Below are 115,343 nucleotides of genomic sequence, written 5' to 3'. Positions count from 1 at the left end.
CCGAAAGGTTCGCAGCTCGGTAAGTGTGAGGGTGTTCGTACAAAGGAAGAGTTTTCCTGTTCCGGATCTGCAGCATTGCCGGCTGGATTCACGGGCCCGCTGGTTATTGGCGTAGGAGGGGTGTTAGCAGAGACTATCGTTCAACCCAAGCAAACGCAGCCTGTAGCTGAAGACATGGAGGTGCTGAATGATGAAGATAAAACTCTCGTAATTCCACTCGTATTGAAGGGCGTTGGGGTAACAGCGGATTCATTTGAGCTTGAAAATTTGCCTGATTCGGATGTAGGGCAAATCCTTCTTAAGGGCACCACAGTAACGTTCATACCCCTACCAGGTTGGAGCGGTATCACAGGATTTTCATACCGAGGCAAGGATCAGCACGGGGTGTACTCCAATGTGGCGAATGTGCGCATCGTCACCAGCCTCATGAATGATCCGCCGATTGTAATACCTCATCCTGCAATCGGTTCGGAAGACATCCCTTTTACCTTCACGCCGGTGGTGAAGGATATTGATGGCGTCGACATCTATCAGCTTGTTGTCGAAGCTCAAGGGTCGCACGTCGTAGCTTCGGTGTCGGATGACCGCCATTCCCTGAAAATCACGCCTGAACTCAACTGGAATGGTGAGGACGTAATCAAGATCACTGCAATGGATGCCGCAGGTGAAAAAAGTCCCGTCACGGACATTCCTGTTGTCATTCAGCCGGTCAACGACGCTCCGGTTGTAGATGCAATTTCTATCAACACTGACGAGGACGTCGCCGGCAGGGCGCCGATTATTTTTACCGACCAGGATGGTCAAGCGCCGTATCGGTTCACAGTAGGTGGCCAGCCCTCAAAATCAATTGGTGGTTGCGGTATTGATGGTAATTACGTCGTTTTCACGCCCGCGAAAGACTGGAACGGCCAAACCACATGCTTGGTTACGGCAATTGACGCAAATAACGCGTCATCAAAGCCTGCGGTAGTGACAATCAACGTCAACCCGGTTCCAGACAAGCCTGTCGTACAAAGCACGACGGTGACAATGAATCAGGGCGCATCGACGTCGGTAATACTTGCAGTGACAGATCCCGACAAGGTCGACACCTTTTCTTTATCCAGCACAACACCCCATGACGCGACCTTTGGTTCGTTTTCTTTCAACGGCTCAAAGCTTTCAGTGACCCTGTCCCCATCATTCGTGGGGAGTCGTGTGATTGCGTACACGGCCAAAGATTCTTTCGGCCTTAGCTCTGATACGGGGTTCATCACAGTCAAAGTTCAACCTGTGAATGCAGCCCCTGTTGTAGACGCCATTGATGCTTTGACATCGATCGAGACGCCTGTTTCTGTGGAGCTGACTGCGACAGATGCGAACCATGACTCGCCACTAACATTTGCTATCGCGCAATCGGTAGCCCCCGCTGCTGGTTCACTGACGCTTGTAAAAAATGTGCTTACCTTTTCCCCTGCTACTGGGTTTGTAGGAACGGCGACATCCAAGGTGAACGCAACAGATACCGCCGGCGCAGTATCTGCGAGCCAGACCATTACGTTTAACGTTCAGGCGGATCAGATTGTTGCTTACGATCCCGACGTGCCTGATAGCCACGCTATTGTCATCGTGCAACAACCGCCGGCAAATGTCGGGGTAATCACAGCGGTCGGAATGAATGTATCCTTTGTCCCCGTTGAAGGTTACTTCGGACCTGGATCATTCAAATACAAGGTTCGGGATACAGCCGGCTTGGAATCAGCGGTTAAAGACGGCGTAGTCATTGTCGATAAAACCAACTATGCCCCAACATCAGCGACTGCTGATCTCACCGCATACGAAGGTGAAGCATCAGCTGCTGTAACGCCGACAGTCACGGACAAAAACTTGTATGACGCTGGTCAGCACACTTTCACTGTGCCTATCCAAGCAATGACAGGTGTCGCAGAGGTCGTTAGCAATAAGATCATTTACAACGCACCGTTCGGTTTCCAAGGTAAAACGTCGTTCAAATTTATTGCTCGTGATTTAGCTGGCGCTGAGGTGATCGGTACGGCAAACGTCACGGTTATCGCTAAAAACCTTCCGCCGACAATGGTCGCGCTTGATATGCAGACCACGGAGATGACGCCTGTGTCCGGCGCTCCAACGGTGGTTGATTCAAATCCCACGGATACATTTACCTTTAAGGTCCTCGGCACACCTGTCGGAGGCGCTGCTGTAGCTGCGGGAGGCAAAGTCAGCTACAGCCCTCGTGAAGGTTGGACAGGGACTGATAGTTTCCTCATCAGAGCTACAGACGCAGCTGGATCAACAGTAATAGGGTTGGCTACTGTGACCGTGGTGCCGAACAACCTGGCGCCAGAGGGTCTGGTTGGAACAATCACAAGCCTCGAAAATACACCAGCAGCACCGTATTACCCGGTTATTACAGACAAGAATCTGTACGACCAAGGCCAGCACCTTTTGAAAGTGGTTACCCAACCTGCAAGCGGATCAGTGGCTGTGACCGGCAATATGCTTATTTTTACGCCAGCCAAAGATTTTATTGGAGATGATTCATTCATCGTTGAGGCAACTGATCTAGGCGGCTTGAAGGTCTCCGGTGCGGTTGCCGTTCACGTACTCAAAAACAACCTGCAACCAGTGAGTGCAGCGCTGAGTATCACCACCTTTGAAAACACCAAATCGGCAGCTTTTAAGCCCGATGTTGTTGATCCGAACGTCTGGGACTCCTTCAGCTACGAAGTTGTAAGCCAACCTTCGCACGGTAGCGTACTCGCCAGCCAAAATGGCTACATCTACACGCCGAACCCTAGCTACGTGGGCAATGATTCGTTTGCGTTCCGAGTGGTCGACGCAGGTGGCGAATATATTGAGTCTCTAGCTCGGGTGGCAGTGCTAAGGAAGAACACGCCTCCTACAGGGCTTAAGCCAACGACCGTATATTTCTACGAAGGGGTAGGAGGTAAGGAGCGGCTGAGTGCTGTTGACGCCAACGATTGGGGTTCCCATACCTTCGAGGTCGTTTCGCAGCCTGAGCATGGATATGTATGGTTCAACGGTAATGACGAAATGAACTTCAAGACTGACGGTCGTACTCAGACCTCAGTCGTCATCAAGGTCACGGATCAGGATGGGGAGTCGGTGAACGTTACTGTGGCGCTCATGCCCAAAAGCATCGCTGATGTAGTGGATCAGATGCCAATCGAACAGATTGATAAGGATAGCTTGTCCACTCCTGCCATCACTAAGGAGTTCAACAGAACAGACGGTCGCCCAGGGTTGATGGTGACAGAGCCTGTGGCTATACAGGCTCTTGGGACAGACGTTATTGCGTTTGTAGAGAAAACATCAGGCCTTGGTCTGAAGGTAGGTCGCAAACCACTAGATCCAGGTCAAGCAGTTCGGTTACCTATTGATCGAGTGACCGTTGATAGCTTGGGTGCCGCTGTCGCAGCCCTGACTGCAGGTGAGGCTGGCAAAGGGAGGCTGCTGCTGTTTAGGGGCGACCTGACTGGTTCAGCCTTTGCAATTCCATATGAGGTATGGTCTCTGCAGGGCGCGATAAAGACTTCAGCGGATAGCGTGCCTTTGGGTCTGCAGTCCGTACGAGCGCAATTCGAGCCGGGAAATAATGTCTGTCTGAACACGGTCCGAACGCTATCGGCCCAGAACTCCAACCCCTACGACAATCCTGTTTGTCTACTTGAGTTCACAAAGCCATTGCCGGAGTACAAGGACCTGTCCAGCGATTCAACGTTGGCTTTGCAGGGCACCGCCGCGGATGTCGGCTCATACCCAATCGAGGCCTCCTCCTACATTGTTGGACCTGATGGCCAGAAGTATCTCCTTGGTACCTACTCAAAGACGGTGACCTTTGTCTCTCCAGTAGCCACAGTGAAAATAGGGCCAAAATACCCGTTCGATAAAGCGTATTTTAAAGTCGAAGATCTGGATATTGAGTTCGTTCAGCAGTCAGGAACTGCTTGTGATTTGACGATAATCGAGCGCCGCGCAATGACTGCTGCTTCGTCTTATTCGACTAAGCCTCTGTGCTTAGTCGAGTGGGAGGAGATTTCTCCAGGCCTTACCATTCGACCCAACTGGGAACGGCCATACCTGGTTGGCAACGCACAGATGCTCGGCGAAAACAAAATTCAGTGGAAGCTTTCTGTTTTCACTCCGTCGGGCAAAAAAATTGATCTTGGAACGGACAAATTCACTTTTGACGTTATTGAGCCGTCGTTCCCGAAAGTAACCTATACGTCAAAGACGAAGGTAAACGATACGTTATTGGTATCACCGCTGGCCGGTGGTTACATCGGCGATGCCGTGGTGACTTCCGTGAGTGCACGTCTGCAACTCAAAAATAACGTCAATCAAGGTAAGGTTCAAAGTGAGGTAATTGCGCCTTCTTTTGGGGACATCATGACGGTGTACCGCCGCATTTATACAGCGCCTTACACCGCTCTATGGCAAAAGCGATCGCTCTTCGTCGATGTGAACTACACACTGCTACCAGATTTGATCACTCACTCTGTGGTCGACGTTTTGGCGGTCCCTGACGAGAGCATTGTTCCTATTATCGATAACGAAAATGGGAAGATTCTTTCCACTGAGGCCTTGGAGGTCAACGTTGCGATTGGGGATGCATACGACTCAACCAAGACCTACAACGAGTCAACGATGGGGGCGTGGGAGATTCGTCTGATTCAGAAGCCGACTTGGAATACGGTGACGGAAGTAGCTCCATGGGTAAGAGCTGATGGTGCCGGTCATGCGTCATTCGCTTTGGACGTCGCTGCACTTGCTGGTAAAAATCTTCGCGTCTTCGCAGAGGCGCGGATCATCTCTCCCGTTCCCGAGTACACCGTTACCAGAACATCGCCACAGCCGCTGTCACTAGCAATTTTGAACGGCGCAGCGCTAGATGGATCGATCCGAGCGCTGCGGTTGACAGGCGAAGCGCCACTCAGGGTAACGCTGTTCGCTGATGTCACCAATCGGGCTTGGACCAAAGACCTCGGTAATGTCCGTTGGGAGCAATCCACTGAAGGTGGTGCATGGACTGAAATTCCAAATAAAAGTCGCACACCACAACGTATTGCTCTGACTCTTGCCAAAGGTAAATACAAGATTCGCGCGGAGCTCACGAACAAACACTCTGGCGCAAAATCGATGACTGACGAAATCGAGATTGCTGCCTACAACATTCCCAAGGGCATACTCAAAGGCGCAGGTAACACGTTTCTTGATGCAAACGCTCGCTTCAGAGTGCTGCAGGTGAATGCACAACCAATTGATCTTTCTAATATCGATGTCGAGTGGAGTTATGACCGTGGTGTCACGTGGACGCCGGGGAGCGATAGCGTTGTGTTTACTCGTAGTACCGAGGAACGTGTCTACGTCTACATGAGAATGAGGTACAAGGACTCGCCGACTGATGATCCTCGGGTATGGAAGACGATTCGTTCAGGCGTTGCATTCAGAAAGGTGCGCCCACCCAGAGTGCAGCTGATCGGGCCACGTCGTCCAGAGGTAGGGAAAGAGTCAACTTGGGTAGCAAACCTGCTTATGCCGTACCCGAACATGGATTTAACCATGGATGGTGAATTCATCATGCCGGACGGTAAGACAATCGTCCCTGGCCAAGAGGCTAAGTACACGCCCGTGGATTCAGATGTCACTGATCAACGTACATATTTGAGCTATCGCGCATGGATCAACGGGTACCGTGATCGTGGAGGGGAGGGCATAACACAGCAGCGAATCACCTTCTGGATTTACGATTGGCCGGCCTGGGCGATTTCACCGACGTTCTCAGCAGAGTACGCGCCGGCCGACCTGAGTTTACGAGTAAGGAACATCGGTGAGTTCAAAGCTGTTGAGGGGGTCTATTACGACTGGGAAATGCCTGCTATGCCCGGTTATTCAGTTGTGAAAGACGACAACATGGCACTGCGGATACTGACCATTGATGAGCCAGGCGAGTTTCCATTCAAAGTGCATGTTTACGATGCACGTGGTAATTACACCCTTGTTGAAAAAAACATGACCTTCAAGGAGCCACCACCATGGTCGATTACGCTTAAGTGGACAGGAGATAACAACGCAGCACGTGCTCCACTAGGCATCATGGTCCGGCCGGAGATCACTGGAGGACATCCAAAAGACCGGATTACGAGCATGGCGTACACCCTCAACGGAACAGAAATCGATACCGGCGGTTCTCGATATGCGCGCGCAACCCTTCCTGCAGAAGGTCAGTATCAGATTGCCATGGCTGTTCAGTCGCAGATGAACAAGGGAGGAACTGGCGAGGTGTCTATCGATGTGAAGCAGAACCAAAAACCTACCTGCGATTTGCAGGTCAAGGAGAGTGGTTCAGCGTGGACTGCCACCGCGAAATGCGTCGATCCTGACGGCCGAATCGCCCGTCACAACTGGTACGTAAATGACAAGCTGCAGGGGTTGGGAGGGTCGATGATCACAATTTCAAAAAGAACGTACCCTGAAGCTCCGAAGATCCTGCTCTACGCGACGGATGACTCCGCTGAGGACTCGGCGCCAGTCGTTTGGTAACACCACAGGGCGCCGAAAGGCGCCCTTTCTTTTGACCCCAATGAAGGGTCAGATTCGACACCCTCCCAAAGTATGCAGCTATAGCCTGATGACATCGTAAAAGAGGTGTCCTCATGCTCCGAAGAATCTTCTGCGCAATTTTGCTCATCGCGTCAGCAAGCAGCTATTGCACTGCAAATGCCCAAGAAAACAACGTAACTACGCCGTTGCCAATAAACGGAATGATTGCGGCCGTCAAAAATGGAAAGCTCGCGTTTGTAAGTGATAACGGAAGATTTGTTTTTCGTGGGAGCTTGTATGACACCTGGAGCCAAAAAGAAATTTCCTCGATCGATGACGCCGATCAAGCTTTCCGCTATATCGACGTGGCGAAGCTTAAGTTCAACGTTGACGATCTGAGCCCCTTTACATATGGGAGCGGAAAGAAACAGGTCATAATTTTTACCGACCCTCAATGCCCAGCATGCAGCTTACTTCTAACTGATCTCAAAAAAGTAGAAGGCTACACATTTAAAATTGTCGAGCTATCAGCACTCGGTGAAGAAAGTTCCAAGATTGTTCGATCGATGCACTGTGCAACTGATCAGAAACAAGCCTATGAGATTGCTGTTGGACTGCAAAAGCCGCGAGTTATAGATAGCCGTGGAGCAGATTGCGATACCTCAGCAATCGGCAAACGAATTATTACAGCCCAAATGTTTGGGCTTAAAGGCGTCCCGTTTATTATTCGTGACGATGGTTTAACACGCCAAGGGTATGCAAAAGGTTCGCTCGAGTCTTGGCTGATTGGAGCCGCAAAATGAGCACTTTTCCAAAAGCTAAATTCCCACTTGCAGACCTACTTAGCGTAGTTGCCTATGACGAAGATAAGAAGTACTTCGTTATGGATGACAACATGGCTGGGTTCGCGTTTTTGTGTCGCCCGCTGCCTGGAAGTGATGGCAAAGAGGGCGACCAACTTAAAAGCGTCATGAAACAAGCATGGCCGGCCGGAACGATGATTAATTTTTCATCATTTCCATCGCAAAACATTAACGATCAAGTGAATTCGATGCTGAGAATGCGGATGCATTCTCCTGATGACATTGCGCATCAAGCAATCAAAAGCCGTGCTTCGTACCTGTTCAAAGGCACACTTGAGCCGATTGATGATTATTCAGGTATCAAGGTACGTGAAATTCACACAATCATTACTGTTAAGTTTCCAATTGCCGAACCTTTGCCAAGTGAAAAAGAAATTCAGATCATAAGCGAGCTCAGGGCTCAATTTGACTCGACATTTAAAAGCATTGGGTTTTGCCCTATAGGTTTAACACAAAACCTATATTTGGAAATTATGTCGTCGATTTTGAACCAAGGACCAAATGCGTCTTGGCGAGATCGAATGGCGCAGGAGGCGGACGATGATAAGCCGCTTAAAACACAGGTCTTGGATTATGATCGCACTCTAGAAGTTTTTAGTGATCATCTAAAGATCGGTAACACTTTGGTAAAAACCCTTAGTGTTAAAAAGTTTCCTCGTCGCGTAGTTCAGGGCTCTGCAGCTTGGTATTTGGGTGATTTGCTAACCGGAAACAACGGGATTCGAGAAAATTGCATAATTAGCTTCACTGTATATTTTCCTGATCAACAGGCAGCAAAAGACAAAATGAACACCAAGCGTCAGTGGGCCAACAACCAGGCCTACGGACCTCTTCTAAAATTTGTACCAAAACTTGGTGCAAAAAAACAGGGTATGGATGACCTGTTTAAGGAGATTGAGGAAGGCGAGGCTATTGTCCGATGCAACATGACGGTTATCGTTTTCGCTAACGATCGTGATCGCCTAGTGCGTGCATCATCAGAAGCCCGAAATTATCTGGGAATACGTCAGTTTTCGTTCCTGGAAGACAAATATTTTGTACTGCCTTTATTCTTAAACGCGCTTCCGTTTGGCGCAGATGCAAATGCTATTAATGAGAGCTATCGATATAAAACTATGTCGGTGACTCAGGCCCTACCACTGCTACCTATCTATGGGGATTGGAAGGGGACTGGCTCCCCGATGATGCAGTTTGTGTCTCGCAACGGGCAGTTGATGTCCTACTGTCTTTTCGACTCGGAAACTAATTACAACGCCACGGTAGCTGCGCAGTCGGGTAGCGGGAAGTCATTTTTAACTAACTACTTGATCACAGCCTATCGATCAGCTGGAGCTCAGGTGTGGGTGATTGACGTTGGTCGATCGTACGAGAAGCTGGCCAAAGCATTTAATGGTGACTTCCTTGAATTTAAGCCAGACGTCACGATATGCCTGAATCCCTTTGAGTTGGTTCAACAGTACTCTGAGGAGGAGGACGTCCTCATTGGACTTCTGTGCGCTATGGCTGCACCTACGAAGGCCCTTGAAGACCTTCAAGTTGCAGGTCTGCGAAAGCACACTCATGACGTTTGGGAAGTCAAAGGCCGTGACATGAGCGTCGATGACGTCGAGCAATCATTGCTTGGCGATGAAGACAGCCGTATCCAGGATGTCGGTAAGCAACTCTACCCATTCACGTCCAAGGGGATGTACGGCAAGTACTTCAATGGCAAGAATAACGTTGACTTCAAAAACCCGTTCACTGTACTTGAACTCGAGGAACTAAAGGGGCGGAAGCATCTTCAGCAGGTAGTTCTGCTCCAGCTCATTTATCAAATTCAACAGGCAATGTTCCTGGGGGATCGAGACCGGCAGAAAATTGTAGTAATCGATGAGGCTTGGTCGTTACTTACAGAAGGTGATGTCGCGAAGTTTATCGAGCACGGTTATCGCCGTTTCCGTAAATACAATGGCGCTGCAATTACTATTACACAATCTGTAAACGATTTGTACGCTAGTCCGACTGGTCGCGCTATCGCGGAAAACTCAGCGAACACCTTCTTGCTGGGCCAGAAAGATGATGCAATCAATATCATTAAAAAAGAAGGCCGACTTGCGTTAAGCGATGGCGGATTCAGCATCCTCAAGTCAGTACATACGATCCGTGGTCAGTACTCTGAGATATTCTTTATGACGGAGTCAGGGTCTGGTGTAGGACGCTTGACAGTTGATAACTTTTCTAAGCTTCTTTACTCAACTACTCCTAAAGATGTGCATGATATCAATGTCTATGTTAACAAAGGCATGAATACAGCCGAAGGGATCAATGTCGTATTGCGCGATCGTGGGGTATCAGTATGAAGTCAGTAATTCTTAACGTAGCACTTTCTGTTGCTTGCTCGCTGGGAACCATTGCAGCATACAGTTTTATTAAGGGCGATTCTTCAATTACTCAATTCGCGGTGCTGAATTATGACGTTGTTAATTTGCACGGTAGCGGAGGTTCGAATTCGGAGGTTGAGGAAAGTTATAATAACCTTCGCGAGTCCGCGAATAAATTGACTGCTGCTGGTTATGTTGTGATGGACTCACGAGCGTTAGTGTCATACCCACCTGAGCTAGAGATTCCATTAATTGAACATGGTGATGAAACTGAGGTATCTGAGGGGGCGGTAAGTGAATAAGCATTTAACATTCATTTTAAAAGCCTTGCCCCTGTCAGTTGCTATGGCTGGTGCCGCTTTTTACCTGTCGTCTCGATATGAAATTGGAATTGATCCACAAAAGAACACGTGCTTGGATTGGCGGGTCTTTGTTGTTGATCGTTATGATACGAAAATTGATCGCGATAAGGTATACGCGTTTCGGTCGACTCAGATGGAACCATTTTTTGCGAATGGTACGAAGATCATCAAATACGTCCGCGGTATACCTGGCGATCGCGTCACAGTAGGCCTGGAAAATATCGCTGTGAATGGTACTACCAGAGGTAAAGGTCTGCTGCTTGCAGATCGCCTAGGTAAACCAGAGAGCCGATATATAAGGGATGAGATAGTTCCAGATAATATGCTTTGGTTCATGGGCACATCTCAAGATAGTTTCGATTCGAGATATTGGGGCTACGTTTCAAGTTCCGACGTGGTCGGGAGAGCCTACCCAATATGGTAAGACTACGATCAGCACTCATTTATGCGGCTGTCATTTGTTCTGTCGCTCAGGCTTATGGGAGCACAGACTTTGCAGCTCAAGAGAGCGCAGCAATTGAGAATTTCAAAGACGTTCTGGACGGAATAAAGACTAATACGGACAAGCAAGTAGATTTTGTATTGAAAACTGAAGACCTCAGTTTTGCCAAAACACCACTGATGTTAGACAGTAATTCAGTCGACCCCGTGCCTGTTGATCACGACAGGACCTATCAGGTATTCGTTTCGTGGAGTCTTGGTGAGGCGGAGATCAAGAATCTCATAAAGGAATACCACGATAACAGAGAAGTCGAGCTTGTTTTTAGAGGTATTCCTGACGGTCTAACATTGCAAGACGCGCTCGCAAAGGTGCAACGGTTAAGTTTGGAAACGAAGTCCAATACACCTGTACTTATAAACCCCGTGCTTTTCGAAGAGTCGCAAATTGAAACCGTTCCGCAAGTGCGTAAAGTTGTAGGGAAACAAACTGTATATGTAGTTTCAGGAACAACATCCGTTCAAGCCGCGGATGAGCAGTACCAAAAAGATAAAGTACCAAAGCCAAAAGCAATTGGGCCCGGCCTGCGAATAGCCGAGCGTGATCTAATTGAAGTATTGAAGGAGCGACTCGCCAAGGTCAATTTTTCAGAGCTGAAAGATAAGGCTTTAAGGAGGTTTTGGTCTAATCAAGTATTTGCAGAATTATCGCCTGCAACAACGAGTAGAGTCAGAAAGCTAGATCCTTCAGTCGTGGTGCCACAAGACATCACAGGCGTCGACGGATCTTTAATACATAAAGCTGGTGATCGTATAAACCCATTAGACATTCGTCCTTTTACTCAGCGTCTTGTGATTATCGATCCTAGTTATGAAAAACAGATCAACTTTGCGAAGGCGCAGATTGAAACTTACGGTGACAAGCAGAATGTTGTCATTATTTTGTCAGAAATGGATCGCCAGAAAGGTTGGGATGGATTTACTGAAGTGCAAAATAAAGTAGGCCGTGCCGTATACATCCTAAAGGATGATGTGCGCACGAGGTTCTCTATCGATTTCACGCCTTCAGTAGTTACCGCGGCCGATAGAAGCTTTTATATTGAAGAAGTTGCAGGAGAGTCATTGCCGTGACAGTGCTAGCGCTCCAATCAATTCACTTTTCCAACGGTAAGGTTCTAGGGTACGAGGTGTTGGCTCGTCGCATAGTCTCGGGTCGAATGCTTTCACCAGGACAGTTCATGGCGAACTCGCAACCAGGTGAGTGGATTCTATTGGATCGCGAGATAGTAACGCTAGTCACCGAAAATGTTTCAGAATTAATCGGTATGGGCCCTTTATTTATTAATATCAGTTCAGAAACATTATCGTCACCTTCTGATGCGTATGCATTGATAAAGTCTCTAGCTGGCGTCTATTCGCTAGGGTTGGAAATCGTACTCGAAATATCTGAGAAATACTCTGACGGGTCTGAGAGCCTTGATTCATTGTTATCCTTTGCTAGGTCCTTGGGGTTAAGAGTTGCAATTGATGACTTTGGATCGGAAAACTCAAATATGGCACGTTTGGTTGGACATAAGTGGGATTACTGCAAGGTTGACCTCCCTGCGTTGTTGGTGCCGGCAAATCTGACGCTCCTGACTGAAATTCGAGATTACTGCTTGGCCAACCATGTAGGTTTAATCTTAGAGAAGGTAGAAGATGTTTCAATTCTAAGTGGTTGGCTTAAGCCGCTAAATGGTGCATCGCTACAAGGCTTTGCGCTCTCTAAACCAGGCGTGCTTAATCAAATGCCTTCGCTGTTACAGAGTTCAAGGTAGTATTAATTATGTTCATTCGTAGTTTAGGCCTGTTGGTCTCTCTGTTGCTGTGTCTTTATTCGCAAGTATCGGTATCTGATCAGTCTGTAACTGATTCTTTGTCCTGCCCAAATGCTGAGCTGTTTAGCGGTAAGTTATTTACTGATGTTTGTTGGGCTTGTCTATTCCCTATACGTATTGCTGGTGTAAGCATCACACCTGGTGATGCTCCGTCAGGCGCTTCAAAGAAGAGTATTTGCATGTGTGAGGACAATCTTGGCTTATGGAAGCCTGGTATTGTCAACTCATTGTGGGAGCCTGCTCGGCTAATCGAAGTTGTTAGGAAGCCTGGGTGTTCGCTCGCATTGGGTGGTGTTACCTTGCCAATTGGCGACAAGCGCCTGTGGGGGACATTATCCGATTCAGTTGGTGGCAACACGATTACGAAGGAGAAACTCTCTTTCTATAACGTCCATTACTATGCGTTCCCGCTGCTATCGATTCTGGAAATGTACATGCCCAAGCGCTGCTCTCCAGATGGTTATGCTGACTTCGATATCATTCAGTTAACGGAGATTGACCCGGTCTGGACAAATGACGAGTTAGCATTCTTTGTTAACCCTGAGGCTGCTGCTGTCGCAAACCCACTGGCACAAGCTGCATGCACAGCTGACGCGGCCTTAGGTGTTGCTGGTCAAGAGCCTCTAACGTCCCTCTGGTGGTGTGCAGGGACGTGGGGAGAAATCTACCCAATGGCTGGGACTGCCTTACCCAACGACTTTGGGCGAACCACTTCGTTACTTGCTGCGCGCACGATTGCTACCCAACACCGCCGCGGCCTTGCACATTTAACTATTGGGGATGAAACCATCTGCAGGGGCTCAATCTTCCCCACAGTTCCAAAATCCCAATACAAAATGGCCATGTTCTTTCCTCGAGCAGAATCGAAGGAAGCGCATTACATCGGTTCTCACCCGATGACTTGGCAAGGGGGTGAGGGCAGAGTTATTCCCCAAGTCGGGGAAGACGCGCTTTACATGTTATTCCGGTGGAATGACTGCTGTAACACACTATGAGATTTTGACATGCGTTCTCTATCCAGGATCACCGCGGCCGTAACACTATTCTTCTACGGGTACGCCATCTGTGTGCCTGCTTGGGCCGATAGCATTTCGTCATCGGCAGCGGACGGGAATAAAGCTGCTCAAGATGCGATGAATTCATGGTCGGCGCCGACTGCGTCGTCATCCGAGATCACTTTTGGCAGTGGGGGGCAGAAGCAAACCATTAATCTGTCTGAATTATTCCCAGGCGTATCTGATACGTCTGATTCCGGTGACTTGAAAAGTCTGTATGGAAATGATGAAGGGACCCTAAGTGCAGGGTCCAATGCTAATACGTCTTTATTAAGTGAGAACTCGATGAGCGGTGATGCCTACCGCCTGTTGAAAGACACTTCTGGCACTAAACGGCCCGATCTTAAAAATGATCCACTTTGGACGAACACTGATAAGACAATCGACAATCAGGACATATTTAATAAAGACTTTGCTGATTGCAAACAGACAACTGAAACCACAAAGACCACTACGTCTAAACATGTGTCTGACATGAAGACGTGCGAACGTGTTGCGGATAAGTCTGGAGTATTCACGCTTAAGCACGACTATACAGCTGGCGTTGTTAAGTATGTCGATGGTCCCACAAACTTTCAATCTTGCGGGCCGGGATGCATTGATATCTGGTTAGGTCAGGTCGGTGATAATTATTGGTCGGGTTACTGCACCATTTTCGAAAATAAAATGACTTTTGAAGTCGTAAACCCAGATGCAATTCAATCTGCGAGTCTAACCTACGCAAAATGGGATGACTACATGCAGGTATGGGTTGCCAACACGAAAATCTGGTCTGGCCCAAACGAGAACTTTCCACCTGAAACGGCTGGTGCATGTGAGCTAGGGACGTCTTGGGAGACGGCTCCTAATGTCAACATGACTTCTTTATTAAAAGAGAAGGGAAAAAAAGAATTCAAAATTCGAGCGTCAGTCGCTGGTTCTGGTGAGGCTTACGCTAAGTTGCGAGTTATCTACGATCCGTTGAAGGCAGTAAGCGAAGAAAAGTGGTATTCACAAGAAGCTGTTGACGTAGCCTCATCTATTAATGATGGTTACTGTCAGGGTTCATTCGTGTGTACGAAAATATCTGCCATTTCTGAAACAGGATGTGCAGAAATTGACGGTGTTACTGTTTGTGAAAGTTCATTTGGCAAAGGTCCGCCCTTGCCTGGGATTTCGCCTCTCTGCCAAGAAGTTTCAATCAACTCACAATGTAATTTTTATAAAGGTGATATGGAGTGCTACACCGATGCACAAGGGCAGCAACAATGTCCTGTAAACACTGATAGGACTTGCTCCGTAAATCATAATATGAAAGTTATGGAAATCCCATTCGCTGCAAAGGTTGCGGTTGAGGATGCTCCTGGTTCGGGCGAAACGAATCGCGTAGTGGTTGACTTTTCAAGTGGTTCATCTCAGAACACAACAAGCAGTCTGCGGGCGGATGCCAGTATCGATCAGGCTAACTATGATTATCTATGTAAGGCAAAAGGGGAGGATGGTAGATCTCTGCCTCAAAAAATCGCTGTCTCTTCTGTTGGGTTATGGACTGGTCATAAATACGCACCTAAAACATTGGGTGTTGACTCAACTAATATTATTCAGATGCCGTCTTGTGAAAACGGTCTAAAAATGATCGTCGACATCAAGGATACTGGCAGCGGAACGCCAGGATGGTTCTACGCTCATGAGTTCCGGTTTAAGGCTGTACGTATCGCCGCGGAGTCTTATGGCCCTAAATTCTGTATTGACGCGGCCAATAAGATCCAATCTGGTCAGTGCACTGAAGGCGGAGCAGTTCAGGTCACTAAAGGCGTAGCATCAGGTTGCCTGCCTTTAAATGGAATCTCTGTTTGTCCTGGCGATAGTATGTATGCTGCTATGTTGCCTTCCCCTGTCCAAGGTGTTGATAAATTATTCCAATCGGCGAAAGTCACAGGTTGTGTAAATGGAGGAATGAACCTAAATACCTGTGCAAAATTCGAGGCTGATAAGACATGTGGCTTTATCTCTCAAAAATGTGTTGATGGTGCAAAGGGTGACTCAGGGCAATGCTATGTGACTGAAGAGGTTTGGGATTGTGGCTACGATGTTCAAGTTCCATCAACCGATACCAAGACATCGTATCAATGTGCAGGTCCAGTTCGCTGCCTAGGGAAAGAGTGTTTCAATCCGACCGATGAAAAGTCTACTGAGTTTGGTTATGCGGCCGCAGCCCTTCAAATTGCACAGTTTGCTGAACATGATCTCGATTGCGGTGAAAATCCTGAGGACACAACATCAGATCATGTTTGCAAAGTGTTCAAGGGCGAAATGATGGAGTGCAAAAAGGCTGTAGGTGGCTGGGTGGACTGCTGCGAGGCCCCAGACGGCGTATCACTCATGGACTACATTGCTCTCACGTACAACACCATCCAGCTTACTGAAAAAGTCGGAATCATTGATAACGCGCCTACGCTTTCAAGTGCCTGGACTCTGGGAAAAGAGTTGGCTAGTGGCAGTGGTTGGGATTCAGCGTGGAGTGCTGCATCTGCTACCAATGCTGCGGTGACTGATGTAGCACAACTCGGTGTAATTGAAGGCTTTAAGCAACAAATGATGAACTATGTCGCGAATTGGACAGCGAATACGTTTGGGCCAGCGGCTGCAAACGCGGTTTTTGCAAGCGGAATCGCAGCCAATGGCCCCTCTACCGAGGCTTTTGCTGCTACCAACCCTACTACAGGTGCTGTAACTACTGCTCCAAATGCTACTTTGGCTTCGAGTTTTGCAGCTGTTCTTTCAGTCGTAATGATTGCTTATATGGTTTATCAGATTGCTAATATTCTGGTAAAAATAATATGGGAGTGTGAGCCTAAAGAGTTTGAGTTGGGAGCCAAGAAGGAAACGAAAGTTTGCCATTATGTTGGCAGCTATTGCGCTAGTAAAACACCATTTGGTTGTATTGAGAAAAGGGAGTCTTACTGCTGCTTCAACTCGCCTTTAGGGCGCATCATTCAGGAGCAGGGGCGGCCACAACTCGGAATGACATGGGGTGATGCTGAAAACCCATCCTGCGAAGCACTAGGCGTTGATCAGATAGCCAAGCTGGATTGGAGTAAGATTGATATTTCAGAGTGGATTGGCTTACTTCAAGTTACTAATTTCTATCCTACGGCCGACAAAATTAATTTAGATAATTTGACAGGTAAGGGGTCAGCTTTGAATATTGGTGAAGGTCGAACCGACACTCTCAATCGAAATACAGAGCGATTGGATGGTCTAAATGAAAGCTTTTCTGAGACGAGAAAGGCTGCAGAGGATAATTTAAGGGACACTTTCAATAAGTAATAAAAAAGGGGCCGTAGCAGGCTGTGTGAAAACCTAGCAATCTGCTGGCCGGTTGAAGAAAATGCCCGTATCGCAAGATACGGGCATTTTTCTTATGCGCTATATCCAAGGTGAAAACCGCTCCCAGAGCGCTCTGTTTCCACTCTCGCTAGACGAACTCATTCCCGATGACCATCTGGTTCGGGTGATCGAAGCCTATGTTTCGCTTCTGGACTTTGAGCTGCTGGGCTTCGACAAAGCCAGGCCCAAGGCCACGGGACGCCCTTCGTATGATCCCGCCGACCTGCTCAAACTCTACCTCTACGGCTATTTTCAGCGCATCCGCTCGTCGCGGCGGCTCGAGGCAGAGTGTCAGCGCAACGTTGAAGTCATGTGGCTGCTTGGCCGGCTGGCCCCTGATTTCAAAACCATCGCTGATTTTCGGCGCGATAACAGCGCTGCGTTCACCGCAACCTGCCGCGCCTTTGTTCGGTTTTGCCGAAATGCCGGTCTGATTGCCGGCGAGTTGGTGGCCATCGATGGCAGCAAGTTTCAGGCGGTTGCCTCAAGTCGCAAACACCTGACACCGAAAAAGCTCAAGCAGCGAGAAGCGGTGCTCGATAAGCGAATTGCGCGTTATCTGGCACAACTTGATGAAGCAGATCGTGGCGAGGATGGGGAATCGATTGATCGTTCAGCGGTGCAAGCCGCGCTTCAAGAGTTGCAGGTAAAAAAGGCCAATAACCAGACCTGTCAGGTGCTGATGGAGGCTCAAGGTCTGGTTCAACACGTCGTGGGCGAGCCCGAGGCCCAGAAGATGCGAACGGCGTCCGGCCCGCTCGTGGCTTACAACATTCAAAGTGCTGTAGATGCCAAACATTGTCTGATTCTGCACCACGAAGTCACTCAGGAAGGCACCGACAATCGCCAGCTCGATCCGATGGCCAAAGCGGCCAAAGAGGAGCTGCACCAATCCGAACTCTGCGTCACAGCGGATGCGGGCTACTCCAATGGCGCCCAGTTTCAGAGCTGTGAAGATGCCGGCATCACGGCGTTTGTGCCCCCGAATCGGTCCATCAACACCACCGGTGGCGACGAACAATACTTTGATCGAACCGAATTCATTTATGACACGGACAACGATCAATATCAGTGCCCCGCCGGCAACCAACTGACACTCAAACAACTGAGCAAGGGCGACCGGATCTATCAGGCGGCTATCAGCGACTGCCGAAGTTGTCCGCTCAAAAGCCGCTGCACCAAGGCCGAACGCCGGTATCTGACGCGCCATGCCCACGAAGCGGCATTTGAGCGAATGGAGCTGCGGATGAAGGCCCATCCCGAAATGATGGTCAATCGCCGATCCATCGTCGAGCATCCCTTCGGCAACCTGAAGCAATGGATCTTCGGCAATGGCCGGTTTTTGCTGCGCCAGTTACAGGGTACTCGCGCAGAAATGGCTCTTGCGGTACAGGCCTACAACTTGAAAAGAGCTATCCAGGTGCTGGGAGCGCAAAAACTGATGGAACTGATGGGCTAAGAGGCCCTTTCATTATTCAGATTTCAGATTTCAGATTTCAGATTTCAGAAAAGCAAAATGCCCCGACAAGTCGGGGCATTTGCTTTTAGCCGGCGCAGATTGCGTTTTCACACAGCCTGGTAGGGCCCCTTTTTTTGTTCGGTGCTTTACGCCGCTGTTTTTGCCGCCGCGGTTTCTTCTTCAATCGCAGTAGCGGTTAATTTATCCACTTCGCTTTCTTCCGCGGCGTCGCCGAGATTTGCGGCAATCGCATCGGCGTTTACGTCTTTTTTGGCTTTCTTGCGCGCGTCCGTTGCCATCAGTTGAAGCTTGCGGATCACGCGCATCAGCTGCCGCATTCTTTCATTGGCGACCAGATCGTTCTTGTCAGAGTCCAGGAAGCACATGAGCCAGCAGGTCTGGGCGGCGATGAGCATCTGGTCAAATGCTTGAATGATCTGCGCTAGGCGCATGATGAGAGGTGTCGACACGGTGAAACTGAATTCCGCGGCGTTGTCGTAACGCGCGGTCACGCCGGCGCTGTTGTTCTGCTCGAGGATATGTTTGAAGCGATCGCGCTCATTGATTACGTCGCGCTCCAGGCCGCTCAGTAATGTTTCTACAGCGGCCATGACTTCTGAATAGTTGAAAGCTTTGTTGCCATGGGACAGGGCTCTCGCGATAACGTCGATAGTGAAGAGTGCCCGCGCAGCGCCCTCGAAGCAGCGCCGATGCACCCGCTGCGCATGCTCGGTATTTAGGGTGTATTGGGAAGTGAGCGTTGCACTCGAGTATTTACCTTGAGGCTTGAAATCGTTTCCGTTTGCCATTTTTGGCTCCTTGGGTTGGGGGAGCCTTTACCTTATTCGGCATCGGATAGCGTTTTTTCTTAATCTGACCCTATAGGGGGGTCAGAAGCGGATGCTGATGCTTTACAGCTCTATGGAGTGGGGGTATTCTCGGCTCAATCTTCGCCCAAGCATGTTGCTTGAGTGTTGTTCCCGAAGGCTCTGCCTTTCGGGTTTTGTGTGAAGCTGGGCACCTATTACCAGCACATCCGGTCACGATTCGCGGTCATGACCTAACCCTAGAGGGGCTTTCTGTCCCCTTAGGGATGGAAGGCTCTTTTTTTTGGAGGCCTCCATGAAAACTTCTCTCGCTAAGCTCAACCTGCTTACCTTCGCTCCTCGGCCAGCATCTTTGGTCGTATGCGTCGTTCAATCTGCCAACACTTCAGCAACTCACTTTGCCCTGCGTATGCGCGCGAATGGGGAGATCGCATAATGAATACATTTCCTGTAGTCATTTTGGTCGCTGCTTTGGTTATTGGTTATCTCTGGCTTACACGTCGTCGCAAAGTAACTCCTCGCCAGGAGCCTACGATCGGTCGTGAAGCCACTGATGTTTCTCTGGTGTCGCCTAGTAAGGCCGCTCCAGCTAAAGCAGCTCAAGCAACGCTTGGTCTTGAGAAAAGTGACATCTTCGCTCTGCGAGGTGCCACCCGTATCAACCGGCTTCCGAAGGGGATCGATTACTCGGTCTACGACGAGCCGGCTTACCTGCGTCTTGGCAAAACACTTAGCTTTCAAAGTTAAGTTATGGACTGCGCCCTCTTGAGGGCGTAGTGCTGCAGGGGCCACCGTTAGGTGGTCCACCAAAGTCCTTCTTGGAGGGTTTCGGTGGACCACCTGGCGAGGAGCCCCACCATGAATCAGTTACAAGCAATCTACTTGATGGAGCTGCGGGAGCTTCTTGTGAGCGATGGAACCGTAAAGGTCCCAGAAAATATCGCTCAGACGGTGTCACCCGATGTACTCGACATTCGCTATTTAAAGCGATGGGCTGTGTTCAACAACATTATTCCGGAAGCCGCGGAGATCGGGATAACGATGTAGCTCTATTTGTGGCTGGGGGGAGCTGGCTCCCCCTTGAGGCTTCTTTTCCATCGACTGCACGGCTGCGATGGAAAAGAATCTTCCGAACTCACTTCACGGATTTCTGGTGGTCCTTGTGGCCCATCAGATGCAGAAGCTGGACTGCTTTATCCAGCACCCTAATAACCCCTCTGGGGCATTCCTTCCCAGTTGGGTTGGTACGCCTCGAAAACGTGGAGTGATCTTCATGGCTCGTGGCGTAAACAAAGTAATTTTGGTTGGTACCAGTGGCCAGGTACCCGAGGTGAAATATCTTCCTAATGGGAATGCTGTTACTAACCTCAGCCTGGCTACATCTGAGCAGTGGACTGATAAGCAAACTGGTCAGAAGGTTGAAAAAACTGAGTGGCATCGTGTGAGTCTTTTCGGACGAGTCGCTGAAATTGCCGGTGAATATGTCGTCAAAGGCTCTCAGGTCTACATCGAGGGCAAGCTTCAAACACGTGAGTGGGAGAAGGACGGTATCAAGCGTTATACGACAGAGGTTGTCGTCGACATGCACGGTACCCTTCAACTTTTGGGTTCCCGCCCAAGCGGTGATTCTAGAGGTACACCCGAATCGCGTCAGGCGTAACTAACAGCCAGTTGTAACCGGCCAAACATCGAACACTGCCTCGTTGGGCTCATAGCTCGGAGACGTGTTTGACACTTCATGAAATGCAATAAAACCCACGCGGGGTGCAATCCCCGAATGGGGATCGCCTCCGCTTTTAACCCGGAGGTTCCAATGTCAAGAAATCAATATGTAGCTCGTCCTAAGGCAGCCTTCACGCCTGAGAAAGCTAACGATCTTATCCTGAAGGCGAAAGACGATTTTCAGAAAATCGTCTCGTCCCTCAACAGCCGAATGGTTTTCACTCAAGAGGCGTTATTTGCGTATCACGCGATGATGTCTAACCCTTCTTTGTACGAAACGGCTGCCAGCAATGAGTGGAGCTTTAACCTGGCGATGCAGCAAATTGCATCATCTGGTCTGTCGCTCAACCCTGCGCTCGGACTCGCATTTTTGGTTCCGCGTCAGGGCAAGATAATTGCCGATGTCTCGTATCGCGGTCTCATGAAAATCGCCACGGATTCTCGTGCTGTTGACCTGGTGGTTGCTGAAGCCGTTTATAGCGGTGATCGGTTCATTTACAACGGCCCAACAGCCGAGCCTGATCATGTCTTCGATCCTTTTCTTAGCAAGAAAGATCGTGGCAGTTTTCGGGGGGTATACGTCAAAGCTTACCTGCCGTCTGGCAGGTTGGTCGTCGACCCTCTTAGTGCGGAGGATGTGTATTCCGCTCGATCGCTCTCAAAGGCCTTTCAGCATACCGATCCCAGCAAGCGTGGTCCGTGGGAAACTCATTTTGAGCCGATGGCCATCAAGACAGGAATCAAGAGTGCTTCGAAGTACTGGCCTAAAACCAGTCCGGTGCTTGAGAACGTTATTAGCTACCTGAATGAGGAAGCCGATGAGGGATTCAGCACTGGGCCGATTTCGCTAGCGACTGCTGCAAGAGATATGCATGGAACCTCCCATGCACCTAATGTGGTCGATCTAAGTGGAAACGTGTACGAGCACGGCCAACAAAACGAGGCACCGCAAGGTGTCGTCGATGCAGACGCTCCGAAACATGTTGATGGTGCGACAGTGCAGTCAGCTGATCCTCAACCTCAAGGGCCTAGTATTCCACTGGAAAACTCCAAACCTGATGGAAGAGGTGATCCTATTGAAGTCATCAAAAAACGGATTCAGAGCGTTTACGATCGAACCATGAAAAATGGCAGTTGGAATGCCGCTACCGAGTGGGCGCAGGCCCATCTCCGCGACGATCTCCAAGCCGAAGCTTTCGCTCTCTTCAAGAGGGGGGAGGCTGAGTATCAAGAGCGGCAGAAGGCTTCAGCCTAATGCCTAGCCCAACCCTTACGGGGATTCCTCCCCGTTGGGGCTGGGTCCCTCCAAAATCTGGAGGTGAATATGAAAATTGTGGACTTGCGACAACGCACGCCGGAATGGCATGCCTGGCGGGCACAAGGAGTCACTGCGACGTCTGCAGCTGTAATCCTTGGTCATCATCCGAACAAAACTCGCTGGCGCTTGTGGGCCGAGCTCACAGGGCGTGTGGCTTCGTTGGATCTATCGATGATCCCTCAGGTCCGGTTAGCAATCATGCTGGAGCCTCATGCGTTAGCGTGGTTCCAGGACAAATACGACACGGTGCTAATGCCGTACTGTGGAGAGTCAACCCTTCATCCTTTGCTTCGGGCAAGCTTCGATGGGGTGGAGTTGGATACGATGCGGCCGGTTGAGATCAAAATCTTGGCTGACTCGAATTTCAATGAGGTTGCGGAGCAAGGCGAGGAGTCATCGCATTACCGTCTGTACTGGTGGCAGGTTCAACATCAGCTGGCCGTATCAGGGGCTGATTTTGGTTATCTTGTCTTCTACCATACTCGCAATCAGCCAATCGTTTTCGAGGTCACTCGAAGCGATCAAGCAATCCAACTCATTCTGAAAGCATCGCTTGGTTTTTGGGCTAGTGTCGTCGCGGATAAGGAGCCAGAAAAGGATCCTGAACGTGATTACTTTACTCCTACTGGGGGCGGTTTGATTGAGTGGGAAGGCCACGCTACCAAGGCGGCAGCGCTTGACTCGGAGCTTGCATCACTTGAGGTACGTATCAAGGAACTGAAGGCTGAACGCGAGCAACTCCAGCAGGGCTTTGTCAGCTTGATGGGAGATTACCTCCTTGCAGAGGCTTCAGGGGTCAGAGTTTGTCGTTACAACCAGCAGGGTTATGTGAGATGGAAGGAAGCATTCACTTCGCTTCATCCAAACTATCCTGCAGAGAGCCTTGATGCTTTCCGCGGCGCGTCTTCGGAGAGGGTCAGGATTACGGTGAATGCACAGACGCCGATCACTACAGCACCGCTTGAGCAGCTTCTTCAGACAGTTGACTTTGATGAGACTGATCAGGCATTTTGCATATAGAAACAGGGGCCCCCGGGCCCTTGTATTCTTTCTGAAGGCTGCGGTAAGGGTTTCCTTACCAGAGTCTTTCGAATCTGTTCCTTGCCATGTGGCAAAGGACGATAGCGCAGCTGTTCGCTCAACAGCAAAATATCTAAACCCTCTGGGACACTCACATCCCAGTAGGGGTGTGGTGTCCCTCCAAACCGGAGATACACCATGAAACTTCAATCCATTATCCCTCTCAGGTCGTTCGGCATCCAAGGTCCCCAAGGCGATGTTAAAGCCCCAGGCTTTGCGCCCGATCATGAGTTGATGGGTATTGTTCCAAGCGTTAACCCTCATTACCTATTCCGCCCTGAACTTCGGTTGCCGGTAATGAATTTCCTCGTCAATCCTGGTGGGGATGCGTTGGGACTTGTTGGCCCTACTGGTGCTGGCAAAACCTCAATCGTTGCACAAGTCGCAGCTCGCTTGAATTGGCCATTTCGTACGATTGATGCTCACTCCCGTATGGAGATTCCTGAGCTTGTCGGACAGATGGGGCTCGATTGTGATCCCGTGACTGGTGATCAACGCACCGTGTTTCGTTATGGTCCTTTGGCCTTGGCGATGAAAGAAGGAGCAATATTCCTTCTGAACGAAGCCGACGTACTGGATCCCTCCGTTTTCGCAGGTTTGAATGCCGTGCTTGAAGGTGGGTACCTGGTGCTTGCAGATAACGGAGGGGAGATCATTCACGCTCACCCGAATTTCCGTTTCTGCATCACGGGGAATACCCGCGGCCAAGGTGACGAGACTGGGCTCTACAACGGTACCCTCTCGCAGAACCTTGCGTCGTGGGATCGTATTCGGTTGCTTGAGGTGCCCTACATTGATAAGGCATCTGAGATGGCGATTCTTCAATCGACAATGCCGACTGTAGATATCTCTATTTTGGAAACCATGGTCGACATCGCTAACCAGGTACGAAAACAATTTGTTGGCAACCCAGAAATGGATCTCCAACCTGGTGAGCAGGGCATTACGGTGACCTTCTCGACTCGTACCCTGCTGCGGTGGGCCCGTTTGGGCATTACCTACAGCAAAGCTGCAAATGCTAATTCGGGTTCGTTCCCGTTCGCTTCACCTTTGGCTCAAGCATTGCGTGAGTCTCTGAGCAACCGTGCTGACAAAGCGATGCGTCTGGTTCTCCATACCATTGCTAAAGACAAGTTTGGTAGTGCTTGGGGCGCTGATCCAGTGGTTAGCTAAGGGGTAGAAAAATGAGCCTGTTCTTCTCTGTTGTAAGTGAGGTTCAGGCCCGTGAAACCATCAAGCAAGCACTGCAGAGTCTCGACTCTGTAGCTGCTGTGCTTGGTCTTGCGGGCGCTGTATCAGATCTTCACGACCGTATGTTTACCCCAGTGGGCGCCGGTGAGCTTGATCTCATTGAGGACCGCAACTTGGTTCTTCTGTTGGTCGCTGTTGCTCATCACCTCGGCGACGCTAGTAACTCAAACCCGGTTCTGTCGCTGTCAGATACTGATGGCGCCGCTCTGAATTTCGGCGACACTAAACAAGTCGATGCTTATCTGTTGAGTATCGTTGGTCAGGAACCAGGGCAATACGATGCATGCGTCAAAGCTCTTGTTGAGCTAGGTGCGCTACCTCGTCCGATCGATCTATCTAGCTTGGCTAGTGCGGATTTCGGTTCGCAGGCAGCCGGTGAAGTAGACTTTTGTTTCTAACCCTTGCGGGGCTCTTCCCGCTGGGGAGAGCTCCGTTAAATAACTCGGAGCATCAATGAATCTTCCAACCTGCAAATCAGTAGAGCTTTGCACCAATCACCTTCGGAAAAGCGATGCCGAGCTACTTGAGCATCTCGCTGCGCGGCATTTTCAGCGATTTCACTGTGAAGGGTGGAATGGCCCTGTGGTGCTTAAAACTCGCTATGGTTTTGTAATTCCGATCGGTGAATTGACCGTGCGAGGCATCATCGAATCCGGCGCTTCAACCGAGTTTCGAGACATCCTCAATTGGTGCATTTCTCCAGAGGAGAATGTTACCTACTTGGGGTTTGATCGAGACGGGTATCTGGATGAAGACGTGCCACAATTCGAGTGGTAGTAAGGGAGCCCGTAAGGGCTCCCTCATTCGAGCCTCCTTTGCTATAGTCGGGCTATAGCAAAGAAGGTTCTCTGGTCGCTTATGTGAGTGGCCTTGTGAAGTGATAGCTGTTCACTATAAAACAGCATTTCCTATCAAAACCCATCGGGGCGTTCTTACCCCGTCGGGGCGAGACCGTCCTCTATACCCGGAGGCATCTCATGCAAATTTCATCACCCGTAAAAGAAATCGATACTCTCAGCAAGCTTCTGCTGGTCGACCTAAATGTCAGCATTTGGTCGGGCAGGAAGAAGCTTCGTACAGAGGATCTTGGAGCAGGTGTAACCCTGCCTCCTTCTGAACTTGCTTCCCTCGGAAGTAAGAAAATCATCAACTCAGACGAGCTCAAAGAGTTCGAAAATCTCAAGCGTAGGGCAGTTCGTTTGCTTGAGCTTAACGGTGTACGTTTTCTGGGGGGCTACGGTCTTCCAGATGAGGTTGCACCGGAGGTTGCTGCTGAGCTTGAGGACATTAAGCGCAAATTTGAAGATCAGCGTATTGCCTTTATCAAGGCCTACGATTCGAATTTCGATGCTTGGGTCAACAAATGGGCTAACCCTCAATGGCGTTCGGCAGTATTGAGTGCCAAAACTCCAAAGGATGTGGTTGCCCATAAATTTAATTTTCGCTTCACGCTCTGCCGCGTTGCTCCTGACACCTCGAACCCTAGCATTGCGAAAGGTCTGGCTCAGGAGGTCAATGGTCTCTCCGGCCAACTGTTCCGAGAAATTGCTGATGCTGCTGAAGATCTACTGGATAACAGCTTTGTTGGTAAGGACTCCGTGAGCAGAAAGGCGGTGAGTTCGATGCTGAAAATGCACAAAAAGCTGTCTTCACTGGCCTTTTTGAACCCTGGTGTTTCGTTGGTTGCCGACTACATGACCAATGTGATCGGTAAGCTTCCAAAATCGGGGCCTTACAAGGGAAGTGATTTTCAGGATTTGTTGTCCCTGATACTTACTTTGTCTGACGAGACCAAAATCCTGAAAATGGCGGGGCTCTTCCAGAAGTCGAATGCGGATGCACCAGGTGCATTCGTTGATCCAACACTTCAACTGTCGGATGACACAACTCCGGATTTCTCCGATTTCAACATCCTGGACGATGAAACAGCCTTTGATGTGTTGGCTGGAGCGATGGATTCAGCTCTCGTAGCTGAGACCTCTGCAACATCGTTTGCTGACCTTATGGCCGGCGCCGATCTGACAACCCTGAACGTAAACGAGCTGGCTTCATTGGCTCACGAGGTTCAGAACACTGCGATCAACGCCGCTGCGGAGAAGGCGAATGCTGATGATGTAGCTCCTCAAGTGGTTTCCAATGAGGTGTTTGATCACGTGGTGGCTGCCGATACATTTGCGGTCGACAGCATGGATTTCTGCCTTTAATCAAACCAACCCTTTCGGGGCGCTCTAGCCCCTTTGGGGTTGGAGTGCCTCCACTTTCTGGAGGTGCCTATGCAAAAGTCTTTGAACAATGCTTTTCCAATCATCGCTCGTTACTACACCGATGATTTGGGCGTGACAGTGGTGTGGGGTGGAAATCAGCCCGCTACCAAAAATAAGGTTCTGTATCTTCCAATGCTTACCGATGAGTCTCAGACAATGATCCTCGTCGCGCTAGGTTGGACAGCGCATGAATCTGCTCATATCAAGTACTCGGACGATGCCGTGTATGACAAGGCTGAGGCTGAAGCACTGTTCATCGTTCGGTTCATGAACATGCTCGAGGACATCCGGATTGAAAAACGGATGATGGCTGAGCATTTTTCCACGATTCATCCCCTTACGGTGATGGTCAAGGAGGTGCTTGCCGGAGGGCGTGATTTTAGCGGTCAGAACGAAGCAACACTCTTGATGAACGCATGTTTGATCATTGGTCGGGCTCGGCTTTTGAGTCAACCTTTGCTAGCTGAGGCGGCAATTATCGAACCGGAGCTCAAGAAGGTTTTCGGTGTCGGGAGGAGCACGAAGGTGCTTGGGCTTTTAAGCCAAGTCGCCGATCTGCCTGATACTGAGGCGGTTTATCAAATAACCCACCGGATGTTGGATGTGTTAGGTGAGGAGGAGGATCAACAGAAGCCGCCGACTCAACCTCAACAGCCTCAACCCCAGCAGAACCAGTCGCCACAGCAATCAAGTGGAGAACCTGGACCCGATCAAGATGGCAACGATCAGGATCAAGTCTCTCAACCCAAAAGCAATGGTTGTGGCGCTGGAGATGAAGGGGATGATAAGGACGATCCAGCTAAGTCCGGAAGCCCTGCGAGTGGTGTTTCTGATGGTCAGAATTTGAAACAGAAGATCCTTTCTGCATCCGATGACGACTTGAAAGATGCCATTTCTGATGTCGCATCTTTGGCATCCGACATGGTTGCCAAGGTTGTAGATCATCAAACGCCAGTACCTTCATTGGTCATAAAAGACCCAATCGGTTCTGAGCTGCAGGCGATGCGCGTCTTTAAAAATGGCCAGGCCGCTTCCATGGGGCTCCGCCAGGTTATGAGCAGTCTGATTCAAGGTTCTCGTAACGCGCGTGCAAGTCTGAGAAGTAGCGGCAGCAAAATCGAGGGCAGTCGTCTTGCACGGGTGCGGGTTGGGGAAAACCGGATCTTCCGGCGACAAGAACCTGTGCAGCGGACGAATGCCGCTATTCAGTTAGTTCTGGATGGCTCTAGTTCGATGTCGATGAAAATTGTCGGTCCGAACGAAAACCTTGACGTGCTATCAGATACCGAGCGCGAGGCAGTAATTAACGCTCGTAAATCTGCGCTACAGATCGCCGAAGAAAGTGCCTTTGCAATTTTGACGGCTTTGGAAGGTATTTCCGGTGTAACCACAGGAGCAATGATCTTTCCAAAGAACCACGGTCGTGAGAGCGCAGTCGGTGTGCTGAAGCGGCATAGTCAGAACCTGGCCAACGCTTTCCGCGAGGGCCGTTTTGGGCAGGTTCCCCGCGGGTCAACACCATTGTCTAACGCAATGTGGCCAGCCGCTGGTGATCTTCTAAAAGCCAAAGGTGAGCGGAAGGTAATGATCGTTATTACCGACGGTGATCCGGATCATGCTGACTCAGCAAGAACCATGGTTGATCGTTGCCGTGCTTCTGGAATCGAGGTGTTTGCTATCGCTTTTGGATCAGCGAACACCAGAAAGCTTCAGGATATTTTCGGTGACAACCATTGGGAGTTCCTTACTGACCTATGCCAGTTACGGAACGCTCTGAATAACCTGGTACAACAGGTACTAATCCAAGCCGCATAAAAACGGCAAACCCTAGGGGGCTCATCACCCCCGTAGGGGTGGTGCGCCTCCTCCTACCCGGAGGTTCCACCATGCAATTTGCTTTAGCTTTAGGAGAGGGATTCATCCCTGAGGGGCGTCAGGTGCTAGGTAAGCAATTACCGAAAACCCGACGCCCAAAAAAGATCCTTACCAACGCTGACATTGAGCAGCTCTACCTAGATCTCCTGGCTATGCCGGAGGATCAGTTGGAGCAGTTCGAATGGACTGATGACTACATTGATTTGCTTCGAGAGAAGCTCCTTTATGAGGCATGCCATGTCCTGTTGGACAAGCGTGCAGCAGTCGCGACTCGTCGTGACAGATGGGGGTGGATCATGAGCGAAAGTGTTGGGCCATTTTCATTTATGGTCTGTGCTTACTTTGCAGGAGTAAGGGGGGACGAGCTTCGCGAATCCCTTGTTCATCTCTGCCGTCGTGAAAAAGTGATTGATCAGCTTCAACAAGTGGCCTAACCAGGCCGCATAATTTTTATAACCCAATGGGAAGCGATCTTTCCCATTGGGGAGGAGCTTCCTCCCAAACCGGAGAAGACCCATGCGTTTCAATCAAGCTCATACCATTCAACCTCTGTGCATTGAACTGTTTCCCTATCAGGAAGCCGCTCACAATCGCTCCAGAGCTGAGTTCATAGCTATGGCTTCACAACAGCAGGAGATGAACTGCGAACGTCGCAGGGACTTTCTAAAGCGTTTTGAGGTTCTCAAGGCAGCGGGTGAGTCAATTCGCTCGTTTCCGGCAAATCTTCGTAGGCCCTTCGCGGGTTATGAGATGCCGCCGGCTCCTCGTTTTACAAGTGGTGATCTTGATCATCCAATGCCAGCTGCAAGTCATCATCTGTTGGATGAGATTCCATTAGGCACCCTGGATGACTATGCGAATCTGTGCATTGATGATGACTTCGATGGCCAGCCTACCTCGGCAATGAGCTCCCCTCGCAATGGCGGGAGCTCAATAAAAGCGGTAGCCGGTACTGATCGGGTTGATCAACCTCAACAGCAATTGGTGGACGATTCCGAGGGGATTGACTGGTCCAATGCTAAGACGGGTGTGGTTCGGCAGGTCGGCCGCTATCGTTACAAGTTTGACCAGAAGGAATCAATGTCGTACCTGGTTCGCCTTGGTCAACATAACTACGTTTGGGGTATAGACCTTGAGCGTGTTGTGAATCTTCACAGCATTAAGCGTGGTGATCGCATTTCCTTGAAGTGTGTTGGTAAGCAGCCTGTCGAGGTCGAGGTTGATGAGGTTCAGCCTGATCAATCTGTTATCACTGTCAAGAAGTGGGTAGAGCGCAACACCTGGGTAGCAAAGGTTCATCAACGTGCACCTGAGCCATCGCAGGATAAGTAGTAGTTCAGCCAGGGTCGCCAATCGGCGGCCCTGGCTGAGTCCTTTTTCGAGAGCCTATCGTTGTCAAAAAAGGATTCATTGCGCTCGGATGTTCCGACGCTTGAGTAGCTGATATCAGCATTTAAATACCCAGTGGGGTTTCATACTCCCGCTTGGGGGGGTATGGCCTCACTCTCTAGGAGTCGCTATGTCCAACATGAATCCAGTTCGAAAATACCTCACAGTTCTCAGTGGCCAGGGAATATCTGTTCCCCCAGAGCTGTTTACATATCTGACTGCTTTGGAGTCCCTTCAGGAAGCCGCTGAAAGACTCATATCCTCTGCCGACGATGCTGGTTGTGACACCAGCCTAACGGTGGTCGACTCTGGCTTTCTCAAGCAGGTTCGCATGCAAATCTGCGAACTTGATCGTCCACTTGTGACAACCGGCGAGGTGACGATTCAACTGACGCTATCCACCCTAGACCGCTTTGGCGAACTCTATGGTGAAATTAGGCCGGCGCTCAGCACAGCTGCAATCTCAGAAATCCTTAGTATTGCGGTTCATGCTGCCGTAATTCACGGGAAGGGGTTGTATCTAGGGAATGTCCTTGATGAGCTTGTCGAGAGTCTCGAAACTCGAGATGTCTTAAATCACCAAGGTGATCTGGACCTGTCGAAATGTACCGTTGAAGTAACATTCGATGTCGACACGTCCGATGGCCTTCAGGATGCTGATCTAGGGGCAGCTGTGCACGCCCTTACGGGGCGTCGCGTATTGATAGATCGCACTCATGTTGCTGGCGCATCGGCACTTCACCTGAATATGTCGTACCCAAACGCTAGCAAATACGGCGTACCAGAGGTGGCGACAATCCAGGGTGCTAAGGCACTTGCGAGCCATTTTGGACTCGAGCATTCAGCTCTTGAACTCGCAACTGAGGACACCGGTGACGATAGTGCTGATGAAATTGTTCTCACCGTCAGGATGCCAGCGACAGCAGTGTATCTCGGTGGTATGTCGCTTGTTAGAGATGTTGCCGGCCGCAAATTAACAATTGGATTCGACCGATTGAACGCGGATGAGCAGATAAATTTCGTGAATCAGTGTGTGAAAACACAGTTTTCAGTACCTGCCATTTAACGCGGTGCCCCGATTTACTAAAGGGGTACGCATCACACATAACCCAGCAGGGCTCTGTCCCTCTCGGGGCGGGCTCTTGCTTCAAACAAGGAGCAAGCAGTGACTAAAATTATTAACCAAAACCCCAATATTCGGTTTAGACAAGGCCTCCGGTACCACGGGACATGGGAGCACGATTGCTGGATCGATGGAAAACAACTCAAGCTAGTCGTCGGTGACAATTCCTATGAGGGGCGGCGGGAGTACTTCTCTGGGTTGAATGACGAGGAGTTTGTTCGGGATGTGATTGGTCGAAGGGACACGATCAGCTTTATGGACAACACAGTCGTGCCCGATGAGCTTGTATTGGCTTTCAATGAGTGGCGGCATTTGGCTCATGTTGAGCGGGTGCAGCGCCTTACAACCCAGCCTGAGCGTTATGGGGATATTCCTCCCAGCGATTCAATTCTGCTCCCCTTCCCAACGGTGATGCCCGTTGTCTATCAGCAGGGTGCGGGGTGGGTTCGCACCAGCTCAAAGGTGGCCTCTAAGTGAGCGGCTGTAACTCGCAGGAGACTATCCAGTACGAAGGTCAGATCTCGGTTTTCAGAAGCCCATTCTGTTCAAAGATACTTTTGGCTGATAAAGCGGTGATTGACCGGTATGGCAATCTTTCCTGGTACGCGCTTTTGCCCGATGACCCGCGTGGGCTTAAGGCAATTGATGAGTATCTGAAATCCGGAAAGTGACGTTCAATGTATAGCTGCCCCCCCCTTAGTCGGGGGGGCGTTTTGAGAGCATATCCCAGAGCATGAAACCGCTCCGGAATATGTTTTCTTTTGTCAGTGTGTACTGACAGGAAAAGCTGAATACTCAGCACCGGCATAAGCCGATTAAACCCCTGCGGGCCTTTTTCCCGTTGGGGGAGGGGGCTGCCTTCTGGAGATGACCCTATGCTTAATAAATCCACTCAAGCGCACCGTTCGAGCGTTCATTGGTTGCTGTCTTACCAAGGCCGGCATACCTACGAATGTGCTTTCGCCGGTGAGCAGTTTCGAGTAGCGGTGCAAATTGCAAAGGAGCGCTACCCCGAATATTCAAACCTGTCCAAGGAATCGTTTGAGCGCTCGGTGAAAGGTGCCGTCGGGTTCGTAACCGCAGCAACGTCGAGGCTGACTACCGACTTCATCGCGATGTTCAACCGCTTGCGATACGAGGAGTGGTCAGCTCAAGTAAGTGAAATGCTAAAGCAGCCGGAACGCTTTAAGGGATTTATCCCTGAGGGATTCAAGGTCTATGTGGGCGCTGTCTACAGTCCGACGGGGTGGAGGCGATTACAAAGTTTTGAGGAGGTAAGGGGCCTGGCCGGCATACCTCCTGACGTGGCCATCGACCCAACGATTGATATTCAGTGAGTATCGAATCCTGTTTCATTGGGTTTGGCTACTTTTGTGTGCTATCGGGTGGCTTGCACAGCATGTGATCGCCAGGCACAATCGTTGGCGGTTTCATTCGGTTTGAACCGACTGTTCTCAGCTGAACTTCCAGCAAATACCCCATCCCATGCGGACCTCATCCGTGAGGGGAAGCTCTTAGACAAGAGCTGCATCCACTTCAAATTAATACCCAAGATTCCTCACCACGGACACCACTGAGTCATTAATGGTGGGCGCCGTGACGTGGCGCGGATTCAATCTATTGGCCTCATCAATCTTTTGGTTTGATGAGCTCACCATTCAAAAAAACACCCTCGAGGGAGCGAAGCCCCTCTTGGGTTTGGCTCTCTCTTTCGCAGGAGAGAAACCATGACGTGCATCACCGACACCCAATACGGATTTCGATTTGTAAGCAGCTACCAGGGCGTTTTCAGCTATGAAGCTACCATTCCAAATGGACGCTCTGTAGGCGAATGTGTACGGCTCATGTGCCGTGTTGAACGCCAGCCGTACATTCAGCCCGCAACAATTTCTGAGGCTGACTGGGAATTGCAAGTAAATGGAAAACTTGGAATGGTGACTTGCTATCCACCTGAGCTCCTCACGAACGAGTTTGTTGCGGCTTTCAATCAGTGGCTTTTTGCTGAGTGGCAGCGTGACGTTTCACAAATCGTAAAATTCCCTAAGATCTATGGGCCGTATGAAGGTGGAAGCTTTCAGGTTCTTGTTGGCGGGAAATTCGAAGTAGAGAAGGGCTGGATTCCGCTTCAGTCCAAGGCCGATGTCGCTAAATTGGCCGGCCTCTCGTTTGAAAGCTCTGGTGTGATGTAGAAATACTTCGCGTGAGATAGCCCGGTTGTCGGGCTTTCTCACGCGTCATCCAACAGTCCTTTGACCAAGCCAAATAATCTTGGCTTGGTGAAAGGATTTATCTGTTGCCTTGAGGCGTCAGAGAAAACTAGCTGGTGTTACCAGCACTTCAATCACCCTGCAGGGTTTCATGACCCCGCACCGGGGACATGGCTCTGCTCCATCACGGAGCTGCATCATGAATAACTTACACGCCTGGATTTCCCATACCAACGATGGTCGGGCAATTGTTTTTCTATCAGCAACCAAGCGCGTTGGGGACATCCCGAATGCATCCGAGGCGATTGCTGGAAGCCTATTCGAGGCCTTCAAGGCATCGTTTCGGGATTACAGCGCTGGACTTCTTTCAGCGCAGGTTCCTGTAAATGCAACCCATCTGGGTTGCGTGATCGATGGTGACGTAGATATTTCCGCTTGTTTGATGTTCCTCGTCAAAGCGGGATTGAAGAACTACTGGGTCGCAAACTTTGGTCGCTTCACCCGTTTGAGTGCTCTTTGGCTTCATATCCAAGGTTGCCTTGGCTATTCCGCCGGCGAGTTCCACGTTGTGCACGACGAATACATGCGAGCGGTTATGGCTAATCACTCCAATCTGGACGCCCTTGCACCGCAGGTCCTAGTGATTCTCAATGACGGAAACCCAGTACAAGTTCAGACGTTTGGCTTGCCGGACATCACCAAAATCACTGTTGTGAATCAGTTGCATCAGGATGACGTGACGTCTGAGGAACCGTTAGATCTGCTAAGGCTTTCGTTCGCCAACGGGCAAGTTGTCGAGTCCGTGAAGGACGTGACGCCTGAAGTTCAGGCCGTGAAAAGCGTGAAAGACTTGGCTGTTCTGGCCTGACCCCTGAGGGCATCGTCCCTTAGGGGCGTTGCTCCTCCCATTTCTAGGAGTGTGAGATGACAACCGATTCGAATTTGGCCACACAGAATGAATCTGACGGTGGTATTGAGAGTACGAGTTCTGCAGCGCCGGCGATTTTCGTCCGTGATGAAGAGGTTCGCCATACCCTGATTGCGGCTTTGCGCTTTTGGCAAGAGAAGGGGATGTGCGATCCCGTTAATCGATCAGATGAAATGCAGGACCTGGCCACAAATGGGGATGAGGTTACGTCCCTATGTGATGTAGATGTCGATCGCCTTGTTGAGGACCTTGTGTGGCCTCCCACGGCTGAAGATTTTAGCGTGCTGCTCAATCAAAAAACCTAAATGTGCCGGCCCTTTTTGGGCCGGCAACAACGAAAGAATTCTTTCCTTTGTCTACGCAAAGGATATACGCAAGGATTCTTCGACTGCTCATGTGAGCGGCCGAGAAAAACAGCTGGCGATCGTCAGCACTTTAAAACCCACAGGGGCAATCATCCCCTTGGGGGTGGTGCTCCTGCATAACCGGAGTATCACCATGACGACTATTTTGAACGTAACAATTGGCGAATCCAGAAGCGGCGTTGCTCGGGTCTGGATGGAAGGTCAAAAGCTGGTTCACGCTGGCATTAAGATCGGTGCGAAGTACCTGGTTCGAGGCGATGAAACACAAAAACGCATCGAGCTGGTGCCGGTTGATGATGGTTCGGTTGAAGAGGGGCTTGTGACCGTCTCCAAGCGTGAGCGCAACGGTTTGATCACCCCACTATTGGAGATTCGCACCGAGCTGCTCAAGTCCTTCTATGAGGGCTGCGAGAAAGTTCGTGTGGTGATTCGTAATGGTCGTCTCGCGATCTCAGCGCTGCATGTTGAGATGAAGATTCGGGAGCGCGTGGAGCGACTTAAGCAGAAACTGGCCAATAAGGAAAAATTGGCATGTGGCTCGCTTTTCCACGGCGGAGGTGTACTCGATAAAGCGTTGCACTCAGGCCTGTTAGCTGCCGGAGTAGCAACGTTTATTCAGGTAGGCGTTGAGATTAATGGCGACTACTTGGATGCATCGTTGCGCAACAATCAAGAGCTATGGAGCGCTGACTCAATCGCTGTCTGCTCGGACATTCGCGACCTGGACATGAGCAATGCCATTCCTCAATTGTCGATGGTCGTCGGTGGAGTACCCTGCACGGGCGCCAGCCGGTCCGGCAAGGCGAAAAATAAGATCAAGCATGCTGAAGAGCACGATACGGCAGGAACGCTGTTCAACGACTTCCTTGATTTTACAAAAGCCTCCAATCCAGCAGTAATTCTGATTGAAAACGTCAAGGATTATGCGAGCTCCGCCGGCATGGCAGTGATTCGCAGCACCCTGACTTCAAGAGGTTACAACCTGTACGAAACGGTTCTCGTTGGTACGGATTTTGGCGTTCTTGAGGCTCGTGAGCGAATGGTGTTTGTTGCCATTACGAAGGGGCTTGATGTGGACTTTTCTTTCCCTGAGAAGGGTAAGAAAACAACGCAGACAGTTGCTGACATTCTTGACAGCGATATTTCTCTGAGTTCGGACCGCTGGAAAGCGTATGAGTACCTCGCTATCAAGGAGGAGCGCGATAAGGCCAATGGCAAGGGGTTTCGTCGTCAGCTGATCAGCTATGACAGTACATCAGTGGGCACGATGACTCGGGGTTATCAGAAGGTGAGAAGTACTGATCCTCATCTTCAACACCCGGAGAACTCGACCCTCTCCCGTCTCTTCACGCCGCATGAGCATGCCCGTTTGAAAGGTGTTCCCCAAAGTCTTATTGAGGGGCTTTCAGAAACAACGGCGCATGAACTCTTAGGTCAGTCTGTTATTGGGCCGGTCTTTGAGGCGGTGGGATATAGCCTCGGTCTGGCGCTGACACATCAAAAGCCAAAGCCCGTTTTCAACGAGCTGGTTGCATCCGGCGTGATTGATTTTCCTGGGCAGGAGACTGCTAAGGATGGCGTTACAGATTGGGATGTAATTCTGGAAGTAGGGAATAAAGCAGATCAGGTGCCGCAGTCGATCACCAGTCAGCCTTCCCCCTCCCAGGTAGCGCTAGAGTTCGCCTAGCAAACTCTGTAACCACGTTCGCGATGGTATTCATCGTTAACTACGTGAGGTCTAGCTGACCTTTTTTACCCTGACGGGCATTCATCCCGTCAGAGGTGCATGTCCGCCTTAACCATAGGTGCCATGCATGAACCCAATACTCCTTGCAGCCCGGATGATGGGCGATCGGAAAATGACTCGACGTGGGACGGCCAAGACGGAGTCCTGTACGATTTTTCTTTGGGAGCTTGATGACGGAAAGGTGATTGAGTTGATTCGTGATACGCCAATCTCAGGCACTCACTGCTTTCGTAGTGTGAAGGAGCGAGGTGAGCCTTTTGAGACTCTCCTCAACTACTACGAGCGGGGCCACGCACGGGTCTTCTCACCCAATCGCTTTATGGCGGCTTGATCCGGTTTCACCTGTCCTTTCGGGCGGGTGAAGCCTCTACCATCTCGCGATTTCTTGTCGTATAGTTTCGCCGAGGCTGCTCAGCCTCATCTGCATAGCTGGATGATCAGCACTCTTGTGAACACCACCATCCCCGCGATTTCTTTCCCAAGCAAGGTTTGCGAAAGCAATTGCCTCTCGCAGTCGTTGCTCGACTGCAGATCGCTTAGCTGACAGCAATTCAGCATTTCTCAATCAACTTCTAAAACCCTTTGGGGGTATCACTCCCATTGGGTGTGGTGCCCTCCTAAATCGGAGTGCAAACCATGAAATTTCAATCCTTTGTCCTGTCCTTTCCAAATCGTGGACCTTGGGGTGATAACAAGTACCGCGGCAACTGCAGTGGGCACGTCATCCGAGGTTTCTTCGAGACCTATCACCGGAACAAAGCAGGCTTAGCCTTTGACCCAAGCATCGGCGGTGGGACGTCCGTAGACGTAGCCAAGGAACTGGGGCTTCGTTTCAAAGGAACAGACCTACACCAGGGGTTCAATCTCCTCCTTGACGATGTCGGTCAGTTTCTTGGAGAGGAAGCACACAGCTGTTTTTGGCACCCGGCTTACCTGGACATGATCACGTACAGTGGAAACATGTGGGGAGAGCCAAACAAATGGGACATGAGCCGCATGGCCATGAACGACTTTGTTGAGGCCCTAGAGCTTGCGATCATGAATATCCACGACTCGATGGAGCGGGGCGGTACCTACGGAATCCTCATGGGTAATTTGAGGAGAAAGGGGGAGTATTACAACCTGTCTTCGTTGGTCGAGCGGGTGGCTCCAGGAAAGCTGATTGATGAGATTATCAAGACTCAGCACAACTGTTTATCTGATCAAAAAACCTATGGGAATATCGTCAGGATCGCTCACGAAAAACTGCTGGTTTTCAGAAAGGATCAAAGTTCTCTTCTCTTCCTGGCCAAGGTTGATCGTCGAGCGTCCTCGATGATCGGTACCACCTGGAGGGCTGCTGTAAGGCGAATTCTGCAGGGCGGAAAAGTGATGCACCTGCGGGAAATAAATGAACTGATTGCGCCTTACGCTCAGACACGGGCCAATCAACATTGGGAAGCGAAAATCCGCCAGGTCTGCCAAGACGCTCGATTTTTTGAGCGTGTTGCGCCAGGCACCTATCGGCTCGCAGCCTAGAGAATGAATCTCACATCACTCCGGGTAACCGGGGTGATGAAGAGACCGCTTCGGCAAGGGCAAATTGCTCAAGCGGTTTCAATCAGACCAATGTGCGTCTGATCTGAAAAGCTGTTCATCTTGATCAGCACATAAACCAACCGACGGGGTTTGGCACTCCGTTTGGGGTGTTAGCTCCGTCCATTTCTGGAGTTAACACATGAAAAAACTTGAATTGTTGGGGGAGTACTTCGCCCACATCCTAATGGGCATCGTATTTTTCGTAATACTTGCTCTCGCTAGTCTGCTGATCTCAGTTGTAACCCACTGGGTCGGTGGCTTTGAGGCTGGCAAACATCTCGTTCCCTTCCTCGGGTTCATAGAATCTTTGCTTTTGGTAGCGGACTGCGTGTTCGTTTCTTGGTGGGTGCTTTTTTCTACCTGGAAGGCATGCAAACAGCTGCGTGGCTGAGTCTGACTCAATGAGGCGGCTCGAGCTCGCCTACCAAACAAACAGGAAATACAGAGGGATTCGCCAATGGATAACTTCATCCGTGGCTTCAAGCGTGGCGTCAAGCAATCTTCAATTGGTTACTGGGCACCTGCTGTAGCGTTATGGGTACTGTTGAGGAACACAACCATCAACCTGGTGGATAGTGTTTCAAGACTCGACTCTTAGGCTTTCCTGCTTCAAATCCGCCGCGGTCCAACTCACAATTGCACTGCAGCACTTCCTCTCCGCAAGGGCAGGATCTGATCGCATCCTAGGGCACATGCCCTAGGCTGCTGATTCGGAAACCACTTTGGAAATTCAACAATTTCCAAAGTGGTTTTAGCTGGTAACAAAGAATCTTCTGCCCGGTCATGTGACCAGGTTGAGTAGTGAAGCTGAGCACTTTCTCATCAGCATTCCAAAATCCGCAGGGACATCCATCCCTGTGGGGTGGTGACCTCCCTGCATCTTCTATGGAGGTACCTATGGAGAACAATTCGTCTCCGCACAAGAAACCGTGGTATGCGCCTTTGGCTCATTTCGCGGCGCACTCGATCATCGGGAGCGGCATCTTCGTTATCGTGGCTACACCCGCGGTTGCGCTCGGCTGGCTCGTGCACACACTTAAGGAATATCACGTTGATGAGTTCACGATCAGCGTCCTTTCAGTGCTGGAACGCACCATCCTAATGGTCGACTGTGCTTTGTTTCTTTCACATTTAGCCTTTACGGCGCTCAGTGCGTTTAAGGAGATGAAGGATGGCGAGTAATACAGGTTGGATCGTTGATAGCTTCGATGAGTTTGCCAAAGCGGCTCTTGAAGCGCCGGCGATTTATTTCGCTCCCGCACGTGGAGCGATTCAAGGGGTGGTTCAGCAATGGCGCAAGTTACGTGAAAGAAACGGACCACGTGGCGACACCCCAAAGCGGGCCTGATTGCATTGTCTGACGTGGTCTCAAGGAGTATGCTCAAATCATGAACGTAGCGAGGAGCTCATCATGGTTCGGAAATACCTTGTAGACTTCGTCAAAGGCTTTGCGGCTGAGTTTGCCGTTGCTGCGAAAGCTGCTCCGGCAATTTTCTTCGCACCTGTAGTTGGTGCAAAAGCTGTACGCCAGCAAGCAAAGAAGAACCGCTGATAGCTCAAATCTGCCCCTCTTCGAGGGGCAACTTTCTTCCCACCCGATCGGGTTCCACCCCGTTTGTGGTCGCCTCCTGTAGGCCAGCCGATTCTCATTTGATTACTTCACTCATCTAATTCGATGGGTTCAATATCGACATTTTTCAGGCAACTTCTGTTGGATGTCGATATTGAATCCCACCTGGAAGCAATGCGTTTTCTAGGCTGATAGTCAGCTGCAGCTCTATGTAGCAATCACTTTGGCATTCGCCAATTCACCCATGGGGGTTCTTATCCCCTATGGGCATGAGATCTCCTTTTCCCGGAGGTCCCTATGAACATTTTTCAACAGCTTGAAGCAGCAGGCTTGAATGCCGCTGCAGCGTCCCTGCCTGGACGAGTTGCGCGCATGATGTCCAACGGAATTGAATGCAGTGCAGAAGACACTCTAACGATGGATGAGAGGCAAACATTGCTTTCAATTCAATGTCGGATGCGTCTGGTTAAGGTTTCAACGCAAGCTGAGCTCGATGAGCACGGCCGCCTTGTAAACCTTCTTGTCCAGTACACCACTGAATCCAGAGAATGGCTTCTCACGCATCCGCTACTTCGACTTCATATGATGTTCGAGGCTGTGGAAGCAACCTGGTAACAAACTGCACCTTGGTGCATTTACAGCTGCAATTTGCAGCAAACCCAGTCGGGGCCTCTCCCGATTGGGAGCGGTCTCGGCATCAACTGCTGGAGGCCCTATGCATTATGAACCTGTCCACAAACTGACTGAAGATCTGCAGCTTCGGTATTCACACTATCGTGAAATCATCGAGCAGCGTAAGCGTCGGTTGTTCCCAAACGGGGAGGAGGAGGGATTCGCAGATTCCCTTCTGCTGGATCGAAGAGATCGACCTCACTATCTGGCGACTTTGGCTGGAATTTCTCAGCTGGAGATCGATGCAGGGCTCGGTGAGCGCGGAATCACTACCACGGAGCATCTCCGTGAGCATATTGAGTTGGTTCACCAGATCTCGGCGGAATGTCGTAATGTTCCTGCATCCGAGTTGAGGCGTAACCGTCCGGCCAGTACCCACTCCTGAGAGCCTCCAAAATTAGCAAAAATAGTGTCCATCATTTTTTAGTGGACGCTATCTTGGATATCATTGCCCCAGCCCGTCGACCCGGTCGCCGCCCCAACTTCCCGCCAGAGTTCAAACGCAAAGTTGTCGAAGCCACGTTCCAGTCTGGCGCCTCCGTGTCGTTGATCGCTCGCGAACATGACGTCAATGCCAACCTGGTGTTTCGCTGGCGGCAGCAATATCAAGAGGGCTTGTTCGGCCCGGTCAGCCAGAGTGCAACGCTTTTGCCTGTCCAGGTGATCGAGGTGCCAATAGATTTACCGCAAGTCATTCAGTCACCGCCAGAGTGTCATTCCGTGATCGTTGTTGAGGCGGGAAAAGCCAAGCTGCGCATCACTGGCACGCCAGATCCGCAGACGCTGCAAGCCGTCTTGCAGCAGTTACTGCGATGATTGCCCCGCCCGCTGGAACCCGCATCTGGATCGCTGCCGGTGTCACGGACATGCGCCGTGGCTTCGATGGGTTGGCGGCATTGGTGCAGACTCAGCTTGAAGCCGATCCGTTCTCCGGTCAGATCTTTGCTTTTCGCGGACGGCGCGGTGACCGGATCAAATTGCTATGGTGGGACGGCGACGGGTTGTGTCTGTTTTGCAAACGGTTGGAACAAGGACGCTTCGTCTGGCCGCAAGCAACCAGCGGCAGCGTGTCGCTGACGGCTGCGCAGTTGTCGATGCTGTTGGAAGGCATTGATTGGCGCAGGCCAATTCGTACAGCACCCGTCCTCGCGGTCTGACTTGCCACGCTGAAAAAATCCCAAGTAACATTCGGTCATGACTCTCGCGACCGACTCCCTGCCTAACGATCTTCAAGCCTTGAAGGCTCTGGTCTCTGCCCAGCGGGCAGAGATTGAGCGTTTGAAAATGATGATCGCCAAGCTGCGTCGTATGCAGTTTGGTCGCAGCTCCGAGCAACTGGACGCGATGATCGATCAGCTCCAACTGAGTCTTGAAGAGTTGCAAGTCAGCCAGACTGAACTGACGCCGCCAACCGAACCGCCACCTCGCCCTGTCTCTCGGCGCAAGCCATTACCTGAACACCTGCCTCGCGAAATTCACGTCCATCAGCCCGAATCACAGTGTTCTGGTTGTGGTGGGAAACTTCGCCACTTGGGGGAGGATGTGTCTGAGGTGCTGGAGTACGTCCCAGCGCGTTTCAAAGTGATCCGCCATGTTCGCCCGAAGCTGGTTTGCCGCTGCTGCGAGCACATCGCTCAGGTACCGGCGCCGAGTCGCCCGATAGCCCGAGGCCTTGCAGGCCCTGGGCTACTGGCCCACGTGCTGGTCTCCAAGTTTGTTGACCATTTGCCACTGTATCGACAATGCGAGATCTACGCCCGTGAGGGCGTGGATTTGGAGCGCTCAACTCTGGCCGACTGGGTCGGCCAGAGCAGTCAATTGCTCAGGCCGCTGATCAACGCCCTTGAGCGTCATGTCATGAGCGGCCATAAAGTCCATGCTGACGACACGCCGATTGGTGTACTTGCGCCGGGCAACGGCAAAACCAAAACGGCTCGCCTATGGACATACGTGCGGGACGACCGACCTGCCGGTTACACGACGCCGGCGGCTGTATGGTTTGCCTACTCGCCGGATCGCAAGGGGCAACATCCCCGTGCTCATCTCAAGGGCTTCAGCGGGATCTTGCAGGCTGACGGCTACGCCGGTTTTGCTCAGCTGTATGCTACAGGCACCATTCAGGAAGCCGCCTGCTGGGCTCACGTCCGCCGCAAGTTTTACGATGTCTACACAGACCAGGCTTCACCACTTGCTGGCGAGGCGCTGCAACGGATTGCGGCCCTGTATGCCATCGAAAGCGAGATCCGAGGACAACCGCCAGATCATAGAAAAACGGTTCGGCAAAGTCGGGCGAGTCCACTGCTGGAGCACCTGCACGCGTGGCTTAACCAGACGCTGGCTCAACTGTCGAAAAAATCGACATTGGGCGGTGCAATCCTCTATGCCCTCAACCGGTGGCAGGCTTTAACGCGCTTCTGCGATGACGGCCGAATCGAAATCGACAACAACGCCGCCGAACGGGCGCTGCGCGCCGTCGCGCTGGGCCGCAAAAACTACCTGTTTGCCGGTTCCGATGCCGGCGGAGAACGAGCGGCTGCGATTTACAGCCTGGTGGGTTCAGCCAAGCTCAACGACCTGAACCCGCAAGCCTATTTGACACACGTGCTGGAGCGCATCGCCGACTACCCGATCAATCGGGTCGACGAACTGCTGCCCTGGAACGTTTCTCTCACACTTACTGAGTTCTGCGAGGCTGCCTGATCCATGGCCAAAAATGTTCGCTTGCTAAAACCCGAGCCTGATTTGTTGCTACTGCACATTGAATTGAAATGGATCGAACCTGCCATCTGGCGCCGCGTGGCGGTGCCCGAGAACATTACTTTGAGCAAATTGCACACAGTGATCCAGTTCGCGATGGGCTGGGAAGGTGGGCATCTGCATGAATTTGAAATTGCCGGAGAGAATTACGGCACTCCCGACCCCGATGGATGGGGCCCACCCGTGAACTCCGATGCCCGCAAAACCCTGATCAAAGCGTTGAACGGGAAAAAGACGTTTCGCTACCTCTATGACTTCGGCGATGGCTGGGATCACCGAATCAAAGTTGAAAAGAAATTACCCGCTGTGGCATGTCCTCAGGTGCCGTATTGCATTGACGGCGCCAATGCTTGCCCGCCGGAAGACATCGGCGGTGGGCCAGGTTATGCCGACTTCCTTGAAGTGATGGCTGACCCCAACCACCCAGAGCATGAAGACATGATGGAGTGGCATGGCGGTACCTTCGATCCAACGGTTTTTGAATGGGAGCGCGTCAATCAATGGTTGAAGGAGATTAAGGTCTGAGTTTCAAGGCGGTGTAGCTCGGACGGTTACGTTGAGGCTTTATAGTTTGGATTTACTCCGGGCAATGAAAGCTGAAATGGTGGACGTTCGAAAGAGTGCGTAAGTGATAGAGGCGGGGGATTTTCCCCCGCTTTCTTCTCTCAATACCTGGTGCTATATTTCAACACAGCTGACTCAGCACCTCTCATGCCGGCAGGCAAATCGTCATATCCTTTTTCAGAATTGCTTTGGAAAACCTGTTTTTCCAAAGCAAGATTCTTCCTCTCGCTTGTGCGATTGGAGATACCGCAAGCTGCGCGATTCTTTGCAGCACTTAACTGCCCATTCGGGCTACACAACCCTGCAGGGTCTTACCCCCTGTAGGGGTGGGCTCTGCATCTTGAATATGAGGTGCACCATGTTCGATTTGATCATCATCATTGTCGACTTCGTTTTCGACATCATGTGAAACCGATCTGGGCCGGGGTCTACCGCTTCCCTGAAGCGATAGACCCTAAGGTCTTGAGTCTATTTCCGCAAACCAGTGTTGCGAAAGTAGATTCCAGAAGACGCCCTGTGGCTTCTTCTTGATAGGCAGCTGACCCTAGTAGTCAGCACTCGGCATCAGCCGTTCCCGATGGGGTTCTTCCCTCATTGGGGAGGAACGTCATCTCCACTCTGGAGGTGTTCATGATCAATTCTGAAAATCCACGACTACCCGTGTTGCGGCATGTACGTGGCCAAGGCCATCTCGAAAGCATTTTGACCTTGTCTTGCACCAACCTGGCACTGGAGGTTCTGCATGAGCGATAAGCCCAAGCAACCACAGCAGCCTATTGTCCTCAATCCGATAAATCGGGTTGGACATCATCTTGATGCGCTCACTGATGATCGCTTTGTTGATCTGATGAGCAGTTTGTGTGGAATACCTTCGAAGCCCAAGGTGGGTGGAAAATGAAGCAATTTCCCAGGCTGATCGAGCTGCTACGCGAAACCATGAATCTTACTTTTGGTGAAGCCGAAGCCCTCACAAGAGGAGTCGAGGCTGAAGCGGTATTGAGATGTGGCGGAAGGGATAAAGTTGTTCGCCGAGCTTTCGCTCTTCGACAAAATCTGGCGGTGTCTCGACTCATGCGTCGATATCCGGCCGCCGCTGATAAGACGGTATATGCGATCGATCGAGGGTATACCGGTCGCCGACGTTTGCTAATTCACGACGGAGCGGTTGTTTCTCACGGCAATCAGCAGTGGGAGACTTTTCTCTCCAGCCTCAACAAATAAAACTGACCATCCCTATCAGGGGCTTTTTGCCCCGGTGGGGTGAGAAGCCTCCATTACTGGAGTCCTTCAATGTCTATGAATCATGCAATCAAAACAGCAATGACTCGTCACCTAAAAGCGAAGGGGTATCCAACGGATGACATCCGTTATTCCCTAAGTAGCTGCCAGGGTGACGGAGCGAGCTTTTCCGGCGAGCTTGATATTGTGACCCTGGCCAAGAGGCTGGTACCGCAGTACTCGGAGGAGATTTGGAAAGGTCTCCAGCTTGACGAAAAGCTTGCGATCAATCGGATCAGTAGTTGTCGTTATGTCCATGAACGATCCACCTCCTTAAGCCATGACGCTAAATGCGTTGAGCTCACTGAGGCACACGAGTTGGGTGGCGCAGCGCAGCGGGTTGCTTTCCACGCTCTGGTTCAGGCTTTGGAGGCAGACATTGTCGATACTGGCAGTGAGCTCGCATCACTGGGCTACAAAATCATCGAGGCCTATCCGAGTGAGGAAAAACTGATTCGACGCTTTTCGAGGCGAAACTTCAGAGTCGAAGTCTATAAGTTCTCAGATGAGCGCTATGACATTTTTGGTGAAGCAATCTCCACCGATGAGCTCGATTTGGTCATTCAGGATGTCCTGGATGGAAAAATTGAAGCCCTCGGATTAGAGGTCCGAATCGAGATGCTAGACGATGATGGCGAAGAAATTTCAACTCTGGCCATGAGTGTTTTTGAAGGGTTCTCAAGGGACTCATCAATCTCAGGTCTTTGCTCACACAGCCGGTCCTTGGTGCGTGAGGCAATAGTCGAAGCTCGAGAAACGTACTTGAAACTTCTCAAACCGCGATTGCGGAGAGCTGTATAAAACAATCCCATGGGGGTCTTTGGCCCCCTAGGGGCGGAGTACCTCCAGTCACATATCCCCCGGCTTCGGGGCTTCCCCAAGCTCCCGTGTCGGAGGCTTTGGGAAGTCCCGAGTTGGGCTTTTCTGGAGGTACATGATGAGAAATTTAAAAGCCGAAGTTGTTCGCAATGCTGCGAAGCAAAGAGGTTGGGACATCATTCTTCGGAATCTTTGTCCTGACATCGATGGTCGCGCATTCGACAAGCCTGGCCGTCACGTCCGGTGCCCCGTTCATGGAAAACCAAGTCGGGGTGGTGATGGTTTCAGGTTCCTGAACAAGAAAATTGCTTTCGCTGATGCTGGTGGCGGTGTGTGCAACACGTGCGGTCTTTTTCCGGACGGTTTTGCACTTCTCCAATGGATAAAGCAGATTGATTTCGCAGACGCTGTTGCTTTGGTCGGAGACGAGTTGGGCATTCGCTCAACCGACGACGAAAATGCGCAGGAGCGCATCAATCGCGAGAATCAGTCCAAACTTGATGCGCGTCGTAAAGAGTTCGAGGAGAAAGAACGAGCTTCAAATCTGTACCTTCGATCGCGGCTAAATCAGATGTGGAAGGAGACGATACCTTTATCTCATCCGGCTGCAGAACCGGCGCGTCTATACCTGGCAAGTCGAAAGATACTTTGCTGGGACAAGCCAGGTGCCGAACGAGTAGTAAGGTTTCATCCGAGGTTGGCCAGCTACAACGAAGATGGCGCCTTTGAAGGCGAGTTCCCCGGCATCGTGGCAAAGGTCACCAGAGATGGTGTCCCTATCACGCTTCATAGGTACTTTCTCACCGATAAAGGTTTGAAGGCATCTGTGGAGAGCTCCAAAAAAATGTGCTCGTATCCCACCGACCGGTTGGTTACGGGAGGCGGAATCATCATCGGGAACATGGATGCAGAAATTGTCCATGTATGTGAGGGTCTAGAGACTGCTTGGGCAATCGAAACTGGAATGGATCAGGAAATCGATGTGTTTCCTACCGTTAACGCGACGTTGCTTGAAAGTTTCGTACCTGGACCAAGCACTAAGATGGTGGTGATCTGGGCTGACAAAGACAGGTCGGGCCGCGGTGAAGAGGCTGCCTCGGAGCTTAAACGGCGTCTGTGGGAGAAAGGTATCAAGGCTCAGATCATGATGCCTTCGCTGCCAATCGCTGATGGTGAGAAATCTGTCGACTGGAATGACGTATTAATCCAGCTCGGCCGTATGGGCTTTCCAAAGCGAAGGAGGGCGGTGGCATGAGCCAGGGCTTCGACTTCGATCCGAGGGTAGTCATAACAGATCCTGGTAGTAGTGAGTTGTGTCCTTTTTCGCCGCCCCCCGATTTTATCGGAGGGTCGGCAGACTACCGCTTGTTGATGGTTCGCCGGTTTCGGGTACCAGCAACACGTCGGGCCATCATGGATCATGCAAGATCCTTGGAGGAGGGTACTATCACCGTTACGGGACGATATGCCGTCGCCGCAGTCGAGATTCTCTCTCGGATCTGCGCTTCGGATTCAACTATGAAAAGGGCCAGCTGATGCTGGCCCTTTTTTTGTGCGCCCAGCATGGGCGCAATCTTGCGGGTGAAAGTCCCGTCGTAAGCTGACCACAGCGAACGAAGTGAAGCGCAACTGCATGAGGGCGACCGAGTGTGGGGAGGAAGCGTGAATCGAAACCGCGAGCCGATGGACAAGAACCGGATATAAGGCGAAGCCGATCAGGGCGAGCGAGCAAAAGATCGCGAAGCTCTTGTGGTCAAGGATCAGGCTGCGTAAATCCGGCGGCTGTGCGGGGAAGGATTGCGTTCTTACCTGGGGAGATCTCGCCTTGTGCCTGAAAGGGCGACGGTGCGAGCCGGAGCGAGAAGTCAGCAGAGGCCGTAGTAGTCTTTTTTTTTTTGACGAAGGGCCGAACGAGAGAGAGTGTTGTAGGCCATGTTGATGCGAACGACCGGAAGTCAGATGCCTGCCAAACGCGGGGCGGATGGAGATAACGAGCGGTGAAACCGTGAGAAGTCCCGCCAGCGACGAGGTCAATCGCCCGCAAGATGAATCCGACAACGCAGGGCAAAGGCTGCTGGAACGGGCCCTTGCGAGAGAAAACCTGAAACGGGCGTGGAAACGGGTCAAAGCCAATAGAGGTGCAGCGGGAGTTGACGGTCTGGACATTGAACAGACTGCTGAAGCCTTGCTGACTCAATGGCCAGTGATTTGTGAACAGCTACTTTCAGGTGTCTACCGGCCCAGTCCGGTAAGACGCGTGGTCATCCCCAAACCTGACGGCGGTGAACGCGAGTTGGGCATTCCGACGGTCACCGACCGCCTGATTCAACAAGCACTGCTGCAAGTCTTGCAGCCACTCCTCGATCCAACCTTCAGTGAACACAGCTACGGCTTTCGCCCGGGACGTTGCGCGCAGGACGCCGTTTTGGCGGCTCAGCGGTACGTGTCCTCGGGGCGCAAAGTGGTGGTGGATGTTGATCTGGAGAAGTTCTTCGACCGGGTCGATCACGACATTTTGATTGATCGCCTACGCAAACGGATTGCGGATCGGGCGGTTATTCGACTGGTCCGGGCGTACCTGGATGCGGGAACGCTGATCAATGGCGTAATCGAGAAAAGCCGCTGCGGGGCGCCGCAGGGCGGTCCGCTGTCACCGTTGCTGGCAAATGTGCTGCTGGACGAAGTGGATCGGGAGCTTGAACATCGAGGTCATTGCTTCGTGCGCTATGCCGACGACGCGAACGTTTATGTTCGCAGTCATAAAGCCGGGCAGCGGGTGATGATCTTGCTGAGGCGTCTGTATGAAAAGCTGCACTTGAGCGTCAACGAGAGCAAGAGCGCAGTGGCCAGTGCGTTTGGTCGCAAGTTTCTGGGTTATGCATTTTGGTGCGCCCGTGACGAAGTCAAACGTGCGGTATCTCAGAAGGCACAAAAGCAATTCAAGCAACGTATCCGGCAGTTCACTCGCCGTTCATGTGGCCGCAGTTTGCAGCAGGTCGTCGACCTCCTACGTCCTTATTTGCTCGGTTGGAAAGCCTACTTCAAGTTGTCGCAAACACCAGGCGTCTGGCGTGAATTGGACAAATGGATGCGGCACCGACTCAGAGCGATTCAACTCAAGCAATGGAAACGGGGAACGACGACTTATCGTGAATTACGGGCTTTGGGTGCGAGTAAAGAAGTCGCCCAGAAAGTGGCATGTAACACCCGCCGTTGGTGGGACAACAGTCGATGGGCCTTGAATTGGGTGCTTAATCTCGCGTGGTTTGATCGCCTGGGACTTCCACGTCTCTCCTGACCTCAATCCCTCGAACCGCCCGGTGCGGACCCGCATGCCGGGTGGTGTGGCAGGGGAGCGGCCTATGAAGGCCGCCCCCTATGCCGATTGGTCGCCGCCAAGCGTCTGTACTCTGTAGAATTATGATTGCAATGTTTGATAAGCGTGGTCTCCTGTAGTAAGGCCAACAGAGAATTTACATGACCTTTAAAGTCGTCAAAGTCAGCACATCAGCAACTGATCAGCCAGGCGTCTACCAGGTACTGTTTAACGGTGATGATCGGTTCTTTCGCTCAGTTGAGATCCACGTTACCCGTGACTTCGGGCCGAACACTTTAGATTTTATTGAGATCTACGGGCTCTGGTGCTGCTTGGTGTGGCTGGAGCTAGCCGGCTCTGGGCGTACATCTCGAAATCTGAAAATCGTCGTTTCACGTGGTGCTGTAAAGCGCCTCCTCTTGGTCACCAGTTCGAAGGAGGAGCTGTATCAGTTCGCGTATTCGCTACGCACACAGTTCTTCGGACTTAATGAGATATCGGTGGAGAAGGGGGAGGAGTGGACGACTCAAAATCATCCTGGTATCAGCGTCAAGTGGAATGGTGAGCCTCCACCTCAGCCTTCAATTGATAACCCAATTTTTGGCAAGGTTTTCCTCACTTATCACTCCGCTGTTGAGTACCTGGACGAGACCAATGGCGAGTGTAAGGAGGAGAATGTTTTTGCCAGATTGAGCCGCCTGGTGCGTGATGCGGATCGTGAGGCACCGCTCCCAGACAAGGAAGCTGGTTACAAGGCTCGGCGGTATGGGAGCTCTCAAGATGGCGTTCGGTACCTGAACAACTCAGCAGGTTGGCAAATTGTTGTCCGACCAACAGAAAACAAGGACGCGCTCGTCGCATTGACGGTGTATCAAAGGCAGGCATAGTGGAATAGCAAATGGACAGGCTTAAGAAACACGTTGAACGGTTTATGGACGATCTAGTCTCGCTGCTAAAAATCACAGACCCCACGGCATGGGAAGCAGGGAAGGAACTCTTCGAGGGATCAGTTGATAGAGATCAGCTAGCAGTTGACTACCTGATAGGGCAGCCAGTGATTCTGCAGAACATTTCACAGCGAGCACTATGCGCGGCAGGCTTTTCCGAGAGCTCCTTTGTACAGCGAATCTCCAATGGGGGGGTATATCGACTACAGAGCAGGCAGATCACCTACGATGACCGTGGCCTTCCTCTTGCAGTCCAGTTGGTTGGTGTTCCAGTCCATCACGTCGGCCGCGATGTGCCTCCTGAAGGGCCAAACCTCATCGGTCGTCTTGACGAATTCGTGAGTATGGAGACAGGCAAGCAGATTCACGGATCTGAGTTGCTCGGTCTTCTTTAGCTTGAGTGTCGCCGGCGGAAGTTTGGCACAAATCGTTGGAGGCTAGTCGCAAGCAGTTTTGGCTGGTTCTGTCCGCTTCCAACGAAGTGTTGCTATCGACTTGAACTGCTGAATTCCCAATGAGCCACGGATGTTGCGGGCCTTTGAACCAGGCTCCGCGATCCTCGAAAGAACCTTGTCACGTTGCGCCTCATAGATAGCGATCGCGTTGAAGTTGAAATCCAACAGTACCAACATGACCGTATCAAATTCCTTCGTAACGTCGATACTCCCCAAGCGACCCATAGCTGAAGTGGGCTTCACGCACCGGCCTTTGATCTGGATCTTCCAGGTTTCCCCTGAGCGCACCTCAGTGGCGTCGTAGCCTGACTGGCGGGCACCGCTTAGGGTTAGCCCGAGAAGACGCGCAGCTTCAAACTCAGCAATTTCCCCTGTGATACCCAGAGGCTTCCCTGTGAGGGCGCGATATTTCTGCGCAACGATCTTTGCTTGCTCCAGAAGATTTAATATTTCATTCGAGTCTGACAAGGATGCCTGTCCTGTATATCGCTTGGGGCGGGAATATTACCGGTCTTCAATGACAAGATATTTGTTGGAGCGATGTCGCTCCTCATCCCGGCTGTTGTAGTACGTGTCTACTGTAGTGGCCAAGCTCTGGTGGCGCAGATCGGCCTGGAGATCTTTGTGGTCACGCACTTTTGCATCGGCTGTCGCAGATGTGTGACGGAGCCAATGAAGCGATGCTGAACGGAGGTTCTTAATATCGTCATCAGGAAAGCCATCCGCACGCATGCGCTCCAGGGCGAAATCGAAGACCTCCTGTACTAGGGTCCTGATATGGCCCTCTGATAAACCAACACGGCCTTTGAGGGACTGTAGGAGCGGAGCAGAATCATCAGGAGACGGTGTAGGAGAAAGGTTGAGGAATTCCCTGTAGCGGGCCATCCAGACGTTGATGAACTCGTCCTTGACACTAATCTTTGCTGATTTGTTGCCTTTGCCAATGACGTGAAACCACCAGTTTCCATGATCATCCTTCCTAAAATCACTCATCATGGGTTGCCAGTTGTCCCTGCCAACTATATCGGAAACCCGGAGATACATTGAATAGATGGTAGCTATGATGAAAAGGGTGCGTTCGTAATGCTTTTGTTTGGTCGCAAGAAGCTCTAGTTTGGTCTTAAGGGCCTTTCTATCCTTATCGTTTAATTTTTCGATTTCCGCTTTGGCTGCTGCTTGGGCCTTGGCTTCTGTTTGCGATTCGGCGGATGCTTGATCAGCAAGTAATTTGGCTGTCTCTAGGACGAAACTCCATTGCAAAACGGTCAAAGCCTTAGCTTTTTCGTCGGCCACAACGCGTTGTTTATACTTAGATTTTTGTTTGATTGCGCGGATAGGGTTGGCGTTATTTGAGAGACCTTCGTCAGCTGCCCATTGAAAAAAACTACCGCACACGGCAAAGATTTGTGCGATTGAGTCCTGTTTCATCCTATAAGGCTTTACCTCAGGCTCTTTGTTTTGCTCCTGGGCGAGTTTGAGATCAGGTTTTTTGACTGTCAGGAAGAACGGTCGCCACTCAGTGTTTACTGTGAAAGTGTCAGTGGGTTTGGGAGTGCGTCCGCCGACACGCTGATATCGAGCCTTAACCACCGGGCCGATCCAATCTAAAGGTGGTTTTATGCAAAACTCCATGAAGCGTTCGCCATCCTGACGGGTCATTTCCAGTAGCGGCTTTTTGCAAACCAGAAGCGTCCAGAGCAACAACCGCTCAACGTGGGTACGATAGGAATTGAAGGTAGCCGAATTGTCTTCGTATGAGCGCAGGAAGCTTCTAACTGCGCGGTAGCCATCGATGGCGTTGAGATCTGCCGGGAAGGACTCCAGGTAACTGATGACCACAGGTTGTTCTTGAGATAGGTTGTTGTGGTTAAGCTCAAGGAATCGGTCATGCGATTCAAACAGAGGGATCAGGTTGGCCATGAATTTTCCGTCTTCGGATCTTGTTAAAAACTGGGAAACTTTACCCGTTTTTTAAGAGGCCTGCAAAATACGGTTCTAGACATTATCGAATATTACACATGTGTAGGGGCGTCCCCTATCACTGTCGAGAACAGCTAAAAATGCGAAAGCAGTCAGTCAAAAATGCCACCGCAAATTCAGGGGCTTACGAGCAATCCACTTCCCCCGATCCGAACCGTGTTGATATTAACGCGACACCTTAGCGATCTAGATCTGTGTATTGGTCCGCGCTTGTTCGTTCTTGACGCTATGGTTTGTTTGGTTAATGAGTATGTAGGCGTAAATGCGTCAGCCAACCCATGTGCCGTGTGTTCTTTAAGCTATTGATTTTTTAACGTTTTGGTTTGTTTTTGCCGCGCTAGCCGTTCGTTGAGTGTCATAAGACAGTTGAAAAAGCGATTTTTTGAAAAAAATACCGCAGTGCAAATTTTTGTCAGTTAAAAATGATACGTCGCCGTGTGAGTAATCCTATGAATTTAGGCTTTAGCCTCAAGTGCACAGATTCTTACAGGCGTCCTTTTCGAGAGTGATCTGAGGCCAAAGCTATAGCGCGGTCTCTGCAGCTTTCGTCGCAATGACACAATTTGGAGTGTAGGCACTCTGCGCTCATTCCACTAATTTAGCAGGCAACCGCTTCGCTAATCTCATTATCTAACAAGGAAAACCTGCTAGTCGAAAAGGCACTTTAGTTGCTCTTTCACTCTGATGGTTTCAGACAATAGATTTTGACAACAGACAAAATATTCTGACACCAAGAGCCTTCATTAGGCCACTGTGCAGATTTATGAGAGGTTCCCTATGAAAGACATTGATAAATCGCCGGACCAAGCAAGTGGCGACCTTGAAGAGGGCATGAAGCGCATTTTGGCCGCTGTATCTGAATACGGACCTGACTTGTGCAGGGGTTATGAAGGCGTGCCTGAAACTGCTGAGAATATTCAGTCTGCGTTTGCTGAGCACGGTTATAGCCTCTCCCTTGGGCAAGCTGAGGAAGTGTATGCATTCTATTCGCAGAGCAAATGGGCCAGCTGGCTTTCCGGTGGCTGCCCAACATTGGCCGATGCAAAACAGATGCTGATTGAGTTCACGACCGATATCCTCACCGGTGAAAATCACGCCGAGCTTTGAGGCGCGACAGCTTCGAAGATCGGAGTGTCAAAATCTATTGTTGAGGGTCGATCAGCGATTCGTGACGGTGGTTGAGAATTGTCAAAATCTATTTTTTTGTGGCCAGTGCCGGCACTCTTGCGAAACCCGTTTTATGAGGGCAGAAGTGTCAAAATATTTTGTTCGGCACCATCTGATTCTCCAAGAATTTCTAGACCTCCCATACCGTGATTTCCAGTTGAAATTTTCAGTTTACCTACCCCCCGTATTCTGTCATCAACCATAACCGTTATGACAGGTGGAGGTAAGCGCCGACGCTCTTCATCAAGCCTATCCTCATCCAGCCCGATCTGGTCGTAAGCACGCAGCGGCGTCTCAGCGAAAAGCTCTACACCTTCTTTGCGGTCAAACAGGGAGAGCTTGTGTCTATCCTCAGTCGGGCTGTTTGTGGTCAAACAGTTCTCGTTTTGATTGTGCTGGTGGTACTCCTCAAATTCTGAAGATACCTTTTGATCTACCAACGCGAGGTTCTCTCCGTTTCCGGTCGTTTCAAGAGTCGTTAGATCAACCTGGCGATCGTGGCAAAATCGCTCCAGCAATACTCAGAACGGCTCCCTGTGATCAATGTGCAAATTTTTTCGATCTGTGATGATCACTCCGCTCGTTGCACACCTCACAGGCAGACCAAGCGCATCACGAAATGCGATCAGTTGAGAGTGCACAGTAAACCTCAGTGCCTCGCAAACTTTGCCATGCGGCGATTGGATGGCACCGGTGATGCAGCGCTTGTAGGAAAAGCCATCTTCGCTGCCATCCACACGGACAAATTTGATCCCCTTACCCGCTCCTAGAGCATTTCTCTGGATCCTGAAGTGGTCGATTCCGACTCCAATTTTCCTGCTCGCCTCCGGATGCATGGCTATCAGCAAGTGCAATTTTTTGACTGCGAGCTTGCTGGTGATCACGCCTATTGGTGCGTTTTGCAGATAGTCTTTGAGCCGATCCAGCAGCTCTTTTTTTGATTTGTGTTCAAACGGCCCCAACCAGAACATTCAGAAGCCCCCCTACCTCATCCTCAAAGTAAAAATACGCCGCTGGCAGGTAGCGATGCTAGATCAGTAGTTGCTTGGCTTGGGGTGACGGTTATATGGCTCCCCACCAGCCAGCGCCTTGTCCGATAGGGGAAACAGTTGAGGCGTATGGCACGACGATTTGCGTAATCTCAATCCCCTGCCGCACAGCCCCTGATTCATCTGGAATTCCAGAATCAACGACGACCGATCTGGTCTTTGTGGTTAACCGGTCGCTCTTCGGAGCGTCGGTGGTACTCAGTGGTGGGCGGCGGTGGCGTCTTGTTTTCCTGATTCTTCGGTTTCTGGTCGTTGCTCATGCAAATAGCTCCTTGGTGATACTGATTACTGCCAACAGCGACAACGCCCAGGCAGCGTAGACCATCTCGTTGTAGGCAAAATCTAGAGGTTTGGATTTCTCGTCGATGGCCGACTTCAATTTTTCCAACGTGCCTATATAGCAGTTGTAGACATGCTGCTGATGATCTGAAGAATCAGCGTCTTTCAACCATTCTATGGTCTGACGGCTGTATGGCAGTGTTGGGCAGTTCCTTATCCTCAAAGCGCTCAAAGCATGTCCCCACGAGCAAATCACACAGAGTGCTGCTGCGAGAAAACATCCCAATGCGACAAAATCTGAGGGGCCATTAAGGGTGAAGAGCACCCTCCCCTTGGCGCTAACGAGGGCTGTCAGGGCAGCGATCACGACAGAAACAGCGGTTAAAAACTTGGCGCATTTGTTTTCGAAGTGATCAAACCGGGCCTGTTCATCCTTGTAGCGGTCTTTCAAGTAAGCCAGGGTTTCGTCCATGATCGTATCCGTCTGTCCGACATTGATTTGACAGTCGGCGTCTGTAAAAACTAATCACCAAGCGAAGTGTCCATGAATCAAGCTTCCATTCACAACGTCGTGGATACTTGGGGGTGAATCATGAATTCAAATCACTATCGCGGTTTGGTGCGTGTACTGACCAACAGCGCATCGCTCTCCTGAGAGAGACGCATGCCCGAAAATGCACGAAGCTCGAAGTCTTTAGCGAGGCGATGGCTGAGACAACACGGATTAAGTTTGCGGCCACTGCCAAGACAAAGCAACAGCAAGTGCAGCGGTAAGATGAATCAGAGAGTAAGGGCTGTTACACGCTGCGAAATTCGTCGCGACATTCAACCGTGAGCTGGCTCGGTTTGTTGCGGATCAGTGCCATCTCGATAAAGCTTTAGAGCTCGAGCAGAAACATGAGGCGCGCAAGCGCCAATCTGCTTGAGCGGGCTGGATAATAACCATCCAGCCCGCTCTTCATCATTCATAGTGAAAGGAGTTTATTCCACGCGCGTAATGGGAGCAACGAAGTACCTATGGTACCGGAGCCTGAGCTGTCAGCTCCACAATCGACCATCCGGCTGTTTTGAGCGCTGTCCTGCGCTTCTCTCCAGTAGCGCCCTCCCCCAATGAACTCTGACGTATCGCCAGGCACAGCATGTGAGTCGGTCGGGTCATCCCCACGTACATCAGCATCATGTCTTTCTTCGCGGTTTCCTGGGGTCTCTTGGCAGCGGCCTTTTGGCCCTCAAGCCACGGCATGAGCTTTTGAATGAAGTGGGTCTTCCTGAAGGTCTCCAGGATCAACGTCGCAGAGTGGGTTTTGCTCTTTTCTGAATGAATGGATGACATCCGGATATCGACGCCGTCCGCGCCATCCTGGAATCGGTAGGTGTTGATTAGTGAGGTGGTTCAGGAAGAAAATGTCTTCTTCTGCAGTCTTGGTTGAGCTGGGATCAAAATTCTGGAATACCCAGATCATAGATCCACCATTGGCCTGATAGAACTCCCGTCGCCCGACAATCTCGGTCAGGAAAGTCGTCGACAGCTGTACCTCGAACGCGATGCGTTCATCGCCCCTGGCCACTCGTACGTCTGGCTTGCGCCAGGTAGCACGTTCGGCAACGGCCTGCCCTTTCCAGACTTTCTCGACCTGGGGCTCGCCGCACGATCGGTCGGCAATCAAGCTGTCGCGAATGAACCCTTTGAGCCAGATATGCGCCTGGCTCTCTTTTTGCGCGTTGTACTTGATCGCAGTGATCTGGGCTGGGCTGGGCTGAGCTCACCTCACCTTTGGTAGAGATATCGCACTTGATAAGTCCTTCGATACTCGGGTGATGACGGAAGTGGAAAAAACGATTCTGGTTGCGAACCAGCAAAAGCGCGGCGCCGCACAGCTGGCAAACTAGCCAGGGCATGTCTCGATCTAGTAGGAATCGCGACGCCAGCTTCGCTCTGTCCCGTATGACCAAAGACAATTCGCGGGTCAGGAAGCTGCCAATTTCGATGGGCGCCGCGCTGTCCAGATCCATAACGTCCGTCAGTTTCATCTGCTCGGTGGGCTGAGCGTATTCCAAAGTGCGCACGAGGTGGCTCCATCATTGCAGCGCTCGCTGCATTGCAAACCATCCGTTGATTAGGTTCCAATTCACTCACCGAGTGCCGACCCGGCTGGCAATAATCCGGTACCAGGCTGCGCTTTCGAGCTGGCCGTCTTGCCTGCCTCGTTACCACCCTGCCGGGACTTCCCAGACTTGGGTTGAAAGGTGTATTGCCCGTTTGACCACAGCACCTGCCCGACATAATGGGTAATAGCTAGGCGCTCCTTGAGAAAATCAGGTGCATCGCCCTCCATCTTATGTTCGATCACTTCGTTGTTGTAAAAACGTAGCGTCCTGGAAAAGGCATAGAACATCGGTCTGGGCTTCTTGGATTTGGGATTTTCATACAGAAGGCAAAAGGCATTGGAGAACGTCCAGTGCCCCGTTAGCTTGTTTTTGTCCGCGACCGATTTGTGGCGATGGTACAGATTGGTCAGGACGACCAAATCGACGTTGCCGTAGCGCGTGACATCCGCAAAAGAGTCCTCGGTGAACAGCCCCTGCTGGGCAGTCAGGTAGCCTTCCCACTGCTGCATGTCCCACGGATCATCGCATCCGACGACGAGTACGTTGTACTGGCTTAGGTCTGCCTCGCCAGGGAATTTCCCATGGGCATCATATAAATAGTCTTTCAGCTTGTTGTCCATGTGGAGCCCTTTCTGCAGGGTGCTACCACCACTGGAAAAGGTCTCTTGAAGCTGAGCGACTGCATCGTTGTAGCCTGACAGTCGTCCTATCGCCCGGATGATGAACTCGCTGCCCGAGTCGATCTCATGCTTGGTCGTGTAGTCAGCACACTTCACCTCGACGTTGAATTTGTACCCTTCGCTGCGAAATGAACAGTCGACATCACGAGGTGGCACCACTCTGTCTTCGTAGACGAAATCACTGGGGAAATTTAGGGCGTAGTGAGCGCATACGGTGAGTTCAACCGCCGACTGAAGATACTGATACTCCGCCGGCGCTGGATCTTCCAGGCGGAGCTTTTTGTACACCAGCGCCTCAAGTTCGCGCTGCCTGAGATGCTTCCCAATGCATTCCAAGGCAAGCACCATCTCTTGGCGATATTCCGCAGGGGGAATGAAAGGATTGCAGACAGTCATTTTTAACTGCTTTCGGTCGGCGGAGGGGTCACCCATCGCGTTCTCCATGATCATTGGCAGAAGTTTGCCGACCCACGCGCCAGCGTTCGTTCCTAAGCAACATCACTGCTGCGCGAGTGGCACCACCTGTGTGCATAAACACTGATGCGTGAAAGCGGATCATCATTAGGAAACCGCCCAATGGCCAATCACAGCCCCACGCATTCGAGGTCAGCCCGCTGCAGGGTGGTGCGTGGATAGATGATCGAAAGCCAGGCGATGGGGGTGTTCTGATCGAATTCAGCCACCAATGTACGCAGCTGGATGAGGTACGGAAAGTTTTCGGCTGCTGCAGATAGTGCAGCATTGGCAGAGGTCGAATCACCGGCTCTCCTGTGCCGTTCGGCTAGTGAAAGAGCCATGCAGGCTTCCACATTCGTGGGCACCCTGATGCCATTTTTCTTGTAGCGTTGCGTGTAATAGCGATCTAGCTGGAGCTGGTGGTTAGCCGGTGTCCATTCTGAGTCGCTGCCAAGCAATGTCTGCGTGACAAGGGAATCGACACTCGGCTTGTTCAACAGCTCCAATTCTTTGGCCGAATGCTTTCTACCAGTTGGATCCCCCCTAAGGTAGGTGTCGGACAAATACCAGAAGGCGAGAAAGGACACATTCTGTGCTTCGCTCATTTGGGGCTGAATGCTCAACCCCTTTTCGACCACATGATTGAGCCGATGGAGTTTGCGGTTGGGAAAATCAACCAGGCATTGGTCAAGCAGCTCTACCAAGCCTTGGAGGTACCGTCTCGATGTTTGACTGTCAAAGCCTGGGGGATTGTAGATCCACAGCGAGGGGTCGAGCCTCAGCGTCAAGAGGTGGGGATTGTCCCACTCGTAGTTGCTCGGCTCGTGCTCGATCTTCGTGGCCTTGCGGACAAACTCGATGATCACCGCCCTTACCAGGCGGAATAGCCCTTGGAAGGTGAAGGTGAGCTTCCCGTCGTCCTCACACGTTTCTCTATGGCTGGCGAAGTGGAGGAACTCTTTGGTCAAAGGTTTGAGTGTGTGGACATAACTGGAGCGGACGCCGTAGAGGTTTTGCAGTGCTGCTTTCAGATCACGGCGCCCTATCGGATGCTTCTGGGCATCAGCCTGAACCGAGAAGTAGTCCGCCGGCAGGTGAGCGAGGATGAACTGTACAAAGCGAAAACCAAGGCGCGGATGTATGACTTCCAACACTGCGTCCCTGACCTTTTGCGAGTGTTCTTCGCTGACCCCAGTGAGTGCCTCATCCACCCCAGATCGCTTTTGATCGGGGATATCTGTCCATTGCGGCTCGTGGCCATCAAATTTCTGGGCTAACGACTCAACGCACATGACTAAAAGGGTGTATGCCAGGTTGAGGTCATCGCTCATTCTGTGGACAGCGGCCACATACGTTCTAATTGCCTGGATCGCCGCCAGGTAGGTGGTGCGCTGCAAACCGATCAATTGGTCTGCAAACTGTTCGAAACTCTGAAGCTCGAACTGAGTGGCCCTTACTGACGCATCATAAAAGCGCGCTAGCCGTTCATTGGGCTGCCGCTCACTTGGTCGAAGTCGCTGGCGCAGTAAGCGTTCGGCAACGTGTACATCTGGCGAGCAAATAACCTGCAAACTGAAGGAGGTCACGTCAGCGAAATCGTCGATGTAGGCTCCCATCGTGCGGGAAACGAGGACTCCTGGTTCCGGGTCAGCCGCTTCCATGTACTCGGTCATTTCATAGCCCAATGCGGCTGGGGTATGCGATGTGTCCAGGTTGATCAGCGTTCCGATCCTGGAGCTAAACCGGTCGACAGCACCGAGATCCAAGTTCGTGTAAATCACCCCTTTGAGTTCTTGTCGGCGTGGGTTTTCGCGATTTGTGAACAGCTTTCCGGTCGCAGCTTGTAGCACGGAAACTCCTTGATTGATAAACGGACGTTTATCGAGCTGGTAGAGGTTATACAGCTTCTCTGATTGCGACGTCGTTTGCTTCAACGGCATTGGATTCGACCAGGTCGAGCGTGCCCTGCGAGGAGCGCGTCCGTTTTGATGTTGTCGTACCGGTCTTCCAAGGTTTTCCGTAACCGCATCAGCCGCAAGTTGGCTGTGCTCACCAAAGCTCCATAAGTGGTAGCTCGGACTTGCCCGTACTTACGGGGCTCATCCCCTACTGTCTTGGAAGTACCAACTCCGGTAGCCATCGACTGCCCGATGACCCAGGCCGTAATGAACGGCGAGCCGTTGACGTAGCCTGAGCACGCGATGTCTTGGACGTACCCGTCGGCCTGGTTGACCTCCTGCCGATTGAGTTTGAAGCCGCCTTTCTTAAGCTCAATCAGAAGGATGTTCTGCATCTGGGCGATAGATACATCTTGAGGATCGAAATGCTCGATACCCACCAGTTGCACAGTAGATCGATCTGGCAGCACCACGATGTCAGGCCGCTTGCGCTCGTTGACAAAGGAGGCGTCGCCATCCCTCCAGAGCTGTTTCGCAACGCTTTTCAACGTCATGTTTGAGCAGTACTCCATCGACTCGAACTCGGGGCCAAACAACCAGCGGGATCTTAAGATCAGAGGGTGTAAGGTGTGAAGCTCATCCGTCTCAGGATCTTCCGCCAGCCTGGCGATGGCCTCGATGACGCAGAGCCGGCCATCAATCTCGTCAAGCACACGCAATGCGTCTTTAACTGACCAGTCTGCCAAGAGGGAATCCAAGCCCTCAATATCGGTAGCTGGCAGGTTGGCCATTTTTTTAGCAAAGATGCCCCGCTCTTGGATTTCTCCAAGTTGATGACTACTTTCACCGCCGTGGCAAGAAATTCTGGAGACACCATAGGGTGTGCCTGGGCGACAGCTTTCGTGAACTCTGATACTTCGAGTTGAGCACCATGACCCAAGGATTTGAGCTCTGAACGGTTCTGTACTAGGGCATCTTCGGAGGTTGCCTCCACGACTTCTGCTGCCAGCTCATCTGCCACCCGACTGATACTGTCCGCAGCGGCCTTGAACAACTCATTGACGGCAGGCGTTGACTGAAACCCTCTCCAGTCTTGGGTCACATGACCTTCAAAGCCCTGGGTGTCCACGATAACCTTGTAGCGTTTGTCGAACCTCGTACGCCCATCGAAGTTCGCGACCTGGCCGATGACCCACGAGGGGCTACCAACGAGTCGGTGCTCAACCCAAAATGCCACCCCTTGGTGGATGGACGAATGGTTCTGCTGTGTGGAGTCGATGACGATTACTTTTGCCGTGCGGCCATCACTCAGTGTCAGGGCGTGCGTGCGGGCATGCTGCTCAAGTTTCGCCAGGGTCAGAGGCGTACCATTTACACGGATCTGGAATCCCGGATCATGAATGAATCGTGCTGCAAGTACCGTGATGATTTCTTTGACATCCGGCAGCTTGCGGGAGACTGAAACAGACAGCCGCGTGCCTGACCCTTCACGCTCGGCAAACACCTCTGAACGCACTACAAACGGACTGGGCCCAGACTCTGTACCCACCACGAAGGTGCTGAGCTTGGCGTCGCGCCATGTTTCGACCTGATACTGATCACCGAAACATAGCAGACCATGTCGACCCACTCCATTACGCCCATAGGCCTTCCGAAGTTTTGAACTCCTCCCCTTAGGGAATTCAACCTTCGCACTTTGGTGCTTGAGGCGGTTATACCGAAGCGTCATCCAACGTTTGCTGAACTGCTGGGCAGACATCCCATGGCCATCATCGACCACAGTCAGGGTGCCGCCAAGCTCGCTAGGTAGAAACAGATCGACCTTGCTTGCACCTGCGTCCCAAGCGTTGGCCACAAGTTCAGTAAGTGCCACCTGCGGCACGTGCGCGACCGGGCCCAGTTCACGGAGAAGATAGTCTTCCTCAAACAACGAAAGGTGACGGGTTTGCTCAGACATCGGTTCCCTCCATGGAGTGGTGTTTCCCGGCCATTTACCCCGGGTGCAATGCACGTTAGGTATCGTACCCTATATGATTAAGCCAATATCGATCACCCAACGCAGCATAAAGGCGTTTCGTGAATATTGCGCCAAGGCCCCAGCAACTTCGACCGTCAGCTAAAACTGGCAGACACGGGCTAGTCACCCAGGAGCCGCAAATTGAATTACATTGAGCTGATCCGACGCCAAGCCCGCGAAAGTCTTTGGCAACAAAGCCAAAGCTGAGGTAACCAGTAATGCAGGTTCCATCACGAGGACTCAAGTGATTCTCGGACTTTAGGTTTAGGCGTCTTGCCAGGCGCCATCAGCGGGCAATTGGACGGTGAAACCGGTGATCAGCGCATTATAATGCGCTAATACATGATGAATGATGGGTGACGTCGCATTAAAATGCGCTGATCGAATGCACATCATCTTTCTCAGTGCGTTTCAAAAATACAACGAAAAGTCCTGGGGCGATGGCTGGAGTTCTTCAAAAAATTAAGCGAACGACTTGCTCAAGGGGCCCTTTCTTGTACTCAAAACAAAATCACGGGGGAATCTTACTCTCCCTTGGTTTTATTTTTTGGAGCTTTCGTTTTCGATTCGGTTTTGCTTTGGTTTTCAGCGTCAGGGTGATCCGTGGTTTGCTGTAACTGCGTGAGCTCGGCAAAATATTGCTCCGACAGCCTTTGGGCTTCGGCCAATTGCACATTTGTCCGTGACAGGCCCTCCTCTAGTAGCTTGGATTCCGCGCGCGACAATCCAAGTTGTTCTTGAAGCGCTTCTTTCGCCCCGTCAGCCTTGGCAACTGCTGTCTTCATGGCGGCAATTTCACCGGCCAGCCGAACCGCTGCATCTTCATGTGTCGCCGCCGCTTTGGCCTGCTGCCGAACCTCACTCAGCAAGCGCTCGTTATCTCTGTTGAGTCGAGTCAGTTCGTCCTGCTTAACCATCAGCGTCTGCTGGAGTTGGCGCAGCTCAACCTGAACTTGCTGCACCTGCCCTTCGTGTCGTTGCTGTTCCTGGTCTCGCTGTTCCTTGACCGCATTTCGGTAATGCTCCAATGCGTCTCGGGAGTGGAGGTGCTTTTCTTCCAGGGAACGAACCTGCTCGTCTTTCTCATGTACCCGTACTTCTAGGTCAGCGCAGCTTTGGCTAAGGCGAGCGTTGCGAGTGAGCTCGGACTGCAAACTGCTTTGGCACGTACTCAGCTCTCCGGCCTGGATGTCGAGCGCTGCCTGAAGGTTATCGTGCTGGCGTTGCAATTCCGCCAAAGCGGCTTGCGCTTGCGCAAGTTGCTCATTGACTGACGCTCGGTACTGATCGAGCTCAGCTCGGGCTTCGGCCACTTCTTCGGCGCCCTCTTCAAGCAGGCGATCCAACACCTGACCAACCAGACCGCTGAGTTCATCACTCAAGCGTTCTCGGCGCCCCATCGGGAGAGCATCTCCTTTCCCGAGTTCACCCAGATATCGGGCAATGGTCGTCATAGAGCCAGTATTTCCAAGCTCGACCCGCACAGCGTTGATGCTGGGATTTACACCTCGAGCGATCAGCGAATCCCGCGCTATCTGGACGATTGCCTTGTTAATACCGCCCCGTGCCATGTCATCTCCTACGATTTCGTAGTGTAAACGTAATATGTATTTACATATTACATTAAGGTAAAAAATCAATCACAAAAATTGAGTTTCTATGATCAAATAATCGAGCGTTATCACATCGTAGATCGATTTTTTGCCTTTTCTGGCCCTGAAAAAGTACGTTTGGCGTAGAACTGACATGAACAAGGCGGATCGCTACCTGAAGGCCGGCACCCGGGAAAATACCCGGCGCAGCTACCGTGCGGCGGTGGAACATTTCGAAGTGACTTGGGGTGGCTTTCTCCCCACGACGGGCGATGGCATCGTGCGCTACCTCGCCGAATACGCGGACAAGCACACCATCAGCACGCTGAAGCAGCGCCTGGCCGCGTTGGCTCAGTGGCACATCACTCAGGGATTCCCTGATCCCACAAAAACGCCGACTGTTAAGCAAATGATCAAGGGCATCCGGACCTTGCATCCGACCCAAGAAAAACAGGCAGCCCCTCTCCTTCTACTTCACCTGGAGCAAGCGGTAGGCTGGCTTGAGCGAGAGGCAGCTCTCGCGGCTGAGCGCGGCGAATACAAAAGCGTGATGAGGCATCGACGAGACATTGCCTTGGTGTTGATTGGTTTCTGGCGGGGTTTCCGAAGTGACGAATTGGCTCGTCTGCAGGTCGAGCACACCCAGGCGGAGTCCGGAATCGGCATCACCTTCTATCTGCCGCACACAAAGGGCGATCGACAACACTTGGGAACGACATTCCACACGCCTGCGCTCAAGAAGCTGTGCCCCGTCCAGGCTTACATCAACTGGATCACGGTGGCCGGCATTGCGCGTGGGCCCGTGTTCCGGAAGGTGGATCGCTGGGGCAATCTGGCTGACGGCGGCATCAACGCCAACAGTCTGATTCCACTGCTGCGGCGATTTTTTAATCGTGCGGGGGTGTCTGGCGATCTGTACACCAGCCACTCGCTGCGTCGCGGGTTTGCCACCTGGGCCTCAGCCAATGGCTGGGACATCAAATCTCTGATGAGTTACGTCGGCTGGAAAGACGCGAAGTCGGCCTTGCGTTACGTAGACGCTGGAGCATCCTTCGCGGGGCTCGCCGTTCGAGCCCCGACGCCACAGGTAGAGAGCTTGTAGCCCGCACACTCCCACCACAGCCAGAACACTGTCACAGACATGTCAACTTAGAAGTAGGTTAATGGCATCTCATGGTTGTTTTCCGCCCGTCACAACTGACTGCCTCGGGTATGGGCGTGAACCTGGCACTCACAGATGTTGACTGCCGGCATCTCTGATTGAGCTATTTTTCTCCCGCATTACTGCATCGCATCCAACAAAAGGCCCCGAAGAGTCCTTTTGTACTCAAACCCAAATCACTTGCGCTAGACCAGGTATTGCTACATCTGATCGGGTCGGCGAAACAGCGCAGCCATCCGGACTGGTTGCCGATCCCGAGTGACGTCAAACGGCCCAGAGCGTGTAAAAACACTTTGGATGCAGAGGATTGGGTAATCGGTGGTTTTTCGCTGCGCTGGAGGTCTCCAGGGGCCTCATCCAAGCCAAATCAATGTTGCTGTATTGATCGGGACTTGTGCCAGCGGGTACCTGCTAGATGCGGTTATCGCACCGCTCAAAAGGCTTCAGGCCTTCATTGCCGCCATCAAGCCATCACTGCCCAACAGCCGCAGCACGCGTTTGAAGTTGTAGGCGAGCACATGCAGGCTCATCTCCGTGCTCACCCGGGTAAGGGTTCTGGTGAGGAAATGCGTGGCCCCCATCCAGGACTTCAGTGTGCCGAAGGGATGCTCCACTGTTTGGCGGCGGATCCGCATCATTTCTGGTGCTTGATCAAGACGACTTTGCATCGCCTCGACAACCGACTCATGTTCCCAACGGCTAACTCGCCGCTCAGAGCTGGGCGTGCAACGTTCCTTCAAGGCACAATTCCGGCAGTTCGAACTCCAGTAGCGATGTAGTTTTAACCCCTTCTCGACGGTTGAGTAACGCCAGATCAAGCTTTGCCCGGCTGGGCATCGGTATTCATTCGTTGAGGTGTCATAGATGAAATCATCTTTGCCGAATCGACCAGCCGCTGTCGCTCCCGACGTCAGTATCTTGGGCACGAAAACGGTAATTCCCGCTTCATGGCACGCCAGTATTTCTTCGCCTTTGAAATACCCTCTGTCTGCGACTACTGACAGTTCTTCGACACCCATGGCCTCTCGTGCGTGCTTTGCCATCGAACTCAGTTGGTCTCGATCAACGCCATCATTCGTCACCTCGTGCGCCACGATCAGGTGGTGCTTCGCATCAACTGCAGTCTGGACGTTGTAGCCGACCATTCCTGTTCCGCGCGTCTTCATCGAGCGAGCATCAGGATCGGTTAGGGAGATCTGTTTATCCGGCGTTTCGTTTAGCTGTACCTCGATTTGCTTGAGCTCCTGCATCTTGGCTTTCAAGGCCGAGATCTTGTCATGGAGGCGTTCGGCTTTGGCCTGAGCTACGGAAGGTTCCTGACGGTCTGCGGTATCAAGTGCTGTCAGATAGCGATTGATACTGGACTCAATGTCCTCCATTCGCCGTCGAAGTTTGGCGCTGGTGAAGTTCCGGTCTCGATTGTTCACCGCCTTGAACTTGCTACCGTCGATGGCAACGAGCGCTTCGGAAAACAACCCCAGTTGTTGGCACAGCACCACAAATTGGCGGCACACACCGCGGATGGCCTTGCCGTTGTCTTTGCGGAAATTGGCGATGGTTTTGAAGTCCGGCATCAAGCGACCAGTCAGCCACATCAACTCGATGTTGCGCTGGGCTTCTCGCTCCAGGCGCCGGCTTGATTGAATGCGGTTGAGATAGCCGTAGATGTAGATCTTCAACAGGATCGCGGGGTGGTAAGCAGGCCGCCCAGTATCGGCAGGAATGACGCCTTCAAAACCCAGCTTGACCAGGTCGAGTTCGTCGACAAAGACGTCGACTACGCGCACCGGATTGGTATCGCTGACGTAGTCGTCGAGGCTCTCGGGAAGCAAGCTGCCTTGGCCTCGATGTTCACCTTGGATAAAGCGCTTCATGGGCGATCACTGCAATGAAATCCTCAGAAATCATAGCAAGGGTTCACGAAGGCGTTTTTACACACTCTGGGCCAATTGCGGCCGGCCCAACACCAGCGGCTTGGTTCTTCATCGAGGATCTAGATGAATCTAAGCTGGCCCGGACTCCACCTTTGGTTAGCTTCCCATCTTCAGCCTTACCAAAACTCTCTTTTGCCATACCGTTGCTAAAAAGCGCTTACACTGGGCCTTAATCCACGGGTAACCCGGAGAAGGAATCCTCCAAGTGAGCGTAAATTGGGCTGAGCTATTACCTATCACTGGACACGTAATCGTCATTGAGGACGAACCGGTAGTGCGGATGCTTTTGGAGGAAACACTGGCTGAGATTGGTTTTTCATCAGCGACTTTCGACAATGCTTCCTCAGCGCTGACCCACCTCATAAATATCAAAGGTGATTGCACCCTGATCATCGCAGAACAGGGGCCTTCTGGAGGAATCCAGGGAGCTGAATTCATTCGCCTGGCAAAAGAACAATTGCCATCGATTCCTTCGATTCTCACCTCTGGTTATCTCATCGATGAGCAGGTGATTCCGCCCTCGACGATTTATCTGCATAAGCCTTACACGCTGGATCAGTTAGAGACGACCATCGCTACCGTTCTTCGCCAGCAACGTCCCCTGTTGCAGAACTGAAGATAGTTTGTCGGCGCTGATTGAAAACCGACCGATGGGTCAGTTTTCAATCAGCACCAACAGGCTAAGGGCGCAGTCTCCCTACCGGCGAGTACTGATGACTTGACTCAACCTCCGCACAATTTCCCATAACGCGGCCCCCCCCTTTCAAGAGCGGTCACACTAACTCAGCGTGTTTGTGTAGTCGCCGTTACCAAATATATGCCATGGCGTTCACTTGAAAGTACTGTGCAGTTATTAATTTCATGAGTTCATGTTGATAAGCGGCAATGGACAAGTAGCTAGCATGTCTACTCCACCAATTTTCCCCAGTTTACGATATGTTCTATGCCGCTGTTGCAACAGATAAGTATTCGATCTGACATTTGCCCGCACAAATACATATCTTTTTTTGTAACAAGCCAGCCTTGAATGTCTCTAAATAACAGAAATGCGGTAATGCTAATTGATTGTATAAATTCAAGAGTGAGAGGAGGTTCCGACAACGCAGGCATCTCCGCCCTAGGCACAGGGACGTGCCAACCAATTTTGTAGCGTGCGCTTAAGCCAAACCCAATAACTTGTACTAAATATAGGAAGATAGTGAATGGCCGTTTTTTTTAGCATATGGTGCAAACCAGCTATTTTAAGTGGGGCAGCTTGGGTCGCACTGGCTGTCGGTACAGTGCTCAATCTTATTAACCAAAGCGATGCAATTTGGAACAACCAAAATATTTCCTGGTGGAATTTTCTGCTAAATTACGCTGTACCCTTTACAGTATCGAGTTACAGTGCGGCTCGACACGAACAAAAAGCACGATCAAAAAGCCGTCTATAATTCATAGTAGAATTTTAAGGTTACACACATGCTCCGTTCTATGTAGATAGCATTGAGCAAATGGACGGAGACTATCGGTCTGAAGTAAACAGCAGTTTTTAACGGCCTCGCTGTTTGAGATTTAAAAATACCGACTTAATCGAAAATCAGACCTTTCCTCCTCTCAATGCGCTGTTTTTTTGCGGAGTAGCGCTTTTTCAGGGCTCATTGTCCGCGTCACAGGCACGCCTCGCCTGCATTCAACAGCCGTTTTCGCATCATCCACAGGCTCGACAAGGAAAGCAGTGTGGTCTGCTGCGGGGTATTTTTAACCAAGCCTCGGAAGCAGACTTTCGTATAACAAAACTGGCGCTTGATCACCAGGAATGGATGCGCACCTTGGCCTGGACTTGAGCTTTCGCGTATTCGATTTTGCGTCGCATACGACCTGTTAGGTTCCTTTTTTCACGCCTCTCTACGCCGGTGTAACTGGCATCGCCAGAGACGTAAGTTTCCTCGCCGTGCAACATCTGATTGACCTGTGTAACGTGCGCCACATTCGCCGCCGTACCCACCAGGTTATGTACCAAGTCGGATTCGGCCTCGACACCGATGTGCACTTTCAACCCGAAGAAATACATTTTTCATTCGTCTGATGCATTTAGGGGACGCGTTTGCCGTCCTTGTTCTTGGTCGAACTTGGCGCATGAATGATCGTCGCATCGACCACAGTACTTTGGCGTAGCAGTAAACCGCGGTCGCCCAAAGAGCCGTTGATGATCGGCGGAAGTTGAAGATCTCGGTTTCATCCGGAATCCGATCCAAATGAAGCTGGGCAAACTGGCACAGAATCGCGGTTTCATAGAGGGCCTCTTCCCTCGCCGGGTCGCTGTAGCCGAACCAGCTTTGCATCAGATGATGCCTGCAACATGAGCATCAACGGATACGCCGGACGACCGCCTTCACCCTTCAGATAATGCGGTTCGATCAACGCAATCAGGCCTTTCCAGGGCACGATCTGATCCATTTCAATCAGGAAACGCTAGCGGCGCGTCTGCTTACGTTTGCCCGCGTATTAGGCTTGACACATCCCTGCAAAATCACGTTGGCCAGTTCATGCTTTTCCAACAAGAAGTTTGTGACGCACCCAGCCGTCCAGCTCCCCAAGTGGCCGCTTGCTCTGACTTAGCTTGAAATAGCCTGCCCAACCACGCAGTACAGGTTTATTCGCTTGATGACAGTCGCCATCTTGCAGCCCCGTAATCGACGCAGCAGCCCTCTGAGCCGGTCACGAAAGCGACCCAGACTCATAGTCGCCACTCTCAGACTCGGCTGTTGATGCCAGCTCATCCCATAACCCAGATAGCCGCAGACCCAAGGTCGTGCCACGCGGCTCTTTTCCCGGTTCAGCGTCAGTTTCAAACGCTGCCTCAGGAACCGCTCGACGCCTGCCATCACGCGCTCTCCAGCACGATGACTGTGCACATAAATGATCACATCATTGGCATAACGCACAAAGCGATGGCCCCGACGCTCCAGCTCGCAGTCGAGTTCGTTGAACAGGATGTTCGACAGCAACGGCAAGAGCGGGCCGCTTTGCGGCGTCCCTTCCTGCCGTCGACTGGCGATCCCGCCCGACATCACTCCGGCCTCGAGATAGCGACGGATCAGCTTGAGTACCCGCTTATCTTCGGCCTGGGGCTGCACATGGGCCGTCAGCACATCGTGGTTGACTCGATAAAAGAGCTTTTCCAGATCAAGTTCCACGCACCAGCGGTGACCCGCCACCACATGGGCACGGGCTGTTTCGAGGGCTTGGTGGTCGCTTGAGCTATAGTCCGAGAACAGCGGGTCAAAGATCGGCGTGAGCTGTTGCAGCGAAGCCTACTGGATCAGGCGATCCATCACATTAGGGATACCCAACTGACGGGTTCCGCGCTTGGGTTTGGGGATGTCGACGGCGCGCACACCTTGCGGGTGGTACTCACCGGCCAGCAACCGAGTCTTGAAGATCGGCCAATACTGTTTCACGTAGCCCGCCAACTGGTCGACTGTCATACCATCGGCACCCCTCCCTTGTTGCTGACCACGCGTTGATGCGCACGCTTGAGGTTGGCCGGTGCAAGCACCCGCTCCATCAGCGTGTCCGGCTCCGCGTTCGTCCACGTCACAGACGCCGTCGATGCTTGCGCCCTATCAGCCGTCATCCTCGGATACCGTCCGGGACTTGAGGTAACAGTCTTCTCTTGGAGAATATTCTGCGGTTCAGCATTCGACGAGACTCTGGCGCCTACTGGCGGCATAACCTGTTCGGCCCTTGGTGGCGTGGTTATTCACCACTTACTACGGCCTCGGCTGACTTTTGCACGCTCATCCCGTCGCCTCACGACGCTCGGTAGCACAATGGCAAGCGTACAGATCTCCCAGGGTAATTCGCGTGACCTTCCTGCTTATGCCTGTCGGATATACGTCGTAGCGTTCCGTGCAAGTATTGGGCTTTGATGAGCATTGCCATCTCACCCCGCTGTGCCGCCTCTATCCGCTTCCTGTTCGTCAGGCCAGCATTTTGCCTCGGGCTTCCTTCAGATTCGCAGTCACCCGCGGCACCCTTGCCTCTGGCTAATACTTCCACATGCCGGGCGTGTAGAGGACTTCCACCTCCAAGTCCTCCGACTCATCACCATAATGAACTGAACAGCGCCAGTTACGGCGCTATGCGCCATGCCTGGCGCACCAACATAAAAGGGCCCATGCAGGCCCCTTGGTAACCAAAACGAACTTACTGAATGCGCCACGACTCGACAATGTCTGCACCAAACTCGGCTTTCCATTCTTTCAGATGACGGTGGTTACCACCCTTTGTTTCAATCAGCTCACCCGAATTCGGGTTCTTGTAAATCTTAACGTCGCGCGCCTTACGGACTGTTTTCGGTGCGGCAGCGACTGGCGAGCGACGACCTGCATGAGGGTCAAGCAGGCTGATGACGTTTTGTAGACTGTAGCCGTACTCACCCAGCAACGCGCGGAGTTTGCTCTCAAATTCCATTTCGGCTTTGAGGCCAGAATCACTTTTCATAGACTCGAGCTCTGCGAGCTGTTCGGCCAGTTGTTGTTCAAGCTTGCGAAATTCAGCCAAACGAGACATGGGAAACTTTCCTTAAGGTTTAGGACGGCACGGAATGCACATTCCTCATGCTAAGTGATGATTTGATTTTCGTCACGCATGCCTCTTTTAAACTCGCCTACGGAGCTCCGACAAAGTGGGTGAAACCGCTCAATAGTTGTGAGGGTCAATATCTCCAGAAAACTGGAGTTACGAGCACCAGTACCGTTAGGATTTCCAGCCTCCCTAGTAGCATTCCAACGGTCAGAAGCCATTTGGCAGTATCAGGCAATGATGAGAAGTTACCTGCAGGCCCGATGATCGTGCCCAAGCCTGGCCCAACGTTACACACCGCAGTGGCGGCGCCACTCAACGCAGTCGTCCAATCCAGGCCGATGAGAGCCAGCCCCAAGGCGATTACGGCAATAGTGATGGTGAAGAAAAACGAGAAGGTCAAAAGCGAGTGCAAGATCTCTTCGTCAATGGGGTGGCCGTTGTACTTCTTCTGGATCACTGCTCGAGGATGGATCAACTGCTTCAGACTACTCACGAGTAGGGCGGCAGCAACCTGAAAGCGGAAGATTTTAAGGCCTCCAGCCGTCGAACCTGAGCATCCGCCGACAAAGGTCAGATAGAAGAACAACAGAACGGCAAAACTGCCCCATAGCGTGTAATCACCCACTGCAACTCCGGTGGTCGTGACGACTGAGGTCACATTGACTGCTACGATACGAAACGCATCCCACCATCCGTAGTCGCTGTGAAAACAAAGCCACGTACCCACCGCTAACCAGGTGACGATCAAGAACCCCACGAATCCGCGTACCTGATGATCCTTGATCAGCGCACGCCGATTGCCGCGCAATGTCGCGACGTACAACGTAAAGGGCAAGCTCCCCAGAATCATGATGACCACAGCTACCCAGTGAATCGCGGGTTGCGCCCAGTGACCAAGTGACGCGTCCGACGTTGAGAATCCTCCAGTAGAGATCAACGACATTGCGTGATTGACCGCCTCAAGCGGCGTCATTCCCGCTATCCAGAGTGCCAGAGCCCCGATGCCAGTAAGTCCCAGATAGAGAAAGAGAATGTACTTAGCGGCCACATGGGAGCGCGGCGTCACTTTTTCCGACCAGTCTGAGGACTCTGTCTGGAAAAGACGCATGCCACCCACTCGCAATAGTGGAAGGATCGCCACAGCCATGCCGATGAAGCCGATACCACCCAGCCAGTGCAGCATCGAGCGCCAGATCAACAACCCAGGAGAGGCTGTAGCCAATCCGCTCAGGACAGTTCAGCCGGTGGTTGTGATGCCAGACATCGTTTCAGAGAACGCATCGGTGTAGCTGATGTCGCTGATGAACACCATTGGCAACGCTGCGAAGGTGCACACCACCACCCAACTACCGGTAGTCAGCAGGTACATATCCCTCGGACGAAGCTGGCCAGTATCTGGGCGCCCTCGCATGATTAGCAGGAGGCCACAGATGAAGGTTATCAAACTCGACCAGAGAAAGGCTGACAGATCGTCGCTGCGCTCATAGGCCACCAGCGTGATCATGGGAATAGCCATGCTAACAGCCAGCGTGATCAGGAAAATGCCTAAGATGAAGCCGATAAGCCGCATTGCTGCGAGGGACATAAAAGTAGCCTGCCAAATTAGCGCCGCGCAGTATCGGATGCTCAACCTCCAAGCCCCGTAAATTTTGCGTAAAATTTCTACGGGCAATCAGTCAATCAAGGTTCGCCTGTTATGTGGCAGAAGCGAGCTCGCCTTCATTCGCTCACAAAACCTCCTCGAATCATACTGATCAAAATTTGACCGGCAAATAAAAAACCCGGCACTTGCAGGCTGTGTGAAAACGCAATCTGCGCCGGCTAAAAGCAAATGCCCCGACTTGTCGGGGCATTTTGCTTTTCTGAAATCTGAAATCTGAAATCTGAAATCTGAAATCTGAATAATGAAAGGGCCTCTTAGCCCATCAGTTCCATCAGTTTTTGCGCTCCCAGCACCTGGATAGCTCTTTTCAAGTTGTAGGCCTGTACCGCAAGAGCCATTTCTGCGCGAGTACCCTGTAACTGGCGCAGCAAAAACCGGCCATTGCCGAAGATCCATTGCTTCAGGTTGCCGAAGGGATGCTCGACGATGGATCGGCGATTGACCATCATTTCGGGATGGGCCTTCATCCGCAGCTCCATTCGCTCAAATGCCGCTTCGTGGGCATGGCGCGTCAGATACCGGCGTTCGGCCTTGGTGCAGCGGCTTTTGAGCGGACAACTTCGGCAGTCGCTGATAGCCGCCTGATAGATCCGGTCGCCCTTGCTCAGTTGTTTGAGTGTCAGTTGGTTGCCGGCGGGGCACTGATATTGATCGTTGTCCGTGTCATAAATGAATTCGGTTCGATCAAAGTATTGTTCGTCGCCACCGGTGGTGTTGATGGACCGATTCGGGGGCACAAACGCCGTGATGCCGGCATCTTCACAGCTCTGAAACTGGGCGCCATTGGAGTAGCCCGCATCCGCTGTGACGCAGAGTTCGGATTGGTGCAGCTCCTCTTTGGCCGCTTTGGCCATCGGATCGAGCTGGCGATTGTCGGTGCCTTCCTGAGTGACTTCGTGGTGCAGAATCAGACAATGTTTGGCATCTACAGCACTTTGAATGTTGTAAGCCACGAGCGGGCCGGACGCCGTTCGCATCTTCTGGGCCTCGGGCTCGCCCACGACGTGTTGAACCAGACCTTGAGCCTCCATCAGCACCTGACAGGTCTGGTTATTGGCCTTTTTTACCTGCAACTCTTGAAGCGCGGCTTGCACCGCTGAACGATCAATCGATTCCCCATCCTCGCCACGATCTGCTTCATCAAGTTGTGCCAGATAACGCGCAATTCGCTTATCGAGCACCGCTTCTCGCTGCTTGAGCTTTTTCGGTGTCAGGTGTTTGCGACTTGAGGCAACCGCCTGAAACTTGCTGCCATCGATGGCCACCAACTCGCCGGCAATCAGACCGGCATTTCGGCAAAACCGAACAAAGGCGCGGCAGGTTGCGGTGAACGCAGCGCTGTTATCGCGCCGAAAATCAGCGATGGTTTTGAAATCAGGGGCCAGCCGGCCAAGCAGCCACATGACTTCAACGTTGCGCTGACACTCTGCCTCGAGCCGCCGCGACGAGCGGATGCGCTGAAAATAGCCGTAGAGGTAGAGTTTGAGCAGGTCGGCGGGATCATACGAAGGGCGTCCCGTGGCCTTGGGCCTGGCTTTGTCGAAGCCCAGCAGCTCAAAGTCCAGAAGCGAAACATAGGCTTCGATCACCCGAACCAGATGGTCATCGGGAATGAGTTCGTCTAGCGAGAGTGGAAACAGAGCGCTCTGGGAGCGGTTTTCACCTTGGATATAGCGCATAAGAAAAATGCCCGTATCTTGCGATACGGGCATTTTCTTCAACCGGCCAGCAGATTGCTAGGTTTTCACACAGCCTGACTTGGCCGGGTTTTTACCTGCGCTTCTCAACTACGCAGTTCCCAACTGAGAGGGATGGAGAACTGACAAAAGAAGCGCAGGTGGCTGATATTGCCAAAAGGAATTTCTCAAAGCAATCCGCCCAAAGCAAGGTAGCAGGTCGCAATCGACGACAGCTTGACTGTATACTTCCCCCTCAGCCTTACCCCTTGAGCTACAGGAACATCAGCATGACTGTACTCCAAACGATCTACTGGCAGCCTACGCCGCCTTAGCGCTACGCCCCCTCGCAACACCTCGCACCCGCCTGTTTCGCTCGCGGTGCGTACTGCTGTATGCCCGGTTCTTACACCCAAAGCACACAGTCAAATAATCCTCACAGTTTGAATTCGTATCGATGCGCTCGCCATTTGTCTGGTGTGCGTGCGGTGCATTGCCTTGGATATTTCTATGCTGCAAAAACTTAGTCAAACGTGGTTTTCCAACGTCCGTGGGGACGTGCTCGCGGGTATCGTGGTCGCGCTCGCGCTGATCCCGGAAGCCATCGCCTTTTCCATCATTGCCGGCGTCGACCCCAAAGTCGGCCTCTACGCATCCTTCTGTATCTGTGCCGTGATTGCCTTCATCGGCGGTCGCCCTGGCATGATCTCGGCGGCTACCGGTGCCATGGCACTGCTCATGGTTACCTTGGTAAAAGATCACGGGCTCCAGTATCTGCTGGCTGCAACCTTGCTCTGTGGGGTTCTTCAGATACTTGCTGGATATCTCAAGCTGGGCTCGTTGATGCGCTTCGTGTCACGCTCAGTGGTCACCGGGTTCGTGAATGCATTGGCGATTCTGATTTTCATGGCGCAGTTGCCTGAACTCACAAATGTCACCTGGCACGTCTACGCCATGACCGCTGCGGGTCTCGGAATCATCTACCTGTTTCCGTATGTGCCGAAGATCGGCAAGCTGATTCCCTCGCCGCTGGTGTGCATCCTGACCCTGACCGCTATCGCGATGTACCTGGGACTCGATATCCGCACCGTGGGCGACATGGGCCAACTGCCGGACACGCTGCCGATTTTCCTCTGGCCTGAAGTCCCGCTCAACTTTGAAACCCTGCGCATCATCTTCCCGTACTCAGCGGCTCTGGCAGTTGTAGGCCTGCTTGAGTCCATGATGACCGCGACCATTGTCGATGATCTGACCGATACCACCAGCAACAAAAACCGCGAGTGTAAGGGCCAGGGCGTTGCAAACATCGCAGCCGGGATGCTCGGTGGCATGGCGGGCTGCGCCATGATTGGCCAGTCGATCATCAACGTGAAGTCCGGCGGTCGTACTCGCCTCTCAACTTTATGCGCGGGCATCTTCTTGCTGCTGATGGTCGTGTTCCTGGGCGAATGGCTCTCCAAGATCCCGATGGCGGCCTTGGTTGCCGTGATGATCATGGTGTCCATCGGCACCTTCAGCTGGGATTCCCTGCGCAATCTCAAAGAGCACCCACTGTCGACCAACATCGTCATGGTCGCGACTGTTGTGGTGGTCGTGGCAACGCATAACTTGGCCTACGGTGTATTGGTCGGTGTGCTGCTGGCGTCACTGTTCTTTGCAAACAAAGTCGGACATTACCTCGATACCAAAAGCAGTCTTGAAAAGGCAGAGTCTCATCGCACTTACCGCGTTGTGGGCCAGGTGTTCTTCAGCTCCGCCGACAAGTTCACCAATGTTTTCGACTTCAAAGAAGCGGTCAAGAAAGTCACCATCGACCTGACCCAAGCGCATTTCTGGGATATCACTGCCGTTGCTGCACTGGACAAGGTAGTCATTAAATTCCGTCGAGAGGGTGCAGAGGTTGAAGTGCTGGGCCTGAATGAGGCCAGCGCCACAATCGTTGACCGCTTTGGCGTGCATGACAAACCTGACGCCATCGACAAGCTCATGAGCCACTAAGGAGATCAACAATGACCCACGTAATGGCATGCATTGATAACTCACAGTCCTCACTGGCGGTCTGCGACTACGCAGCATGGGCGGCGCAACAGTTAGGTGCGCCTCTTACCTTGCTGCATGTATTGGATGAAGAGAAATACCCAGCAGCAGCAGACCTGAGCGGAAATATTGGTCTTGGAAGTCGAGAGCACCTGCTCGAGGAACTGGCTACGTTAGATGCCCAGCGCGCCAGGCTTGCTCTGGAGCAAGGACAGCACACGCTCGAGAAGGCCAGGGAGCGAACGGTCATCGCCGGCGCAGCTTTTCCTGAATTGAAGCAACGCCATGGCCATCTAGTAGAAAGCCTGAGCGAGCTTGAGAAGGAGATTCGACTGTTGGTCATTGGACGAGTGGGTGAAGACAGCACACGCCGTGCTCACAGCCTCGGCAGCCAAATTGAAGCTGTCGTACGCACAATTCACCGTCCAATTTTGATCACAGCAGGCAGCTACAAAAGACCTGAAAAGGTAATGCTCGCATTTGACGGCAGCCCAACATCGTACAAAACAGTTGAGATGCTTGCCGCCAGCCAGCTTTGCGAAGGGTTACCCATTCACCTGGTTATGGTTGGAACAGACTCAGGAGATAATCGAGAGGCGCTCGATAAAGCCAGAAGCATGCTTCTAACTTCAGGCTTTGTAGTCCATGCAGAGATCCGCCAAGGAGAGGTGGAGTTGGCACTTCACGCTTATCAGGCAGAGCACGCAATTGATCTTCTCGTCATGGGCGCTTATGGGCACTCACGCATCCGACAGTTTCTGGTAGGCAGCACGACTACGACAATGCTTCGAACAGCCACCATGCCTGTGTTGCTGCTTCGCTGAGATAGCGTCCCCGACCACAGTATTTCCAAACCTCAGAAATACTGTGGTTACCCTAGACGATGATTACCTGATCGAGTCGTAACGAGACAGCATGCAACTCATAACCGAAATTATTCATCCAGAGCTGAAATCCAAACAAGGCAGGGTGTTTCGCCGCCATGCCGCACGCGGCATCGTGTTGCGGGACGAACAGATCCTGTTGCTGTTCACTGAGCGCTATAACGACTTTAGCTTCCCTGGCGGCGGTCTTGATGCCGACGAGGACATTGTCACAGGCCTGAAGCGTGAGCTTGAGGAAGAGACGGGTGCCCGTGAGATTAAGGTGCTCCAGCACTATGGCTATATCGAAGAGTACCGGCCCTACTGGAAGCCGCAATACGATCTGATGCACATGACTTCGCACTTTTATCTATCCGAAGTGGCCTCCCAGCTAGAGCCAGTCAGAATGGAAAGTCACGAAATCGCAAATGGAATGCGGCCTGTCTGGATCAACCTGCATGAGGCCATAACGCACAATGAAGCCGTGATGCAGCGTCAGGAGTCATCGATGGGGCAGTCAATTCAGCGCGAAACTTTCATGCTGAAAAAAGTCGCATCCGAGTTGTTGATGACGATTCGCGGTTAAGAGGAGACTCCGGTAGCTTTTGGCGTAAAGCACGATGACCAAACTTCGCCAATCGATGTTCCAGCCACAGGATTTCGATCAGGGAGAAATTCTGTGGCCGTCTTGCTTACGCTTAACTGGAAATCGTGGCGGGCGCAGCGGCAGGAACAGCGCTGCGTCGCAAAATCAGGACACCACCGATTGCAGCCAGGGTCGAACCAATCAACACACCCACTTTTACTTCGTCAATCAGGTGAGCTGATCCTGCAAACGCCAGGTTCCCGATGAACAGGCTCATGGTGAAGCCGATGCCACACAAGAGCGCAACGCCGTAAAGCTGTGCCCAATTGCTCCCTTCCGGTAGCTTGGCCAAGCCCATGCGAATGGCCAGAGCAGCTAATAGGAAAATACCGACTTGCTTGCCCACCAACAAGCCGAGCGCAACACCCAGCGGAACCGGATCGACTAGGTTCTCCATGGAAATACCGGCCAGTGAAACCCCCGCATTGGCGAAGCCAAAAATCGGCACCACAGCGAACGCTACCCACATGTGCAGCTTTTCCTCCAGGAACAGCAGTGGAGACCGGGCTTCCTCTTCAGGCTTGCCCATTGGAACGCAGAGCGCTACAGCGACACCCGCAAGGGTGGCGTGCACTCCCGATTGCAGCACGAAGAACCACAGCACACCACCGACCAGCAGATATGGGAGCAATCGTCTGACGCCCAATCGATTCATTGCGATCAGAATGGCCAGGGTTGCAAGCGATGCCAGCAACATCGGCATGGAAAGACCAGTCGTGTAGAAAAAGGCGATGATGACCACAGCACCCAGGTCGTCGATGATCGCCAAAGCGGCGAGGAAAACCTTCAAAGAAGTCGGGACTCGCTTACCCAGCAACGACAAGACGCCAAGGGCGAATGCAATGTCGGTAGCGGCTGGGATAGCCCACCCCTTCAAGGTCTCAGAGTTACCCCAGTTGATTGCGATGTAGATCAGCGCAGGCACAACCATGCCGCCTAGAGCGCCAAATCCAGGCAAAGCGCGCTGGCCCCAAGTGGAGAGCCCGCCTGCCAGAACCTCTCTTTTGATCTCAAGTCCGACCATTAGGAAGAAGATCGCCATCAGGCCATCGTTGACCCAATGCTCCACAGACATACCCAGCCAGACACTGTGCAAGGCTGCAAAATAACCTTGAGAGAGAGGTGAATTGGCCACAATCAGTGCCGCGAGTGCTGCGCCCATCAGCACAAGACCGCCAGCGGATTCCGACGACAGGAAGCGAGCTAAAATTGCAGCTGCTCTTGGGGTTTCTGCAGGAGTTCTATTGTCGGTCATCAGTGTCCTTGCGCTTCGATCTAAAGAGAATATTTTAACATCCGACGTTTACCGGTGCGGCTGTCCAAATAGCCTGTAACGATTATTGTCACAGGCGAAATCAGCTTCCAGCTTGTTCAACTACGCCCCAGCACCGGCTCGTTCACGAGATTCAGGAGCACTCCTTCACGTTGCTGTACATGGAGCTCAGTTTGTCATGAGGCATTGCGATCACCTTGGCGTCAGCACCGGCTTCGTCTGTCATATACATCACGCCGACAGGACGACTACGAACGACAACGCCAGGCGATATCGGGCAAAAGCAAATAACCAGGACGTCCAAAGGATCACCTTCAGCGGTCAACCTATATGGGGCTAACCTTTGTTGGCCGAGCAAAACAAAGGTGTACCGAAGAAGCGATCAACGAAGGTCAGAGCCAAGGAGCCTAACCAAAACAGCCTTGGCATTGCTCACTCCTACTCGCAACACCGACTCAATCTCCGCCATAGAAATCGCAGACGAAGATTTCCCCGCAGCTGGGTTAACAACCAACGCTAAACATGCATATTCGAGTTCTAACTCACGAGCCAGTGCCGCTTCTGGCATTCCGGTCATACCTACAATGTCACAGCCGTCACGCTCCATTCGGATTATTTCCGCAGCTGTCTCTAGGCGAGGGCCTTGCGTGCAGCCATAAACACCTCGTGCACTGAAATCAAAACCCTCAGCCTCCAATGCAGTAATCAGCCTAATACGCAACTCATCAGTATAAGGTTTGCTGAAATCAATATGAGTGACTTTTTCTAGATCTTTATCAAAGAACGTCTGCTGACGGCAGTATGTATAGTCAATTAGGTCGTGAGGAACACAAAATTTACCAGCTCCCATTGCATGATTAATCCCACCAACAGCGTTGAAGGCGAGAATTGAATCTGCTCCGGCCTGCTTAAGGGCCCAAACGTTAGCTCTGTAGTTAACTTGATGGGGCGCATAGCGATGTTGCTCGCCATGGCGCGACAAAAACATAACCTCCCGATCTCCATAGTCGCCTATATAAATATCACCAGACGGCTCACCGTAAGGAGTATTGATTGATATAGACTTTCTATTTCTAAGGTCTTCCAAGTCGGCTAGCCCAGAACCACCTATAATTGCGTAAACGGTCATATATAATCCTTCAATAGAATAGTCGCACCTTTCACAGCTAAGGGGAGGCGCTAATTTTGGATGTGCAGTTGTATACTGAGCGACCTGAAGGCTGCTTGGTCGATTGACTGGTTGTCCATTCGAGCTAGCCGACTTCAACACACTTTACGGCCAATTTGAAAAAACCGTCAAGACAAAATAAATTGGTGATTAACAATAGACCTTGCCTTGAAGTCTTATAAGTTCGTTTTTGTTTGGTTTTTTAGTGGCGTAATGCTTAGGGGGACGGGGTGAAAACCAAAAAACGGAAATGTATAAATGCTATGCAATAAGCGGTTTTAAAAGTGCGGTGAGTGGAGTACGCAACAAGTAAGAATGATGCTCCACTCAACCTCAATAATTTAAAGCCCGCTGGCAATTAACGTCAGCAAGCAATTTTTGGCTTAACGCTTCGGCAGTAAATTCGAGAGCTCAACCAAGTCATTTACTATGTAATCAGGTGATTTCGCTAATGGATAGATTGCCTGTCCAGCTCGTGCTACGAATGCTGTTTTCATGCCTGCCTCCTTAGCGCCGGCTACATCCCAGCCATGTGCAGCGACTAACAAGGATTCCATGCCGTTTACTCCAATTTTTTGCATTGCCCAATCATAGACCTTTAGATTTGGCTTATAACTGTGCACAGCTTCACCACTCAAATACTCGTCAAACAAATCGTACAATCCTGCGTTTTTCAGTTGTTTCTCTACGGTGGAACGTGACGAGTTTGTCAAGGCCACTAATTTGTAGCCTTTCTTCTTTAGCGTTTCTAATCCAGTGCGAACATCAGGATGCGCCGGAAGGCTAGTGATAGGGGCGATAGCTTTCTTGGCCTGGTCTTGAGTAACAGTCAATCCATTCGATTGAGCAACCATCATTAGTGCTGCGGCACCAATCTGACCAAAGTCATGGTATTGATTAACTGATGTCTCTACTAATGAATAATGCAGCATCGTCGAAAACCAAATGCTCAACAAGTCAGGCCTGCCACCAAGCGCATCTCCGACTGTTTTTTGTAGAGGATGAAGATCTAGAAGGGTTTCATTTACATCAAAAAAAATAACTTTTACATCTGCTTCCGAAGCTTTTGTTTTCTGGCTTGCGAATGCTAATGGGGAAGCGACCAGCAATGCAGCCATTAGAAAATTAAAAACAGATCGAATACTTTTCATCTTTGGTCTATCTCTCATAATTTGAAAAAATGGGCAGCATTTGAGTAATCCTGTGTTCTATGTTTCTTGCGCGAACACGCATTTCTCGCAACCAAATCAGTGAGCGCTAAAACGCAACCTGGAAGCGCTCAACCGGCATGACAGGTTGAAATCAGTTCTGCGTCCAGGCGCGGGCTGCAAACTTTTCATCTAGGGGTGTATGAATGAGGTGATTGGAGTAATTGCTGAGGGTCTTCACGGCCAACGCGAGAACGATTTCGAGGATGTGCCGCTCGCTGAAGCCGGCCTTCAAAAACGACTGAACTGACTCTTCAGTTGGTAGGCCACGGGTCTGGAACATTACGCTGGTAAATTCGGCTAAAGCGGCAAGCTTGAAATCACTGATTGGTGTGCCATTACGAATTGCGTCAGTCACCTCTGGGGCCACGCCTGACATGACGTCTGCCAAGGTGCTATGAGCAGCCATACAGTATTCACATCCGTTCTCGCGGCTGATGATCAAGAAGATGACTTCTTGTTCTTCCGAGGAGAACCCTGATTCTTTTCTAAAGGCTGCATAGCCTTGCAGGTAGGTTTCGAGCAAACCTGGTGAGTTAGCCATGCGTGCATACATGTTAGGGATAAACCCTGTCTGTGCTTTTGCCTTAGTCAGTACATCCCGGCCATGACCTTCGGTAGATTCAGGAGTAAGCGACGGGAGAGAAATTTTGTATTCGCTGAGCATTATGAGCTCCTCTGTTTGCGGACTGATCAGTCCTTAATGTGGCTCGGTTGTGGCTCCGAGTGTCCCAAGACTTCTGGAAAAATTTACTGAGGGTCACTTTTTATTTTGGGACTGATCGGTTCACAAGTCAATTTCTCCCGAGAAACCAATCCTGTGGAATGATGCTCGCACCAGTTTCAGGGGCTAAAGGGATGGATTCCGCTGTGTCGTCAGCAGCCTTACCCGGTCGGGCTTTGAAAAAATCCGATCAGTCGATAATGGCCGCATGAATCGCGGACGCCCCAGAATCTTTGACCCTGAACTTGTACTGGAAAATGCCATGGAGCTTTTCTGGAGTCGAGGCTATGACGCCACGAGCCTGCAGGATCTGCTTGAAGCTACTGGTCTTTCCAAAAGTAGTCTTTATGAAAGCTTCGGTAACAAACAGAGTCTATTCGAGACTGCATTCACTCGATATTTCGAGGGACGGGCAAGGTTTATGCGTGAGCGCCTTGACGAGTCCGAGTACGCGCTCGAATTCATTCGAGAATGCCTGATGTCCGTGCTCGAGGATGCTTCGCGAGACAGCCCCCGTGGCTGTATGCTCGTAAACGTAGCCAACGAATTTTCATCTTCCGACCCGGCGGTACATCGCCTGGTGATCCTGGCTTCCAAGCGATTCCGTCGAGTGTTCGAGTTAGCCTTTGAGCGAGCCCAAGAGAGCGGTGAAATATCTGCTGATAAGACGCCGGAAGAGCTTGCCCTCTTAATGCATTGCGTAATGAATGGTCTGCGCACCCAAACCAAATCTGGGCTCTCGCATCAAGAGCTGCTTACGGTGATCGATCTGGTGATGGAGCGCTGGGCTTAAATTTAATTAATTATGGACTGATCGGTTCTTAATTAACTCAAGACGGATTACCACGATGATCAAGGCAGTTGCATTCGATATCTACGGAACGTTAATCGACACTCAGGCTGTACTAGGCCAGTTGACCCAAGTGGTTGGTGAGAAAGCTGTAGATGTGGCGAAGACTTGGCGACAGAAACAATTGGAGTACAGCTTTCGCAGAGGTTTAATGCGGGATTATTGCGACTTCTCTGTATGTACTCGCGAAGCATTGATCTTCGCCTGTCGTGAGCAGCAGATTGAACTGGACGATGCTGAGATCCAGGTGCTCATGAACACCTACTCTGAGCTTGATGCATTCGCTGATGTAAGCAGCGCGTTGGAGGAAATGGTAGGCAGTGGCTTGCGTCTGTACGCATTTTCAAATGGTAGCAAGCAAGCCGTCGAGCGGCTGCTACAGCACGCAAATATTCTCGATTACTTCACGGAGATTGTAAGCGTAGAGTCGGTGCGCTCCTTCAAACCCGCGCCAGAAGTTTATGATCATCTGGTCGACGTGTGTGCGCTGCCCTCGGCAGAAATCTGTTTGGTTTCAAGCAACACCTTTGATGTCTTGGGAGCAATGTTTTCGGGCTTGAAATGTGCCTGGGTTAATCGTGACTCAGCGGCGCAATTTGATCCTTGGGGAATTAAGCCGCACATAGTCTTGGATGGCTTGGCAGGTGCCTGCCACGAAATACAAAGTCTTGATGTGTAAATAGTGCCCTAAGGAGTCAGATCGTGAAGGAGGCCTGGCTGATTGTAGTCGTTTTTGACACCACACTGCGCACCAGGTTTTTGGTAAGCGTCCGACCAACACACCCCAAAACGGCCGGAAGGATGCCATGGCTGGCGACGGAATCAACGACGCACCAGCCCTGGCGCGATCAGGTGTGGGCATCTCCATGGGGACAGTGACTGACGTTGCGATGAATAGCGCGCAACTCACGCTGGTAAAAGGCGACCTGATGGAAATTCTACGAGCACGGGCACTTTCAGTTGCAACAGTAAACAACACGCGGTAAAACTTGGGTTTCGCCTTTCTTTACAACTCGATGGGTATTCCCCTCGCCGCAGGTCTGCTCTACCCACTGACGGGACATCTCATGTCGCCAATGATCGCCGCCATAGCCATGAGCATCAGCTCTGCATCTGTAGTTTTCAATGCATTGAGACTGAGGAATACCCGAATAGATTGAGTTTCATCGATGCTCGTAGCCAAAAATAGATAACTCTTAACCTTGCCGTTGTGTAAGCGTTAATTGTTTAAGCCAATCAAGCGCTGATCCGAAAGAGGATGGCGGGCAGACGTGACCGTGTCCGACTACTCGACAATCATATCCGGTCGCGGGCAATTGGACGTCACTATGTACAGTCTGCAATTATACTGTGTTAATGGCGGCCCTGATGAGGCTGATCCCGTCGGTAGTTTCAACGGACATGATCCGTAAGCCTATCTGAAGGCATCCTCACGTTGCTGCCAGCGCAGAAAATCAGTCGAGTAGACGAGTTATTGCCACATAAGTGGCAGCCGACGTAATCACGCAGAGTAGCTTCGCCGCTCGCGTACCATTAGTTAAAGTAATCAGAACAAATGCATCTCAGCGTGAGTATGCGCCTGAAGTGAATCCGGCACACCAGATGACTCTAAGCCTCCGGACTCTAGCCAGCTTATAGTCTGTGCGTAAGCCCTCTGAAGCAGAAGCTCTGTTTGATTGAAGTCAAACACAGAAACACCTAGTGGGCACAGTGGAGCCACTACATGAATATTGGCACGTGAAGAGAAAAGTTCTATATCACGTACCAACTGTCGCATGCTCATCAGGTTTATGCTGTGTAAAGCTAACGCAACCAGGCCAATTGGTGGTTTGATACACGCACAACCAAAGCCTGTTGGTACTACAATGACCCGAGTCGCACCCAGCCCTATAGCACTTGCGATTGGTGTGTTACTTGCCACTCCACCGTCTATCAATAGCTTATCTGCGATCTGTACATAAGGAAATACCAATGGAATCGCAGCGCTGGCAAGTAACGCCAATTCGACATCACCACTGGATAAAAGGACTTCAGCGCCACTGAGCAAATCGGTGGTTACTATATGTAGTGGTAGCTGGGTATTTTCTATGAGTTTTACGGGTAGTGCCCGAGCTACCAATCGCTTCAATGCTGAAGGCTCAAGCAGATAGCCTCGATGAGTGATCAGCGCAGTTAGGGTGTCCAGCATTGAAAGTGGAAATATATCTGTTCTTCGCAAGCCGCGCCAGATATCGGCGAGCTCGGCTATACCTTCTTCAGTTGGTTTGGAAGCAAAATATGCGCCATTGATAGCGCCAACTGAGGCACCTACAACCATGTCGAACGATATTTTTGCTTCTACTAGCGCCCGGAGCATACCTACCTGAACAGCCCCTAGGCTGCCGCCTCCGGCGAGAACGAGTGCAGTTTTATTGTTTTTCATGCGGATACTCCATGTCATTTCAACTCGATTGATTTAACGACCAGTCGTATTCAAGAAAGTCTAGTTGAATGCCTTGCTCTATTCGCTCCCGAACCGAAGGTTCATCAGTCAACAATTGGTCATTGAGGCTCAGGAATTTTTCTAGAGACCCCCACTTACCCGCGAAGTCTTGACCATACCAATCAAATATTTTGGAAAGCTCCAATCTGCCGGTCTTGGGATTGAATCTGTTTCGGGTCCGGTCGCTGAGAAACCGTCTCTGTCCGTCCGCAAGTTGTGTGTCCAGTTGGTTTGCATTAAATGCTTCATTACGAAGCGCAGGGCAGCCTATGGAAGCGCAATTTACCGCGAAATGAATACGAGGATCGTTATACACACCAGGTCGTCGGATCAAAGAGTGTTCAAGATAGTCGAGACTTATGGTTTGCCCCAGAAGGGGAATAAACGCCCGACTCCATGGGCTCTGGAAGATACTACCAACATCCTTGATCGATTTGACTGGGTAGTGTTCGAGAACCAATTTAACGGTGAAAGCGTTGTACGCATTAAGAAGGAAAGCTAACTGTTGATATTTACTCCAGGCATCAAATTCTTGCCGCCTGACCGTTGACAGTTCATCTAAGAAATCTGTGAGGTCTTTTTCATCTCGCTTGAAGCCAGAGTAATCGACCTCGCTGGCAAGTCCGCCACGAACCCAGTGGACGTTATTCTGAAGCAATGTGTTCCATGTTAAATTTCGGTGGTCGTATGTTGTTTGTGCATGTGTCAGACCGCTAACACAAAGCAAAAACCCAATCATTAGATAGCGCATTATTTTACCTTTGAGGAAGTTGACGCTAACTTTTTTTAGCATAGAATTTGGCTAGACGAACTGCAGGAATACCTAATGCAAAACCGAGAGCGAGCACTCGGTTTTTTAGTGATCGACGCCACCAACCGTCGCGCTGCCAGCGACGAGGATTGACTAATAAACCTTGACTGACTTTATCGACTCTACCTAAACCTCGAAGTCCTTTGATGAGAGGGACCTCTTCGAACAATGGCCAGGAGGCATGTTGTCCCGCCGCCAAGTAAGCTGATCGTCGAACGAAAATACCTTGGTCACCATAGGGAACTCCGAACGTATTTCGCAAGTTGATTAGATACTCAAGCAGACGTCCTTGCCACTCAGGCTTGCCTGCAAAGCGAAAAGCAAAATAGCCCCCCACTGCACCATTCTGTAGAGCGATTCTTATATTGCCGATAGGATCACCAGTGAGCTTAGCATCAGCATGCAAGAACCACAGCAATTCAGATTCCGCCAGACTTGCACCGAAACGCAGTTGAAGCCCACGATTAGGTTGAGATGAAACCCATGTTGCATTGTGGTTCCGGCAGATTTCTCGACAGAGCTCACTATTTCCAGAATCGACGACTATCACCTGCAACTCAGTGAAACTTGTGAAAGAGCACTCAGCTAGTTCGGTGAGCAGTCTTGGAAGCTCCAGTTCATCATGCAAGCAAGGGATCACCACGCTGAGGCGATAGTGGCTAGTCACAAAGTGCTCCTTTAAGATCAGAAATCGCTTCAATCAATCGCAATCTTGCGGGACGCAAATCAAACTTTAAACTTGAGCGTAATATGTCGAAGTCTATTGCTTCATCAATGTCGAAGCATTCACCGATACACACAACAGAGTGACCGTTATCTAGACAGGTGCTTCGAAGCGCACCTCCTAAACTCGCAGTACTCCACGGTAGATTTACTAGGCTTGGCCACGGTTTGGATGAGGCCATAAGCACAACACCTCCATCACGAGCGTTGATTAACACTGTATCGTGCTCACAGAGCGCGTTGAGCACATTTTGATAGTCTGTCGGCGTGATTGCCGGCGAATCACTACCAATGAAAATTAAACACTCATGGCTTTGAGTTCGAAGTGTCTGGTCAAGGGTATTTAATCGTTCACCGAGATTTCCTTGAGCTTGGGGTATGCATTGAGCAAAAGGTGCCCTCGATTTTGCCCAGCCGAGATGATCGGCATGATCAGGTGCAATTATGGTATTACCAGGCCATTGATACAGATCTTCAACACCACAGTCGAGCAAGCACTCAGCGACCTCGTACGCACGCTCTATGCCTATCTGGGCTGCAAGCCGTTGCTTACCGAAACCTAGGGAGGGTCGCTTACAAACCAGCACCAGCGTTGGCGTCGGTGTAGGAGCCTGCTCGAAAAAGCTATGGGTCATACAGATCTCCGTCGTTTACGTTGAACAAAAAAGCCTCCATTCAACCCAGTATGGAGCGCGGCTATCTACACAGATAGAAAAGGTTTGAAAATGTTACGGCCACAGTAAAAATTTCCGCTCTCTCCCCTCCCTCGCGCAGCTCAGTATTCTCTAAGGGTGGCTTACGGTCCTGCATCTTGTGAAAATGATAATGTCCGATTCAGAAGGACAAGAGCTAAAGACTGGCAGCAGATTCATCTCGCAATTTCGGCTGCACTAACATTGTAAGTGATTAACAGGTTGCCGCATTGCTGCACGCAAGGAGATCAGCCTAAATATCAACCTGAAATCGTGCTAATACACCAGTAAAGCAATAACGCGCAGCACCTGTCATAGCAGAATGAATATGTTGATGATTAATTAGCGGAAAAACTATAACCATTAATTTACCCATCACGCGAACGCTGTATTGAGACCCTAAAGAATGGACAGTTCGGAAGTGCAATCTAGAAACATGATTAATTCAAACCCCAGCACTACTAAAAGTCGAAAGAGAGTTAGTCTCAGTAACTCTAAAAAATAATGCACGACAAGCGAAATCTGTATACTGCTTGCGGGTCCACGTAGGTGGCCACCCACGCAGACGCACTATTGCGGCATCACCACGCAGGAGGTTTAGATTATACACACTTATTTTCCGCATCAATGTCATTGCTTAAAGCCTCCAAACTCAGTCGTCAGGCTTGCGGACAGACTTCAGTATGGAGTCTGTATCGACATATTCGTCATCGATAGAGATTTTTTTAAGTGTGTTTGAGGTTAGCTGTAGCTGTTTTATATAATTGCGGCAGCGCACACACATACTTAAATGCATAAGTACCCCGAGACGCGTTTTAAAGTTTAGTCGATGATCAATAATATCTGAGCCAAGTTCTGACATTTCGCGACACGTCAACATGTCCCTTCCTCCTCAAAGTGCTCAAGCATTGTATGCATTCGTTGTCGTCCACGGTGTAACAACACACGAATATTACCCTCTGCAAGACCCAATGAATGAGCAATTTCATTAAACTCAAGTCCTGCAAGCTCTCGCATCATGACTACCGATTGCTGATCACTTGGAAGCTTGTGCAAGTGCTTACGAATACATTCTTGCAACTCAGCTTCCGTAAGGATCTCCTCTGGCGTCTCATGGTGCCATTGCGATGGAGGCGTGCTCCAGGCCCCGTCTTCAGTGAAGCGTTGAGTTATAGGGGAACCAGGATCTACTCCCCAACTGTCTAGAGAAACCTCACGACTGTACTTGCGACGCATCGCTCTAGCCTCATTGAGCGCAATTCTCGCTAGCCACGTACGAAACGCCGATCTACCTTCAAATTTTTCAACAGCTGCAAAAGCTTTGATCCATGTCTCCTGAGCCACGTCATCAGCCAGATCACGACCGACCAAAGGGACCGTCATGGCAATCAAAAAACGATGATGAGCTTTGATTGCCGTCTCACACGCCGCTGGGTCTCCACGCTTTAAGCGTTGGATCATTTCCTGTTCGTCGTCCATCTCACTCTCCTAGTCATGGCGGTGCCAAGCATAGTGGCCAAATGAGCTACAGGACAGTGCCCTCATCAATTGAGTGTTCCGAGGCAGGGTTTGTTACAGGTCATTTCTAAGGTTATAGAAATAACTGCATTAGCTGTAACGACGAGCTCGGCGCGTCATCCTATTCATGACAGTCACATCCGAAGGAGGATGACGTCATGAAAACGTATACAGGCTCCCTGAGACTTTTAACCATCGGGTTGATCATCGCGACAGGTGCTATGGCCCTTCAAACCCTGAGCGAACATCAACGCCAAGTCGCCGCTCAACACAGTCTTGCAGAGGGAGGTAGCGATCGATTGCTCAAGCAGCGCACAAAGGTCGCCGAGGGCGGCAGTGATCGGCTGCTTGAACGGCGTGAGAAAGTCGCTGAGGGCGGTAGTGACCGATTGCTTGAACGGCGTGAGAAAGTCGCTGAGGGCGGTAGTGACCGATTGCTTGAACGGCGTGAGAAAGTCGCTGAGGGTGGTAGTGACCGATTGCTTGAACGGCGTGAGAAAGTCGCTGAGGGTGGTAGTGACCGATTGCTTGAGCAGCGCGCGAAGATCGCCGAGGGCGGCAGCGATCGTCTGTTAGAGCGACGCCAACAACTATTCGAACGGCCACCAACAGAACTGGCGAGCTCCGCAAACCCGCAGACTTTAGTGGGGTGAGTAGCTTCCAGCGCTTAACCAATAGCCACTGCAGTGATAGGCATGTCAGCCCCTCATTCCAGCTGTAATCTAACACGCAGTGGCCATACAATAAGGCGTTTGCTCTGATAAAAAGACACAGGACATGCGGAGAATATTTATTTAATCCGAATTAATTACTCGTCGGGAATTGTCTTGGTCGGACTGAACGGACTACTTGGTGACGTTTTGTCTTTCCTGTCGTGACGACGATCAGGTGTACTTGCACCTACGCTAGTAAATTTTTACTGGGCCTGGCATAGGCCGTTGGCGCCTAAATTTATTTTTCGTTTTTTGTAACAACAAACCAGCTGAATCATCTGACTACCTGTGAGTGGCAACGAATGTCATTGCACCTATTTAGATTTTTACCCATCAGGAGAAACACAATGAAAAAATTTCAAGCATCCACGGCATCTCTGAAAATCGCCAAGCCTTTGGCTGCAATGGTATCTGCGGCGGTGCTTGCCGCATCCCTCGCTGGTCCCGTGATGGCTGCTACCCCTTGTAATCCTTGCGCGGCAAAAGCTCCTGCGGCAGCCATGGCAAATCCTTGTGCTGCAAAAAATCCGTGTGCAGCAAGCAAGAAAACCACTAAAAACCCCTGCGCTAGCAAGAACCCATGCGCAGCAAAAAATCCGTGCGCAGCCAATCCGTGCGCCGCCAAGGCTCCTTGTGCGGCCAAGAAAAAATAAGCTGGAGATAGAGATTCAATAAGGGCATTCCTGCTCCGCGTCAAAGAAGTACTCGAGCATTTGACGTGCAATACAACTTATCACACCTACATGGCCCGTATTCGAATACGGGCCATGTACCATATGACTTGGCGTCAATATTTTCTGTTATAAGCTTTTAATAGAGTATTTTGTTGGCTCGCAAAAATAGAACTTATCTCCGAATACTCAACTAGACGCCTTTAGCATAAATCCGAATTGTTTGTCTTAAGATCACCCTGCCCGACAGTGCGACAATGGCTAGGTTTCGTCTGAACTTGAGGCCTATTTAGTAAGCTACCGAGCTAATTGAGCATCTTGCGCCAAAAAGGTCAGCTCGCGAAACCTACTTGATCATTCCAGATAGCCGACGATTCAGGAGTCCGCCCCAAAAGCCTCGTTAAGGCCGCTCAACCGACCAGGATGCTAAGCAACGTTTGATCCGTCGTAGCTAAATTCGGCCGCGGTCGGCGGTCGTCTTGCCAGCGGTGGCTAATGACTTACCCTGATGATACTCATGCCACAATTAAGAATTTCTGCTTGTAACAAACCGCAGCTTGAGATCTCTAAAGCGCATAGGGCAAATAGTATAAGCAAATCACCGTAACCCAATCCTGACCTAAAGGAACTGACTCATGAATAAGACAATGACCTCCGCTACCTTGGCCTTGGCGTTGAGCGCCGCTTTAGCCGCTGCTGCAATGCCGACCATCGCCCACGCCGCTGACGGTGAAAAGTGTTTCGGTGTAGCCCTTAAAGGAAAGAATGATTGCAAGGCTGGCGCGGGCACGTCCTGTGCGGGAACCTCGAAAATCAACTATCAGGGTAATTCTTGGTCCATGGTACCCAAGGGGACTTGCGAACAAACGGCATCGCCCACTTCTCCAACTGGCTTTGGTCAATATCAGGAGTTCAAGGAAAAGAAAGCCTGATTAGTAATTAAACGGTCGCGGAGCGTTCCTATGATTCAATCTCCTAGCGATAGACTGTGCCTGGTGGATGCTGCCCATACAGCTTCCACCAGGCTGCCATGCCGTGCCGGTATCGGCTTGAAGCCTGAACACTTTCGCGAGGTAATTTCAGAGCAACCAGACTTAGGTTTCTTTGAGATCCATGCCGAAAATTACATGGTCGCAGGCGGGCCATTTCACCATTACCTGGAAATAATTCGATCGCGCTATCCACTGTCTATCCACGGCGTAGGTCTATCCATTGGTGGGCAAGCCCCACTTGATGAAGAACACCTCTCTCGGTTGGCCATACTGCTAAATCGCTACCAGCCAGAAGCATTCTCCGAACATCTCGCTTGGTCCAGTCATGGCGGCACGTACCTCAACGACCTGCTACCACTACCCTACACAGCGCTCAGTCTCTCGCACGTGTGTGAGCAGATAGACCGTGTGCAAGAGCGCTTGGGGCGGCCTATGTTGCTCGAAAACCCGGCCACTTACGTTCAGTACACAGCCTCGACCATGACCGAAAGTGAGTTTATAAACCAAGTCATACGTCGTACTGGCTGCGGGCTCTTGCTCGATGTCAACAATGTACATGTATCCAGCGTCAATCACGGAGGTGATGCACGAGAGTACATCTTAGGTTTGCCTCTCGACGCAGTGGGTGAAATTCACTTGGCAGGGTTTGCTGAGGAGGTAGACACGAAAGGAGCGCCGCTGCTAATTGACAATCATGGCGCGCCGATTGCGAAAGTTGTGTGGGAACTCTATGCATTTACCTTGGGGTTGACTGGCCCGAAACCGACCTTGATCGAACGCGACAATGATATCCCTGAATTAAGGGTGTTACTGAGCGAAGCTCAACAAGCCGACGCAATCACTCGGCGGCTATTTCCGGCCCTGCCATCCCCTACAGAGCCAAAGAAGGCATCTGTATGAGCGCTCACGATGATTTTGCTGAAAGCTTAATGCAGGAAGCGGCCGTTTGCCCGTCAGGCTTAACTACCTGGAACGGCTCTGACCCGTCCCAGCGTTTTGCGGTTTACAGAAATAACGTCATTGTTTCCCTAATCGATGCTTTGGCCGATACCTTCCCCGTCACCCAAGCACTCGTCGGAGAGGCGTTTTTCCGCGCTATGGCTGGTCAGTTCGTGCGCGCCCATCCTCCCCGCTCACCAGTACTAACCTTGTACGGTGACTTGTTCCCTAGCTACGTGTGTGACTTTGCACCAGCTTCCGCGCTGCCTTATCTGGGAGATCTTGCACGCCTAGAAGTAGGCTATGTACAGACCTACCACGCAGCTGAGGAGGGGTCTTTAGCGATATCAGAACTGTCTAAGTTGTTAAGCAATGAAATGACCCTGTCACAGGTGCGTTTCACTCTGCATCCATCTATCAATGTAGTGCGTTCGCGATATGCCGTGGTTTCTCTCTGGGCGGCCCATCAAGATCTGTCGCCGGAGAACACCTTAGGGAGCATACACCCGGATGTTTCTGAAGCAGCCATGCTAATTCGTCAAGATTTAGATGTAGTAGTTGTCCGCATAGAACACGGTGCTGCGGAGTTCATCGAAAATTTGCACCGCGGTGCTGTCTTCGCTGATGCGGTTTCTACGGACGTCCCTTTTAACCTTGAGACGACATTGGCGCTGATGCTCCGCTACGGTGCCATCATTCGTTACAATATTTAGGAATAGTTCTCAATGCATGAAGCCCGCGTAGTGAAACTGATCAAATGGTTTATTGAGCAATTTGAGCGTACGCCTTATTGGTTGATCGCCTTGCTAGGACGCTTTTCTATTGCGGCCATTTTCTGGAAATCTGGAGAGACCAAAGTGCAAGGCCTAGCTCTCGACATAGTATCTGGAGAGTTTCAATTCGGGCTGCCAAGATTGGCTGAGTCGGCGGTGCTTTTGTTTAAAGAAGAGTATCGACTACCGTTGATTGCTCCCGAATCGGCGGCCATCATGGCGGCTTTTGCGGAGCATTTCTTCCCATTAATGATCTTAATTGGCTTAGCCACGCGTTTTTCCGCTCTGGCCTTGTTGATCATGACGCTGACTATCCAGCTGTTGGTCTATCCGGATGCGTACCCTACCCATGGTGTATGGGCCACGGTGCTGTTGCTGTTGCTGGCGAAAGGTCCTGGTGCTGTTGCTCTGGATCACTTCATTGCACGGAAATTCAGCCGATAAATGCCGCAAGGAAGTGCACCAGCCTCATGGAGCGACAACGACATGCATAAAGAAACACTGCGATGAGCATTCGACAACGCCTGACGATCAGCTATGCCATCGTCCTCATATTTCTTTTGGCCATCGTCCTCATCAGTCTGCAACGTTTCGACCTGCAGGCTCAGAGCATGCACGACGTGGTCGAAGGGGATGCCGCGCGTGCCGAGCAGGCCTCAGCCATCAACCTGCACGCTGAAACGGCTGCTAGTCGCTTACTTTTGCTCTTCGTCCTTGAAGACCGCGAACAGCGTACCGCCATCTATCAGGAGATCGACGCGCAGAACACCGAGATCGATCAAGCGCTGCGGGGATTTCGCGCATTGATGACCGAACCTGAGTCGCAGGCTATGCTCGCCCGCCTGGAAAGCCTGCGCAAGGACTACGAAATGCACTTCAGTGCCACTGTAGAGGAGCTGGAAGTGGGCGAGCGAGCCTCGGCCGTGCAGCTTATGACGGGGCCGACCCGCAGCGCACTCAATGCACTGTTGACGCAAACGACGGCAATGGCGGAGCAGCAACAACTGTCCATGCACGCACGCCAGACATTGGCAATGCAGGCATCCGAACGCTCAATCCAGTTGGTGCTCGCCCTGGGCTTCAGCGCGTTGATCGCAGGTCTGCTGATGGCCATTTATATGACCCGCAGTATCACTCAACCTTTGGATCGCGCGCGAATGGTGGCAGACCGGATTGCCGTTGGCGACCTCAGACACACGATCGACAATGCCGGCAACGATGAAATCGGCAAACTGTTGGCAGGCATGCGCAGCATGAGCGGGCGCCTGCGCACGTTGATCGGCTCGATCCTGAGCAGCGCAGCAAATGTAGACTCGGCGGCCGAGCAACTGCAGGTCCCAGCAGCCAAGGTCAAAGTGGACTCGGCACTGCAGAGCGAACTGGCGGGGTCTATCGATCGCTCCATCGGCCAGTTATCCCAAGGTATCGGCACGATGGCGGGCAACGTTTTGACCGCCCGCAACCAAGCCCTCAAGGCCCGTGATCTGGCGCAGGAAGGTGCTCAAGCCATCACCGTGGTTGCCGCGGAAATCGCCCAGATCGCCACGGCCGTCGACGGCTCGGCCCAATCGGTCGCCAGGCTCGGTCTGAGCGCCAAAGAAGTCGCAGGAGCGGTCAGCCTGATCCGCCAAATCGCCGATCAAACTAACCTCCTGGCGCTGAATGCCTCTATCGAAGCAGCAAGGGCCGGCGAGAGTGGTCGAGGCTTCGCGGTCGTCGCCGATGAAGTGCGTACTCTGGCCAATCGCACCGCGGATGTCACCGGAGAGATTGACCGAGTGATGACATTGATCAATCAACAGACCCAGAATGCGGCCCGTGATATCGACGCGGGCAAGCGCGGTATGGAGCACGGCATGGACTTGATACAGAGCATTGCCGTCCCGCTGGAGGCGTTACAGATCGATGCCCAGGATTCCCTCGACAACCTTGAACAACTGACTGAACTGGCGGCTGACCAGTCCCGGGAAAGCGAGGCGATTGCTGGCAACGTGCGCACCATCGTCGAGATGGCCAGGACCAACAAACAGGCTACCGATCAGCTTGCAACGGTCACCGACGAACTCTTGCAAACAGCCGCAAAATTACAGTCCTCGGTTGCCGCCTTTCGCCTGTAGTCGGGCGCAAGGAAGCCCTGCTTAGTAAGGAGGCACACCAGCATGATCGGCTTCACCCTGAAGCGATTCGCCCAGTTCGCCTCAATCCGCAACCGCTTGATCCTGGCGTTCTCCGCACTGCTCGGGCTTTTGCTGGCCCTCTCGGTGATGACCTCACATCGCCTCGAGACACTGGGCGCCAGCATGCACGAGTTCGTCGATCAGCCCGCCCGACTCGTCCTACTCGCCGAGCGCGCGAACCAGCACTCGCAATACGCCGCCATCCAGCTTCTGCGCCTTTTGCAAACCCCCGACCGGGATCAACGAATCCCTCTTTATGCGCAGATGGACGCGGCCATGACGGCATCGGATGCTGCAATTGCCAGCCTTGCGCATGCGGACAGTCGGGCCTACTCGCAATCTCAAATCGCCCAGGCTACCGAGTTGCGTCAACGCTATGGTGTCTTGTTTCAGGAGACGGTCGAGCTTATCGAAATCCAAGGCCTGACTCAGGCTCAAGCGCACTTTGAACTGTACACAGCCCCTGCACTGAATGCGCTACTGGATGTCACATTGCGCCTGACGGAGCGTCAACAAACACTGATGAACCTGGAGGTTGAGCATTTTGAGCAGTCCGCCACTGCCACACGCCTGCAAATAGTCGCGATTACGGCCAGCGCGCTGGTACTCGGCGCTCTGCTGGCCTTGTTGATCTCGCGCTCCATCGTCATACCCATAGGTGAAGCGGTCGCCGTGGCAGAAACAATCGCCGCGGGCAATTACAACGAGAACATTCCTCGCGGTAGAGGCCCGGAAATGCAGGTATTGCTGCGAGCGCTGGCGTTGATGCGCAAAAACATCGTGATCCACGAGGAACGGATAACCCGCCTGGCCTATGTTGATAGCTTGACCGACCTACCCAACAGGGCACATTTCATGGAGGCGCTTGCCACGGCCAGCGCAGGTGAACATGGCGCCCTGATAATCCTCAATATCGATCGCTTCGCACCAATTAACAATGCCCTAGGTCATGCAGTGGGCGACCGTATGCTTAGTGAAATAGCCGCCCGCCTGCTCGCCTGCGTTGCCGCGTCCCACCTGGTTGCTCGACTTGGCGGTGATGAGTTCGTCATTCTGTACGAAGGCAGCGATAAATCCGCCATTTCCGGGTACATACAGATGATTCTGGACGCGCTACGCAGGCCGATGCGGCTCGATGGCCAGCGACTGGATATCGACGTAAGCCTGGGCGTAGTGTTTTATCCAGACGATGGTAATGACCCCACCGCCTTGCTCAGGCGCGCCGACCTGGCAATCAAGGCGGCCAAACGCCGGCACGACAGTTATGCATTTGCCGCGGAATTCGAAGACGTGGTGCAGCATGAGCAACTCACGTTACTCGGCGAGATGCGCGATGCCCTGATGCGAAATGAATTCGTCATTTATTACCAGCCAAAATTGAATCTTGCCAACGCTCGCATCAGCGGGGTTGAAGCACTGTTACGCTGGCAACATCCGATCAGGGGGCTGATTACACCTGATCTGTTTATCCCGTTTGCAGAGCAAACCGGCTTCATTCGCGAGATCACGCCCTGGCTGATTCGTGAGGTGGTTGGCCACGCCACGCAGTGGCGGCGCGACGGATTAGAGATCGTGGCCTCGGTCAACATATCAGCACTCGACCTGCTTAACCCAGCACTCATCAATAAGGTACAACAGCTGCTAATCCAGACGTCCTTACCAGCTGAAATGCTCTGTCTCGAAATCACTGAAAGCGCCCTGATGGACGACCCCGAACTGGCACACACGCACCTGCTCGCCCTCGCTCGGCTGGGCGTCAAGCTTTCGATTGACGACTATGGTGCCGGCAATGCCTCACTGTCCTATGTAAGAACGCTGCCGGTCCATGAACTGAAGATCGATCGATCCTTCATCACCCAGGTTGACCAACAACGAAAAAGTGCCGCTATCGTGCGTTCGACCATCGTGCTGTGCCGTGAGCTCGGCTTATCGGTTGTCGCCGAAGGCGTCGAAACAGCCAGCGAACTGGATTGGCTGAAGATCAATCACTGTGATCTGGTACAAGGGTTTGGTATCGGCCGCCCAATGCCGGTGCACGAGCTATATGGCTGGCTGGAAATTACCCACGCGGGGCCTCAGGAACGGTAGCTGGCAGGTCGGAGATACAGGTGGAGAGCGACAGCAAGACACTCTAGTGTTCTGTCTAAGAAAAAATGTTCTCTTTACGCTGTGATGCCATCGCCTCTCGTGCCCGCTGGATCTTGCTCAAGATCTCTTCAACTTTTGCACTCCAGCCGTATCGGCTCGGCAGAGCATTGTGTAACGCTAAGAACGTAATAATGGAGCAGGCTAGTTCACGTATCGAACAGAAGCTGCCGTCACGCAAGAAAACGGTGATATCTCGGAAGAAGCATTCATCGCATAGGCGCTGATTCACCAGATCAGCCGGCTACTGCCGCGCGTCAAGATCACCGAACTGCTGAGAACTTGAATGAATTGACGAGCGTCACCCGCCACTTCTCGCGCCTGAAGCATGGCGCATAGGCGAAAGACCGGACGCTACTGCTAACGGCGATCCCGAGCGATGCCATCAACCTCGGCCTGATCAAGGTGGCTGAGTCGAGTCTGAGCACAACCTACGCCAAGGTGTCCTGGTTGCAAGCCTGGCGCATCCGTGACGAAACCTACCCGACGGCCCAGGCCGAGGTGGTTAACAGCCAATTCCGCCAAGCCTTCGCCGCCACACCTTATGCTCTGATAGCCAACGCTTGCGCGCTAGTGGCCGTGCCGGAGCACAGGCCACGTCAACCCGAAGTAAGGTAGCGAGTCGGGACTGTGGTTCTACACCAGCATCTCCGACCATACGCGCCGTTCGGCACCCATGTGGTAAATACCGGCGTGCATGATTCCACTTATGTGGTCGACGGGCGGCTATATCACGGATCCGATCTGCGGATCGAGGAACACTACAACGGCACGGCCAGCTTCACCGATCATGTCTTCGCTCTGATGTACCTGCTGGGCTTTCGCTTCGCTCCGCGCATCCGTGATACCGGCGAAACCAAGCTGTGCGTGCCAAATAGAGACCAGAACTACCCGACCCTTCGCCCGATTATCGGCGGCAGCTTGAAGCATGTCCTCGCCCCCTGACTTTGGAGGCAATGTCCAGATCGATCCTCCCCTCCCCTGCGCTGAAGGAAGGAAGGGTTTACTAACGCTAGACGGCGATGCCCCGCCCTTTAAACGCAATAACCAACCGATTGCATTCAATGAACCAGATGAACGTTTGCATCGGGCCGCTGCGCATACTGATCCAGCAGAGCAGCCATATCCTCGGCAAGTTCCCACACATGCTGGGCGGGCGTCTGACGCTGGGCAAAGGCACGCAAGCCGATGATTTGGGCTTGAAGCAAACGCGCCAAGCGGGTGCAATCCACTGCGGGGCGCAGCTCCCCGCGCTGTTGTGCGAGTTCAAGAAGAACACTGATTTTTTGCTCGACGGCATCCAGCAGCGCATTGACCTTGAGCTGCAGTTCTGGCTCTTGGGCGCCGACTTCCAGCAGGGTTTTGATGATCATGCAGGCCCTAGCCGGCGGCGCGCAGGTGGCCGTACAGGCGCTAGCCAACGACTGAAAATAGGCTTTGAGCGCTGCCAACACAGAGGGATGCGCATCAATCTGGCGCTGTAGATCTTCCCTTGCCTGGTCTGCATAGACCTCCAACGCTTCGGCAAACAGGCCACTTTTACTGCCGAAGGTGGCGTAGAGGCTGCCGGGGCGCATGTCCAGAGCCTGTTCAATATGCTTCATTGATGAGGCGAAATAACCGCGCTCCCAAAACAACCGGACAGCCCGATCGAGCGCGGTATCGCGATCATATTTTGCGACTCTAGACATGGATTACTGCTCGCATGGTGCAATCGATTCCGGCGGAGCCTGAATCGATTCAATCTGAATGATCGTTCAATTATAGCTTGAATGATCGCTCAAATATAGCTAGCCTGAATGCGTTATCGAGCAATGGCTCAATACACTCGTTCAATACATCGAGAGACGATTTTCATGAAGAGTTTCAAACTGCACGATCAGTCTTCAGCACCCGAAGCGGCCAAGCCACTGCTGGACGATTCCATGAAGTCCTTTGGCATGATCCCGGGCCTGCATGCCGTAATGGCCGAGGCCCCGGGGGTGCTGGACGCCTATAAAAAGCTGCATGCGCTGTTCCTAAACACCAGTTTCGACGCGGATGAAAAAACCGTGGTGTGGCAGAGCATCAATGTGGAACACGGCTGTCATTACTGTGTACCTGCGCATACCGGCATCGCCAAATCGATGAAGGTATCGGACGAAGTGACCAATGCCTTGCGCGACGAAACCCCGTTACCCAACGACCGCCTGGAAGCACTGCGCAGCTTCACCCTAGCTGTGGTGCGCAACCGTGGTGAAGTCGCCGATGCCGACCTGGAGGCCTTCTATGCTGCCGGCTACGAGCAGCATCATGTGCTGGAAGTCATTCTTGGGGTGTCGCAGAAAATCATGAGCAATTACATCAACCACATCGCCAAAACACCGATTGATAAGCCCTTTATGCAGTTCGAGTGGAAGAAGGTGCAAAAATAAAGCCTGTTTGGATTAATAGCCTTCTGAGCGCATAGGGTCTACAGCCGCAGCTGTGGCGTTGTCTCAATTTTTAGCCAGCGGCAGTGAACAACCGATTCTGCTGTTCGCTGGCTAGCCAAAGGTGGCTAAGCCGGGGGCGTGGCGACCGTGTGACGTTTCAGAATACTCACTAGAGGAGGTCTACATGATTAGCCAGATCAGCGAAAACCATACCTATATTGACGGTCATAAAATTGCCTTCCGCGAGCAAGGCGAAGGCAGTCCAGTCATCTTGATTCACGGGATACCAACCAACAGCCTGATGTGGCAATCAGTAATGCCTAAACTTGCGACTCGCCATCGCGTCATCGCTCTAGACTTGCTCAATTATGGCCAATCCGAAAAACCAAAAAACGCCGATGTCTCCATCAATGCCCAAAGCCGTATGATCGTCAAGTTCATGAATGCCCTGGGTGTGCGTAGAGCTGACGTGGTCGCCCATGATATTGGCGGCGGCATTGCACAACTGATAGCAGTGAATTATCCAGAGAAAATTCGCAAGCTGGTTTTAATGGACAGTGTTTGTTTCGATTCATGGCCTATTCCCGAGTTCAAACCGTTAATCGAGCCCGGCGCGGAAGAGGCGATGAGCCTGGATGAGTTTGTCGCCATGATGCGTCGCTTTATGCCGCAGGGCGTTCACAACAAAGCCGTGATGACCGATGAATTGATCAACATTTATCTGGAACCATGGGCAAGCGAAGATGGCAAGCGGGCTTTTTTTCGTAATCTTAGACGCTTGAACAGCGAATACACCCAGTCAATTGCCCAAGCGCTTGGAAACCTCGTACATCACACACTGGTGATCTGGGGCGACCAAGATCCCTTCCAGAAACCGGAATATGCGCAAAAATTGACCGACGCAATCCCAGATGCGGAACTGGCCTGGATCAAGGACGCCGGACACTGGTTGATCGATGAAAAACCAGATGAAATCGCCGACCGTATCAATCAATTCCTGGGTTGACGAATAAGCTCATAGCGCTGGTTTAAGTGCCTGAACTCAGGGCGGAAAAGCGGCTATATCCCAAGTGATGAACATGAACTAACGAGCACTTGAATTAAATTATTCAATCCTGATGGCGAGGAACTACGCATGAACAGAGCCATAGCCTTCGATATTTACGGCACCCTGATCGACACCGATGGCGTGTTGACTGTTCTTAGCGAACAGGTGGGTGAAAAAGCCCCAGCCATTTGTGCGCTATGGCGCAACAAACAACTGGAGTACAGCTTTCGGCGCGGTTTGATGCAGGACTATCAAGACTTTTCAATTTGCACCCGCGACGCACTGCTGTTTGCCTGCCAGACGCACGACGTCAAGCTGGACGCTCAGGCGCAACGGCGAGTTCTGGGCAGCTACGCAGAGCTGCCCGCCTTCGCGGATGTAGCCGCTGGCCTGGGCCAACTGGTCGATGCGGGGGTGCCCCTGCATGCCTTTTCCAATGGCAGTCGAGCGGCGGTGACAGGGCTGCTGCAGCGCGCAGGCTTAAGTGGTTTTTTCCAGCAAGTGGTCAGCGTGGAAGACGTTCAGTCGTTCAAGCCCGACCCCAAGGTTTACGCACACCTGGCGCAGCAGTGCGCGCTGCCAGCCAGTCAAATCTGGCTGGTTTCGAGCAACCCTTTCGATGTGCTGGGCGCAGCCCACAGTGGCTTGCGCGCCGCCTGGTTGCAGCGCGATCTAGGCGCGGTTTTCGATCCGTGGGGCATTGAACCGCCAATCACCTTGCACAGCCTGCTGGGGCTTGCGGATCATTTGCCGCAAGACCCACTGTAAAGCCAGTCTGTTTCGCGTTGCCAATAGGGCGCTACGGGCAAGCGTTTTTCACCGCCCTGTAGAGGCGGCCACTTTGAATTAAAAAACCTGAAGACCAAGATAGCTCTTTCGCAGTTGATCCCTTTATCAAGGACACTTGGGAGCGACATTTCATCAAGGGCCGAGCGCTAATGACCGTGCTTACCATGAGCTCGGAGACATTAGCGAAAGCATTTTTTACCGTTCATCAAGCTGGGTTGTAGAGGATGGGCTGACCATACATTCTTGGTCTGATGCATCTCGGAATCGCGCCCTCTTTACTCTTGGTCGAAGTCGACGCGTGAATGATCGTTGCGCCAACGATAGTGCCTTGACGAAGCGTCAGCCCCCCCCGATCCCCCAGACAGTCGTTAATGACTTCCAGAATGCCTCGACAAGATGGTTGTTATCCAGCAGACGGCGAAAGTTGAGGGGCGTGGTTTCGTCGGGAATGCGCTCCAGGCTCAACCCCTCAAACTGGCGTATAATCGTCGTTTTATACAGTGACTCCTCCATTGCCGGGTCGTTGTGGCCGAACCAGCATCTGCATCAGATGCACTCGCAACATAGCCATCAATGGATACGCCGTGCGACCTCCTTCACCTTCCAGGGCACGACCTTATCCATTGCTATAAGGAAGCGCTCACGGCGGGTTTGCTTACGCTTGCCTTCGTACTCACCATCAGCGAAGGAGATTTGTTTCATTGGGACTCAACCGCTCACTTTGTGGGACGGGGATATTTCACCAGACTCGGAAACCTTTCTCAGATGGTATGGACGCCTCCCCTGGTAGGCAAGTGTCAAAGTAAAACGTGTTGATCACTGGTGCAGCACAGGAACTCAGGATAGAGGACAGCGGAATTGCGGCCAATACGCATTCGAAGCTTCCGATGTCCTTGGGTCGGTGTGTGCTGACCCTTGCCAAAAAGTGAAACGCTGAGATTAATTGAGAAATAATCGGCTATCGGATTGATCAAGTTCAGCTAGGAAATTCAGTCAAGATTTTGTGTAACAAACAAAGAAGCCATCCATCTCAATTGATTGTAGGTCAGAAAAATATCAGACAACTCGCTGAGGAGAGCCGCTTTGGAATCGATTTATTATGTTCTGTGCTGGCACTGCCATCGCCGTTGCAAGCATTGCTACGAAAGCCGCTTTCGTCCCTATGTTAGAGATGAACTGGAGGCTGTCATCAGTGAGGCAGAGCGAAACATGCCTAGAATCATCAATAATTTCCCCGAACGCATGAGCTACGAAGATTGGCGCAACCCGCTCCCCGACGGTACTGTGCCACAGCGGCGTAGCCGAATCATTTTGTCCGGTGGTGATGTGCTGACTGAGCCGGTTCGAGAGCGCATTTTGTATCCCGCCCTTGAACGTCTGCGTGAGCGTTATCGTGAAAAGGGTGGCGTCAATGTGGTGGTTCAGACCACGGGCGATCTGTTAACACCGAAAATCATCCGTGAATTGCTGAATCTTGACGTCTGGATGATCTCAGTATCTGGCCTAGATGATTATCACGTCGGTATGGCAGGTGAAGGCAAAGTGTCGTTGCTAGACCAACTCAAGCGAGAGTTCGAGGCGGCTGGGATACGTCCCTCGGGACTGCGTGCTGACGAACGCGGATGGATGGACGAGAAAGGCCCAGTCTACAGTGCTTTCGGTGCCACTGATGATGCCTGGATCGGCAAGCTTTGGCCCCGGGGTCGGGCCTGGGAGAACAGTCTGTCGAAAGCGAACCTGACCGACAACTTCTGCAATGCCTGGTCCGGTGGGCTGAACTTCCTGGAATACGGTCGATCGGGATCGGAAGTTTCAATTGACCCTACGGGTGATGTTTATCCGTGCTGCCTGAAAACGGCGTCTCCGTTGGGAAACCTGATCGAAGAGCCGCTATACGAGATCCTCGACAGCCTCGCTGGTCACCCCGCTATGGAGGCCATCAATGCCGGCAAGCCCGAACGTATGGGTTTGACTGAAGGCTGGACTACAGCGGATTTCTTCGAAGCCTCTCGCACAACCATGCCGGATGGCGCGGATTATCAGAACCTGTGTATTGGCTGCGATCGCTATTTCACCCAAGTATTAGGTCCGATACTGGATGAAATCCGTAATCAGCGACGGGCAAACCGGCATGGTCTGATCGCCATATCATGAGTCTGCACACTCCAAATCCATTCATGACGAGCTGCGTCGGTTAGCCTGGTTTTACGATAACCGATATTGATACCTGACAGACATATTTTTGATCTGACTTTTCCGACGTATCTTAACAGGGAGCCTGTGATGAAGGCGGTTATACTGGCTATTGGCTTGGCACTATCTACTCAAACGTTTGCCCAGACAGGCATTAGCGAGAACTGGAACGGCATCGTTGAAGAAGCCAAAGGCCAGATCGTTTACTTTAACGCCTGGGGTGGTGAGTCACGTACCAACAACTACATACGCTGGGCCGCCGAGAAGGTGGAAAACCTTTACGGCATTAAACTGGTCCATGTGAAACTCTCAGATACCTCCGAGGCCGTTTCGCGCGTGATTGCCGAGCAGCAGGCGGGTAACACGACCAACGGTGCGGTGGATTTGATCTGGATCAACGGGGAGAATTTCGCCACCCTGAAGCGAGCCGGCCTGTTGCATGGTCCCTGGGTTGGCAAGCTACCGAACTTCCCGCTTACGGATCCGGAAAACAACCCTGAGATGACCACAGATTTTACCGTCCCGGTGGAAGGCTATGAAGCACCCTGGAGCAAGGCCCAGGTGGTGTTCTATTACGATAAGTCCCTAACGGAAAATCCTCCCACGTCCATGCCGGAGTTGCTCAAATGGGCAAAAACCAACCCTGGTGAATTTTCGTACCCCAAGCCGCCACAATTTCTGGGTACGACCTTCCTGAAGCAGGCTCTGCTGGAATTGTCCGATAACCGTGACGCCTTGTATAAACCGGTGGAAGAGGCCAATTTTGAAGAGGTGACGGCGCCGCTATGGTCATTTCTCGATGCCCTGCACCCATACCTCTGGCGCTCAGGCAGGACCTTTCCCGATAACGGCCCAGCGCTGCGTCGTATGATGGCGGACGGAGTCCTGAGCCTGGCGTTTTCATTCAACCCGAATGAGGCTGCCTCGGCGATTGCCAATAGTGAGTTGCCATCAACCGTCCGCACGTATGTGTTGAAAGGCGGCACCATTGGCAACGTCAGTTTCCTGGCCATACCGTTTAATGCCAGTCACAAGGCTGGGGCGATGGTGGTAGCCAATTTCCTGATGTCTCCCGAGGCTCAGGCACATAAGCAGAATCCGGAGAACTGGGGAAGTATCACAGTGCTGGCTATGGACAAGCTGTCTTCCGAGGACCGGGCCCGATTTGATGCGCTGCCAAACCCTGTTGGTGGTGTGACGACACAAGGCCTGCAGCAGGTTGTTGGCGAACTGCATCCGAGCTGGATAGAAGCGCTGGAGCAAGCCTGGCAAGAACGGTACATGGCGCACTGATGCTTCGTTACATATCCTGGCTGATTATTGCGGTACTGATATTGCCGATTGCTGGGGGGATGATCTTAATCATACCTCCGGCGTTTGGCTATCTCCCGCTACTGGGAGGCGATGCCATTTCCCTCGAACCCTGGCAACGGTTATGGCATACACCCGGAATCAGCCGTTCCATAGGGGTTAGCTTCGCGACTGGACTGGCCACCACCGCATTGGCGTTGATAGTGGTGTTTGCCTTTCTCGCCACCTTCAGCCCGACCCGCTTCGATCGCTGGGTAAATCGCTTAATGTCGCCCTTGTTATCAGTTCCCCATGCCGCGGCAGCCTTTGGCTTTGCCTTCCTAATTGCGCCCTCGGGGCTACTCCTGCGCGGGTTCTCGCCTTGGCTAACCGGATTTGAACGGCCACCCGATATCATGGTGGTCAATGATCCTTTTGGTCTCTCACTGATTGCCGGGCTAGCGATCAAGGAAATTCCGTTTCTGCTGTTGGTCAGTTTGGCTGCTTTGCCGCAGCTTAACGCCCAACAGAAAGTCATGTTGGCGCGGTCGTTGGGCTACCACCCGCGAATAGCTTGGCTCAAGGTGGTGGCTCCTGGCCTGTATCAGCTAGTCCGCCTGCCGGTATATGCAGTGCTGGCATTTGCCACGTCTACGGTGGATGTGGCCATGATTCTTGGTCCCAATCTACCCTCGACGTTGAGTGTACAGGTGGTGCAATGGTTCAACGATCCGGACTTGTCTTACCGGTTTCTGGCAGCAGCAGGTGCCTTGTTGCAGTTACTGGTTACCGGCATGACGCTTGTGACCTGGTGGGCTCTGGAGATCACTGTTGCGCGATTGTTCCTTGCCTGGATCAGGCGCGGTGGTAGACGCGGTGGTGACCGGTTGATTAGGGTAACCGGGCGATCCGGTATGGTGATGGCGATCTCGTTGTCAGGCTTGGGTTTGCTGGCCCTATTTGTGAACTCGGTCGCCGGATTCTGGCGATTCCCATCGTCCTGGCCGGCGAATTTTACGCTTAGCCACTGGCTAGCGGCGTTACCGACGATCGAGCGTCCGCTAGTTACGACGCTTGTGGTGGCTGGGTTGGCGGCTTCTATTGCCATGCTTCTGGTGCTTGCGGCGCTTGAACAGGAACAGCGACAGAACAAGCCGGCCACTCGAGCATTGTGCTTGCTCTACCTTCCGCTGCTTATTCCTCAAGTGGGGTTTCTCTCGGGTATTACCGTGTTGAGCGAGATGGCCGGTTACGGCCCCTCTCTACCGGTGGTTGTCTGGGGACATTTGTTGTTCGTACTACCCTACATTTACCTAACGCTGTCAGAGTCCTATCGGCAGTTGGATCCTCGTTGGGCCTGGATCGCCCGTTCACTTGGTAGCTCACAGGCCGGCATTTTCTGGCGCATTCGGGTGCCGTTGTTATTGCGGCCGATCTTGATGGCCTTTGCCCTTGGGGTTGCCATCAGCGCCAGCCAGTATCTGCCCACCCAGCTTCTGGGCGGAGGTCGTATCGTAACAATCACTACCGAAGCCGTCGCCCTATCATCGGGCGGAGATCGCCGGCTGATTGGCGTGTGGGGGCTAGTGCAGGCGATGGTACCGTTGCTGGGTTTCCTATTCGCCATGCTGATTCCCAAACTTCTCTGGCGCCGCCGGAAAGGCATGCAAGGAGCATGAATTTGAAACATCACCTTGAGCTGAGAAATATCAAACTCAGTATACTCGGGCAGACATTGCTAAGCCTGAACCAAACCATCGGGCCGGGAGAGTCCTTGACGGTGATGGGCCCCTCGGGTTCAGGAAAATCCTCACTTCTTGCATTTATTGCAGGGTTTCTGCCTGCAGAGTTTCAGGCCGCCGGGCAGGTGATTCTCGATGGTCACGATATTACTGGCGTACCGGCTGAACGTTCGGGTGTTGGTCTGTTGTTTCAGGACCCCCTACTGTTCCCGCATCTGTCGGTTGCTGGCAATGTCCGATTTGGTATTCGCGGCGGGGGGCGGGAAGTTGATCGCGAGGTTAACGAGGCCCTGGCAGAGGTCGGGCTTGAAGGGTTTGGCATGAGGGATCCTGAGACCCTGTCTGGCGGTCAGCGCGCTCGAGTTGCTCTGGTTCGCTTGCTGCTGTCACGTCCCCGCGCGGTATTATTGGATGAGCCCTTCTCGAAGCTCGATGCGATACTGAGGGCTGAAATGAGGTCGCTGGTGTTTGACCATTTACGCGATTACGGGGTGCCAACGATACTAGTGACCCATGACGCGGCGGATGCCAAGGCCGCCGACGGGATATTAATTAAACTAAGAGCACGTTGATTTGTTCATGTCTTGCTCCCAATTTGGACTCGTATCATTTAAATTCATCGAACACCTTAACAGATAAAGAAGACATCTTAGGATGCGGAGTGCGCCGGAAAATTTAACGATCTAATGGTTACTCAACAGCAATTAATCAACTTATGCCCAAGGTCCATCTGAAAGCACAGATCACTCTATTGTACTCGGACATTAATGGTAGGCGCGGACGCCCCAGGATGAGGATGTTGCACGTGTCGCGTTTATGCATCGTGAAGTTGGATCTGGATGCGTGCCTAGTTAAAGCCGTAGTCTTGCAGTTTCGGCTATCGATTAAGCAGACTGTGCGCCTGCTAGACATGACACACTATTTTGACATAAACTCAGACGTGCACATTATTGCGGGTTGCTGGACTGAATATTTCCAGGCAGACACACCATTTTCAGCCCATAATTTAAACTTTGTTGTGGAGTGCCTAAGGCCTGCGGATGACTTGGTATTTCATCACGCAACTCAACTAGCAGATTCAGCGCCAACAACACACACTGCGACCGGCAGCCAGAGATATATTTTCATACTACAGGCATTAAGCTTTAAGTCATCATCAACAACATTAAACGTCCAAAACATGCATTCGTGGCTGATTGAATATGCATGAAATCCATCAGCCGATATTAGTGGATCGCTTCAAGAGCTGCCAGGGGCTCAGAATTCTAATACATGATTCGCTCGTGCGGCTCAATCCGAGAATTTAACTCTAGCTCGTGATAAAGTCGTTAGAAACTATTATAACTATCAGCGATAGGTCTTACATGACGCAGATAAAGGAATCATAAGCCGAAACCTCATTTACACTGGTTACGCACGGCCGGTATCAGACGGCTTGCGATCTCGAAGTTTCTCGTTAGCAGGCGTGCATGTTAGCGACAGATAACTACTTTATGTCTTCGCTTCCTGCGATGACTACGACATAAAGTTGCCTCTCGGCAAGCATGTTTTTTGAGACTGTAGTTATCATCCTACACTCTTATTGCCACCGAGCTCATACCGCCAAACTTTGTGACTTATTGATGAACTGGGTTGAACTGAAGCAGTGCTCAAGGCAAAGTTTTGTCGTTGAGCCTAAAATTTTGGGTTGTTTGAGGATAATAAAGAGCGAGCCACTCCAAACAATTTTATGATTTAACGTGACCCTAGCACATCTGATTAGATTAAAGCCCTACTTACATCGAGTAGCATTTTCAGGGAGAGAATGGGGTGTTAACTATTCCGCCTATTAATCCCCCCGAAGAACTCTAAGCAAACCTTTAAACGCTCCATTCAACCTAGTGAAAGCCGCGTCGAAGTGAATTGCGTTTTCTGTATATTTTGCGATCTCAACCTGTTGATCAACAGTGTTTTGGTCAAGAGATGGTTGATTCGGTGTCCTGTACAGTAACCCCACCCCATAAATCCCAGCCGCGGACTCGTTTGCAGCAATATGTCTTGAGTTGGTTGTTTGTAAAGAAAACCGAGTCGGCGTGGCGCGTTTTACCTGGTCCGTCAACACCGCAGAAAAGTCTAGGTCACGGGCTTTAAAGTCAGGGGTATCAGCGTTAGCGATATTATTGCTCAGCACCTCAGCTCTTTGACTTCGATAAGTCAACGCTCTTTCAGCGGACCCAACGGCCTTTTCGAAGTTAATACTCATATCATTCTCCTTTTAAGGATTATTACTTGCGCAACATTGCACGCGCCGAGCACTCAAGCCCAAATCGCGATATATCCGCGTCGTTGGCGTGGCATTTATTCCAGATTCAAAAAAAACGCGTATTATTTTTGAAATTACAATCATGCAGTTAAGCAACCATAATGGGTTTCTATACCGAATGAAGGTCATACCTAGTCAGCCGCTACATCAACTCCAGAAACAATTGGTGTCACACAGAGGGCGTCAGTCGAGCGTTTACGGACACCCCGCGTATATTGTTTTTCAAACAGTACATTGATAGCTTGACAAGCAAAAAGGTTGTTGTTTTTTGCGCAGATGGGCTTCGGGCTCAATTCAGAAACCGTAGCGCCCATCTACGTACTCTTACTACGATACCTTTCATGAATGAAGAAAACTATCGTAACAAACGGAATACCCTTATCCCCCTTTAGATCATAGTATCATGGACATTCACGTACCGACAAAGAATGCCCAGTCGAGTCATATTGTACTGCGAGCCTGACTAAGAACCTTGAGCGTTATATTGGGGGTTGAGTTCAAAATACCTGGCGTTAGAATTTGGCATTTCATCATAGCTCTCAGGATCAGCTTGGTAGAGTGCTTGCCCTCTGGCATTAATTTCCGAAAGTGAAGAGCACCCAGCTGAAACAAATATGGCCAAAATCAACATGCTTCTGATGGCGTACCTCATGGTTTTACCTCGATATCAATTATGGAGAACTCTCGATTGCACTGAGTTTATGGAGTGCAGTGGCCACCCAGCTTTCCGTATACAGCACCAAGGGCGGCACCAAAGATAATGTGTAGCATTAGAGTCATGACTGGGGCCATAACACCGATGTTTAGGCCGAATAAACCTGCCCCTGCCATAGGCATCACAACCACCATCATCAATACCCATGCCCCGACCCCAAACCAAATACCGCTGAGAGTATCTCCACTTGGTATCCGGCTGCGTAACAGAGAGAATAAGATCCCCCACATGACAGTACCTATCATGAAATGCATAAGCCATCCGACAAACACACTTGTGACTCCAAGCATGCTCACGATCATAGCGATTGGGTTCAACTCAGGCATCACGCCCATCATCTGCTTAACAAACATCAGCATTGATAAAACAAGTGTCGCCACGAATCCTGCTACCAACCCTCTCAATATATAATGCATAGACATTCTCTCCGTATTTTTGAATAACCCGAAACTCAAATTCAGTATCGAATTCACTTCCGTTGCTGAAAGCCAAATTGGCTTTATAATTCGACGTTAATACTGATTTCTCAGAGTATTCATCGAGCCTGAGAGCCAGTGTCAATCACAGCTCTCCCATTCCTGATGCGTGAGAGTAGCTTTTGTTACATCTGATGATTTTTTTTCTACGAAACTGGCCTCACACATGGCAAATCTGTTTATTGCGACCTCGTAGGTGCAGATGTTGTTGAAGTGAGGATTGGAAAGTCTACCTAGCAAAGCACCCCGTTCAGATATTGATACGCCAATGGATGCCGCTCATTCTCGAATAAATCCAGAGTCGGCCCGCTATCAAGCACACAGCCACACCCATCTCTTACCCAGCAGACAGAAAGGTGATCAGCCAAACGTCGAGCCTGAGCCAGGTTATGAGTCACCATGAGCAGAGTGTAACGCCCCTTAAGGCTCGCAATCAGACGCTCGACCGTAGCACTGGCGATAGGGTCCAATGCGCTACACGGCTCGTCGAGCAACAACACGCGCGGTTGTAAAGCCAAGGCCCGGGCGAAACATAATCTCTGCTGTTGACCTCCGGAAAGCCCCAAAGCCGGCATTTGTAGACGATCTTTAACTTCGTCCCAAAGGCCCGTGGCTGTGAGTGCCTGTTCCATCCGTTGCTCCAGATCCGCCTTGTTCCGCACACCATGCTCACGTAACGCAAACAGTATATTTTCGGCGATGCTCAGCGGGAATGGATTGGGTTGCTGGAATACCATGCCGACTTGACGACGTAACTGTTGAACGTCCATCTTTCCCGCCAGTACATCCTTGTCATCGATCAGCACACTTCCGCTCACCCGAGCGCCTGGAATTAAGTCGGTCATGCGATTGACTGCTGAGAGCATGCTACTTTTACCGCAACCACTGGGACCCACTACGGCCATCAGCTCACCTGATGCCACCTCTAAACTGGCATCCTGCAGGGCTGTATGATTGGCGTATCGTACGCTTAGAGATTGAATGCTGAGAGCTGGGGGGGATGTTTCAGAGTTAATCATTTTTTTGTCTCGCGGCTGAAAGTTTTTTTACCGATGCGCCAAGCCAGTAGTTGAATAGCTATGGCAAAGCTAAGCAATACCAACGCTGTGGCACCTGAGGACGGTCCACCACCAGAAACATTCATAGCCAAGTCGTAAATATGCACAGCAAGCGTACGGCCCGAATCAAACACGCTCTCTGGCCAACGCATCACATATCCTGCGGTAAACAACAGCACGGCGGTTTCGGCTAATGCGCGCCCGGCACTGAGTACTAGAGCGCCGGCGATACCAGGAGCCGCGACTGGTAAGAGGATACGTCGCAAGTAACCAAAGCGAGAGATGGCGAGCCCCGCGGCGGCCTGGTTGTAGGAGTTTGGACAATCGCGCAATGCTTGTTCGGTCCCCCGGATAAACAGCGGTAAAATCATGCAAGCCAACGTACATCCACCGGCCAGTAGCGAATATCCCCACCCGAACTCCACCACGAATACACGGTAACCGAACAACCCGAATACCACCGATGGCACTGCACCCAAGCCATCAAGCGCCCATTGTAAAAATAAGTTAAGTCGGCTGTCGGGACGAACCTCTTGAGCAAGGAACAACGCAGCCCCCAGCCCCAATGGCAAGGCCAAGCTCATACAAATCAGAAGCACCAGTGCAGTCGATAAAATGATTGGCCCAATTCCCCCTGCTCTCCCCGCTTGCAGCGGTTCATCAATCAGAAAGCTCCAACTCAAGCTTTGTAACCCTTCTCCGAACACCGAGATCAACAAACTGAGCGGAGCAACCATAACCAACAGTGCGAGCAGACCGAGAGCTCGACCACGCCAGAGCTCCGAATTGCTCATGTCCTGCTCCCATAAATCCGCGCTAGGCCCATCAACAGTAATGCCAGAATTAGCAACAGCAGCCCGCTTACATATAAAGCCTCCAAGTGCGAACCTGTTGCATAGCTCATCTCCAGAGCGATGTTCGCAGTCAGCGTTCGTACCGGCTCGAAGGGCGTCATCGGCCATTGCACAACATTACCTGCGACCATCATCACCGCCATGGTTTCACCAAGTGCACGTCCGAGTTGCAGAAGTATGGAGGGCCATAGCCGAGGCCATGAGGCCGGTATCAAGACCCGGCGAATCACCGACCACTGTGAGACACCCAGGCTCAATGCAGGAGCCATATGCCGAGTGGCGGCCACACGTAACGTCGTATCTGCTTGCACAACCAGCAGCGGTAGAATCATCAGGGCCAACACCAAACCTGCTGCCAGCAAGCTCGCACCAGGAGGTATCCATTGGTTGAGCAGCGGTACCAACACAACCAAACCCCATAAACCGTAAACCACCGAGGGAATACTGGCCATCAAGCCGATCATTGCGCTGTATGGTCGAGCAAGATAAGCAGGCGCATAGAAGACCATCCACAGACTGACCAACAAACCTGTGGGGACTGCTAGTAATAAGGCCAGCACACTACTAAGCAACGATGCCCCTAACATGGCTTGTAAGCCGAACTCACCGCTTGAGGGTCGCCAATTAGTACTCATCAATCTAGCCGGGTCTTGAAGTAGAGGCCAGCTGGCCTGAGTCAGAAATAGCAGGATCAACAACAACAGGCTCGCCGCAGTTAGAGCACAGAGAAGACTTGCACTTCGCAAAAACCGGTCAGCGCTTGGTCGCAGTGATGAAGTAATGTTCAGCGACAAGATCGGCAACCTCCGAAGATTGGGAAAATTCAAGCAAGGCTTTCACATTGGCACTTGGATTCCCCCGTATCACCAGATTTAGGTCACGCTTCAATGGGTAACGACCATCTAATAAAGCCTCCGTCGAAGCCTGCTTTCCGTCCAAGGACAACAGTTTTATCGCGACTCCATGCTGAGACTCATATTCCGCACTGCCAATAGAGACATATCCAATTGCTAGCGGATTGCCAGCTACCGACTTGATACCCTGTTGATTGTCACCAATAACGAGGTCGGGCTTGATATCATCATTGTTCAGTTTAAAATGTTTGAGAAACAACTCCAAGGTTGAGCGCCCTTCCGCTTTATGTACAAGCACAACAGGGCCAGGTGTAGCACCAAGCTCACTCCAGTTTACAGTCTTCCGGGTATAAAGATTGACAACCTGTTCGCTGCTTATGTCGTTTAGCGGATTGTCACGATGTACGATCATTGCAATACCGTCTTTTGCAATCAAATACGGTGTTAGGTCACTTTCATTAGTGTCTAGCGAGCGTGATGCCATGCCAATCGCCGCCAACCCGGAACGCGCATCTTGGATTCCGCGAGATGTCCCCCCAGCCTGAACGTCTACACGTATGCCTGGGTGGCCTGCTTCAAAACGTTTTCCTATATCGACCATCAACGGTGCGATAGTGCTGGAGCCCGAGAGAGTGATGGTCTGTGTCGGCTCTTTCCCGCAGCCCGCCAACAAGGCAGCGGCGATAAGCGTTAAGCATATAGATAATTTTGACATCGTCATCACCGATCCTTAGCAGCAAGTGGCTGCAACGGGGGTGCTTGTGAGCTGCTTTTCAAATGGCAGCCCCCTGCCGCAGCCTTCGAACATTCCAAAGTGCTTGTTGAAGGTACCAATGAACTGAAAATGCGAATTAAATCGGGTGTCCTGCAGCATTCGCCAGGAATTACCACAGACAGGAAAGATACGACCAGTTTCAAAACGGTGATGCTTGTCTAATACGAACGCTGCAGGTGCACCTGGGATACTGCCTTGATAGATTACTGCCTGGCCGTAGTCCTCGCAGGCCAATTCCAAATTATCAAGTTTGAACAACCGGTAGGTGGCTGAGAAGAAGCGAACGTCACCGAGTTTTTCTGCCAGAGTGGCATCAGTGATCTCAATTGGCCGATCTTCGACCAGCCGCGGGTCATTAAATCCGTATCGACGAGCCAGATTCTCAAAATCGTTCCAGTACATCGCCCCGCCTAAACATTCGCCATATAACACTTCATCCTGACGGAGTGATTCCGGTAAACGACGATCAGCGTAGATGTCAGAGAAATACAACTCACCACCCGGTTTGAGCAAGCGATAAGCCTCACTCAACACACTATCCTTGTCTGGGGAAAGGTTGATTACGCAGTTGGAGACAATTACGTCAAATTCGGCATCAGCTAGCCCAAGCGCACCAAGGTCCTCGATGTAACCTTCGAGAAACCGCACATTGGAAAACCCGAACTGCTCTGTATGATAATCGAGGTATTCTTTGGCTACAGCTAATTGTTCGGTTGTCATATCGACCCCAACCACCGCACCGTTTTCCCCCACCACCTGCGCCAAGACATAACAGTCACGACCTGAACCACTGCC

Annotated in this window: 106 protein-coding genes and 11 pseudogenes (2 of these 117 only partly in view); 76 read left to right on the top strand and 41 right to left on the bottom strand. The window is 51.6% G+C overall.

Annotation, left to right across the window (positions count from 1 at the left end):
• From AC07ZE_RS31100 to AC07ZE_RS31055, 10 genes are all read left to right on the top strand, one after another.
• Positions 1 to 6,564 carry the 3' portion of an Ig-like domain-containing protein gene (locus tag AC07ZE_RS31100; protein ID WP_057978600.1) on the top strand. The gene continues 213 nt to the left of window position 1, outside the view, so only the last 6,564 of its 6,777 coding nucleotides appear in the window; its start codon lies beyond the left edge, outside the window; the stop codon is at positions 6,562 to 6,564.
• A gap of 113 nt (positions 6,565 to 6,677) precedes the next feature.
• Positions 6,678 to 7,367 carry a DsbC family protein gene (locus AC07ZE_RS31095; protein WP_010466575.1) on the top strand — a complete coding sequence of 230 codons (690 nt, stop codon included), beginning with the start codon at positions 6,678 to 6,680 and terminating at the stop codon, positions 7,365 to 7,367.
• A complete protein-coding gene (gene traC / locus AC07ZE_RS31090) occupies positions 7,364 to 9,766 on the top strand; it encodes a type IV secretion system protein TraC (RefSeq protein ID WP_057978601.1) in 2,403 nt (800 codons plus the stop codon). Before AC07ZE_RS31095 ends, traC begins: the two co-directional genes overlap by 4 nt.
• Positions 9,763 to 10,089 (top strand): hypothetical protein, encoded by a 327-nt coding sequence (locus tag AC07ZE_RS31085; RefSeq protein ID WP_125919916.1) that lies wholly within the window; start codon positions 9,763 to 9,765, stop codon positions 10,087 to 10,089. The genes traC and AC07ZE_RS31085 overlap by 4 nt, the downstream gene beginning before the upstream one ends.
• A complete protein-coding gene (locus AC07ZE_RS31080; RefSeq protein ID WP_082631631.1) occupies positions 10,082 to 10,573 on the top strand; it encodes a S26 family signal peptidase in 492 nt (163 codons plus the stop codon). Before AC07ZE_RS31085 ends, AC07ZE_RS31080 begins: the two co-directional genes overlap by 8 nt.
• Positions 10,567 to 11,718 carry a TrbC family F-type conjugative pilus assembly protein gene (locus tag AC07ZE_RS31075; protein WP_057978602.1) on the top strand — a complete coding sequence of 384 codons (1,152 nt, stop codon included), beginning with the start codon at positions 10,567 to 10,569 and terminating at the stop codon, positions 11,716 to 11,718. The genes AC07ZE_RS31080 and AC07ZE_RS31075 overlap by 7 nt, the downstream gene beginning before the upstream one ends.
• The gene (locus tag AC07ZE_RS31070) at positions 11,715 to 12,404 is read left to right on the top strand and encodes an EAL domain-containing protein (RefSeq protein WP_158004326.1); all 690 of its coding nucleotides are present in this window, start codon (positions 11,715 to 11,717) and stop codon (positions 12,402 to 12,404) included. The genes AC07ZE_RS31075 and AC07ZE_RS31070 overlap by 4 nt, the downstream gene beginning before the upstream one ends.
• A gap of 8 nt (positions 12,405 to 12,412) precedes the next feature.
• Entirely contained in the window at positions 12,413 to 13,459 is a 1,047-nt protein-coding gene (locus tag AC07ZE_RS31065; protein ID WP_057978604.1) for a TraU family protein, read from the top strand.
• Positions 13,460 to 13,468: 9 nt separating this feature from the next.
• Complete coding sequence (traN, locus tag AC07ZE_RS31060) at positions 13,469 to 16,828, top strand: conjugal transfer protein TraN (RefSeq protein ID WP_082631633.1); 3,360 nt, start codon at positions 13,469 to 13,471, stop codon at positions 16,826 to 16,828.
• Between the two features lie 94 nt (positions 16,829 to 16,922).
• Positions 16,923 to 18,347 (top strand): IS1182 family transposase, encoded by a 1,425-nt coding sequence (locus AC07ZE_RS31055; RefSeq protein ID WP_044271542.1) that lies wholly within the window; start codon positions 16,923 to 16,925, stop codon positions 18,345 to 18,347.
• A 146-nt stretch (positions 18,348 to 18,493) separates the two neighbouring features.
• On the opposite strand, the gene AC07ZE_RS31050 is transcribed toward AC07ZE_RS31055, so the two are convergent.
• Complete coding sequence (locus AC07ZE_RS31050; RefSeq protein ID WP_057978746.1) at positions 18,494 to 19,156, bottom strand: hypothetical protein; 663 nt, start codon at positions 19,154 to 19,156, stop codon at positions 18,494 to 18,496.
• Positions 19,157 to 19,609: 453 nt separating this feature from the next.
• Here AC07ZE_RS31050 and AC07ZE_RS31045 point away from each other — a divergent pair, with 453 nt between their 5' ends.
• The 38 genes and pseudogenes from AC07ZE_RS31045 (at position 19,610) to AC07ZE_RS30860 (ending at position 50,339) form a co-directional block, all read left to right on the top strand.
• A complete protein-coding gene (locus AC07ZE_RS31045; protein WP_125919923.1) occupies positions 19,610 to 19,921 on the top strand; it encodes a hypothetical protein in 312 nt (103 codons plus the stop codon).
• Positions 19,922 to 20,032: 111 nt separating this feature from the next.
• Positions 20,033 to 20,221: a hypothetical protein gene (locus AC07ZE_RS31040; RefSeq protein ID WP_010466589.1), complete on the top strand. Its 189-nt coding sequence runs from the start codon at positions 20,033 to 20,035 to the stop codon at positions 20,219 to 20,221.
• A 226-nt stretch (positions 20,222 to 20,447) separates the two neighbouring features.
• Positions 20,448 to 20,810 (top strand): annotated as a pseudogene (ssb, locus tag AC07ZE_RS31035) (single-stranded DNA-binding protein); the annotation flags it as partial.
• Between the two features lie 177 nt (positions 20,811 to 20,987).
• On the top strand, positions 20,988 to 22,151 hold the full coding sequence (locus tag AC07ZE_RS31030; protein WP_057978739.1) for a RecT family recombinase: 1,164 nt from the start codon (positions 20,988 to 20,990) through the stop codon (positions 22,149 to 22,151).
• Between the two features lie 69 nt (positions 22,152 to 22,220).
• On the top strand, positions 22,221 to 23,234 hold the full coding sequence (locus AC07ZE_RS31025) for a YqaJ viral recombinase family nuclease (RefSeq protein ID WP_010466595.1): 1,014 nt from the start codon (positions 22,221 to 22,223) through the stop codon (positions 23,232 to 23,234).
• 198 nt (positions 23,235 to 23,432) lie between these two features.
• Positions 23,433 to 24,467: an AAA family ATPase gene (locus AC07ZE_RS31020; RefSeq protein WP_057978737.1), complete on the top strand. Its 1,035-nt coding sequence runs from the start codon at positions 23,433 to 23,435 to the stop codon at positions 24,465 to 24,467.
• Between the two features lie 11 nt (positions 24,468 to 24,478).
• Positions 24,479 to 24,943, top strand: a complete 465-nt coding sequence (locus AC07ZE_RS31015; protein ID WP_057978735.1) for a hypothetical protein — start codon at positions 24,479 to 24,481, stop codon at positions 24,941 to 24,943.
• Positions 24,944 to 24,998: 55 nt separating this feature from the next.
• On the top strand, positions 24,999 to 25,322 hold the full coding sequence (locus AC07ZE_RS31010; protein ID WP_125919922.1) for a DUF5983 family protein: 324 nt from the start codon (positions 24,999 to 25,001) through the stop codon (positions 25,320 to 25,322).
• 200 nt (positions 25,323 to 25,522) lie between these two features.
• Complete coding sequence (locus tag AC07ZE_RS31005; protein ID WP_057978734.1) at positions 25,523 to 26,749, top strand: DUF3150 domain-containing protein; 1,227 nt, start codon at positions 25,523 to 25,525, stop codon at positions 26,747 to 26,749.
• Between the two features lie 69 nt (positions 26,750 to 26,818).
• Positions 26,819 to 28,624, top strand: coding sequence for a VWA domain-containing protein (locus AC07ZE_RS31000; RefSeq protein WP_057978732.1), 1,806 nt, complete (start codon positions 26,819 to 26,821; stop codon positions 28,622 to 28,624).
• Between the two features lie 71 nt (positions 28,625 to 28,695).
• Entirely contained in the window at positions 28,696 to 29,118 is a 423-nt protein-coding gene (locus AC07ZE_RS30995) for a hypothetical protein (protein WP_010466604.1), read from the top strand.
• Between the two features lie 82 nt (positions 29,119 to 29,200).
• A complete protein-coding gene (locus AC07ZE_RS30990; RefSeq protein ID WP_057978730.1) occupies positions 29,201 to 30,016 on the top strand; it encodes a hypothetical protein in 816 nt (271 codons plus the stop codon).
• A 187-nt stretch (positions 30,017 to 30,203) separates the two neighbouring features.
• Entirely contained in the window at positions 30,204 to 31,139 is a 936-nt protein-coding gene (locus AC07ZE_RS30985; RefSeq protein WP_057978728.1) for a hypothetical protein, read from the top strand.
• A 99-nt stretch (positions 31,140 to 31,238) separates the two neighbouring features.
• Complete coding sequence (locus AC07ZE_RS30980) at positions 31,239 to 31,673, top strand: hypothetical protein (RefSeq protein ID WP_057978726.1); 435 nt, start codon at positions 31,239 to 31,241, stop codon at positions 31,671 to 31,673.
• A gap of 398 nt (positions 31,674 to 32,071) precedes the next feature.
• Positions 32,072 to 32,533: a hypothetical protein gene (locus AC07ZE_RS30975; protein ID WP_057978724.1), complete on the top strand. Its 462-nt coding sequence runs from the start codon at positions 32,072 to 32,074 to the stop codon at positions 32,531 to 32,533.
• Between the two features lie 390 nt (positions 32,534 to 32,923).
• Positions 32,924 to 33,385 carry a hypothetical protein gene (locus AC07ZE_RS30970; RefSeq protein ID WP_057978722.1) on the top strand — a complete coding sequence of 154 codons (462 nt, stop codon included), beginning with the start codon at positions 32,924 to 32,926 and terminating at the stop codon, positions 33,383 to 33,385.
• A 217-nt stretch (positions 33,386 to 33,602) separates the two neighbouring features.
• The gene (locus AC07ZE_RS30965) at positions 33,603 to 34,271 is read left to right on the top strand and encodes a hypothetical protein (protein ID WP_057978720.1); all 669 of its coding nucleotides are present in this window, start codon (positions 33,603 to 33,605) and stop codon (positions 34,269 to 34,271) included.
• Between the two features lie 56 nt (positions 34,272 to 34,327).
• Positions 34,328 to 34,636, top strand: a complete 309-nt coding sequence (locus tag AC07ZE_RS30960) for a hypothetical protein (protein ID WP_057978718.1) — start codon at positions 34,328 to 34,330, stop codon at positions 34,634 to 34,636.
• Positions 34,637 to 34,829: 193 nt separating this feature from the next.
• Positions 34,830 to 36,383: a DNA cytosine methyltransferase gene (locus AC07ZE_RS30955; protein ID WP_082631641.1), complete on the top strand. Its 1,554-nt coding sequence runs from the start codon at positions 34,830 to 34,832 to the stop codon at positions 36,381 to 36,383.
• A gap of 696 nt (positions 36,384 to 37,079) precedes the next feature.
• A complete protein-coding gene (locus AC07ZE_RS30950) occupies positions 37,080 to 37,961 on the top strand; it encodes a hypothetical protein (RefSeq protein ID WP_057978716.1) in 882 nt (293 codons plus the stop codon).
• Positions 37,962 to 38,160: 199 nt separating this feature from the next.
• Positions 38,161 to 38,412 (top strand): hypothetical protein, encoded by a 252-nt coding sequence (locus AC07ZE_RS30945; RefSeq protein WP_057978714.1) that lies wholly within the window; start codon positions 38,161 to 38,163, stop codon positions 38,410 to 38,412.
• A 506-nt stretch (positions 38,413 to 38,918) separates the two neighbouring features.
• Complete coding sequence (locus tag AC07ZE_RS30940) at positions 38,919 to 39,203, top strand: hypothetical protein (protein ID WP_010465784.1); 285 nt, start codon at positions 38,919 to 38,921, stop codon at positions 39,201 to 39,203.
• Entirely contained in the window at positions 39,193 to 39,369 is a 177-nt protein-coding gene (locus tag AC07ZE_RS30935) for a hypothetical protein (protein WP_158004328.1), read from the top strand. The genes AC07ZE_RS30940 and AC07ZE_RS30935 overlap by 11 nt, the downstream gene beginning before the upstream one ends.
• 63 nt (positions 39,370 to 39,432) lie before the next feature.
• Positions 39,433 to 39,573 carry a hypothetical protein gene (locus tag AC07ZE_RS30930; protein WP_173647487.1) on the top strand — a complete coding sequence of 47 codons (141 nt, stop codon included), beginning with the start codon at positions 39,433 to 39,435 and terminating at the stop codon, positions 39,571 to 39,573.
• Positions 39,574 to 39,888: 315 nt separating this feature from the next.
• On the top strand, positions 39,889 to 40,206 hold the full coding sequence (locus AC07ZE_RS30925) for a hypothetical protein (RefSeq protein ID WP_057978712.1): 318 nt from the start codon (positions 39,889 to 39,891) through the stop codon (positions 40,204 to 40,206).
• Between the two features lie 100 nt (positions 40,207 to 40,306).
• Positions 40,307 to 40,648 carry a hypothetical protein gene (locus tag AC07ZE_RS30920; RefSeq protein ID WP_082631640.1) on the top strand — a complete coding sequence of 114 codons (342 nt, stop codon included), beginning with the start codon at positions 40,307 to 40,309 and terminating at the stop codon, positions 40,646 to 40,648.
• Positions 40,649 to 40,701: 53 nt separating this feature from the next.
• A complete protein-coding gene (gene tnpA, locus AC07ZE_RS30915; RefSeq protein WP_057978966.1) occupies positions 40,702 to 41,079 on the top strand; it encodes an IS66-like element accessory protein TnpA in 378 nt (125 codons plus the stop codon).
• Positions 41,076 to 41,420: an IS66 family insertion sequence element accessory protein TnpB gene (gene tnpB / locus AC07ZE_RS30910; RefSeq protein WP_020723502.1), complete on the top strand. Its 345-nt coding sequence runs from the start codon at positions 41,076 to 41,078 to the stop codon at positions 41,418 to 41,420. The genes tnpA and tnpB overlap by 4 nt, the downstream gene beginning before the upstream one ends.
• A gap of 37 nt (positions 41,421 to 41,457) precedes the next feature.
• Positions 41,458 to 42,963 (top strand): IS66 family transposase, encoded by a 1,506-nt coding sequence (tnpC, locus tag AC07ZE_RS30905; protein WP_057978969.1) that lies wholly within the window; start codon positions 41,458 to 41,460, stop codon positions 42,961 to 42,963.
• A gap of 3 nt (positions 42,964 to 42,966) precedes the next feature.
• Positions 42,967 to 43,545 carry a plasmid pRiA4b ORF-3 family protein gene (locus AC07ZE_RS30900; RefSeq protein WP_057978970.1) on the top strand — a complete coding sequence of 193 codons (579 nt, stop codon included), beginning with the start codon at positions 42,967 to 42,969 and terminating at the stop codon, positions 43,543 to 43,545.
• A gap of 669 nt (positions 43,546 to 44,214) precedes the next feature.
• On the top strand, positions 44,215 to 44,337 hold the full coding sequence (locus AC07ZE_RS30895; RefSeq protein ID WP_259332066.1) for a hypothetical protein: 123 nt from the start codon (positions 44,215 to 44,217) through the stop codon (positions 44,335 to 44,337).
• The gene (locus AC07ZE_RS30890) at positions 44,327 to 44,482 is read left to right on the top strand and encodes a hypothetical protein (protein ID WP_158004327.1); all 156 of its coding nucleotides are present in this window, start codon (positions 44,327 to 44,329) and stop codon (positions 44,480 to 44,482) included. Before AC07ZE_RS30895 ends, AC07ZE_RS30890 begins: the two co-directional genes overlap by 11 nt.
• Entirely contained in the window at positions 44,479 to 44,805 is a 327-nt protein-coding gene (locus AC07ZE_RS30885) for a hypothetical protein (RefSeq protein ID WP_057978650.1), read from the top strand. The genes AC07ZE_RS30890 and AC07ZE_RS30885 overlap by 4 nt, the downstream gene beginning before the upstream one ends.
• Positions 44,806 to 44,874: 69 nt before the next feature.
• On the top strand, positions 44,875 to 45,663 hold the full coding sequence (locus AC07ZE_RS30880) for a hypothetical protein (protein ID WP_057978651.1): 789 nt from the start codon (positions 44,875 to 44,877) through the stop codon (positions 45,661 to 45,663).
• A 133-nt stretch (positions 45,664 to 45,796) separates the two neighbouring features.
• Entirely contained in the window at positions 45,797 to 46,936 is a 1,140-nt protein-coding gene (locus AC07ZE_RS30875) for a DUF7146 domain-containing protein (protein WP_042933166.1), read from the top strand.
• A 726-nt stretch (positions 46,937 to 47,662) separates the two neighbouring features.
• Positions 47,663 to 48,979: a group II intron reverse transcriptase/maturase gene (gene ltrA / locus AC07ZE_RS30870; protein WP_057978653.1), complete on the top strand. Its 1,317-nt coding sequence runs from the start codon at positions 47,663 to 47,665 to the stop codon at positions 48,977 to 48,979.
• A gap of 179 nt (positions 48,980 to 49,158) precedes the next feature.
• Entirely contained in the window at positions 49,159 to 49,884 is a 726-nt protein-coding gene (locus AC07ZE_RS30865; protein ID WP_057978655.1) for a hypothetical protein, read from the top strand.
• Between the two features lie 11 nt (positions 49,885 to 49,895).
• Positions 49,896 to 50,339, top strand: coding sequence for a hypothetical protein (locus AC07ZE_RS30860; RefSeq protein WP_057978657.1), 444 nt, complete (start codon positions 49,896 to 49,898; stop codon positions 50,337 to 50,339).
• A gap of 42 nt (positions 50,340 to 50,381) precedes the next feature.
• Here AC07ZE_RS30860 and AC07ZE_RS30855 read toward each other — a convergent pair whose 3' ends face one another.
• Both AC07ZE_RS30855 and AC07ZE_RS30850 read right to left on the bottom strand, forming a co-directional pair.
• On the bottom strand, positions 50,382 to 50,867 hold the full coding sequence (locus tag AC07ZE_RS30855; RefSeq protein ID WP_057978659.1) for a hypothetical protein: 486 nt from the start codon (positions 50,865 to 50,867) through the stop codon (positions 50,382 to 50,384).
• A gap of 36 nt (positions 50,868 to 50,903) precedes the next feature.
• A complete protein-coding gene (locus AC07ZE_RS30850; protein ID WP_082631637.1) occupies positions 50,904 to 52,319 on the bottom strand; it encodes a site-specific integrase in 1,416 nt (471 codons plus the stop codon).
• 837 nt (positions 52,320 to 53,156) lie between these two features.
• Between AC07ZE_RS30850 and AC07ZE_RS30845 the strand changes: the two genes are divergently transcribed.
• On the top strand, positions 53,157 to 53,486 hold the full coding sequence (locus AC07ZE_RS30845) for a hypothetical protein (protein ID WP_057978661.1): 330 nt from the start codon (positions 53,157 to 53,159) through the stop codon (positions 53,484 to 53,486).
• 131 nt (positions 53,487 to 53,617) lie between these two features.
• Here the strand turns inward: AC07ZE_RS30845 and AC07ZE_RS30840 are convergent, their stop codons facing one another.
• From AC07ZE_RS30840 to AC07ZE_RS30790, 11 genes are all read right to left on the bottom strand, one after another.
• Positions 53,618 to 54,064: a hypothetical protein gene (locus AC07ZE_RS30840; RefSeq protein WP_173647485.1), complete on the bottom strand. Its 447-nt coding sequence runs from the start codon at positions 54,062 to 54,064 to the stop codon at positions 53,618 to 53,620.
• Between the two features lie 3 nt (positions 54,065 to 54,067).
• On the bottom strand, positions 54,068 to 54,517 hold the full coding sequence (locus AC07ZE_RS30835) for a DUF3223 domain-containing protein (protein ID WP_082631638.1): 450 nt from the start codon (positions 54,515 to 54,517) through the stop codon (positions 54,068 to 54,070).
• 215 nt (positions 54,518 to 54,732) lie between these two features.
• Positions 54,733 to 54,855 carry a hypothetical protein gene (locus AC07ZE_RS30830; RefSeq protein WP_259332065.1) on the bottom strand — a complete coding sequence of 41 codons (123 nt, stop codon included), beginning with the start codon at positions 54,853 to 54,855 and terminating at the stop codon, positions 54,733 to 54,735.
• The gene (locus AC07ZE_RS30825; protein WP_057978663.1) at positions 54,852 to 55,346 is read right to left on the bottom strand and encodes a hypothetical protein; all 495 of its coding nucleotides are present in this window, start codon (positions 55,344 to 55,346) and stop codon (positions 54,852 to 54,854) included. The genes AC07ZE_RS30830 and AC07ZE_RS30825 overlap by 4 nt, the downstream gene beginning before the upstream one ends.
• A gap of 757 nt (positions 55,347 to 56,103) precedes the next feature.
• Positions 56,104 to 56,541, bottom strand: a complete 438-nt coding sequence (locus AC07ZE_RS30820) for a DUF6035 family protein (RefSeq protein WP_173647486.1) — start codon at positions 56,539 to 56,541, stop codon at positions 56,104 to 56,106.
• Positions 56,426 to 56,887 (bottom strand): DUF7830 domain-containing protein, encoded by a 462-nt coding sequence (locus AC07ZE_RS30815; protein ID WP_494990438.1) that lies wholly within the window; start codon positions 56,885 to 56,887, stop codon positions 56,426 to 56,428. The genes AC07ZE_RS30820 and AC07ZE_RS30815 overlap by 116 nt, the downstream gene beginning before the upstream one ends.
• Before the next feature lie 116 nt (positions 56,888 to 57,003).
• A complete protein-coding gene (locus tag AC07ZE_RS30810; RefSeq protein ID WP_192901255.1) occupies positions 57,004 to 58,095 on the bottom strand; it encodes a hypothetical protein in 1,092 nt (363 codons plus the stop codon).
• A 152-nt stretch (positions 58,096 to 58,247) separates the two neighbouring features.
• On the bottom strand, positions 58,248 to 60,059 hold the full coding sequence (locus tag AC07ZE_RS30805; RefSeq protein ID WP_238347445.1) for a hypothetical protein: 1,812 nt from the start codon (positions 60,057 to 60,059) through the stop codon (positions 58,248 to 58,250).
• Complete coding sequence (locus AC07ZE_RS30800; protein ID WP_238347444.1) at positions 60,050 to 60,571, bottom strand: hypothetical protein; 522 nt, start codon at positions 60,569 to 60,571, stop codon at positions 60,050 to 60,052. The genes AC07ZE_RS30805 and AC07ZE_RS30800 overlap by 10 nt, the downstream gene beginning before the upstream one ends.
• Positions 60,572 to 60,630: 59 nt before the next feature.
• Positions 60,631 to 61,974 carry an ATP-binding protein gene (locus AC07ZE_RS30795; RefSeq protein WP_238347443.1) on the bottom strand — a complete coding sequence of 448 codons (1,344 nt, stop codon included), beginning with the start codon at positions 61,972 to 61,974 and terminating at the stop codon, positions 60,631 to 60,633.
• Positions 61,975 to 62,558: 584 nt separating this feature from the next.
• Positions 62,559 to 63,605: a DNA-binding protein gene (locus AC07ZE_RS30790; protein WP_057978667.1), complete on the bottom strand. Its 1,047-nt coding sequence runs from the start codon at positions 63,603 to 63,605 to the stop codon at positions 62,559 to 62,561.
• A 175-nt stretch (positions 63,606 to 63,780) separates the two neighbouring features.
• Here AC07ZE_RS30790 and AC07ZE_RS30785 point away from each other — a divergent pair, with 175 nt between their 5' ends.
• A complete protein-coding gene (locus AC07ZE_RS30785; RefSeq protein ID WP_057978669.1) occupies positions 63,781 to 64,728 on the top strand; it encodes a site-specific integrase in 948 nt (315 codons plus the stop codon).
• Positions 64,729 to 65,231: 503 nt separating this feature from the next.
• Here AC07ZE_RS30785 and AC07ZE_RS30780 read toward each other — a convergent pair.
• Positions 65,232 to 66,662: an IS1182 family transposase gene (locus AC07ZE_RS30780; protein WP_057978672.1), complete on the bottom strand. Its 1,431-nt coding sequence runs from the start codon at positions 66,660 to 66,662 to the stop codon at positions 65,232 to 65,234.
• Between the two features lie 265 nt (positions 66,663 to 66,927).
• Here AC07ZE_RS30780 and AC07ZE_RS30775 point away from each other — a divergent pair, with 265 nt between their 5' ends.
• Entirely contained in the window at positions 66,928 to 67,338 is a 411-nt protein-coding gene (locus AC07ZE_RS30775) for a DNA-binding transcriptional response regulator (protein ID WP_057978674.1), read from the top strand.
• 586 nt (positions 67,339 to 67,924) lie between these two features.
• A complete protein-coding gene (gene nrtS, locus AC07ZE_RS30770; protein WP_087149572.1) occupies positions 67,925 to 68,155 on the top strand; it encodes a nitrate/nitrite transporter NrtS in 231 nt (76 codons plus the stop codon).
• A 216-nt stretch (positions 68,156 to 68,371) separates the two neighbouring features.
• Here nrtS and AC07ZE_RS30765 read toward each other — a convergent pair.
• From AC07ZE_RS30765 to AC07ZE_RS30745, 5 genes and pseudogenes are all read right to left on the bottom strand, one after another.
• Positions 68,372 to 69,170, bottom strand: a pseudogene (locus AC07ZE_RS30765) (IS5 family transposase).
• Between the two features lie 96 nt (positions 69,171 to 69,266).
• Positions 69,267 to 70,341, bottom strand: a pseudogene (gene ltrA / locus AC07ZE_RS30760) (group II intron reverse transcriptase/maturase); the annotation flags it as partial.
• 572 nt (positions 70,342 to 70,913) lie between these two features.
• Positions 70,914 to 71,279 carry a histone-like nucleoid-structuring protein, MvaT/MvaU family gene (locus AC07ZE_RS30755; RefSeq protein WP_057978676.1) on the bottom strand — a complete coding sequence of 122 codons (366 nt, stop codon included), beginning with the start codon at positions 71,277 to 71,279 and terminating at the stop codon, positions 70,914 to 70,916.
• Between the two features lie 145 nt (positions 71,280 to 71,424).
• A pseudogene (locus AC07ZE_RS30750) lies at positions 71,425 to 72,879 on the bottom strand (TrkH family potassium uptake protein).
• A 332-nt stretch (positions 72,880 to 73,211) separates the two neighbouring features.
• On the bottom strand, positions 73,212 to 74,636 hold the full coding sequence (locus AC07ZE_RS30745) for an IS1182 family transposase (RefSeq protein WP_044271542.1): 1,425 nt from the start codon (positions 74,634 to 74,636) through the stop codon (positions 73,212 to 73,214).
• Positions 74,637 to 75,143: 507 nt separating this feature from the next.
• Here AC07ZE_RS30745 and AC07ZE_RS30740 point away from each other — a divergent pair.
• From AC07ZE_RS30740 to AC07ZE_RS30730, 3 genes are all read left to right on the top strand, one after another.
• A complete protein-coding gene (locus AC07ZE_RS30740; protein ID WP_057978335.1) occupies positions 75,144 to 76,631 on the top strand; it encodes a SulP family inorganic anion transporter in 1,488 nt (495 codons plus the stop codon).
• 11 nt (positions 76,632 to 76,642) lie between these two features.
• Complete coding sequence (locus tag AC07ZE_RS30735; RefSeq protein ID WP_057978333.1) at positions 76,643 to 77,494, top strand: universal stress protein; 852 nt, start codon at positions 76,643 to 76,645, stop codon at positions 77,492 to 77,494.
• Between the two features lie 91 nt (positions 77,495 to 77,585).
• Positions 77,586 to 78,119, top strand: a complete 534-nt coding sequence (locus AC07ZE_RS30730) for an NUDIX hydrolase (protein ID WP_057978331.1) — start codon at positions 77,586 to 77,588, stop codon at positions 78,117 to 78,119.
• A gap of 112 nt (positions 78,120 to 78,231) precedes the next feature.
• On the opposite strand, the gene nhaA is transcribed toward AC07ZE_RS30730, so the two are convergent.
• From nhaA to AC07ZE_RS30705, 5 genes and pseudogenes are all read right to left on the bottom strand, one after another.
• The gene (nhaA, locus tag AC07ZE_RS30725; RefSeq protein ID WP_057978329.1) at positions 78,232 to 79,434 is read right to left on the bottom strand and encodes a Na+/H+ antiporter NhaA; all 1,203 of its coding nucleotides are present in this window, start codon (positions 79,432 to 79,434) and stop codon (positions 78,232 to 78,234) included.
• Between the two features lie 154 nt (positions 79,435 to 79,588).
• Positions 79,589 to 79,842: pseudogene (locus AC07ZE_RS30720) on the bottom strand (inorganic diphosphatase); the annotation flags it as partial.
• Entirely contained in the window at positions 79,835 to 80,581 is a 747-nt protein-coding gene (locus AC07ZE_RS30715; protein ID WP_057978327.1) for an S-methyl-5'-thioinosine phosphorylase, read from the bottom strand. The gene AC07ZE_RS30715 and the pseudogene AC07ZE_RS30720, both read right to left, overlap by 8 nt.
• Positions 80,582 to 81,003: 422 nt before the next feature.
• The gene (locus AC07ZE_RS30710; protein ID WP_082631613.1) at positions 81,004 to 81,771 is read right to left on the bottom strand and encodes a haloacid dehalogenase type II; all 768 of its coding nucleotides are present in this window, start codon (positions 81,769 to 81,771) and stop codon (positions 81,004 to 81,006) included.
• Positions 81,772 to 81,922: 151 nt separating this feature from the next.
• Entirely contained in the window at positions 81,923 to 82,495 is a 573-nt protein-coding gene (locus AC07ZE_RS30705) for a carboxymuconolactone decarboxylase family protein (protein ID WP_057978324.1), read from the bottom strand.
• A 319-nt stretch (positions 82,496 to 82,814) separates the two neighbouring features.
• On the opposite strand from AC07ZE_RS30705, the gene AC07ZE_RS30700 reads away from it, so the two are divergent.
• The 4 genes and pseudogenes from AC07ZE_RS30700 to AC07ZE_RS30685 form a co-directional block, all read left to right on the top strand.
• Complete coding sequence (locus tag AC07ZE_RS30700; protein ID WP_082631610.1) at positions 82,815 to 83,345, top strand: TetR/AcrR family transcriptional regulator; 531 nt, start codon at positions 82,815 to 82,817, stop codon at positions 83,343 to 83,345.
• 55 nt (positions 83,346 to 83,400) lie between these two features.
• Positions 83,401 to 84,081, top strand: coding sequence for a haloacid dehalogenase type II (locus AC07ZE_RS30695; RefSeq protein WP_057978320.1), 681 nt, complete (start codon positions 83,401 to 83,403; stop codon positions 84,079 to 84,081).
• 106 nt (positions 84,082 to 84,187) lie between these two features.
• Positions 84,188 to 84,562, top strand: a pseudogene (locus AC07ZE_RS30690) (copper-transporting ATPase); the annotation flags it as partial.
• A 199-nt stretch (positions 84,563 to 84,761) separates the two neighbouring features.
• Positions 84,762 to 84,903, top strand: a pseudogene (locus AC07ZE_RS30685) (transposase domain-containing protein); the annotation flags it as partial.
• 45 nt (positions 84,904 to 84,948) lie between these two features.
• On the opposite strand, the gene AC07ZE_RS30680 reads toward AC07ZE_RS30685, so the two are convergent.
• From AC07ZE_RS30680 to AC07ZE_RS30655, 6 genes are all read right to left on the bottom strand, one after another.
• The gene (locus AC07ZE_RS30680) at positions 84,949 to 85,824 is read right to left on the bottom strand and encodes a patatin-like phospholipase family protein (protein WP_057978315.1); all 876 of its coding nucleotides are present in this window, start codon (positions 85,822 to 85,824) and stop codon (positions 84,949 to 84,951) included.
• Between the two features lie 19 nt (positions 85,825 to 85,843).
• Entirely contained in the window at positions 85,844 to 86,635 is a 792-nt protein-coding gene (locus AC07ZE_RS30675) for a DUF547 domain-containing protein (RefSeq protein WP_057978342.1), read from the bottom strand.
• 25 nt (positions 86,636 to 86,660) lie between these two features.
• Entirely contained in the window at positions 86,661 to 87,362 is a 702-nt protein-coding gene (locus AC07ZE_RS30670; RefSeq protein WP_082631609.1) for a glycosyltransferase, read from the bottom strand.
• On the bottom strand, positions 87,355 to 88,053 hold the full coding sequence (locus AC07ZE_RS30665; protein WP_082631608.1) for a TIGR04282 family arsenosugar biosynthesis glycosyltransferase: 699 nt from the start codon (positions 88,051 to 88,053) through the stop codon (positions 87,355 to 87,357). Before AC07ZE_RS30665 ends, AC07ZE_RS30670 begins: the two co-directional genes overlap by 8 nt.
• 709 nt (positions 88,054 to 88,762) lie before the next feature.
• Positions 88,763 to 88,972 (bottom strand): hypothetical protein, encoded by a 210-nt coding sequence (locus AC07ZE_RS30660; protein WP_494990437.1) that lies wholly within the window; start codon positions 88,970 to 88,972, stop codon positions 88,763 to 88,765.
• Positions 88,973 to 88,983: 11 nt separating this feature from the next.
• On the bottom strand, positions 88,984 to 89,589 hold the full coding sequence (locus tag AC07ZE_RS30655) for an RNA polymerase sigma factor (RefSeq protein WP_057978313.1): 606 nt from the start codon (positions 89,587 to 89,589) through the stop codon (positions 88,984 to 88,986).
• 260 nt (positions 89,590 to 89,849) lie between these two features.
• Here AC07ZE_RS30655 and AC07ZE_RS30650 point away from each other — a divergent pair, with 260 nt between their 5' ends.
• The 9 genes and pseudogenes from AC07ZE_RS30650 to AC07ZE_RS30610 all read left to right on the top strand — a co-directional run bounded on the left by AC07ZE_RS30650 (position 89,850) and on the right by AC07ZE_RS30610 (position 97,981).
• Complete coding sequence (locus AC07ZE_RS30650) at positions 89,850 to 90,281, top strand: phage infection protein (RefSeq protein ID WP_087149566.1); 432 nt, start codon at positions 89,850 to 89,852, stop codon at positions 90,279 to 90,281.
• 407 nt (positions 90,282 to 90,688) lie between these two features.
• Entirely contained in the window at positions 90,689 to 90,994 is a 306-nt protein-coding gene (locus AC07ZE_RS30645) for a hypothetical protein (protein WP_082631607.1), read from the top strand.
• A 653-nt stretch (positions 90,995 to 91,647) separates the two neighbouring features.
• A complete protein-coding gene (locus AC07ZE_RS30640; protein WP_057978306.1) occupies positions 91,648 to 91,944 on the top strand; it encodes a BufA1 family periplasmic bufferin-type metallophore in 297 nt (98 codons plus the stop codon).
• Positions 91,945 to 91,974: 30 nt separating this feature from the next.
• Entirely contained in the window at positions 91,975 to 92,904 is a 930-nt protein-coding gene (gene bufB / locus AC07ZE_RS30635) for an MNIO family bufferin maturase (RefSeq protein WP_082631606.1), read from the top strand.
• On the top strand, positions 92,901 to 93,656 hold the full coding sequence (locus AC07ZE_RS30630) for an HvfC/BufC N-terminal domain-containing protein (protein ID WP_057978304.1): 756 nt from the start codon (positions 92,901 to 92,903) through the stop codon (positions 93,654 to 93,656). The genes bufB and AC07ZE_RS30630 overlap by 4 nt, the downstream gene beginning before the upstream one ends.
• Positions 93,657 to 93,668: 12 nt before the next feature.
• Positions 93,669 to 94,160 carry a DoxX family protein gene (locus tag AC07ZE_RS30625; protein WP_057978301.1) on the top strand — a complete coding sequence of 164 codons (492 nt, stop codon included), beginning with the start codon at positions 93,669 to 93,671 and terminating at the stop codon, positions 94,158 to 94,160.
• 62 nt (positions 94,161 to 94,222) lie between these two features.
• A pseudogene (locus AC07ZE_RS30620) lies at positions 94,223 to 94,978 on the top strand (MCP four helix bundle domain-containing protein); the annotation flags it as partial.
• Positions 94,961 to 95,833 (top strand): methyl-accepting chemotaxis protein, encoded by an 873-nt coding sequence (locus AC07ZE_RS30615; RefSeq protein ID WP_404940911.1) that lies wholly within the window; start codon positions 94,961 to 94,963, stop codon positions 95,831 to 95,833. The pseudogene AC07ZE_RS30620 and the gene AC07ZE_RS30615, both read left to right, overlap by 18 nt.
• Positions 95,834 to 95,875: 42 nt before the next feature.
• Entirely contained in the window at positions 95,876 to 97,981 is a 2,106-nt protein-coding gene (locus AC07ZE_RS30610) for a putative bifunctional diguanylate cyclase/phosphodiesterase (RefSeq protein WP_494990436.1), read from the top strand.
• Between the two features lie 55 nt (positions 97,982 to 98,036).
• Here the strand turns inward: AC07ZE_RS30610 and AC07ZE_RS30605 are convergent.
• A pseudogene (locus AC07ZE_RS30605) lies at positions 98,037 to 98,249 on the bottom strand (IS630 family transposase); the annotation flags it as partial.
• A gap of 194 nt (positions 98,250 to 98,443) precedes the next feature.
• On the opposite strand from AC07ZE_RS30605, the pseudogene AC07ZE_RS30600 reads away from it, so the two are divergent.
• A pseudogene (locus AC07ZE_RS30600) lies at positions 98,444 to 98,983 on the top strand (Tn3 family transposase).
• A 116-nt stretch (positions 98,984 to 99,099) separates the two neighbouring features.
• Here the strand turns inward: AC07ZE_RS30600 and AC07ZE_RS30595 are convergent.
• Positions 99,100 to 99,729 (bottom strand): TetR/AcrR family transcriptional regulator, encoded by a 630-nt coding sequence (locus AC07ZE_RS30595; protein WP_057978294.1) that lies wholly within the window; start codon positions 99,727 to 99,729, stop codon positions 99,100 to 99,102.
• A 165-nt stretch (positions 99,730 to 99,894) separates the two neighbouring features.
• On the opposite strand from AC07ZE_RS30595, the gene AC07ZE_RS30590 reads away from it, so the two are divergent.
• The 3 genes from AC07ZE_RS30590 (at position 99,895) to AC07ZE_RS30580 (ending at position 102,268) form a co-directional block, all read left to right on the top strand.
• The gene (locus AC07ZE_RS30590; RefSeq protein ID WP_057978292.1) at positions 99,895 to 100,452 is read left to right on the top strand and encodes a carboxymuconolactone decarboxylase family protein; all 558 of its coding nucleotides are present in this window, start codon (positions 99,895 to 99,897) and stop codon (positions 100,450 to 100,452) included.
• A 184-nt stretch (positions 100,453 to 100,636) separates the two neighbouring features.
• Positions 100,637 to 101,458 carry an alpha/beta fold hydrolase gene (locus tag AC07ZE_RS30585; RefSeq protein WP_057978290.1) on the top strand — a complete coding sequence of 274 codons (822 nt, stop codon included), beginning with the start codon at positions 100,637 to 100,639 and terminating at the stop codon, positions 101,456 to 101,458.
• 129 nt (positions 101,459 to 101,587) lie between these two features.
• Positions 101,588 to 102,268: a haloacid dehalogenase type II gene (locus tag AC07ZE_RS30580; RefSeq protein ID WP_057978288.1), complete on the top strand. Its 681-nt coding sequence runs from the start codon at positions 101,588 to 101,590 to the stop codon at positions 102,266 to 102,268.
• Between the two features lie 263 nt (positions 102,269 to 102,531).
• On the opposite strand, the pseudogene AC07ZE_RS30575 reads toward AC07ZE_RS30580, so the two are convergent.
• Positions 102,532 to 102,991: pseudogene (locus tag AC07ZE_RS30575) on the bottom strand (transposase); the annotation flags it as partial.
• Between the two features lie 381 nt (positions 102,992 to 103,372).
• Between AC07ZE_RS30575 and AC07ZE_RS30570 the strand changes: the two are divergent.
• From AC07ZE_RS30570 to AC07ZE_RS30555, 4 genes are all read left to right on the top strand, one after another.
• Positions 103,373 to 104,443: a radical SAM/SPASM domain-containing protein gene (locus tag AC07ZE_RS30570; protein ID WP_057978286.1), complete on the top strand. Its 1,071-nt coding sequence runs from the start codon at positions 103,373 to 103,375 to the stop codon at positions 104,441 to 104,443.
• Between the two features lie 129 nt (positions 104,444 to 104,572).
• A complete protein-coding gene (locus AC07ZE_RS30565) occupies positions 104,573 to 105,775 on the top strand; it encodes an ABC transporter substrate-binding protein (protein ID WP_057978284.1) in 1,203 nt (400 codons plus the stop codon).
• Positions 105,775 to 107,451, top strand: a complete 1,677-nt coding sequence (locus AC07ZE_RS30560) for an ABC transporter permease (protein ID WP_057978282.1) — start codon at positions 105,775 to 105,777, stop codon at positions 107,449 to 107,451. The genes AC07ZE_RS30565 and AC07ZE_RS30560 overlap by 1 nt, the downstream gene beginning before the upstream one ends.
• A gap of 2 nt (positions 107,452 to 107,453) precedes the next feature.
• Complete coding sequence (locus AC07ZE_RS30555; protein ID WP_202879047.1) at positions 107,454 to 108,086, top strand: ATP-binding cassette domain-containing protein; 633 nt, start codon at positions 107,454 to 107,456, stop codon at positions 108,084 to 108,086.
• A 1,256-nt stretch (positions 108,087 to 109,342) separates the two neighbouring features.
• Here the strand turns inward: AC07ZE_RS30555 and flgB are convergent.
• The 7 genes from flgB to AC07ZE_RS30520 form a co-directional block, all read right to left on the bottom strand.
• Positions 109,343 to 109,756: a flagellar basal body rod protein FlgB gene (flgB, locus tag AC07ZE_RS30550; protein WP_057978278.1), complete on the bottom strand. Its 414-nt coding sequence runs from the start codon at positions 109,754 to 109,756 to the stop codon at positions 109,343 to 109,345.
• A gap of 759 nt (positions 109,757 to 110,515) precedes the next feature.
• The gene (locus AC07ZE_RS30545) at positions 110,516 to 110,947 is read right to left on the bottom strand and encodes a DUF6789 family protein (protein ID WP_057978276.1); all 432 of its coding nucleotides are present in this window, start codon (positions 110,945 to 110,947) and stop codon (positions 110,516 to 110,518) included.
• Positions 110,948 to 111,240: 293 nt separating this feature from the next.
• On the bottom strand, positions 111,241 to 112,026 hold the full coding sequence (locus AC07ZE_RS30540; RefSeq protein ID WP_057978274.1) for a phosphate ABC transporter ATP-binding protein: 786 nt from the start codon (positions 112,024 to 112,026) through the stop codon (positions 111,241 to 111,243).
• A complete protein-coding gene (pstA, locus tag AC07ZE_RS30535; RefSeq protein WP_057978272.1) occupies positions 112,023 to 112,859 on the bottom strand; it encodes a phosphate ABC transporter permease PstA in 837 nt (278 codons plus the stop codon). Before pstA ends, AC07ZE_RS30540 begins: the two co-directional genes overlap by 4 nt.
• The gene (gene pstC / locus AC07ZE_RS30530) at positions 112,856 to 113,665 is read right to left on the bottom strand and encodes a phosphate ABC transporter permease subunit PstC (RefSeq protein ID WP_256660526.1); all 810 of its coding nucleotides are present in this window, start codon (positions 113,663 to 113,665) and stop codon (positions 112,856 to 112,858) included. Before pstC ends, pstA begins: the two co-directional genes overlap by 4 nt.
• A gap of 7 nt (positions 113,666 to 113,672) precedes the next feature.
• On the bottom strand, positions 113,673 to 114,494 hold the full coding sequence (locus AC07ZE_RS30525; RefSeq protein WP_057978268.1) for a phosphate ABC transporter substrate-binding protein: 822 nt from the start codon (positions 114,492 to 114,494) through the stop codon (positions 113,673 to 113,675).
• Between the two features lie 9 nt (positions 114,495 to 114,503).
• Positions 114,504 to 115,343, bottom strand: partial view of a methyltransferase domain-containing protein gene (locus AC07ZE_RS30520; protein WP_137807344.1) — the 3' portion only. Its footprint extends 204 nt past the window's final position; the window shows 840 of its 1,044 coding nt (coding positions 205–1,044); the start codon falls outside the window, past its right edge; it ends in the stop codon at positions 114,504 to 114,506.

Source organism: Pseudomonas sp. GW101-3H06 (genome assembly GCF_059424605.1).
This window is presented reverse-complemented; position numbering and strand designations above follow the sequence as displayed.

Coding starts and splice junctions, on each gene's coding strand:
- AC07ZE_RS30675 (WP_057978342.1), bottom strand. CDS start 86,635: ATGCGCTATCTAATGATTGGGTTTTTGCTTTGTGTTAGCGGTCTGACA.
- AC07ZE_RS30810 (WP_192901255.1), bottom strand. CDS start 58,095: ATGGGTGACCCCTCCGCCGACCGAAAGCAGTTAAAAATGACTGTCTGC.
- AC07ZE_RS30815 (WP_494990438.1), bottom strand. CDS start 56,887: ATGGATCTGGACAGCGCGGCGCCCATCGAAATTGGCAGCTTCCTGACC.
- AC07ZE_RS31020 (WP_057978737.1), top strand. CDS start 23,433: ATGAAACTTCAATCCATTATCCCTCTCAGGTCGTTCGGCATCCAAGGT.
- nrtS (WP_087149572.1), top strand. CDS start 67,925: ATGGCCGTTTTTTTTAGCATATGGTGCAAACCAGCTATTTTAAGTGGG.
- AC07ZE_RS30835 (WP_082631638.1), bottom strand. CDS start 54,517: ATGTTCTGGTTGGGGCCGTTTGAACACAAATCAAAAAAAGAGCTGCTG.
- AC07ZE_RS30680 (WP_057978315.1), bottom strand. CDS start 85,824: ATGAAAAACAATAAAACTGCACTCGTTCTCGCCGGAGGCGGCAGCCTA.
- AC07ZE_RS30925 (WP_057978712.1), top strand. CDS start 39,889: ATGAACATTTTTCAACAGCTTGAAGCAGCAGGCTTGAATGCCGCTGCA.
- AC07ZE_RS30740 (WP_057978335.1), top strand. CDS start 75,144: ATGCTGCAAAAACTTAGTCAAACGTGGTTTTCCAACGTCCGTGGGGAC.
- AC07ZE_RS30885 (WP_057978650.1), top strand. CDS start 44,479: ATGAAGCAATTTCCCAGGCTGATCGAGCTGCTACGCGAAACCATGAAT.
- AC07ZE_RS30625 (WP_057978301.1), top strand. CDS start 93,669: ATGCATGAAGCCCGCGTAGTGAAACTGATCAAATGGTTTATTGAGCAA.
- AC07ZE_RS30710 (WP_082631613.1), bottom strand. CDS start 81,771: ATGAAAAGTATTCGATCTGTTTTTAATTTTCTAATGGCTGCATTGCTG.
- AC07ZE_RS31050 (WP_057978746.1), bottom strand. CDS start 19,156: ATGGCAAACGGAAACGATTTCAAGCCTCAAGGTAAATACTCGAGTGCA.
- AC07ZE_RS30735 (WP_057978333.1), top strand. CDS start 76,643: ATGACCCACGTAATGGCATGCATTGATAACTCACAGTCCTCACTGGCG.
- AC07ZE_RS30970 (WP_057978722.1), top strand. CDS start 32,924: ATGACGTGCATCACCGACACCCAATACGGATTTCGATTTGTAAGCAGC.
- AC07ZE_RS31065 (WP_057978604.1), top strand. CDS start 12,413: ATGTTCATTCGTAGTTTAGGCCTGTTGGTCTCTCTGTTGCTGTGTCTT.
- AC07ZE_RS31015 (WP_057978735.1), top strand. CDS start 24,479: ATGAGCCTGTTCTTCTCTGTTGTAAGTGAGGTTCAGGCCCGTGAAACC.
- AC07ZE_RS30795 (WP_238347443.1), bottom strand. CDS start 61,974: ATGTCTGAGCAAACCCGTCACCTTTCGTTGTTTGAGGAAGACTATCTT.
- AC07ZE_RS30950 (WP_057978716.1), top strand. CDS start 37,080: ATGAAATTTCAATCCTTTGTCCTGTCCTTTCCAAATCGTGGACCTTGG.
- AC07ZE_RS30920 (WP_082631640.1), top strand. CDS start 40,307: ATGCATTATGAACCTGTCCACAAACTGACTGAAGATCTGCAGCTTCGG.
- AC07ZE_RS30715 (WP_057978327.1), bottom strand. CDS start 80,581: ATGACCGTTTACGCAATTATAGGTGGTTCTGGGCTAGCCGACTTGGAA.
- AC07ZE_RS30565 (WP_057978284.1), top strand. CDS start 104,573: ATGAAGGCGGTTATACTGGCTATTGGCTTGGCACTATCTACTCAAACG.
- AC07ZE_RS30745 (WP_044271542.1), bottom strand. CDS start 74,636: ATGCGCTATATCCAAGGTGAAAACCGCTCCCAGAGCGCTCTGTTTCCA.
- AC07ZE_RS31055 (WP_044271542.1), top strand. CDS start 16,923: ATGCGCTATATCCAAGGTGAAAACCGCTCCCAGAGCGCTCTGTTTCCA.
- tnpC (WP_057978969.1), top strand. CDS start 41,458: ATGACTCTCGCGACCGACTCCCTGCCTAACGATCTTCAAGCCTTGAAG.
- AC07ZE_RS30755 (WP_057978676.1), bottom strand. CDS start 71,279: ATGTCTCGTTTGGCTGAATTTCGCAAGCTTGAACAACAACTGGCCGAA.
- AC07ZE_RS31040 (WP_010466589.1), top strand. CDS start 20,033: ATGAATCAGTTACAAGCAATCTACTTGATGGAGCTGCGGGAGCTTCTT.
- AC07ZE_RS30825 (WP_057978663.1), bottom strand. CDS start 55,346: ATGGACGAAACCCTGGCTTACTTGAAAGACCGCTACAAGGATGAACAG.
- flgB (WP_057978278.1), bottom strand. CDS start 109,756: ATGAGTATTAACTTCGAAAAGGCCGTTGGGTCCGCTGAAAGAGCGTTG.
- AC07ZE_RS30995 (WP_010466604.1), top strand. CDS start 28,696: ATGCAATTTGCTTTAGCTTTAGGAGAGGGATTCATCCCTGAGGGGCGT.
- AC07ZE_RS30665 (WP_082631608.1), bottom strand. CDS start 88,053: ATGACCCATAGCTTTTTCGAGCAGGCTCCTACACCGACGCCAACGCTG.
- AC07ZE_RS30845 (WP_057978661.1), top strand. CDS start 53,157: ATGAAAGACATTGATAAATCGCCGGACCAAGCAAGTGGCGACCTTGAA.
- AC07ZE_RS30975 (WP_057978724.1), top strand. CDS start 32,072: ATGCTTAATAAATCCACTCAAGCGCACCGTTCGAGCGTTCATTGGTTG.
- AC07ZE_RS30525 (WP_057978268.1), bottom strand. CDS start 114,494: ATGACGATGTCAAAATTATCTATATGCTTAACGCTTATCGCCGCTGCC.
- AC07ZE_RS30730 (WP_057978331.1), top strand. CDS start 77,586: ATGCAACTCATAACCGAAATTATTCATCCAGAGCTGAAATCCAAACAA.
- AC07ZE_RS30890 (WP_158004327.1), top strand. CDS start 44,327: ATGAGCGATAAGCCCAAGCAACCACAGCAGCCTATTGTCCTCAATCCG.
- AC07ZE_RS30860 (WP_057978657.1), top strand. CDS start 49,896: ATGGACAGGCTTAAGAAACACGTTGAACGGTTTATGGACGATCTAGTC.
- AC07ZE_RS30865 (WP_057978655.1), top strand. CDS start 49,159: ATGACCTTTAAAGTCGTCAAAGTCAGCACATCAGCAACTGATCAGCCA.
- nhaA (WP_057978329.1), bottom strand. CDS start 79,434: ATGACCGACAATAGAACTCCTGCAGAAACCCCAAGAGCAGCTGCAATT.
- AC07ZE_RS30700 (WP_082631610.1), top strand. CDS start 82,815: ATGGAGCTTTTCTGGAGTCGAGGCTATGACGCCACGAGCCTGCAGGAT.
- AC07ZE_RS30880 (WP_057978651.1), top strand. CDS start 44,875: ATGTCTATGAATCATGCAATCAAAACAGCAATGACTCGTCACCTAAAA.
- AC07ZE_RS30955 (WP_082631641.1), top strand. CDS start 34,830: ATGACGACTATTTTGAACGTAACAATTGGCGAATCCAGAAGCGGCGTT.
- AC07ZE_RS30800 (WP_238347444.1), bottom strand. CDS start 60,571: ATGACGTTGAAAAGCGTTGCGAAACAGCTCTGGAGGGATGGCGACGCC.
- AC07ZE_RS30895 (WP_259332066.1), top strand. CDS start 44,215: ATGATCAATTCTGAAAATCCACGACTACCCGTGTTGCGGCATGTACGT.
- AC07ZE_RS30695 (WP_057978320.1), top strand. CDS start 83,401: ATGATCAAGGCAGTTGCATTCGATATCTACGGAACGTTAATCGACACT.
- AC07ZE_RS30645 (WP_082631607.1), top strand. CDS start 90,689: ATGAAAAAATTTCAAGCATCCACGGCATCTCTGAAAATCGCCAAGCCT.
- AC07ZE_RS31010 (WP_125919922.1), top strand. CDS start 24,999: ATGAATCTTCCAACCTGCAAATCAGTAGAGCTTTGCACCAATCACCTT.
- AC07ZE_RS30965 (WP_057978720.1), top strand. CDS start 33,603: ATGAATAACTTACACGCCTGGATTTCCCATACCAACGATGGTCGGGCA.
- AC07ZE_RS30930 (WP_173647487.1), top strand. CDS start 39,433: ATGGTTCGGAAATACCTTGTAGACTTCGTCAAAGGCTTTGCGGCTGAG.
- ltrA (WP_057978653.1), top strand. CDS start 47,663: ATGGAGATAACGAGCGGTGAAACCGTGAGAAGTCCCGCCAGCGACGAG.
- AC07ZE_RS30790 (WP_057978667.1), bottom strand. CDS start 63,605: ATGGCACGGGGCGGTATTAACAAGGCAATCGTCCAGATAGCGCGGGAT.
- AC07ZE_RS31000 (WP_057978732.1), top strand. CDS start 26,819: ATGCAAAAGTCTTTGAACAATGCTTTTCCAATCATCGCTCGTTACTAC.
- AC07ZE_RS31030 (WP_057978739.1), top strand. CDS start 20,988: ATGTCAAGAAATCAATATGTAGCTCGTCCTAAGGCAGCCTTCACGCCT.
- AC07ZE_RS31045 (WP_125919923.1), top strand. CDS start 19,610: ATGAATACATTTCCTGTAGTCATTTTGGTCGCTGCTTTGGTTATTGGT.
- traC (WP_057978601.1), top strand. CDS start 7,364: ATGAGCACTTTTCCAAAAGCTAAATTCCCACTTGCAGACCTACTTAGC.
- AC07ZE_RS30830 (WP_259332065.1), bottom strand. CDS start 54,855: ATGAGCAACGACCAGAAACCGAAGAATCAGGAAAACAAGACGCCACCG.
- AC07ZE_RS30590 (WP_057978292.1), top strand. CDS start 99,895: ATGAAGAGTTTCAAACTGCACGATCAGTCTTCAGCACCCGAAGCGGCC.
- AC07ZE_RS30935 (WP_158004328.1), top strand. CDS start 39,193: ATGGCGAGTAATACAGGTTGGATCGTTGATAGCTTCGATGAGTTTGCC.
- AC07ZE_RS31025 (WP_010466595.1), top strand. CDS start 22,221: ATGAAAATTGTGGACTTGCGACAACGCACGCCGGAATGGCATGCCTGG.
- AC07ZE_RS30805 (WP_238347445.1), bottom strand. CDS start 60,059: ATGCCGTTGAAGCAAACGACGTCGCAATCAGAGAAGCTGTATAACCTC.
- AC07ZE_RS30650 (WP_087149566.1), top strand. CDS start 89,850: ATGGCCCTTCAAACCCTGAGCGAACATCAACGCCAAGTCGCCGCTCAA.
- AC07ZE_RS30705 (WP_057978324.1), bottom strand. CDS start 82,495: ATGCTCAGCGAATACAAAATTTCTCTCCCGTCGCTTACTCCTGAATCT.
- AC07ZE_RS30560 (WP_057978282.1), top strand. CDS start 105,775: ATGCTTCGTTACATATCCTGGCTGATTATTGCGGTACTGATATTGCCG.
- AC07ZE_RS30850 (WP_082631637.1), bottom strand. CDS start 52,319: ATGGCCAACCTGATCCCTCTGTTTGAATCGCATGACCGATTCCTTGAG.
- AC07ZE_RS30630 (WP_057978304.1), top strand. CDS start 92,901: ATGAGCGCTCACGATGATTTTGCTGAAAGCTTAATGCAGGAAGCGGCC.
- AC07ZE_RS31005 (WP_057978734.1), top strand. CDS start 25,523: ATGCAAATTTCATCACCCGTAAAAGAAATCGATACTCTCAGCAAGCTT.
- AC07ZE_RS30985 (WP_057978728.1), top strand. CDS start 30,204: ATGTCCAACATGAATCCAGTTCGAAAATACCTCACAGTTCTCAGTGGC.
- AC07ZE_RS30660 (WP_494990437.1), bottom strand. CDS start 88,972: ATGTCAGAACTTGGCTCAGATATTATTGATCATCGACTAAACTTTAAA.
- traN (WP_082631633.1), top strand. CDS start 13,469: ATGCGTTCTCTATCCAGGATCACCGCGGCCGTAACACTATTCTTCTAC.
- tnpB (WP_020723502.1), top strand. CDS start 41,076: ATGATTGCCCCGCCCGCTGGAACCCGCATCTGGATCGCTGCCGGTGTC.
- AC07ZE_RS30945 (WP_057978714.1), top strand. CDS start 38,161: ATGAAAAAACTTGAATTGTTGGGGGAGTACTTCGCCCACATCCTAATG.
- AC07ZE_RS30875 (WP_042933166.1), top strand. CDS start 45,797: ATGATGAGAAATTTAAAAGCCGAAGTTGTTCGCAATGCTGCGAAGCAA.
- AC07ZE_RS30615 (WP_404940911.1), top strand. CDS start 94,961: ATGCGCAGCATGAGCGGGCGCCTGCGCACGTTGATCGGCTCGATCCTG.
- AC07ZE_RS30990 (WP_057978730.1), top strand. CDS start 29,201: ATGCGTTTCAATCAAGCTCATACCATTCAACCTCTGTGCATTGAACTG.
- AC07ZE_RS30540 (WP_057978274.1), bottom strand. CDS start 112,026: ATGATTAACTCTGAAACATCCCCCCCAGCTCTCAGCATTCAATCTCTA.
- AC07ZE_RS30640 (WP_057978306.1), top strand. CDS start 91,648: ATGAATAAGACAATGACCTCCGCTACCTTGGCCTTGGCGTTGAGCGCC.
- bufB (WP_082631606.1), top strand. CDS start 91,975: ATGATTCAATCTCCTAGCGATAGACTGTGCCTGGTGGATGCTGCCCAT.
- AC07ZE_RS30900 (WP_057978970.1), top strand. CDS start 42,967: ATGGCCAAAAATGTTCGCTTGCTAAAACCCGAGCCTGATTTGTTGCTA.
- AC07ZE_RS30585 (WP_057978290.1), top strand. CDS start 100,637: ATGATTAGCCAGATCAGCGAAAACCATACCTATATTGACGGTCATAAA.
- pstA (WP_057978272.1), bottom strand. CDS start 112,859: ATGAGCAATTCGGAGCTCTGGCGTGGTCGAGCTCTCGGTCTGCTCGCA.
- AC07ZE_RS31085 (WP_125919916.1), top strand. CDS start 9,763: ATGAAGTCAGTAATTCTTAACGTAGCACTTTCTGTTGCTTGCTCGCTG.
- AC07ZE_RS30545 (WP_057978276.1), bottom strand. CDS start 110,947: ATGCATTATATATTGAGAGGGTTGGTAGCAGGATTCGTGGCGACACTT.
- AC07ZE_RS30780 (WP_057978672.1), bottom strand. CDS start 66,662: ATGAAGCGCTTTATCCAAGGTGAACATCGAGGCCAAGGCAGCTTGCTT.
- AC07ZE_RS30940 (WP_010465784.1), top strand. CDS start 38,919: ATGGAGAACAATTCGTCTCCGCACAAGAAACCGTGGTATGCGCCTTTG.
- AC07ZE_RS30785 (WP_057978669.1), top strand. CDS start 63,781: ATGAACAAGGCGGATCGCTACCTGAAGGCCGGCACCCGGGAAAATACC.
- AC07ZE_RS31075 (WP_057978602.1), top strand. CDS start 10,567: ATGGTAAGACTACGATCAGCACTCATTTATGCGGCTGTCATTTGTTCT.
- AC07ZE_RS30655 (WP_057978313.1), bottom strand. CDS start 89,589: ATGGACGACGAACAGGAAATGATCCAACGCTTAAAGCGTGGAGACCCA.
- AC07ZE_RS30610 (WP_494990436.1), top strand. CDS start 95,876: ATGATCGGCTTCACCCTGAAGCGATTCGCCCAGTTCGCCTCAATCCGC.
- AC07ZE_RS30960 (WP_057978718.1), top strand. CDS start 34,328: ATGACAACCGATTCGAATTTGGCCACACAGAATGAATCTGACGGTGGT.
- AC07ZE_RS30595 (WP_057978294.1), bottom strand. CDS start 99,729: ATGTCTAGAGTCGCAAAATATGATCGCGATACCGCGCTCGATCGGGCT.
- AC07ZE_RS31095 (WP_010466575.1), top strand. CDS start 6,678: ATGCTCCGAAGAATCTTCTGCGCAATTTTGCTCATCGCGTCAGCAAGC.
- AC07ZE_RS30580 (WP_057978288.1), top strand. CDS start 101,588: ATGAACAGAGCCATAGCCTTCGATATTTACGGCACCCTGATCGACACC.